This is a genomic window from Corallococcus sp. BB11-1 (assembly GCF_026626625.1).
GTDB lineage: Bacteria > Myxococcota > Myxococcia > Myxococcales > Myxococcaceae > Corallococcus > Corallococcus soli.
The window spans coordinates 113148-228490 of record NZ_JAPNJY010000022.1 but is presented as its reverse complement, the minus strand read 5'-3'; the positions used below and the strand labels follow the sequence as shown (position 1 = coordinate 228490).

Annotated in this window: 76 protein-coding genes and 5 pseudogenes (2 of these 81 cut by a window edge); 55 read left to right on the top strand and 26 right to left on the bottom strand. The window is 68.1% G+C overall.

Annotated features, from left to right (window positions below; translation table 11 throughout):
- From OV207_RS17660 to OV207_RS17630, 7 genes are all read left to right on the top strand, one after another.
- Positions 1-447 carry the 3' portion of an integrase core domain-containing protein gene (locus OV207_RS17660; RefSeq protein ID WP_267556336.1) on the top strand. The gene continues 81 nt to the left of window position 1, outside the view, so only the last 447 of its 528 coding nucleotides appear in the window; its start codon lies beyond the left edge, outside the window; its stop codon occupies positions 445-447.
- 257 nt (positions 448-704) lie between these two features.
- Complete coding sequence (locus OV207_RS17655) at positions 705-1418, top strand: DUF2381 family protein (RefSeq protein ID WP_267556335.1); 714 nt, start codon at positions 705-707, stop codon at positions 1416-1418.
- Between the two features lie 408 nt (positions 1419-1826).
- Complete coding sequence (locus OV207_RS17650) at positions 1827-3272, top strand: hypothetical protein (RefSeq protein ID WP_267556334.1); 1446 nt, start codon at positions 1827-1829, stop codon at positions 3270-3272.
- A complete protein-coding gene (locus OV207_RS17645) occupies positions 3262-5457 on the top strand; it encodes a hypothetical protein (RefSeq protein ID WP_267556333.1) in 2196 nt (731 codons plus the stop codon). The genes OV207_RS17650 and OV207_RS17645 overlap by 11 nt, the downstream gene beginning before the upstream one ends.
- On the top strand, positions 5454-6788 hold the full coding sequence (locus tag OV207_RS17640; RefSeq protein WP_420715232.1) for a hypothetical protein: 1335 nt from the start codon (positions 5454-5456) through the stop codon (positions 6786-6788). Before OV207_RS17645 ends, OV207_RS17640 begins: the two co-directional genes overlap by 4 nt.
- Positions 6789-6989: 201 nt before the next feature.
- Positions 6990-7682, top strand: coding sequence for a hypothetical protein (locus tag OV207_RS17635; protein ID WP_267556332.1), 693 nt, complete (start codon positions 6990-6992; stop codon positions 7680-7682).
- Entirely contained in the window at positions 7679-9181 is a 1503-nt protein-coding gene (locus OV207_RS17630; protein WP_267556331.1) for a hypothetical protein, read from the top strand. Before OV207_RS17635 ends, OV207_RS17630 begins: the two co-directional genes overlap by 4 nt.
- Positions 9182-9366: 185 nt before the next feature.
- Here the strand turns inward: OV207_RS17630 and OV207_RS17625 are convergent.
- Positions 9367-10954, bottom strand: a protein-coding gene (locus tag OV207_RS17625) for an IS3 family transposase (RefSeq protein ID WP_267556330.1) whose coding sequence is annotated in 2 segments (ribosomal slippage) — positions 9367-10477 and positions 10476-10954 — 1590 coding nt in all. Because the reading frame shifts where the segments join, the coding sequence is not laid out codon by codon here.
- A 395-nt stretch (positions 10955-11349) separates the two neighbouring features.
- Here OV207_RS17625 and OV207_RS17620 point away from each other — a divergent pair.
- The 12 genes from OV207_RS17620 (at position 11350) to OV207_RS17565 (ending at position 48907) form a co-directional block, all read left to right on the top strand.
- Entirely contained in the window at positions 11350-12654 is a 1305-nt protein-coding gene (locus tag OV207_RS17620) for a hypothetical protein (protein WP_267556329.1), read from the top strand.
- A 2094-nt stretch (positions 12655-14748) separates the two neighbouring features.
- Positions 14749-15195 carry a GyrI-like domain-containing protein gene (locus tag OV207_RS17615; protein WP_267556328.1) on the top strand — a complete coding sequence of 149 codons (447 nt, stop codon included), beginning with the start codon at positions 14749-14751 and terminating at the stop codon, positions 15193-15195.
- A gap of 31 nt (positions 15196-15226) precedes the next feature.
- The gene (gene fabD / locus OV207_RS17610) at positions 15227-16138 is read left to right on the top strand and encodes an ACP S-malonyltransferase (RefSeq protein WP_267556327.1); all 912 of its coding nucleotides are present in this window, start codon (positions 15227-15229) and stop codon (positions 16136-16138) included.
- The gene (locus tag OV207_RS17605; RefSeq protein ID WP_267556326.1) at positions 16135-19086 is read left to right on the top strand and encodes a hypothetical protein; all 2952 of its coding nucleotides are present in this window, start codon (positions 16135-16137) and stop codon (positions 19084-19086) included. The genes fabD and OV207_RS17605 overlap by 4 nt, the downstream gene beginning before the upstream one ends.
- Before the next feature lie 139 nt (positions 19087-19225).
- The gene (locus OV207_RS17600; RefSeq protein ID WP_267556325.1) at positions 19226-24478 is read left to right on the top strand and encodes a type I polyketide synthase; all 5253 of its coding nucleotides are present in this window, start codon (positions 19226-19228) and stop codon (positions 24476-24478) included.
- 61 nt (positions 24479-24539) lie between these two features.
- Positions 24540-24794: a hypothetical protein gene (locus OV207_RS17595; RefSeq protein ID WP_267556324.1), complete on the top strand. Its 255-nt coding sequence runs from the start codon at positions 24540-24542 to the stop codon at positions 24792-24794.
- Between the two features lie 6 nt (positions 24795-24800).
- Positions 24801-25073, top strand: coding sequence for an acyl carrier protein (locus OV207_RS17590; protein ID WP_267556323.1), 273 nt, complete (start codon positions 24801-24803; stop codon positions 25071-25073).
- A complete protein-coding gene (locus tag OV207_RS17585) occupies positions 25070-26149 on the top strand; it encodes a cupin-like domain-containing protein (RefSeq protein ID WP_267556322.1) in 1080 nt (359 codons plus the stop codon). The genes OV207_RS17590 and OV207_RS17585 overlap by 4 nt, the downstream gene beginning before the upstream one ends.
- A complete protein-coding gene (locus OV207_RS17580; RefSeq protein WP_267556321.1) occupies positions 26127-40046 on the top strand; it encodes a non-ribosomal peptide synthetase in 13920 nt (4639 codons plus the stop codon). The genes OV207_RS17585 and OV207_RS17580 overlap by 23 nt, the downstream gene beginning before the upstream one ends.
- Entirely contained in the window at positions 40043-47290 is a 7248-nt protein-coding gene (locus OV207_RS17575) for a non-ribosomal peptide synthetase (RefSeq protein WP_267556320.1), read from the top strand. Before OV207_RS17580 ends, OV207_RS17575 begins: the two co-directional genes overlap by 4 nt.
- A 106-nt stretch (positions 47291-47396) precedes the next feature.
- Positions 47397-47780, top strand: a complete 384-nt coding sequence (locus tag OV207_RS17570) for a DUF1801 domain-containing protein (protein ID WP_267556319.1) — start codon at positions 47397-47399, stop codon at positions 47778-47780.
- Positions 47777-48907, top strand: coding sequence for a beta-ketoacyl-ACP synthase III (locus OV207_RS17565; protein WP_267556318.1), 1131 nt, complete (start codon positions 47777-47779; stop codon positions 48905-48907). Before OV207_RS17570 ends, OV207_RS17565 begins: the two co-directional genes overlap by 4 nt.
- 59 nt (positions 48908-48966) lie before the next feature.
- Here OV207_RS17565 and OV207_RS17560 read toward each other — a convergent pair whose 3' ends face one another.
- On the bottom strand, positions 48967-49662 hold the full coding sequence (locus tag OV207_RS17560) for a pirin family protein (RefSeq protein ID WP_267556317.1): 696 nt from the start codon (positions 49660-49662) through the stop codon (positions 48967-48969).
- A gap of 108 nt (positions 49663-49770) precedes the next feature.
- A pseudogene (locus tag OV207_RS37655) lies at positions 49771-50354 on the bottom strand (substrate binding domain-containing protein).
- 471 nt (positions 50355-50825) lie between these two features.
- Between OV207_RS37655 and OV207_RS17550 the strand changes: the two are divergent.
- Complete coding sequence (locus OV207_RS17550) at positions 50826-51374, top strand: YceI family protein (RefSeq protein WP_267556316.1); 549 nt, start codon at positions 50826-50828, stop codon at positions 51372-51374.
- An 18-nt stretch (positions 51375-51392) separates the two neighbouring features.
- On the opposite strand, the gene OV207_RS17545 is transcribed toward OV207_RS17550, so the two are convergent.
- Positions 51393-52367 (bottom strand): DUF4382 domain-containing protein, encoded by a 975-nt coding sequence (locus tag OV207_RS17545; RefSeq protein WP_267556315.1) that lies wholly within the window; start codon positions 52365-52367, stop codon positions 51393-51395.
- A gap of 29 nt (positions 52368-52396) precedes the next feature.
- Between OV207_RS17545 and OV207_RS17540 the strand changes: the two genes are divergently transcribed.
- Positions 52397-52978: a hypothetical protein gene (locus OV207_RS17540; protein WP_267556314.1), complete on the top strand. Its 582-nt coding sequence runs from the start codon at positions 52397-52399 to the stop codon at positions 52976-52978.
- A 242-nt stretch (positions 52979-53220) separates the two neighbouring features.
- Here OV207_RS17540 and OV207_RS17535 read toward each other — a convergent pair whose 3' ends face one another.
- The gene (locus OV207_RS17535) at positions 53221-53889 is read right to left on the bottom strand and encodes an imm11 family protein (protein WP_267556313.1); all 669 of its coding nucleotides are present in this window, start codon (positions 53887-53889) and stop codon (positions 53221-53223) included.
- Positions 53890-54022: 133 nt separating this feature from the next.
- Here OV207_RS17535 and OV207_RS17530 point away from each other — a divergent pair, with 133 nt between their 5' ends.
- Together OV207_RS17530 and OV207_RS17525 are read left to right on the top strand one after the other, a co-directional pair.
- Positions 54023-54637 carry an RDD family protein gene (locus OV207_RS17530; protein ID WP_267556312.1) on the top strand — a complete coding sequence of 205 codons (615 nt, stop codon included), beginning with the start codon at positions 54023-54025 and terminating at the stop codon, positions 54635-54637.
- A gap of 52 nt (positions 54638-54689) precedes the next feature.
- Complete coding sequence (locus OV207_RS17525) at positions 54690-56564, top strand: HEAT repeat domain-containing protein (protein WP_324291538.1); 1875 nt, start codon at positions 54690-54692, stop codon at positions 56562-56564.
- Positions 56565-56600: 36 nt separating this feature from the next.
- Here the strand turns inward: OV207_RS17525 and OV207_RS17520 are convergent, their stop codons facing one another.
- The 6 genes from OV207_RS17520 to OV207_RS17495 form a co-directional block, all read right to left on the bottom strand.
- Positions 56601-57479 (bottom strand): hypothetical protein, encoded by an 879-nt coding sequence (locus OV207_RS17520; RefSeq protein ID WP_267556310.1) that lies wholly within the window; start codon positions 57477-57479, stop codon positions 56601-56603.
- Between the two features lie 90 nt (positions 57480-57569).
- The gene (locus OV207_RS17515) at positions 57570-58187 is read right to left on the bottom strand and encodes a DUF2924 domain-containing protein (RefSeq protein ID WP_267556309.1); all 618 of its coding nucleotides are present in this window, start codon (positions 58185-58187) and stop codon (positions 57570-57572) included.
- A gap of 114 nt (positions 58188-58301) precedes the next feature.
- Positions 58302-58526: a DUF6900 domain-containing protein gene (locus OV207_RS17510; protein WP_267556308.1), complete on the bottom strand. Its 225-nt coding sequence runs from the start codon at positions 58524-58526 to the stop codon at positions 58302-58304.
- 71 nt (positions 58527-58597) lie between these two features.
- The gene (locus OV207_RS17505; protein WP_267556307.1) at positions 58598-59473 is read right to left on the bottom strand and encodes a hypothetical protein; all 876 of its coding nucleotides are present in this window, start codon (positions 59471-59473) and stop codon (positions 58598-58600) included.
- 10 nt (positions 59474-59483) lie between these two features.
- Positions 59484-61394 carry a hypothetical protein gene (locus OV207_RS17500; protein ID WP_267556306.1) on the bottom strand — a complete coding sequence of 637 codons (1911 nt, stop codon included), beginning with the start codon at positions 61392-61394 and terminating at the stop codon, positions 59484-59486.
- Between the two features lie 64 nt (positions 61395-61458).
- On the bottom strand, positions 61459-62367 hold the full coding sequence (locus OV207_RS17495) for an Ig-like domain-containing protein (protein ID WP_267556305.1): 909 nt from the start codon (positions 62365-62367) through the stop codon (positions 61459-61461).
- Positions 62368-62983: 616 nt separating this feature from the next.
- Between OV207_RS17495 and OV207_RS37785 the strand changes: the two genes are divergently transcribed.
- The 3 genes from OV207_RS37785 (at position 62984) to OV207_RS17485 (ending at position 65867) form a co-directional block, all read left to right on the top strand.
- Positions 62984-63538, top strand: coding sequence for a transposase family protein (locus OV207_RS37785; protein WP_420715198.1), 555 nt, complete (start codon positions 62984-62986; stop codon positions 63536-63538).
- Between the two features lie 158 nt (positions 63539-63696).
- A complete protein-coding gene (locus OV207_RS17490) occupies positions 63697-65058 on the top strand; it encodes a DDE-type integrase/transposase/recombinase (RefSeq protein WP_267554693.1) in 1362 nt (453 codons plus the stop codon).
- The gene (locus tag OV207_RS17485) at positions 65055-65867 is read left to right on the top strand and encodes an ExeA family protein (RefSeq protein WP_267554692.1); all 813 of its coding nucleotides are present in this window, start codon (positions 65055-65057) and stop codon (positions 65865-65867) included. The genes OV207_RS17490 and OV207_RS17485 overlap by 4 nt, the downstream gene beginning before the upstream one ends.
- Before the next feature lie 237 nt (positions 65868-66104).
- Here OV207_RS17485 and OV207_RS17480 read toward each other — a convergent pair whose 3' ends face one another.
- The 3 genes from OV207_RS17480 to OV207_RS17470 form a co-directional block, all read right to left on the bottom strand.
- Positions 66105-66500 (bottom strand): hypothetical protein, encoded by a 396-nt coding sequence (locus OV207_RS17480; protein WP_267556304.1) that lies wholly within the window; start codon positions 66498-66500, stop codon positions 66105-66107.
- A 5-nt stretch (positions 66501-66505) separates the two neighbouring features.
- Positions 66506-67021 (bottom strand): hypothetical protein, encoded by a 516-nt coding sequence (locus OV207_RS17475; RefSeq protein WP_267556303.1) that lies wholly within the window; start codon positions 67019-67021, stop codon positions 66506-66508.
- A gap of 179 nt (positions 67022-67200) precedes the next feature.
- Entirely contained in the window at positions 67201-67554 is a 354-nt protein-coding gene (locus OV207_RS17470) for a hypothetical protein (protein ID WP_267556302.1), read from the bottom strand.
- 426 nt (positions 67555-67980) lie between these two features.
- On the opposite strand from OV207_RS17470, the gene OV207_RS17465 reads away from it, so the two are divergent.
- The 3 genes from OV207_RS17465 to OV207_RS17455 are packed head-to-tail and all read left to right on the top strand — an operon-like array spanning position 67981 to position 77387.
- Entirely contained in the window at positions 67981-70920 is a 2940-nt protein-coding gene (locus OV207_RS17465) for a hypothetical protein (RefSeq protein ID WP_267556301.1), read from the top strand.
- Between the two features lie 4 nt (positions 70921-70924).
- Positions 70925-72031 carry a ComEC/Rec2 family competence protein gene (locus OV207_RS17460; protein WP_267556300.1) on the top strand — a complete coding sequence of 369 codons (1107 nt, stop codon included), beginning with the start codon at positions 70925-70927 and terminating at the stop codon, positions 72029-72031.
- A gap of 19 nt (positions 72032-72050) precedes the next feature.
- The gene (locus tag OV207_RS17455) at positions 72051-77387 is read left to right on the top strand and encodes a CHAT domain-containing protein (RefSeq protein ID WP_267556299.1); all 5337 of its coding nucleotides are present in this window, start codon (positions 72051-72053) and stop codon (positions 77385-77387) included.
- Positions 77388-77723: 336 nt separating this feature from the next.
- On the opposite strand, the gene OV207_RS37650 is transcribed toward OV207_RS17455, so the two are convergent.
- Entirely contained in the window at positions 77724-78080 is a 357-nt protein-coding gene (locus OV207_RS37650; RefSeq protein ID WP_324291537.1) for a Bro-N domain-containing protein, read from the bottom strand.
- A gap of 276 nt (positions 78081-78356) precedes the next feature.
- On the opposite strand from OV207_RS37650, the gene OV207_RS17445 reads away from it, so the two are divergent.
- The gene (locus OV207_RS17445; protein WP_267556298.1) at positions 78357-78971 is read left to right on the top strand and encodes a tyrosine-type recombinase/integrase; all 615 of its coding nucleotides are present in this window, start codon (positions 78357-78359) and stop codon (positions 78969-78971) included.
- A 1319-nt stretch (positions 78972-80290) separates the two neighbouring features.
- Here OV207_RS17445 and OV207_RS17440 read toward each other — a convergent pair.
- The 7 genes from OV207_RS17440 to OV207_RS17410 form a co-directional block, all read right to left on the bottom strand.
- On the bottom strand, positions 80291-81085 hold the full coding sequence (locus OV207_RS17440) for a J domain-containing protein (protein WP_267556297.1): 795 nt from the start codon (positions 81083-81085) through the stop codon (positions 80291-80293).
- Between the two features lie 234 nt (positions 81086-81319).
- Complete coding sequence (locus tag OV207_RS17435) at positions 81320-82213, bottom strand: AT hook motif domain protein (RefSeq protein ID WP_267556296.1); 894 nt, start codon at positions 82211-82213, stop codon at positions 81320-81322.
- A gap of 8 nt (positions 82214-82221) precedes the next feature.
- On the bottom strand, positions 82222-83052 hold the full coding sequence (locus OV207_RS17430; RefSeq protein WP_324291536.1) for a hypothetical protein: 831 nt from the start codon (positions 83050-83052) through the stop codon (positions 82222-82224).
- Positions 83028-83366 (bottom strand): hypothetical protein, encoded by a 339-nt coding sequence (locus OV207_RS17425; protein WP_120582202.1) that lies wholly within the window; start codon positions 83364-83366, stop codon positions 83028-83030. Before OV207_RS17425 ends, OV207_RS17430 begins: the two co-directional genes overlap by 25 nt.
- Positions 83363-84019: a 3'-5' exonuclease gene (locus OV207_RS17420; protein ID WP_267556294.1), complete on the bottom strand. Its 657-nt coding sequence runs from the start codon at positions 84017-84019 to the stop codon at positions 83363-83365. The genes OV207_RS17425 and OV207_RS17420 overlap by 4 nt, the downstream gene beginning before the upstream one ends.
- Positions 84019-85194 (bottom strand): RecB family exonuclease, encoded by a 1176-nt coding sequence (locus OV207_RS17415; protein WP_267556293.1) that lies wholly within the window; start codon positions 85192-85194, stop codon positions 84019-84021. Before OV207_RS17415 ends, OV207_RS17420 begins: the two co-directional genes overlap by 1 nt.
- Before the next feature lie 130 nt (positions 85195-85324).
- Entirely contained in the window at positions 85325-85933 is a 609-nt protein-coding gene (locus OV207_RS17410) for a hypothetical protein (RefSeq protein ID WP_267556292.1), read from the bottom strand.
- Between the two features lie 1372 nt (positions 85934-87305).
- Between OV207_RS17410 and OV207_RS17405 the strand changes: the two genes are divergently transcribed.
- The 13 genes and pseudogenes from OV207_RS17405 (at position 87306) to OV207_RS17345 (ending at position 97859) form a co-directional block, all read left to right on the top strand.
- On the top strand, positions 87306-88064 hold the full coding sequence (locus OV207_RS17405) for a sigma-70 family RNA polymerase sigma factor (RefSeq protein WP_267556291.1): 759 nt from the start codon (positions 87306-87308) through the stop codon (positions 88062-88064).
- 204 nt (positions 88065-88268) lie between these two features.
- Positions 88269-88610: a hypothetical protein gene (locus tag OV207_RS17400; protein WP_267556290.1), complete on the top strand. Its 342-nt coding sequence runs from the start codon at positions 88269-88271 to the stop codon at positions 88608-88610.
- A gap of 6 nt (positions 88611-88616) precedes the next feature.
- A complete protein-coding gene (locus OV207_RS17395; protein ID WP_267556289.1) occupies positions 88617-89354 on the top strand; it encodes a hypothetical protein in 738 nt (245 codons plus the stop codon).
- Positions 89355-89649: 295 nt separating this feature from the next.
- On the top strand, positions 89650-89817 hold the full coding sequence (locus OV207_RS37780) for a hypothetical protein (RefSeq protein ID WP_267556288.1): 168 nt from the start codon (positions 89650-89652) through the stop codon (positions 89815-89817).
- Positions 89818-89840: 23 nt separating this feature from the next.
- A complete protein-coding gene (locus tag OV207_RS17385) occupies positions 89841-90965 on the top strand; it encodes a DEAD/DEAH box helicase (RefSeq protein ID WP_267556287.1) in 1125 nt (374 codons plus the stop codon).
- A gap of 26 nt (positions 90966-90991) precedes the next feature.
- Positions 90992-92443, top strand: coding sequence for a hypothetical protein (locus OV207_RS17380; RefSeq protein ID WP_267556286.1), 1452 nt, complete (start codon positions 90992-90994; stop codon positions 92441-92443).
- Between the two features lie 19 nt (positions 92444-92462).
- Positions 92463-92942 (top strand): hypothetical protein, encoded by a 480-nt coding sequence (locus tag OV207_RS17375; protein WP_267556285.1) that lies wholly within the window; start codon positions 92463-92465, stop codon positions 92940-92942.
- A gap of 253 nt (positions 92943-93195) precedes the next feature.
- Positions 93196-93633, top strand: coding sequence for a hypothetical protein (locus tag OV207_RS17370; RefSeq protein WP_267556284.1), 438 nt, complete (start codon positions 93196-93198; stop codon positions 93631-93633).
- An 837-nt stretch (positions 93634-94470) separates the two neighbouring features.
- A pseudogene (locus tag OV207_RS17365) lies at positions 94471-95029 on the top strand (DUF2924 domain-containing protein).
- A complete protein-coding gene (locus OV207_RS17360) occupies positions 95026-95229 on the top strand; it encodes a hypothetical protein (protein WP_267556283.1) in 204 nt (67 codons plus the stop codon). Before OV207_RS17365 ends, OV207_RS17360 begins: the two are co-directional and overlap by 4 nt.
- A 253-nt stretch (positions 95230-95482) precedes the next feature.
- Positions 95483-96790 carry a recombinase family protein gene (locus OV207_RS17355; protein WP_267556282.1) on the top strand — a complete coding sequence of 436 codons (1308 nt, stop codon included), beginning with the start codon at positions 95483-95485 and terminating at the stop codon, positions 96788-96790.
- 143 nt (positions 96791-96933) lie between these two features.
- Positions 96934-97209: a hypothetical protein gene (locus OV207_RS17350; protein ID WP_267556281.1), complete on the top strand. Its 276-nt coding sequence runs from the start codon at positions 96934-96936 to the stop codon at positions 97207-97209.
- Positions 97210-97324: 115 nt separating this feature from the next.
- Positions 97325-97859: pseudogene (locus tag OV207_RS17345) on the top strand (PspA).
- A 113-nt stretch (positions 97860-97972) separates the two neighbouring features.
- Here OV207_RS17345 and OV207_RS37645 read toward each other — a convergent pair.
- A pseudogene (locus OV207_RS37645) lies at positions 97973-98193 on the bottom strand (DUF2379 family protein); the annotation flags it as partial.
- Positions 98194-98561: 368 nt separating this feature from the next.
- On the opposite strand from OV207_RS37645, the pseudogene OV207_RS17335 reads away from it, so the two are divergent.
- Positions 98562-99732: pseudogene (locus tag OV207_RS17335) on the top strand (serine/threonine-protein kinase).
- Between the two features lie 292 nt (positions 99733-100024).
- Here the strand turns inward: OV207_RS17335 and OV207_RS17330 are convergent.
- Together OV207_RS17330 and OV207_RS17325 are read right to left on the bottom strand one after the other, a co-directional pair.
- Positions 100025-100372, bottom strand: a complete 348-nt coding sequence (locus tag OV207_RS17330; protein ID WP_120582187.1) for a helix-turn-helix domain-containing protein — start codon at positions 100370-100372, stop codon at positions 100025-100027.
- Positions 100373-100424: 52 nt separating this feature from the next.
- Positions 100425-100718 (bottom strand): helix-turn-helix transcriptional regulator, encoded by a 294-nt coding sequence (locus OV207_RS17325; RefSeq protein ID WP_267556469.1) that lies wholly within the window; start codon positions 100716-100718, stop codon positions 100425-100427.
- 285 nt (positions 100719-101003) lie between these two features.
- Between OV207_RS17325 and OV207_RS17320 the strand changes: the two genes are divergently transcribed.
- Complete coding sequence (locus OV207_RS17320; RefSeq protein ID WP_267556279.1) at positions 101004-102977, top strand: serine/threonine protein kinase; 1974 nt, start codon at positions 101004-101006, stop codon at positions 102975-102977.
- A gap of 73 nt (positions 102978-103050) precedes the next feature.
- Entirely contained in the window at positions 103051-103971 is a 921-nt protein-coding gene (locus OV207_RS17315) for a DUF2381 family protein (protein ID WP_267556468.1), read from the top strand.
- 41 nt (positions 103972-104012) lie between these two features.
- On the opposite strand, the gene OV207_RS17310 is transcribed toward OV207_RS17315, so the two are convergent.
- Complete coding sequence (locus OV207_RS17310; RefSeq protein ID WP_267556278.1) at positions 104013-104294, bottom strand: hypothetical protein; 282 nt, start codon at positions 104292-104294, stop codon at positions 104013-104015.
- A gap of 505 nt (positions 104295-104799) precedes the next feature.
- On the opposite strand from OV207_RS17310, the gene OV207_RS17305 reads away from it, so the two are divergent.
- From OV207_RS17305 to OV207_RS17265, 9 genes are all read left to right on the top strand, one after another.
- Positions 104800-105699, top strand: a complete 900-nt coding sequence (locus OV207_RS17305; protein ID WP_324291535.1) for a hypothetical protein — start codon at positions 104800-104802, stop codon at positions 105697-105699.
- 87 nt (positions 105700-105786) lie between these two features.
- Complete coding sequence (locus tag OV207_RS17300) at positions 105787-107163, top strand: hypothetical protein (RefSeq protein ID WP_267556276.1); 1377 nt, start codon at positions 105787-105789, stop codon at positions 107161-107163.
- Between the two features lie 171 nt (positions 107164-107334).
- Positions 107335-108780 carry a hypothetical protein gene (locus OV207_RS17295; protein ID WP_267556275.1) on the top strand — a complete coding sequence of 482 codons (1446 nt, stop codon included), beginning with the start codon at positions 107335-107337 and terminating at the stop codon, positions 108778-108780.
- On the top strand, positions 108770-110974 hold the full coding sequence (locus OV207_RS17290) for a hypothetical protein (RefSeq protein ID WP_267556274.1): 2205 nt from the start codon (positions 108770-108772) through the stop codon (positions 110972-110974). The genes OV207_RS17295 and OV207_RS17290 overlap by 11 nt, the downstream gene beginning before the upstream one ends.
- Positions 110971-112305: a hypothetical protein gene (locus tag OV207_RS17285; RefSeq protein ID WP_120617043.1), complete on the top strand. Its 1335-nt coding sequence runs from the start codon at positions 110971-110973 to the stop codon at positions 112303-112305. Before OV207_RS17290 ends, OV207_RS17285 begins: the two co-directional genes overlap by 4 nt.
- A gap of 315 nt (positions 112306-112620) precedes the next feature.
- Entirely contained in the window at positions 112621-112878 is a 258-nt protein-coding gene (locus OV207_RS17280) for a hypothetical protein (RefSeq protein WP_147439218.1), read from the top strand.
- Positions 112879-113098: 220 nt separating this feature from the next.
- A complete protein-coding gene (locus OV207_RS17275) occupies positions 113099-113389 on the top strand; it encodes a hypothetical protein (RefSeq protein ID WP_120617045.1) in 291 nt (96 codons plus the stop codon).
- 173 nt (positions 113390-113562) lie between these two features.
- Entirely contained in the window at positions 113563-114555 is a 993-nt protein-coding gene (locus OV207_RS17270) for a hypothetical protein (RefSeq protein WP_267556273.1), read from the top strand.
- A 618-nt stretch (positions 114556-115173) separates the two neighbouring features.
- Positions 115174-115343, top strand: the 5' portion of a protein-coding gene (locus OV207_RS17265; RefSeq protein ID WP_158617582.1) for a hypothetical protein. Its footprint extends 949 nt past the window's final position; only the first 170 of its 1119 coding nucleotides appear in the window; its start codon is at positions 115174-115176; its stop codon lies off the right edge, out of view.

Below are 115343 nucleotides of genomic sequence, written 5' to 3'. Positions count from 1 at the left end.
CTCCACCTCAATGTGACAGCGCACCCGACGGAAGAATGGACGAAGCAGCAGTTGCGAGAGGCCTTTCCCTGGGCCAGTGCTCCGAGGTACTTGCACCGAGATAGGGACAAGCTCTACTCCGAGGGCGTTCGCGCCACGCTTACCCATTTGGGGATTCGCGAGGTGCCGAGTGCAGCACGGTGTCCGTGGCAGAATCCCTATGCGGAGAGAGTCATCGGTTCGATACGTAGGGAGCTGCTGGACCATGTCGTCGTCCTGAACGAAGCCCACGCTCGGCGCCTGCTGCGCGAGTACCAGCGCTACTACAATGCGAGCCGGACTCACCTGTCGCTCGGGAAGGATGCGCCCGAGACGCGTAAGGTGCAGGGCCCGGAGCATGGAGCCAAGGTGATAGAGCTACGGGAAGTCTTCGGGCTCCACCACAGGTACGAGCGCCGCGCTGCGTAGAGTCGCGGTCTTTCCAACAACACCCTCGTAGACCCGCGCGTGCTGCACCAGCCTACCTGCGTTCGCAGGAAGGTTGGGGAGTGTCCACACGCAGGCAGAGAGGAGTTGAGGCGTCTGAGCCGGGCATAATTCCGACCCCTATCAAACGGAAGGGAGGCCCCAGCGGCTCGTCATGCGCATCGCTCACGTCATGACGCACGTTTTGACGCAGCCTTGACGCACTCATGACGCAGCGACTGAATTTTGGGTAGGCACAGGTGGTGCTGGAGGGGCGCGAGCGCTTCTCGGTCCTGGATGCCGGCCTCAGCACGTTGCGCTTGGTTCCTTCAGCCGGATTCAATGCGGGAGATCGGCTCAAGCTGACGGTGCGGTTTCTGGATGGAGCAGCCCCGGCGAGTGCGACGTTTGTCTTGGTCGCGCACCCGGCAAGGTCAGAAGCGCTCGTCGAGGTCTATCGGCGCAAGAGGGGCGTCGAAACGTACCAGGAGGAGGTCCGGCAGGCGCGTATTGAGGCTGAGCGGTGCAAAGAGGAGAATGCGCGCCTGCGCGCGGAGCGAAGTGCTCCTGATGGGTTGACGGGACTCATATCGACAGCAGTCCTCAGCGGACGAGGCGTTGACTTCCGCGACCTGACCGAGATTGCCACTCAGGCCCCGGGAGGGGCAGCAAGCAAACACAATGTTTATGCATATCGTGCATCCCGCAGAGTGGCTGTAGAGATCAGCCTCAAGTCAGGCGCGGACGCCCAGCCGTGGACCGCAGAAGGTGCGACGCTTCGGGGCAAGGCAAACGAGGAACTGCAGGTTCTCCAAGTGTGGCAGTCCGGCCCTTTGGCCCCCGGTTCGGCGACCCAGCGCGTGGTGGTAGAGGCTGAGACTGCATCCGAGTCCCCGCAAGGGAGCTTCACGCTCAAGCTCTGGGATACGGATGGGCGCCGCACCGTCACACTGGGCAACGTCACCTTCCCATAAGCTGGAGTGTGCGCGAGTGAATGCGCGACTCACTGATGGCTGCGGGCGCCCTGATGGCGACGCTCCTGCACCACCCTATCACTGCACCTCGATGTCGGTGTTGGTCTCGCGAGCTGCGCAGGGACCTCCTGTGCCATGTAAGGCACTCGCTGGCAGTCGTCGTGCGCGAGTAGCGGTCTGCGCTTCGTCGTGCAGCATGCCTGACGGACGCTGAGGAGTGTCGCCACTGTCATTCCTATTCGCGCGGCTGGCGCCGTAGCGTGGCGTGGCACGTCTGTCTATCCCCCGGCGGGCCGGGTCGTATGTGACTTTTTCAGTGCAATGCCCCACCCGGTCCTCCGCCTTGTCGGACCGAACAGGGAACCTCTGTCCTAAGCGCCCCTGCTGGGGCCTGCCACGGAGGCGTCGATGGGCATGCATTGGAGTTGGGCCGTCGTCTTGCTGCTGCTGTTACCCGGGGCAGGAGGGGCGCAGGAGGCCGTCGCCCCAGAGGACTTCGATGCCACCGTGAGCAGGCTGGAGGAGGCCATCTCGGACAAGTCTTCCGGCGAGGAAGAAGAGGGCGTGGCGCAGCCCGAGGAGGAGGCTTCTGCGCTCGCCACGTCCGACTCGACACCCCCGATGACGAACCTGCTGCGCATGGACGCGGCGACGTTGACGTTGTTGCCGCGAAGGGGCGAGGGCACCGACGAAGGCTTCGTGCAGGTGGAGCCCATGGTGGCCTTGGGGAAGGGAGAGGCGTTGCGCCTCATTCTCGGGGCGCCGGTACGGCTGCGGCTGTGGGGTGGAGGGGAGGGGGCGGGCCTCATCAGGAAGGAGGACTGGGACACGCTGTCCGACTGGGGGCAGGTGGTGCGCCTTTTCATGGTGGGAGGGGACACGCCCAACTCGTTGTGGCTGGGGATGATGGAGGGCTACTCCCTCTTGTCCGGGCACCTGGTGCGGCGCTACGGCAACCGCGTCAACCCCGACTACCACCCCGCCGGAGTCATCGCGACGGGGACGCTGGGGCCGGTGTACGCGGAGGCCTTTGCTTCGGACGTGCTGAGCGCTTGTCTGGCGGGAGCCGAAGTAGCCCTGGACGTGCAGCACGTCCTCTTCGGCAGGCCCCCTGTCCCCGGGCGCTACACGCTGGCGCTGTCCGCGGTACATGACTGGGGGCGGGTGGGCGGCACCTCGAGGCCCATGACGTTGGCGCACCTGGATGCCACCGCCGTGGTGCTGCGGCGAGGGCGCAAGGGCAAGAGGGTGGAGGCGCACCTGCTGGGCGGGTGGGGTGGACGCCCGGGCGAGGGCGGGGCATGGGGCGCGGTGGTGGGCGTGGGCGTGGATGCGCTGACGCCGACGGTGGACTTGCGAGCCCGCCTGGAGGGGCGCCTTCAGCGTGGAGGCTTCCGTCAGGGCGCCTTCGGCCCGGACTATGAGTTGGCGCGCTTCCAGGTGGCGGGCCTGGCCTCCGTGCCGCTGGCGGAGGTGTCCTTCCCGGAGGGGGCTTCCGCCTACGGGGAAGTGATTCTCAGCTGGGACGCGATGCGGCTGAGTGGCATGCGCCAGCGACACCTCTTCCTCTCCCTGGGAGTGGAGGCCTTCTCCTGGGGCCGGGTGGACGTGGATGGGCGGGTGGAGGCGCAACTCTTCCACCGTGATTTCAGCCTGGGCGTTGGTGGGTTGGCGACGGCCATGGGCCAGCCCGGAGCGCGCTACCTCGTCTCCGGGGAGGCCCGGTGGCGCTTCCTGGGAGGCAACCTCTACGCGCTGGGGCAGGGTGGCACGCTGCTGTTTCCTACGCCGGAGGGGACGCTGCGACCGGGGGTCTTCGCGGCCGTGGGGCTGGGGGTGGACAATGCGCGCTGAGCAATTGTCGCGCGGCGGAGCTGGCCTGGTGCTGGCCCTGGCGCTCCTCACAGTGGGGTGTGCCTCACTGCCCTCACGGGCGGGCCCTGGAGGCACCCTGGCTGCCGTCTCGGGCGCGACGCCCATGGCGGCCTTGGGGCGCGGTGCCGTCGCGAGTCTCCCCGAGGACGACGCGCTCGAGGACTTCGATGGCGAAGAGGCCGCGGCCGGACCGCTTCTGCACCGCCGCCGGGCCACGCCGTCTCCCCCGAACCCCGGCGGAGGTGAGACGGCACCGCTGCGTGTGGTGGGCGCCCTGGCAGGAGCGTGCGGGGATGTGCCCTCGGGCTGGCCACATCTGGACTCGGAGGACGAGGTGCTGGCGCCATTCTTGGAGTGCACCACACCAGCGGCCTTCCTGGCCTTGCAGCGCTTGGCGGACATGCCTCGGCTGGTGGAGGCCTTCTCGGACTGGAACGCTGTCCGGTTGGGCGCCCTGGGCCCCCTGGAGGCCGAGGCCGCCCGCGTCCTCCTCAAGAAGCGCGCGGCCTTCCTCGCCACCGCCGTCGAGAAGCACGGCCTGGCCAAGGCGGAAGTCCTGGCCCTCTTCGTCCTGCACACCACCCACGACGACGAGGTGCGGCAACTGCTGCGCCTGTTGGCCGAGGACAAACTGCTCAAGCGCGCTCTGGGGGCCATGGAGGTGGTGCGCGAGGAGCTGAAGCATCGGGGCATGGCCCTCACCGACTTCCCGGAGAGGGACTTCCGTGCTGGCGACATCGCGCGCGGGCTGGGACGGGCCGCAGATGACGTCGCGGCCTCCATTCCCCTTGTCGGCGGAAGCCGGAGTGTGGATGCGTCCGCGCTGCCCCCGCAGCTCCCACCGCCCTACCGGGCTGCATACGAGGAGGTGGAGAAGGCGCAGTACCTGGGGGCCTTCGCACCGGTCAACGTGGCCCTGGCGTCCTTTGACCACCTCACCTTCGGTGTGCCGCTGGGTTTCTACCACCTGGCGGCAGGGACGGCGCAGGGCGGGGCTTCCCTCGCTAAGGGGGAGTACGAGGAGGCCACGCGACAGTTGGCGCCCGCGGCCCTCATGGTGGGCTTGTACGCGGGAGGAAAGGGGGCGCGTGCATTCCGTGAAGCCGGCCTCTCCAGGCAGGAGGGGGCACGGCTCCAGGCCGTAGTGTCTCGGGTGGAAGCGCTGAAGGCCGTGCTGGAGAGGTTGGAGGCGCAGATAGGGGAGAGCGGCGTGGGAGAACTGGCCCGCTACCTCCAACAGAGCGGGGAGGCGGCCTTTCTGGTGGCGGAGTGGGGCGAAGCCGGCGCGCTGGCTCTTCACGAGGCGCGAGGCAACGTCGCTCAAGCACAGGCCACGTTGGCGGTGCGGTATCGCGAGCCTCCGAGTGCCGCATCCACCGGCGGGGGCTCAGGGAGAAGAGGCGGCAGTAGACCCTCCGTGCCTCCTGAGGCAGCCGGACTCCCTGCGGAAGTGGCGGAGGCGAAGTTCAAGCAGTTGGAGGCGGAGTTCCCGGGAGAGCGCCTGTCGATGGACGTGGCGGAGCTGACGAGGCACCGCCAGGCACTGCAGAAGGCTGCTCCTGCCGAAGTCGCTGCGGAGCCACTCTGGTCCGACTACGTGGCGTACCTGGAGACGAGGGCCGCGGAAATAAAGAAGAGAATTGCGGAGAAGGGGCCACTGAAGTGGGCCGGCTACCAGCTTCTTCGTGACCGGTACGCCCGGGGACTGGCCTTCGAGAGGAAGATGGTCGCCCTCCTGGAAGCGGACGCGGCCCTCCCACGGTCGAAGCGGCGGTGGCTCAAGGACTTCGACCAGCCGCGCATCGAGACGCACGTGGGGGTGGCGAAGGCGGACATCCGCTTCGCGGACGTGCTCGTCATCGAAGAGGGGCCCTCTGCTGGCCTGAGTCCCCACGTGGAGACGTTCAGCTTCAAGAGTCGGGACCTTAAGGCGTTGGACAAGGACTCCCTGGCGGCACAAATGACTACGGACGCGAGCAGCGCGCTGCGGTATTACGGTGGTGAATTAAACATCCTCCGAGAAGGGATGCGGCAGCAGGCACGAGTCCAGAGGGTTCGCCTCGTTTATGAAGGGACTCTCAAGCCCACGAAACCGGAAGCTTGGGAGACCGCATTGAGACGCACGCAGAGGAAAGTTCCCGCGGTGGAGGTGCTGGTCCAATGAGTGCCCCGAAGACTCCCTGCACGAGCGAAGTCGATCACCTTCTGCTCACCCTCGAAGGCACGTTCAGCGACCAAACTGAAATGGAGGTTGAGCTTGTCCCGTTTCTCAATGCACTTGAAAAGTGCCCAGGGGACTGGGCTCCCGATATCGTCAAGGGGGCGCGGAAACGAAAGTATGCACGCGCTGCCTTCTGGCAGGCACTGAAGGAGCGCCGCGACGATGACAGTGCGTCTGTCGCGCTTTACCGCGCAGAATCTCCTGCTGTGGAGTTGACGCTTGAACTCTGGCTGCCGCCCCACCCTTCTGAGATCAACATCTGGCTCGACGTACAACCGCTCGCTCACTTCTCAAACGAAGGGGACTGTAGAGGGATCGTCGAGATGGTCCGAGCTTGGGCGACTCACTATCCGGCTTCCTATGCTGCAGCACACAGTATGGCTGACCGCGAGTTGGCGGGCTTCCCTCATTTCGGCCGCGAAGCTGAAGTGTCTCGGAGGGATGGCTTCGAAAAGGTTTATGAACTGTGTTGGCTGAACGTCTTCGGTCCCAAGCTCGTAGAACGCGTTGGTCGTGAGCGGATGCTCTCGACTCCTGCACACCTCGTGGAGGAGCTTCCCAACGGCTCCGTCCTCCTGGTGCTGCGGCCCACCGCTGTGGACTTCGCGAGCGACGAAGCACGTGTGGCCCAGGCCCGAGCCCATGTCCACCTGCGGCCGGATCTCGACTTCGACACGGTGCTGTGCACGCTGAGGGAGCGCAGTGCTGCACTCGTACCCGTCGAGCCGCGTTTCCACCCCGACGTGGCGCCGTTCCTCTCGCGGCTGCCGGACGAGTTCGCCATCAGCGAGCGGCAGCGGAAGATTGCCGAGCTCAACGCCTTCCGGCCTCCAGAGCCAGAGGAGTGGCTTCCGGTCGCCCTGCCGCCAGATGTGGAGAACCCGGAGCGCGTCCTCACGTCCTACGGAGACCTGTCCGAAGGCCTCGTAGCAGCGCTGCACACCAAGGTGCCCTCCATCATGGATGAGACGCCTGAGTCCCTCACGGACCTGGACTTCTACTTCTGGAGGGAGAACTTCCCGGAGCGGTACACGCGCGAACTCATCGACAGTCACACAGCCCCAGCGCTGGGGGCCTACCTGGGTGACGTGCTGGTGCGGCGGCTAGGCGGGACGTGGGTGCTGCGGCAGAAGATGGAGGAGTCCCAGGTGCGGGTGGGCAAGCGCGTCTGGCTACCCTTCCTCCGCGCCCGCCGGTACATGCAGTCCCGCCAAGCGCTGCTGGAGTACTCGCTCACCCAGTTCTTCAGGGAGGTAGAGCGGCAGTCTGGCTAACTTACGGCAAGATCCGTGTGTAAGGGCGAGCCCGAGAGACTGTCAAGTCCCGATTGCCAACATTGCTTGGCTTTCGTAGTCTACGCTTAGAGCAAAGGAGGGTGCCTGAACAACGATCTGAGTCTTTTGACATGTGGTGACTCTGGCGCAGTCGTCGGAACCTCGGAGCTGGGTAAGATTCTTACCCATATCCGTGGGTCGATGGATTCTGTGCTGAGTCAGTTAGCTTGGTTGGGGGAACAAGACAGTGAACGCGTTTCAATGTTCGGCCCCTTCCTCGGGCGCTCCCTTCTTGAGCTTGCGGCCACGGCGCTGATTGGACGGCTTGACCCACTCCGAGTGCTCGTTGTCAGGCAGGTCCAATTGCAGCCTGAATATGACGCTGCAATTCCTTGGAAGTCTTCTATCCGCTGGCAGGGTGATGTGTTGGCCCCGAAGAAGGGGCAGGGTGATGTGTTGGCCCCGAAGAAGGGCTCAGGCCTTTGGGGAGATGCGTTGGAATACGAGAAAATTACCAAAGCGCTCCTTGGAGACTACTACGATCATCTCCTTTGGCGACCAGCTCTTCAGCAAATGCTCGGAGGCACAACAGCAGGGGGGAGATGGATTGCCGAACTTAGTGCCCTCCCTCCGGACAGTTTTGTGTCACGCAAGCGAGAAGAAATTGGGCGTCTCTACTCGGCCCTCTCAAAGGGGATCCATCATGAGTTTGTGCTGCCACCGGGTACTCTTTATGATCGGGCAACCGTTGTTGATTTGGTTCAACGCGTGATTCATTTAGTCGCCGATGTCGGATTCGTTTCGCATTTTGTGCCTCATGCGGCTACCTTGCTGTCTCCAGTGGATGCTGTGGCAGCTTTGGGCCGGATTGAGAATGTCGAGGTGATGAAATGAGCCAGGAAATAGACGCCCAGGCAGAGTTGATTCTGGCTGCAGAGGATTGCGCGCCCGAGTTGTTCGATGAAATGCACACGTTCTCTACTCTAAATGATCGACGTGTGTTGCTCACTCTCGTTGCGCATGGGCCGGTGCTTCTTCGTGGCGGACGCGGGACCGGGAAGAGTGCCTTTATGATCGCGGCCTCGCGACAGCTTTATCCGGCCATTCCCCAGGCCGCAGCTTTGGGGGTTTATATGAGCCTCCGCCATGCGCCCCTGCTTAAGAGTACTGGCGAAGCATACGAGAGGATTCTTGCTCAGATAGTCATTCGGAAGGTTCAGGAAACGCTAGGGGACTTGGCGAACGACTTTGACCCACATCCGGATGCTGGGTCTGTGCAAGTGGCACTCTCAAGGTTGGCGGCGACGCTGGGGAAGCGAATCGTTCTTTTCTTTGATGATGCGGCTCATCTTGGGCGAGAGGCCTCGCTTGAAGAATTTTTTGATATCTATAGGATGCTCTCTAGTAGCGTGGTTTCGTGTAAGGCGGCGATCTATCCAGGGGTGACCCGTTTTGGGACGCGTTTTGATGTGTATAACGATGCGACGGTGATTGATCTTCTCCGGAGTGATGAATTTCCCGGTTTTCGGGAGATTTTTCTGGAGGTGATGGAGGGGCGCTATTTTGATGCTTTTGGAGAGGATGTTTTTCGCTCTAGTCTGAGTCGGGGAGGGGCGGCAGGATTTCTTGGCCAGTCTGTTCTGGGAAATATGCGTGGGTTTGTATTCGCCTGCAATGCCTTGAAGGCTGCGTGTGCGGATGGGCGAAATATCGGCCTTCCGGAGTTGGGCGAGTCGCTCATTCAGTTGGCGCGGAATTACTACTGGCCGCTGCTTGATGAAATTCAGCCAAAGTTGGGTAAGTATGAGCCAATGGTTGCTGTGGCTAGGCAAATCGCTGAATTGCTATTCGAGGAGTGTGGTCAGAAGGCGAGAAATCCTCGGGATATGTTGATTCATCGGGAGGTGGATGAGAGGCTTGCGAAGCCGCTCCAGATTTTGGAGTATGCGGGATTTATATCTAAGAGAGAGGCGTCGCGTGCGATGAAGTCTGGCGGTCGCGGTGCGCGCTATGCTCTCAATCTTTGCGTCCTATTGGAGCAGACGCCCGGTTCTCGGTTGACTAAAGAATTGTTTGAGCGATGGACGATGCATCCTCGTGAAGAGGCTGTGCAGTTCAATAAGACTAGTAAGCTTGCTGCGATTCAGTTGCCCGCATTGCCGGAGTCTGCAGAGCTCGCGATCTTCAATGAGCCAATTGATAAGCTTGGAAAGTCTGCTGCTTATCCTTATGGATTGACAGCGCAGAAACTTCAGGTTCTGACCGAGGCTGGGATACGTACCGTGGGGGATTTGGCTGAGACAGACGATAAGACTCTTGATGCTCTCCCGAAAATTGGACGTGCTATGGTGACTCGAATTCGGAATGTTCTTGGTCAGGCCATTTGGATGTAGATGGTTCCCTGATTCTGGTACGAAGGCGCAGACGCGACTTCACTCATCGACGCTTCACTGCTCGCCGAGGTCGATTTGGGGCTGTGGTGGCACTTCCTGTCGTGGGCCCTGTTCGGGACTCCTGCAGAGGAAGCGGCACGAACTCGACTACGGTGAGCGTCAAGGTAGTTGTCGCGTGAGAGGGTTCAGCCGATGCGCTTCAACTCCTGGACCGCCGGGGTGGTGTTGGGTGAGGGGTTGAGGCGCACAGGACCTGCGGGTGTCCAGTCGCGGGTGTCGCGGCTCCAGCGCTCGGGGTGACGTGCGCGGGCGCGCTGGTACACCTGGTGGCGCTGTTCGAGCAGCGCCGCTTCGCGGCCGAAGTGTCTGTCCTCGGGCGTGACGAAGCGGATGGCGGAGTGCCGGTGCTCGGTGTTGTACCAGGCGACGAAACGAGCCACCCACGCGTGCGCATCCTGAGTCGACGCGAAGGCGCGCTGGGGGAAGGAGGGGCGGTACTTCAGCGTGCGGAAGAGGGCTCCGGAGAAGGCGTTGTCGTCCGAGACGCGGGGCCGGCTGAAGGAAGGGGCCACGCCCAGCCACTGCAGCGTCGCGAGCATCGTGGCGCCCTTCATGGGGCCGCCGTTGTCCGAGTGCAGCACCAGGCCCTCGGGGCAGCCTGCCTCGCGCCAGCTGTCGCGGATGAGGGCCGCGGCATGCGCGGATGACTCCTCCTCTTGGACGCGCCAGCCCATGATTCGGCGGCTGAAGACGTCCACCACGAGGTACAGGTAGAGGAAGGTGCCCTTCACCGGGCCCTTCAGGTAGGTGATGTCCCAGCTCCACACCTGACAGGGCGCGCTGGCGGTGTGCTCCGCCTTGGGGCGCGGCGTGGGCGGCTTCGCGAGGCCTCGGTGGGAAAGCTGTCCCGCTTCGCGCAGCACCCGGTAGAAGCTCGCCTCGCTGGCCAGGTACTCGCCCCGGTCCGCCAGCCTCGGCACCAACTGCTTGGGCGAGACGTCGCGGAACTCCTCGCTGTTGGCCACCGCCAGCATGCGGCGCTTCTCGGCTTCGGAGAGGCGGTTGGCGGGCCGGGTGCGCGGACCGCACCGCCCGTCCTGAGCCGTCTGGGGCTTCCGCCACCGTTGAATGGTGCGAGGGGCCACCCCGAGCCGCTCACAGACGGCCTCCAGGCGCATGCCCTGCTGGAGGGCTTCCTGCACGTGGGCGAGCGTCATTTCTCGCGCTTCTCGTCCACTGCGTCGTCCTCGTCGTCCAAGGGCCCCTCGTCCCAGCCCATCGCCTGAAGTTTTTTTCGAGCACCAGCAGCGCCGCCGTTTCCGCCAGCGCCTTCTCCTTGCGGCGCAGCTCGCGCTCCAACTCCTTCACCCGCTTCTCGGCCACCGCCAGCCGCCTGCGCTCCTTGGCCGGCAGGGCCTGCGTGGACGCGCCCGACAGGGCTCCAGCGGCCGCCTGCTGCCACTCCGTCAGCAGCCCCTCGTGCAGCCCCTCACGGCGCAGCAGCGCCCCCAGTTCCTCTCCGGTGAGCCCCTGGGCCGCCACCAGCACGCGCAGCTTCTCCTCGGGCGTCCACTTCTTCGGTCCAGTCGGCGGGGCGGGCTTCTTTTCCTCGGGCGGGGGCGTCATCGCCGCCAACTTATTCGCCTCTCTCAACCACTGCGACAACGTCGGTTGCGACACGCCCACCTGGCGGGCCAGGGCGGCGGCACTCACCGCGCCGGGGCCCACCATCCGCTTCACCATTTCTGACTTGAATCCATCCGTGTACGGCACTGCTTCCTGCCTGCTCTCGCCCCCTAGGCCTGCTCAGCCCGGCCGTTCAGCCGAGGCGACAACTTCCCTGACACAGGGGGCACCCTCGTTCTCCGAATGCAGTCCGCCGGCCCGAAGGCTCCCAAGAGGTTGTGTGGCCCCTATTTCAAACGCACCGAGGAGGGGCCCTCTTCGGGATGATTCGTGCTGTCACAAATGAGCGGGCCAGCTACGGCTATCGCCGCGTCATGGCCCTGTTGAACCGGCAGATGATCTTCGAGGGGCAGTCGCTGGGGACCCCAAGAGGATGTACCGGGTGATGAAGACCATGGGACTAAGGGCAGGCGCTCGCTTGCTCGGTCGGTCCCGGTTCACCTACATTGTGGGCTGTGAGCCAGAATCCAAGCACGAAGGACTTGCGCGACGCGATTGGGCGGGCGCTTCAAGCCCATGTGAAGAGTGACGATCTAGCTCCTGTCTGCATCGCGCTTGGAATGGTTGTGCCGGATCCGAATGCTGGCCTGATCTACAATAGCAAGTGGGCCACCGTTCGAAGCTGGCTTCCGCATGATCGCGAATCGGTGTTGTCAATCGCAAAGCGGGTGTTGGAGCAGTTCTGGACCTATCGCCTTGAGGAGCTTGTGTGGGCTGCGCAAGAAGAGTCGGTCGAGTTTTCGGAGTTAACGCGCCGAAACCTTCTTGCGACTCTCAGTTCGCTGCCTGCGCCGTGGGGAAAGCTGGGGCTGAACACGGTCGTTGGAGAGGTGATTCAGCTGGATGAATCCCTTCGCAATGCGACTCTGTCGGAATCAGAGCTTCAGGATGTGCAGGGCGTTTCTGAGCAATGTGGCGTGCTGGGTGTGTCGGATAGGCGCTTTCGAGCGCTCGTTGAACGAATGGTTCATCCATCGGTTCGAGGCGAAGAAGATCAAAGGAAGTATGTTGATGCGCTGAGTGCGGAATTGCGAAAGTCCGGTTGGGACCTGCACGCGACAGGCTTGGATGCAGGACGGACGCTATACTCAGTGGTTCGCGCGACTGGCGGAGTGGGAGGGCGACCCAAGCAGATTATATTTGCTTCGCAGGTCAAGCCTGATTTGAGATTCGCCGATGCCATCAATGGCGATATTGAGATTGTGCGATTCGCGGACAAGGTGCTGGTGTATGACCACCCAATCCCACCGACCGGATTGCTCTGGAGGCATCTTCAAGAGTGGTGGGCTGCGACTCACGGCCTTGTGCCTGAGGCTCGGGCGACGAGGGTGAGTCTCTATCAGCGTCTTAGGGACTCATTGCCAAAAAATTCGCCACCACAACGACTATTGTTCGAGGAGTTCTTTTCGACCTATCAGGGGTCGTTTGGTGAGTTGCCTGCGTTGCTTCCAGAGGTGTGGTTGTATTATGATCCACTAACAGTTTCACAAAGAGGGAGGGATGCGCTTCTTCGGCAAAGAATGGATTTTTTGATGCTGTTCTCACAGAGTGTTCGTGTTGTGATCGAGGTTGATGGGGTGGGGCACTATTGCGACCCTCAAGGAAAAGCTAGTCCGTCGAAGTATGCTGAAATGGTCGCGGCAGATCGTGACCTCCGTCTTTCTGGTTATGAGGTCTATCGGTTTGGCGGAAAGGAGCTGGAGGGGGATTTAGGAAGAGAGATTGCGCGAGGCTTTTTCCGCCTCTTGTTCCGGCGTCACGGCGTTGAGGCCGAGAAGTCCAGATAAGGACTGCTTGTTGTGCTTCATCCAGAAACGCCTCGGCCACGCCGAGAAGCTCCACAAGCTCAAGCCCTACAAGATGGGCAATGGCGGGTAGCTCCGGCACCGGATCTTCGCCGTCATCTTGCGAGAAATCGTCGAAGGGTCGTCCGTTGCACGCCTTTGCGCCGAGCGGCCTCCGTCGCAGACACACCCGGCCGACCAAGTTCCGCCGCTGCGTGAATGAGTACGGGCGAACACGGCGGCCGTCCAAGCCGCTTCCCCTCCTGCCGGGCGCGCTCCAGCCCTGCACGAGTGCGCTCGATGAGACCGGGCGCGCTCCTGCTCGGCGCCCCATCCGAAGATGGCCACGAGCAGCCCGCGCACTGGCCCCAACGTGTCGAGCTACGCCTCGCGCACCGAGAGCGCGCACACCTAACGCTAGGTACCAAGTTTCCGGATAGGGGCCCGTCGGAGAGTCGCCCGCCGCCGCTGCGTATGCATGGTGGAGACCTCCTGGGGTGTCGTGCCGCATGGGAGGGAGAGCTGTGGCCGGGTGGCTCGGTTTTTCAGAAGCGAGAATCGTAAGGCTGTGCCGACCGCACTCTTGGGGCTCTCGGCAAGACTCTCTTGGGCCCGAATGACGGCGGCCCGGCGGCATGAGAGGGCGAGGGACGTGGACTGGCGCTGCGTGGATCAGCGACCCGCCGCAACCGCCCTCACCGTGAGTATGAGTTGGGCCGCCCCGTACCAGCCTTGCGGCGCGCTCGCCGGGAGCCGCAAATCAGGTAAGAGACGAATCCGAAAAGCGGAGAGAGGTGCCTTTCCAGAAACCTCAGAGCGGAAAGAGCGGGTCTCCAGGGGAATGTTGTTAACCGCCTCCCCAATGGTTAACAGCACCTGTTAACCACTCTCGGCCTCTCTCTCCCCAAAACGGGTGAAAGAGCGCTTCGGAGAGCCCATTCGACGGCTGAGAAGAGGAGGCATCTTGCTCTGCGGGGTAGAAGGCAGAGAGTGCCCTCTTCAGCACCGCGAGGCAAAATCCCTTGGGATTCAGGGGCTTAAGCACGAAGGCCCCGCGATATTCATCGCGAGGCCTGTGTAAAACAAAAGGGCCCTACCGGTTGGTAGGGCCCTTCGTTCAGCTCCCCGAACGAAGCCCTGCGCGAACTCGTTCTCGGCTTTTCTCTGAGAGGGCTCAAACTCTCTGAGGGTTGAAACCCGAGTCGTATTCAGGGTTTCAAGGAAGGGACTGCTGGCGCCCTTCAATTGGGGGCCGATTGAGTCGCCGCGAACTTTACTTCCCGTGCGTCCGATTTCATGGTGAAGGGCCGCTGTCAGCTTTCCACCCGTCTTCATCGAGGTGGATGGAAGTCGCACGGCTTCGCGGTTCGCGTGGGTTCGGGCGAGGCATTGGCCGTGAGTGCCGCGGCGCTGGTTGCCGGGGCACGCAGCCGCCGTCGGTGGGCTGGTGGTCGTCGAGCCCGCCTGGCGCTCCCTTTGTCACGAGCGCTCAGCCTCTTGCGTGCGCGAGACGGTGTGGGCGGTGCCTCGGCGATTCGCACTCCGCGCCGCCGCTATGGGACCTCGCCGGCCCCGTGTTTGCTGTGCTCACTAGAGGCAGCGACCGGATTTTGGGTAGGCACAGGGCTCGACGGCCCGTTGGGCGCGTCGCTCATCCGTCATGACGCGAGTTTTGACGCAGCCTTGACGCACCCATGACGCAGCGACCGAATTTTGGATAAGCACAAGGGCTCGCTTCTTCCTCCGGTTCTTGCGCACACAAGGCCGAACGGAGCGAGTCCCTGCCCCTTCCCCGCGTCGCTGGCGCCTGCCTACTCTCCAGGCCGATCGAGAATCGCGCTCCGTCGTTTAGTCGTCCGCTCGCGTCATGAACAGGGCCGGACGCCTCCCCCCAGGCGTTCGGCCTCAGGGTTTCCCGAGGGTGGGTCGAGCTGCGTGAATTGGGAGGCTCTGGAAGCAGATGTGCATTTCTGGAAATATCTTGGAAAGGTCTTGACGCCTTTAGTGAAGGCAATCACGCTGCGGGTCAAGTCGTTGGCGCGCCAATGTTGAGCTGTTCTGGCGCCCATTCTGGATGCCTTGGGAGGGGCAGAACCCGTGAAGACCGTGACCCAGTCGAAGACCCTGCGGATTGTCGGACTTGAGCTGCGGACCACCAATGAGACCGCGTTCAAAGACATCCCCGCGCACTGGCAGCGATTCTACCAGGATGGAATCCTCGAGAAGATTCCGAACAAGGTCTCCGCGGACGTCTACGCCGTCTATACGAATTTCGAGAACCCCGGGAAGAACAACCTGGGGACCTACTCGCTGATTCTCGGCGCGGAGGTGCCTGGCCAGGGCCCCGTTCCCCCGGGACTGGTGGCGGCGGTGGTTCCCCAGTCGAAGCGCCAGGTCTTCGAGGTCGCGAAGGGCCATCCGGAGAAGGTCGGCGAGAAGTGGCAGGAGATCTGGGCCCTGGGGAGCGAGGGCAAGGCCTACCTCGCCGACTTCGAGCACTACACGCCTTCGGGCGAGATCGCGATCCACGTCGGGGTCGTCTAGCTGTTCCAGCGCATACGAGGGGGCGGAACACATGGCGCGCAAGTTGGATGTCACGATCTTTCCCGGGCAGGGGGCTCAGTTTCGCGGCATGGGCCGGGGGCTCTTCGAGGAGTTCAAGGACCTGACCCGGCGCGCGGACGAGGTGCTGGGCTACTCCATTGAGGTCCTCTGTCTGGAGGACAAGGAGCGGCGGCTGAACCTCACGCAGTACACCCAGCCGGCGCTCTACTTCGTCAACGTCCTGCACTATTTCAAGGCCCAGAAGGAGGGGGCTTCAAAGCCAGACGTCCTCCTGGGCCACAGCCTGGGTGAGTACTGCGCCCTTTTCGCGGCTGACGCCTTCGATTTCGAGACGGGCCTGCGCCTGGTTCAGCACCGGGGCGCCCTCATGGGCCAGGCCACGGGCGGTGGCATGGCCGCCGTCGTGAACCTTCCGGTGGCTCGCGTGACAGCCCTGTTGGGTGACCGCGACGCCGGGGGCGTGGAGGTCGCCAACTTCAACGCGCCGACGCAGGTGGTGCTCGCGGGGCCCTCGGAGGCCTTGAAGGCGCTCGCGCCGGTGCTCGAGCGGGAGGGGGCCACTGTGCTGCCCCTTCCCGTCAGCGCCGCCTTCCACTCGCGCTACATGCGGCCCGCGATGGAAGCGTTCGAACGGTTCCTCCAGGACGTCCCCCTGCGGGAGCCTTCCATCCCCGTCATCTCCAACCTGCACGCGCGGCCGTACCGGCCGGGGGAGATCCGGCAGAACCTGGTGCGGCAGATCTGCAGCCCCGTCAGGTGGGTGGAATCCATCTGGTACCTGCTGTCGCAGGGCGAGCCCTCCATCCTCGAGGTGGGCCCCAAGAAGACCCTCACCAAGCTCGTGGACCAGAGCCTCGCGGCAGGTCTGCCCCCGTCTTTTGATGCCACGCAGGTGGATGCCCTCACGGACGCACGGTCATGACCCACAGGTGGAGCGAGTCCCTGAAGCCGATGCGCGTCGTCCTGTCCGTGCTCCTGCTGGCGGGGGTGGGGTGCAAGCCGGGCACCGAGCCCTGTGGCGTGTCCGGCCGTACGTGCGCCGCCGGTCGTGTCTGCGTGGATGACACCCAGGACCAGTGCAACCCCGCCTGGGGTGACACGCACTGTCCCGGGGTCTGCGCCCGGCCGCCCGACCCCGTCGTCGACCCGGGGCCGTCCTACACCCTGTTCGAGTCGGGCCAGGTCCGGCCGCTGGCGAAGTCGTCGGACGGCAAGGCCCTCTTCGCCGTGAACACGCCTGACGGACGCCTGGAGGTATATGTGCCGGGCGCGGCGGGGCTGGAGCACGTGGACTCGATTCCCGTGGGCGTCGAGCCGGTGGCGGTCGCGGTGCGCAACGACCAGGAGGTCTGGGTCGTGAACCATCTCTCCGACAGCGTCAGCATCGTGGACGTGAGCCGCCGTCCGGGCCGGGTGGTGCGCACGCTGCTCGTGGGCGACGAACCCCGCGACATCGTGTTCGCGGGCGCGGGGCGGCAGCGCGCGTTCATCACCACCGCGCACCGGGGCCAGAACGCTCCGTTCGACCCGCAGCTGACGACCCCCGGCATCGGTCGCGCGGACGTCTGGGTCTTCGACGCGGGCTCCGTCGTGTCCGGCGGCACGCTGGGCGGGACGCCGCTGACCATCCTCCAGCTCTTCACGGACACGCCTCGGGCGCTGGCGGTCTCCGCGGATGGCTCGCGCGTCTACGCGGCGGGGTTCTTCACCGGCAACCGGACGACCGTCATCCCGGAGGAGGTCGTCACGCTGAATGGAGGCCTGCCGCCACCCACCACCAACGTCGAAGGCGCCGAGCAGCCGCCCACCAGCCTCATCGTGAAGTACGACGGCGAGCACTGGCGCGATGAACTGGGCCGGCAGTGGGACGCGCACGTCAAGTTCTCCCTGCCCGACAAGGACGTGTTCGTCATTGACGCCACCGCCAATCCCCCCGCGCAACTGGCCGGGAGCGCCAGCTCCTACTCGGGCGTGGGCACGGTGCTCTACGGTATGGCCGTCAACCCGCAGACGGGCCGCGTCTACGTGGCCAACACGGAGGCCCTCAACGAGGTCCGTTTCGAGGGTGCCGGCGGCGGTGAGCGCTCCAGCGTGCAGGGCCACCTGCATGAGAGCCGTGTGACGGTCCTGGAGCCCGGCGGCGGCGGCGTGCGGCCCCGCCACCTCAACAAGCACATCGACTATTCCACCTGCTGCGCCCCCGTCCCCAACGAGGAGAACGCCCGCAGCCTGGCGATTCCCAGCGGCCTGGAGGTCTCCTCGGACGGCCGGACGCTCTACGTCGCGGCGCTGGGGTCCAGCAAGGTGGGCGTGTTCTCCACGGAGGCGCTGGAGAACGACACCTTCACGCCTTCCACCAGCCAGCGCATCCAGGTGTCCGGAGGCGGTCCCACGGGGCTCATCCTGGACGAGGCGCGGCAGCGGCTCTACGTGCTCACCCGCTTCAACAACGCCATCGCCGTCGTCGACCTGCGCCAGGGCCGGGAGATTGCTTCCGTGGGCATGCACTCACCGGAGCCGTCCTCCATCACCCAGGGCCGGCCGCTGCTGTACGACGCGAGCCTCACGTCGAGCCATGGTGACTCCTCCTGCGCGAGCTGCCACGTGTTCGGGGACCTGGATGGCCTGGCTTGGGACCTGGGAGACCCCGACGCCGTCGAGGAGGTCAACCCGGGGCCGTTCAACCTGACGCCCGCCATGGTGGGGCTGGAGGGCAACGTCAACTTCCGTCCGCTCAAGGGACCCATGACCACCCAGAGCCTGCGCGGCATGGCCAACCATGGCTCCATGCACTGGCGCGGGGACCGCACGGGTGGCAACGAAGCCCCCACCGCGCAGCCCAACGGTGGAACTTATGACGAGGAGGCCGCCTTCAAGGCCTTCAACCCGGCTTTCGTCACGCTGCTGGGGCGCGACGCGGAGCTGTCCGCGGACCAGCTCCAGCGCTTCACGGACTTCGCGCTCCAGATCACCTATCCCCCCAATCCCATCCGCAACCTGGACAACGGGCTGACCCCCAGCCAGCAGGCGGGCCACGACTTCTACTTCAACAGCGTGTCGGACCGGCTCTTCACCTGCAATGGCTGCCACGTGCTCGACCCGACCGCGAACGCGGAGTTCGGGGTGGCGAAGCCGGGCTTCTTCGGCGGCAACGGCAACAGCTCCTTCGAGTTCGAGCCGCAGATGATGAAGATCCCCCACTTCCGCAACCTGTACCAGAAGGTCGGCATGTTCGGGATGCAGGGCACCAGCAAGCTGCTGCCGGATCATCCCGACGGGCAGAACGACTTCATGGGCGAGCAGATCCGCGGCTACGGCTTCCTGCACGACGGCAGCCATGACACGCCGCTGCGCTTCCTGACGACGGTGCTGTTCCGCTACGTGCCGCCGTCGCCGGGGGACCCCGCGGGCAATCCCGGTGGCTTCTCACTGGAGCGCGCGCAGGGCGACGCCGCGCGCCGCCAGGTGGAGGACTTCCTCTATGCGTACGACAGCAACCTGGCGCCCGTCGTGGGCCAGCAGGTGACGCTGTCGCGGAGCACCTGGGTCCAGGCCCAGCCCCGCGTGGACCTGCTGCTCAACCGCGCGGTGGCGGGGGAGTGCGACCTGGTGGCCCGAACGTCCGCGAGCGTCGGCTACCTGTACACGCCGGACGGGAAGGTCCGCTCCAACAAGGCCGGAGAGCGGCCCACCACCGATGCGGCGCTCCGGGCGCGGGTGCGGCAGCACGGCATCCCGCTGACCTTCACCTGCGTGCCCCGGGGCTCGGGCGTGCGGCTGGCGCTCGACCGCGACGGTGATGGCTTCCTGGACGGCGACGAACTGGTGCTGGGCAGCGACCCCTCCCGCCCGGACAGCACGCCCTGGTAGCGCCCTGACGGCCTAGACACCCCGGACGACGGCCCGCCGGGTCTGGTGGAACGCGCGAGCGGTCCACCCTGGGCCGGGCCATGCCTGGAGCCGGTTCCCGCCGGCCCCTTCCTCCTCGTGCCACACCCTGGAGAACGCGATGACGCCCGCACCTGCCGTGGAGCCCCGCCCGCGCTCGGATGATGACGTCGCCATCATCGGGATGGCCTGTCGCTTCCCGGGCGCCAACACGCCGTGGGAGTTCTGGGACAACCTCGCGCGGGGACGCTCCAGCGTGCGGGAGGTTCCGGCGGAGCGCTGGGACGGCGAAGCGTTCTATTCGCGCGATCCGGATGCGCCGAACCGGGGCGTCAGCAAGTGGGCGGGCTTCATCGAGGACGCGGACAAGTTCGACGCGCCCTTCTTCCGCATCTCGCCGCGCGAGGCGGAGTTGATGGATCCGCAGCAGCGCATCCTGCTGGAGCTGGCGTGGAGCTGCATGGAGGACGCGGGCTACGCCGCGTCGCGGCTCAAGGGGTCGCAGACCGGCGTTTACGTGGGCGTCTGCAACTTCGACTACAAGGAGGCCCTGGAGAAGTCGGTGGCCACCATCGAGGCGCACCTCTCCACCGGCACCTACGGGACGCTCATCCCGAACCGCATCTCCTACGAGTTCGACTTCAAGGGCCCCAGCATCCCGGTGGACACGGCGTGCTCCAGCTCGCTGGTCGCGCTCCACGAGGCGGTCCGCGCGCTGCAACGCGGAGAGTGCGCGCAGGCCCTGGTGGGCGGCGTGAGCGTGCTGTGCAGCCCCACCTACTTCGTCGCGTTCTCGAAGGCGGGAATGCTGTCTCCGGACGGCGCCTGCATGACGTTCGACCACCGCGCCAACGGCTATGTCCGCGGCGAGGGCGCCGGACTCGTGCTCGTCAAACCCCTGCGCCAGGCGCTGGCGGACGGGGACCGCATCCGGGGGATCATCAAGGGGACGGCCATCAACCACGGCGGCAAGGCCGCGAGCGTGACGTCCCCGAGCGCGTTCGCGCAGTCGCGCGTCATCGTGGACGCCGTCCGCCGCGCGGGCGTCGCCCCAGAGCGCATCCGCTACCTGGAGGCGCATGGCACCGGCACCCCCAAGGGTGACCCCATCGAGCTGCACGGAATCCAGCGGGCGTTCCAGTCGCTGTCGGGCGCGTCCGGAGCGGCGCTCGAGGAAGCCTCGTGCGGCATCGGCAGCGCCAAGACGAACATCGGACACCTGGAGGCGGCGGCAGGGATCGCGGGGCTCATCAAGGTATTGCTGTCCATGGAGCACCGCGCGCTGCCGGGGTTGCTCCACTTCGAGCGTCTGAACCCGCGCATCCGCCTGGAGGGCACCCCGTTCTACGTCGTCGACTCGCTCCAGGAGTGGAAGGCGTCCCCGGACGACGCCCCCCGGTGCGCGGGCGTCAGCAGCTTCGGGTTCGGCGGCGTCAACGCGCACGTGGTGGTGGAGGAGTACCGCGAGCCGCTTCACGAGCCCTCGGGTGCGTCCACGCCCCAGGCCATCGTCCTGTCGGCGAGGACCCAGGATCGGCTCCAGGCCCATGCCCGCGCGTTGCTCGCCTTCCTGGAGGCGCCGTCCGCCGCGCCGTGGAACCTGGCGGACATCGCCTTCACGCTCCAGCGGCGTGAGTCCTTGGAGGTGCGTGCCGCCTTCGAGACGGACTCGCTTCCGGGCCTGAAGGCCGGGCTGGACCGGCTGGCCCGCGGTGACACCGACGAGGAAGGTCTCTTCCGGGGGAAGGCCACGGCGGCGCCCCAGGACGCCGACGCCGCCCGCCCGCTCGCGGAGGACGCGAACCTGCGCGAGCTCATCCGGGGATGGGTGTCGGGGCTGCCAGTGGACTGGCGGACCCTGCGCACCGTGGGGCCCAGGCCCCGGTTGGTGTCGCTGCCCACGTATCCCTTCGAACGCCTGCGGTATTGGCTCCTTCCTGGAGCGGAGGCGTCCGCGCGGAGCCTGAAGGACGTCTGGCACGTCCGCCCGGCGTGGACGCGGCGTCCGCTGGCGCCGCCCCCTCCGGGTGTGTCCGGAGGCCCGGGTGCGGACGTGCTGTGCCTCACCTTGCTGGAGGCGACCACCGCCGAGGCGCTGCACGCGCTTCCCGGCATCCGCGCCGTCGCCCTTCCTCCGCTGGCGGCAGCGTCAGGGAGCGAGGGCTGGGTGGAGGCGTGCGGGTCGGCGATGGAGACGATCCGGGAGGCGCTGACCCGGGACTCGCCCGCGCGGCTGCTCTTCCTGTCGGACACGGCCCCGGATCAGGCCGCCATGCTCTTCGCGATGCTGCGCTCGCTCCACAAGGAGCTGGGGCTGCCCGCGCGGTGGTATGCGTGGGCGCCGGAGGCCGGCGCGCCTTCGCCGCTGCGCTCCATCCTGGCGGATGCCGACCAGGACCGGGAGGTGGGCGGCGCCATGCGGCTGCGCTTCGTGGACGGCGCGTGGGAAGGCGAGTCCCAGGACTTCACCTTCGAGCCGGTGCCCGCCCGCGCGCGGCCGCCGGACCAAGCACGGGGCGGGGTCTTCTGGATTCCGGGGGGCAACGGCGGCATCGGCTGGAAGCTCGCCGAGCACCTCGCGGACACCCGCGACGCGACGGTCATCGTGAGCGGTCGCTCCCGGGAGGGCCTGCGTCCGGACCGCCCCCGGGGGACCCCAGGGGCCCGCGGCGCCATCCACTTCCTGTCGGGCGACTGCACCCAGCGTCCGGACATGGAGCGGGTGCTGGCCACGGTGCTCGCCACGCATGGGCGGCTGACCGGCGTCATCCACTGCGCGGGCGTGCTGCGGGACCGCAGCTTCTTCTCCAAGACGCGCGACGACGTCCACGCCGTGCTGGCGCCCAAGGTGGAGGGGGCGCGCGTGCTGGATGAAGTGACGCGGCACCTGCCGCTGGAGTGCTTCATCCTCTTCTCGTCGCTCACCGGCCTGTGGGGCAACGCCGGCCAGACGGACTACGCGGCGGCCAACGCGCTGCTGGGCCTGCTCGCGCGGCGGCGCCAGGCGCAGGTCCTCCGGGGCGAGCGCTCCGGGACCTCCATGGTGCTCCACTGGCCCTACTGGGAAGAGGGAGGGATGCGGCTGCCGGAGGCGCTTGTCGCGCGGCTGGAGACGTCGCTGGGGATGCGGCCCCTGAAGGACGCGGAAGGGTTGGCCCTGTTCGACCACGTGCTCGCGACGCGCGCGGAGGAAGCAGCCTTCACGTGCGGCGACTTGGTGCTCCTGCGGAAGGCGCTCGTGGGCCACGTCCGTCCCCCCACGGAGGCCGCGGCCCCGCCCCGTTCCTCCGCGCCGCCCCCTGCCGCCACCGACGCGGCGAGCCTTCGCGAGGCCATGACCCGGCTGGTGGGAGAGCTGACCGGAAACCCGCCGGAAGGCCTGGACCGAGGCGCGCACTTCGTCGAACTGGGGGTGGACTCCATCCTGTTGCAGGCGCTCGTCCGCCGCGTGAACGACGCCCATGGGACGTCCCTGGGCATCCTCGATCTCCACAACCATCCCTCCATCGAGGAGCTGTCCGCGCTCGTGGAGGGCCTCGTGGGTGGGGGCGTGGAAGCGCCGGGGCCCGCCGCTGTCGTAGCCATGCCACCCGCGCCGGTGGACGCGCCGGTGGACGCGTTCGCCATCGTCGGCATCGACTTGAAGGTGCCTGGGGCCTCCAGTCTGGAGGCGTTCTGGGAGCTGGTGGGGGCGGGGGAGCGCAAGCCCACGCCCTACCCGGAGGCGCGCTGGGCGCTGCTTCCGCCGGCGCTGGTGGGAGGACTGCGCCGGGAGGATTGCCAGGGGTTCTTCCTCGAGGACGCGCTGGGCTTCGACCACCGGCTCTTCGGCATCTCGCCCCGTGAGGCGATGCTCATGGATCCCCAGCAGCGGCTGCTGCTGCACAGCGTGTGGCATGCGCTGGAGCACGCGGGCTACTCGCGGGAGGAGTTCGCGCGCCGCCGCACGGCGGTGTTCCTGTCCATCGACGCCATCGACTACGAGCACCTGGTCGCCCACGACGCCGTCGTCGACGAGTTCTCCGGCACGGGCGTCTCCCGCTACATCGCGGCCAACCGCATCTCCCACGTCTTCAACCTGCGCGGGGTGAGCGAGTCGGTGGACACCGCGTGCTCCAGCTTCTTCGTGGGCCTGGCGCGGGCCATGGACGCCATCAGGAACGGGACGGCCGAGCAGGCCGTGGTGGCGGCCGTGCAGATGAACCTGCTGCCCCACCGCTTCCAGGTCCTGCGCGAGCGGGGGCTCCTGAGCCGGGGCGACACGACGCGGCCCTTCGACCGGGACTCGGACGGGTTCATCCGCGGCGAAGGCGTGGGCGCGGTCGTGGTGAAGCCCCTCCAGCGCGCCCTGGAGGACCGGGACCGCGTGTATGGGGTCATCCGTGGCGTCGGGGTCTGGCATGCCGGGATGTCCATGGGCGTGACGGCGCCCAACTCCCGCGCGCACCAGGAGGCGATGAAGCAGGCGCTGCGCAACGCGGCCGTGCCGGTGGACAGCCTGGGCTACGTGGAGGCCCATGGCACCGGCATGCCGCTGGGAGACGCCAGCGAGCTGGATGCGCTCCAGCAGGTCTTCCGGGAGCTGGGCCGCGATGCGTCCGCGCCCTGTGTCCTGGGTGCGGCGAAGGCGGCGCTGGGGCACCTGGAGGCGGCCTCCGGCGTCGCGGCCCTGGCGAAGGCGCTCCTGGCGCTCCAGCACGGTCGCGTGCCCGGGCTCTCCCACCTGCGGAGCACCCATCCGGGGTTCAACCCCGAGGGCCCCTTGCGGTTGGCGCGAGCGGAACAGCCGCTGTCTCCCGGCGCGGACGGCGCGCCCCCCCGGGCCGGGCTGCTGTCCTACGGCCTGGGCGGAGTGTCCGCGTTCCTGGTCCTGGAAGCGCCGCCCGTGGCTCCAGCGCCGGCCGTGGAGCCGGAGCGGCCCGGGCTGTTCGTTCTCTCCTCGCAGTCCCCGCGCGTGCTGGAGGCCTACTCGCGCACGGTCCTCCAATTCCTCTCACGGGCCCGCGCCTCGGGCCGGGCACTCGACTTCGAGCAGTTCATCGAGGCGTACCTCCACCAGCGTGACGCCATGACGCACCGCCTGGCGGTGGTGGCGGCGGGCTTCGCCGACCTGGAAGCGAAGCTCGAGCGTCACCTGGCGGGGCAGGCCACCGACGGCGTCTACACGTCGCAGGGCGCTCCGAAGCCGGCGGAGCGCTCGCGGGATTTCGCATCCCAGGTCGCGGCGGAGGCGTGGCACCCGCTGGCGGAGGCGTGGATCCGCGGCGAGGACGTCCCATGGCCCGCACCGACGCGGCCGCGCGCCGCGTGGCCCACGTACCCCTTCGACACCGAACGGACGTTTTGGATTTCACCCCGGCACGAAGCGCGCTGAGTCCGGAGGGCGCCGGGGGGCGTGAGCGGACCAGACCGACACAGGCATTCAGGAGGTGGCAATGAATCAGGATGAAAGCTTGCAGGCGCTGCGCAAGGTGGTGGCGGAAGCCATCCTGCTGGGAACGAAGGTGGCGGACAAACCCTACGGCGGCAACTTCTGGGATGAAGGCAACCGCCCCTACTGGGAAGGCCTGCGGCGGCTGCATCAGCTGACGGCGGAGTTCCTGGCGGCCAGCGGCCTGAAATCCCTCTCACCGGAGGACGTGTTCCCCGTGCATGAGGAGATGAAGCGCATCTCGGAGTCAAGGAGCTAGGAGCCCATGTTCGACCGACAGTCCGTACGAGACCATCTGGCGCGGCTCATCGCGCAGGCCATGTACATGGAGGAGAACGAGCTCGTGGAAACCGAGCTTTTCTCCAACTTCGGCCTGGAATCACTGACGCTGGCGAAGATCGTCACGAAGATCAACCAGGAGTATCACGTCTCCATCCAGCCCCGGGACGTGCTCAAACACCAGACATTGAGAGACGCTTCCGAGTTCGTCTTCCAGGAGCTTTCCCGTCAGCATGGCCAGTCGGGGGGGACGCCATGAGCGCCCAGGTGCATTTCAGTGAGTCGGTGACCCTGCCGGAGGACGCCGTCCGGCAATACAACCACATCTTCATGCTGCGCAATCTCTTCCAGGACCCGAAGCTGTTCCGGGCGGAGATCCGGAAGCTGGAGCAGGAGGTCGCATCCCAGCTCCCCGCGCTGCAGGAGGATTGGCGGGAGATTGACTGCTTCGACGCGGCGAAGTTCGACTCCGCGGCGCTCCAGAAGTGGTTCCGGGAGGGCATGCGGCCGCTGGTGCTGCGCGGGTTCGCCCGGGAGCACGCGTGCGTGCGGACCTGGACGCCGGAGTACTTCCTGGAGCGCTATGGCGACTTCCGGATGTGGCACTCCTCCACGGAGCACCTCTTCGTGGAAGGAGCCCTACTCTCCGAATGCATCCGGAACACGCTCGCCGGAGACAAGTCGCGAGCCTACGTGGAGAACCTGTCGGACATCTTCAATGCCTTTCCGGAGCTGCATGATCAGATTGGCCTGAAGCAGGTGGGGGACTACCTGGGAAGCGCGGCGTCCTATCACAAGATCGCGCAGCTGTTCATTGGCGGTCCGGGCACCGGTGCCGCGTTCCATTGCGCGAACGAGTTGAACTGCTTCCTCAACATCTACGGCCAGAAGAAGTGGACCTTCGTCCATCCCAAGTACTCGTTCGCGATGTCCTCGACCATCTTCAACAAGGGCATCTTCGTGGGCTCGCTGGTGAAGCACAACGCGCCCAAGCGCTTCCTGGAGGCGAAGCAGCCCCTCTACAACCGCGTCCCGAAGCTGCAGGTCGTGCTGGAGCCGGGCGACATGCTGATCAACCCGCCCTGGTGGTGGCATGCCGTCAACAACCAGGGGCGGGCCTCCATCGCGGTGGCGTCGCGCTGGCGCATCCTCACGGAGTACCTGCCGCAGAACCCGCTCTTCGACTTCGTGCAGTCGTTCCGCGAGGAGCGGCTGACCCTGGATGGCAAGGAGATGTCCGAGTCCGACGTCGTGGTGCCCGACAGCGAGCTGCGAAAGAAGTACGTCACCTACGAGCAGATGGGCTGGCAAGATGACGAAGAGCAGGCCTCCTGACGGCTGCTCCATCGTGGGTCTGGCGACGCGCTTCGCCGACGGTGCCTCTTCCGGGGAGTTCTGGGAGGCATTGAAGGCGAAGCGTTCGCTCATCGGACGGATGAGCGAGCAGCGCCGGGCCCTGGTGGACGCGGGGACGGGGACCCACTGGGGACCCGCCGATGCGGTGCGCGGTGCGTTCCTCGCGGACATCGACTGCTTCGATGCGCCTCTCTTCGGGCTGGCGCCCGCCGCCGCCATGTTCGCGGATCCCCGCCAGCGTCTGTTGTTGGAGTCCGCCTGGGCCGCGATGGAGGACGCGGGCCTGTCCCGGTCCGCGCTCGCGGGCCGGAAGGTGGCGGTCTTCGTCGCACACGACGGCTGGTACCTGGGGTCCTACGTCAAACGCATCCCCGCCGGGATGATGCGGAGCCAGGAGTTCATCGTCCCGGGCAACGCGCCGTCGTTCCTGGCCAACCGGCTGTCCGCGCTCTTCGACCTGCATGGCCCGTCCATGGTGTTCGACGCCACGTGCTCCGGGACGTACGTCGCGCTGCACCATGCCTGCCAGGCATTGGAGTCGGGGGCCTGCGATTACGCCCTGGTGGCGGCGGTCACGCTGTTCCTGGACCCGTGGCGGGACGGAGAGACCTCCGCGACCCCCTTCGAGTCCCCCCTGGGGGAGGTGGCGAGCTTCTCCCGCGAAGCGAAGGGCTACCGCACCTCCGAGGGGTGCGGGGCGTTCCTGCTCCAGCGCGACACGCCGGAGGCGCAACGCCGGCACTCGGCCTACGGGGTCATCCGGGCCAGTGGCTACAACTCCGGCGGCAGGACGGCCTCCTTCGCCCAGCCCAGCCGGGACCGGGTCGCGGGTCTCTTTCGCGACGTCCTGGACGCGGCGGGGTTGGAGCCCCGGCGGATCGACTATGTCGAAGCGCACGGCGTGGGGGCCCTGATGGCGGACGCCATCGAAGCCAATGCGCTCATCGACGTGTTCCAGCGGGGGCCGGAGGAGCGCCCCTGTCAGGTCAGCACCGTCAAGCCGAACCTGGGACATGGCCACGCCTCGTCCGGCGTGTATGCCCTGCTCAAGGCGCTCAAATGCCTGGAGCATGGACAGATTCCCGCCATCGCGGGGCTCGAGCCGGGGGCGCTCAACGAAGGCATCCCCGCGGACACGAAGGGGCTCGCGTTCCTCACCGAGACGGTGGACTGGCCCCGTGTGGAAGGGGAGCCCCGCCGGGTCTTCCTGAGCAGCTATGGCATGAGCAACGTCAACGCCGCGCTCGTCCTGGAGGAGCCCTCCCGGGAGCCGTCGTGGACGCCCCGGGCGGTGCCCGGGCGGGCCGTGGTCTGTCTTTCCGCCCGCTCCCCCGAGCAGGTCCTCACGCAGCGCCAGCGATTGGCGGAGTGGCTCCAGGCGCGGGCACCTGACGCGGATGCCCAGAGCACGTTGGACGCGCTGTCATACACGCTCCGGGTGGGCCGCGAGCCGATGCGCCACCGCTGGGCCGCCGTCGTGGAATCCCTGGCGGAGCTGGTGGACGTCCTCGCGGGAGGCTCGCGGATGGGTCCTTCCGGGACCGCGCGCGTCTTCGAGGGCGAGGCCCCTGGCGGCGGAGCCGCGGCGGACGGGGAGGCGGCGCTGGACCCGGAGGACCTGGAGGGACTCGCGGCGAAGTGGGTCCTCGGCGCGAGCATCCCGTGGGAGTCGCTCCACGCGGATCCGGCGCCCCCGCGCCTGCACCTGCCCACGTATCCGTTCGCCCGGAACCGCTGCTGGATCCCGGAAGTGCCGGGGCCCCGCGCGCCGGACACGGAGCACCCCCTGCTGCGGCAGGACGTCTCGACCCCGGAGCAGCCCTGCTTCCGCTCGGACCTGAGCGGCGAGGAGTTCTTCCTCGCGGACCACGTCATCCAGGGGATGCGGATCCTCCCGGGGGTCGCCCACCTGGAGATGGCGCGGGCCGCGTTGACCGTCGCGGCGGGGGGCGCCGTGGGCGACGCGCGACCGGCGCTGTTCGAGCACGTCGTCTGGGCGCGGCCGCTCACCGTGCCGCAGGGCGGCCGGTGCGTGCAGGTCCGGCTGACTCCGTCCGGAGCGCGGGGGATGCGCTTCGAGATCGACTCCCGGCCCGCGGACGCGACGGGCGCGACGGTCCTCCACAGCCAGGGCGAGGCGACGCTGGGAGACCGGGGGGCGCCTCCACGCCTGGACCTGGCCGCGCTGCGCGCGAGGATGCACGAGCCGCTCCTCGACGCGGCGGAGGTCTACGCCATCCCACCGCACCTGGGGCTCGAGCTGGGGCCCCGGCTCCGGGGCGCGCGACACGTGCACGTGGGGCAGGGGGAGCTCCTCGGGCGGCTCGTCCTTCCTCCCCAGGCACCCACCGGGGCTCCGTTCGTCCTGCATCCCTCGGTGATGGATCCCATCCTCCAACTCGCCTTCCTGGCCCTCACGGGCCGCCAGGGCGAGCGCATGCCCCTGACCATTCCGTTCGAGCTCCGGCGCATGGAGTTGTTCGCCGGGAGCCCGCCGTCAGGCTGGGTGTGGATCCGCTACGCGGCCGGCAGCCAGCCGGGCGACGCGGTGGAACGGCTCGACATGGACCTCTGTGACGACGAGGGCCAGCTCGCCGTCCGGATGGAGGGCTTTGCGTTCAGGACCCTCACGCAGCTGGGCCGCTTCAGGAGCGACACGATGGAGACGTCGAACCGGGGGGAGCCGATCCGCGCCGCGCCGCAAGGGCCGCGGGCGAGCACCGTGGACTTCCTGCGCGCGAGGATCGCGGCCGCGCTGCATCTGGCGCCGGAGGCCCTGGGGGCGCGGGACTCCCTGGCGGAGCTCGGGCTGGATTCACTCGTGGCGGTGCGGCTCACCCAGGAACTGGAAGCGCTGCTCGGTGCGCTTCCCAGGACCCTGTTCTTCGAGTTCCGCGACGTCGCGGCACTGGCCCACCACCTGGAGTCCACCCACGCGGAGGCCCTGCGGTCGCTGTTGGGGGCCCCCGCCGCGTCAACGGCAGCGCCGGTGTCTCCGCTTGTGGCGCCGCGGCGGACCGCGCCCGGCGCGACCCCCACGGGCGCGGCGGACATCGCGATCATCGGCCTGTCCGGCCGGTATCCCGGTGCGCGCGACCTGGCGGCCTTCTGGGACAACCTGCGCGCCGGGCGCGATTGCGTCACCGAGGTTCCCGCCAGTCGCTGGGACTGGCGTGACTACTTCACGGAAGACCGGACGCAAGCGGGGCACCACTACAGCAAGTGGGGTGGGTTCCTGGAGGGCGTGGACGAGTTCGACCCGCTGCTGTTCGGCATTCCCCCGAAGGAAGCCGCGCTGCTCGATCCCCAGGAGCGGCTCTTCCTGCAGTGCGTCTGGGCGGCGCTCGAGGACGCGGGCTACTGCCGGCAGGGGCTGCGGAAGGACGGGGACCCCGGGCGCCGCGTAGGCGTCTACGCGGGCGTGATGTACGGCGAGTACCAGCTCTTCGGTGTGGAGGAGAGCCTTCGCGGGAATCGGATGGGCTTCGCGAGCACGCTGGCCAGCATCGCCAACCGCGTGTCCTACGTGCTCGACCTGCACGGCCCCAGCATGACGCTGGACACCATGTGCTCCAGCTCGCTGACCGCCATCACGCTGGCGTGTCAGGACCTGCTCCTGGGCAACACCCGGATGGGAATCGCGGGGGGCGTGAACCTGAGCCTCCACCCCAGCAAGTACCTGGAGCTGAGCCGGCGGCAGTTCGTCTCCGGGAGTGGCCACTGCGCGAGCTTCGGCAGCCAGGGAGATGGTTACGTGCCCGGAGAGGGGGTGGGCGTCGTGGTGCTCAAGCGCCTGGAGGACGCGCTGCGGGACCGGGACGCCATCCACGGGGTCATCAAGGCGAGTGCCATCAACCACGGCGGCAAGACGAGCGGCTACACCGTTCCGGATCCGAACGCCCAGGCGGACGTCATCCTGCGGGCGCTGGAGCAGTCGCGCTTGGACGTGCGGGCCATCGGCTACGTGGAGGCGCACGGGACGGGGACGCGGCTGGGAGACCCCATCGAGATCGCCGGACTGTCGCGGGCGTTCGCGGCCCACGCGAAGGGCACGCCGCCCGATACCCAGGCGTGCGCCATTGGATCCGTGAAGTCGAACGTCGGCCATTGCGAGTCGGCGGCGGGCATCGCGGGGCTCACCAAGGTGCTCCTGCAGATGAAGCATGGGCAGCTGGTGCCATCGCTGCACAGCGAGACGCTCAACCCGAACATCGACTTCGCGGCCACGCCGTTCCGGGTGAACCGGGAGGTCCGGTCCTGGCCCCGGCCCAGTTGGGGCGGCGCGGAAGGCGACGTCGCGGAGCGTGCGCGCGCCGCGGGCGTGTCCTCCTTTGGCGCGGGCGGGGCGAACGCGCACCTGCTCGTCGAGGAACACCTCGACGCGTGGGAAGAGCCCGCCGGAAGCACGGACGCGCCCGTGCTCGTCCCGCTTTCCGCCAGGGATCCGGAGCGGCTGCGGCAGGTCGTCTCCCTCCTGCTGGACTTCGTCCGCGAGCACACCGCCGACCCGTCGCGGTCCGTGTCGCCAGGACCCCAGCTCCGGGACGTCGCCTACACGCTCCAGGTGGGGCGGGAACCCCTGGAAGAGCGGCTGGCGGTGCTGGCCCGCTCCTGGGCGGAGCTGGAGACGCGGCTGCGCGCGTTCCTGGACAGCGACGGCGGCACCGGGGTGGAGGGCTGTCACGCGGGGCAGGCCCGCGGCGCCCGGGACCTCGCCGCCGCCATGACGGAAGGGGACCTGGAGGTCCTGGTTCGTTCCTGGATGGAGCGAGGGGAGCTGGAGCGGCTTGCGAGCCAGTGGGTCCGGGGGCTGCCGCTTGACTGGGAGCAACTCCACGGTGGGCAGAAGCCCCGCCGGGTCCACCTGCCCACCTATCCGTTCGCCCGGGAGCGGTACTGGTATCGCGAAGGTCCGGCGGAGCCCCTGGCCTCGCGGGGAGCCCGGGCGGAGTTCCGGCTCCACCCTCTCCTGCACCGCAACACGTCCGACCTGTGCGAGCAGCGCTTCACCTCGCGCTTCTCTGGGGACGAGTCCTTCCTGAAGGACCACCGCGTCGCGGGGGCGAGGGTGCTGCCCGCGGCCGCCTCGCTCGAGATGGCGCGAGCCGCGGTGGAGCTGGCGGGGGACTGCCTGCGGGAGCCCGGCTCCGTGGTGCGCCTGTGCGACGTCGTCTGGAGCCAGCCCTTCGTCCTCACCGGCGAGGCCGTGGACGCGCACCTGCGCCTGGACGTTGCCGGAGACGCGCGGCCGGAGGTCCACTTCGAGCTGTTCTCCGCGGAGGTGGGGACCGGGGCCGAGGAGCGACGGTACGTGAGCGGCCGCGCGGTCTTCGAGCCGCCCACCGATGCCCCGGCGCTGGAGGTGTCGCGGCTGCGCGGCGCGATGACGCGAGGCCTGCTCACGGCGGAGGCCTTCTACCCGCGGTGGCGGGAGGCGGGCATCGACTACGGCCCCGCGCACCAGGGCGTGCGCGAGCTGCACCTGGGCACGGGCGAGGTGCTGGCGCGGCTGTCGCGCCCGAGCGACGCGCACGCCTCGGACGTGGCCGGCTGCGTGCTGCACCCGGGGTTGATCGACTCCGCGCTCCAGGCGGCGTTGGGGCTGGAGCTGGGAGCGGACGGGACCTTCGCACCGGGACGGTCCGGGGCGGTGTCGCTGCCCTTCGCCCTGGACTCGCTGGAGCTGATCCAACTCTGCCCGGAGGAGGTCTGGGTGTGGATCCGCGATGCCGGGGCCCATACTCCGGCGGACGGAGTGCGCCGGCTGGACCTCGACCTGTGTGACGCGAGCGGCGCTCCGTGCGTCCGCATGCGGGGGCTGCTGCTGCGGCCGCTCGAGGCGCAGGAACCCAGCGTGGAGGTCCCGGGCCTCCTGCTGGCCCATCCGGAGTGGCGGGAGGCCGTGGCGTCCGCGCCGTCCGCCGCTCCCGGTTCCCAACGGGTCATGGTGTGCGCGCTTCCGTACGTGGAGCCGGAGGCGCTTGCCCAGGCGCTGGAGGCCTCGTGCGTCGCCTGGCCCCTGGACGGCGAGGACGAGGCCTCGCGGTTCATGGCGTTCGCGGAGCGGGCCTTCGAGGCCCTGCGGGAATGCGCCGCGGAGCCGGCCTCCGCCCGGGGCGCGCGAATCCAGTTCGTCATCCCGGACACCGAGGAGGCCGGGATGCTCGTGGGGATCGCGGGGCTCCTGCGCAGCGCGCGTCTGGAGTCTCCAGGGCTTCAAGGCCAGGTCATCCGGGTGGACCCCGGTGAGACGGCGGCGTCGCTCGCGCCGAAGCTGCGCCAGTGCGGTGCGGTCGCGGGGGAGGTGCTCCGGTTCGAAGCGGGCGCGCCTTGGACGCAGGGGTGGCGCGAGTTCGCAGGGGCAGAAGGGGCGAGCGCGCCCTGGCGGGAAGACGGCGTCTACCTCATCACCGGAGGCCTCGGGGGCCTGGGGGTCCTCTTCGCCCGGGAGATCCTGGAGAAGACCCGCGATGCCCGCGTCGTCCTGGTCGGGCGCTCGCCGCCGCGCGAGGAGCGGCTCACGGAGCTTCGCGCCTTCGCGAAGCGGCACGACCGAGTGGAGTACCGGATCGCGGACGTCACGAGCCGGGAGCAGGTCTCTGCGCTCGTCCAGGAGGTGGTGGACTGCCATGGCGCCCTGCATGGCGTCCTGCACGCCGCCGGGGTGGTCTCGGACCGGCTCCTCGTCCGGAAGACGCGGGAGGAGTTCCGGGCCGTGCTCGCACCGAAGGTGGCCGGGGCCTGTCACCTGGACGCGGCGACGCAGGCGTTGGCGCTCGACTTCTTCGTCCTCTTCTCCTCGCTCGCGGGCGTGTTGGGGAACACCGGCCAGTCCGACTATGCGACGGGCAATGCCTTCCTCGACGCGTTCGCCGCGCGTCGCGACGCGCGGGTCCAGGCGGGGACGCGTCAGGGGCGGACGTGCGCCATCGCCTGGCCGCTCTGGGACGCGGGCGGCATGGGGCAGGACGCCGCGAGCCGCGCGGCGGCCTCCGAAATCCTGCGCCCCCTGAGCACCGCCGCCGGGCTCGCGTCCTTGTCCCAGACACTGGCGTCAGGACACGCGCAGGTGCTGGCCATCCACGGAGGGCCCGAAGGCCTGGGAGCGCTGCGAACGGCGGCTCCAGACCCGGAGCAGGCGTCCCCACCCGCCATGGCCGGGGACGGGCCGTCCGGGGCTCCCGCCGACCTGGAAGCGCGACTGCGGACACACGTGGGCCAACTGCTGGCGGAGGCCCTGAAACTGCCCGTGCACCGGATCCAGCCGGACACGTCCTTTGGCGAGTACGGGCTCGAGTCCGTGGAGGCCGTGTCGCTCACGAAGCAACTCGAGAAGAGCTTCGGCCCCCTGTCCAAGGCCCTGTTCTTCGAGCACGAGACGCTCGCGGAGCTCGTTGCGTTCCTGGCGGGCGCCCACCCGGAGCGGCTGAAGGAGCTCTTCGCCCCTCCGGAAACACCGCGCGTCGCGCCGGCTCCCGAGCCCGTGCGGCTTCCGGCGCCAGCCGAGCGGACCCGGCGCACGGCGCACGCCCCGTCCCCACGCATGGGCCACGCCGGGGCTCGCGTTGAGACGCCGGCTCCGGGCGGACGGGACATCGCGGTGGTGGGCCTGAGCGGCCGCTATCCTCAAGCGCAGGACCTGGACGCCTTCTGGGAGGTCCTCCGCGAGGGCCGGGACTGCATCCGCGAGGTTCCTCCGGAGCGCTGGGACTGGCGCCGCTTCTATTCGGAGGACCGCGCCGCGGGTGCCACGCACGCGTCGCGGTGGGGCGGCTTCCTGTCGGACGTCGATGCCTTCGACGCGGACTTCTTCGGCCTGTCCCCCAACGAGGCCCGTGACATGGATCCCCAGGAGCGGCTGTTCCTGGAGCAGGTGTGGGCCGCCATGGAGGACGCGGGGCTCACCCGGGCGGCGCTGGGAGGGCCGGAGCGGCTGGTGGGGGTCTACGCGGCGGTCATGTACGGCGAGTACCAGCTGTTTGGCGCGGACGAGGGCCTGCGCGGACGCCCCGGGGCGCTCGTGGGGAGCCTCGCGAGCATCGCGAACCGAGTCTCCCACGTGTTCGACCTGCGCGGCCCGAGCATGACGCTGGAGACGATGTGCTCGTCGTCGCTCACCGCCATCCACCTGGCGTGTCAGGAGCTGCGCCAGGGAAACATCCCGCTGGCCATCGCGGGGGGCGTGAACCTGAGCCTCCACCCCAACAAGTACTCGATGCTGAGCGCGTCGCGGCTCCTCTCCACCGGCGCGCGGTGCGAGAGCTTCGGCGAGGGCGGCGACGGCTACGTGCCCGGCGAGGGGGTGGGGGTCGTCCTGCTCAAGCGGCTGGAGGACGCGGAGCGTGACGGCGACGCCATCCACGGCGTCATCCGCGGCAGCGCCATCAACCACGGAGGACGGGCCCACGCCTACTTCGCGCCCAGCCCCAACGCGCAGCGCCTGGTGGTGGAGCGCGCCCTGCGCGACGCGCGCCTTCCGGCGAGCGCGGTGGGCTACGTGGAGGCGCACGGCACGGGCACCCGGCTGGGAGACGCGGTGGAACTCTCCGCCCTCACGCAGGCCTTCCGCGCCAGCGCGCAGCTCGAACCGGAGGCGTGCCTCATCGGCTCCGTCAAATCCAACATCGGCCATGGAGAGGCGGCGGCCGGCATGGCCGCGCTGACGAAGGTCCTGCTCCAGTTGCGGCACGGCAAGGTCGTTCCGACGCTGCACGCGGGCACGCCGAACCCGAACATCGACTTCGCGAAGACGCCGTTCCGGGTGAGCCAGGCGCTCCAGGACTGGCCCCGCCGCCCCCAGCCGGATGGCCTCCCGGCCGCCCGTGTCGCGGGCATCTCCGCCTTCGGCGCGGGGGGCTCGAACGCGCACGTCGTGGTGGCGGAGCACCTTGGCCGCGCGGCCCGCCGGTCCACCCCGGCCGGTCCCTTCCTGGTGCCGCTGTCGGCCAGGACGCCCGCGGGCCTCCACGCACGCGCGAAGGACCTGCTCGCGTTCATCCAGGCAGGCCTGAAGCCGGGCGGCATGGAGCCGCCGGACCTGGCGGGCATCGCCTTTACGCTGCAGGTGGGACGCGAGGCCATGGAGCAGCGCCTGGGCCTGCTCGTGAGCTCCTTGCAGGAACTGGCTGCGTCGCTGACCGGCTACCTGGAAGGCGCGGCGGGCGGAGGCGTGCGCTTCGTGGGCCGGGCCACCGGGGATGAGACGCTGGCGGCGCTCACCGCCGACGAGGACATCCTGGGCGCCATCGACCGGTGGATCGCGAAGGGGAAGTTCGCCCCGCTCCTCCAGCTCTGGGCCCAGGGCGCGGCGTTCGACTGGCGCCGCCTGTATGCCGCCGGGACGCCCGAGCGCGTGCACCTGCCCACCTATCCCTTCGAGCGCGGACGGCACTGGAGGGATCCGGACGGCGCACCGACGCGTTCCGAGGCCCTGCGGACGCCCGTCCCGCGCGCGCTGGAAGGGGGCCGCGGGGCATTCACCCCCGACGGTGCTTCTGGACTCCAGGAAGAGGTGGCGAGCCTGATTCTCGCCTGTCTGCGCAAGGCGGTGCCAGGGACGTCCGCCACCCTCCAGGCCGGGACGGAGTTCGCGTCGCTCCGCCTGGACTCGCTGGGCATCGCCGGCTTCGTCGGCCTTTGGAGCGCGGTGGCCGGCAAGGTGTTCCCCGCGGCGCTGTTCTACGAGGCGCGGACGCCCCGGGACCTCGCGGACCTCCTCGTCACGCGTGCGCTGGTGACGGAGGCGGACGTCGCGGCGGCGCGGAGCCGGGCGGCGCCGCGGCGGGAGGGGCGTGAGGACGGCTTCGGCCTCTCGGAGATGCAGCAGGCGTTCGTCGTGGGCCGCAAGCTGAAGACGTGTGGCCAGTTCATCAGCAGCACGCTCTACCTCGAGCTGGAGGTGCGCGAGCCCCTGGCACCCGCGACGGTGGAGCAGGCGTGGACCCAACTGGTGCGTCATCACGATGCGCTGCGGCTGCGCATCGACGGGGACTACCGGCAGTCCGTTTCGCCGGAGGCCCAGGAGCCGCGCCTGACGGTCCACGACCTGTCCCGGTTGGAGGGGGATGCCCTGCGCGGTGCGCTCGCGCAGCGCAAGGAGCGGATGGCGTTCCAGGAGTTCGACCTGGAGCGCTGGCCCTACTTCGATCTCCAGATGACGCGCCTGGCTGGCGATCACGCCGTCCTCCACCTCGCGCTCGACGAGGTCGTCGCGGACGGCTTCAGCGCGCTCCTCCTGGCCCGGCAGCTCTTCGAGCTGTGCACGGCCCCGGGGACGCGGCTGCCCCCGCTGCGCTACTCCTACCGGGAGTTCGTCGAGCAGCTGCGCGACCTGCGCGAAGGGCCCACGCACGCGGCGGGCCTGGCCTACTGGACGCGCAAGCTGACGCCGCTGCCCCGGGCACCGCGTCTGGCGCACGATGCCGATGGCTCCTGGGGCGCACGCGTCCACTGCCTGGAGGGTTCGCTGTCCGCGCGGCAGTGGGACGCGCTCAAGGCCCGGGCCCAGGCCTTGCGGTGCTATCCGAGCGCGGTCCTCCTCACGCTCTTCGGGGATGCCCTGGCGGAGCAGGTGGGGCCGCGCGAGCTCCGCCTGGGCGTGACGAAGCTCCACCGGCCGCCGCTCCACGAGGACGTGTCCCAGCTGGTGGGGCTCTTCATCACGAGCAACGTCTTCCTCCACCGGGTGGAGGCGGACGAGGCCTTCGAGCAGCGCCTGCTCCGGACCCAGAAGCAACTGGAGGATGACGCGCCCCACTCGCACGTGGACGCGACCCCGGTGCTCCGCTCGCTGCGCACGGGCGCGGAGGAGGGCGGCGAGCTGCCCGTCATCTTCACCAGCCTCATCCATCCGGTGTTCCAGGGCGTGCCCTCCGCCAGTGCCTGGCGGATCCGCGACGTCATGAACACCACGCCGTCCGTCCACCTGGACCACCAGACATTCGAGGAAGGCGGCGTCCTGCACTACCGCTGGTACGTGCCGGCCGCCGTGTTCGCGAAGGGAGATGTCCAGGCCGTCTTCCGCGCCTACCAGACCCGCCTGGAGCAGCATGCGCGAGCGCTCGTGGCGCCAGGACTTCCGGCCCACCCCGGGACCGGGGCCGACAGCGCCACGTTCCCCCTCACGAATGTGCAGACGGCCTATGCCTTCGGCCGCATCGCCTCGGCCGGTGGGGACGCCAGCTGCGCGCTCCTCCTGGAATACGAGGTCCAGGGCGTGGAGGCCGGCCGGCTGGAGCAGGCGTGGAACGCGCTGGTGCGCCACCACCCCATGCTCCGCTGCTCCGTGCTCTCGTCGGGCGAGCAGCGCATCCTCGATGGGGCGGCGGTGGCGCCGTACCGCATCCAGAACGCCTGCGCCGCGGACACGCGCGAGGCCTTCGAGGAGGGCTGCCAGCGCGTGCGCGCGCAGCTGCTGTCGCATCACTACCCGCTCGACGGCGCCCCGTTCTTCACCGTCAGGACCTGCACCCTGGAGAACGCAACGACGCGCATCTTCCTCCACCTGGACCTGCTCATCGCGGATGCGCGCAGCGCGATGCTCATCGCCGGGCAGCTTCTCCAGGCCTGCGAAGCGCCGCGCTTCACGCTCCCCACGCTCCGGGGCACCTTCCGGGAGCACGTCCTGGCAAGACAGCAGGCGCGCATGAGCCCGGAGGCCGCGGAGGACCGTGCGGCCTGGGAGGAGCGCTTCCGCCACCTCCCCTCCGGACCCAGGCTGGAGGGCGCCGGAGGCTCGGGGAAACACACCCTGGTGCGCCGGGTCCCGCATCTCCAGGGGCTCCAGGCGCGCGCCCGCCGCGCGAACGTGGACCTGGAGACCGTCCTGCTGGCGGCCTATGGCCAGACGCTCCGGGCCTGGAACGGCGGCGGGGCCTGCTCGGTCGTCGTGGTGGGTTGGGACCGGGAGCCTCTCGTGCCGGACACCGACGCGCTGGTGGGGGACTTCACCCGGCTGGGCTGGGTGGCCTTCGATGACGGGGACGCGGACGTCGACGCGCTCCTTCAGCGGACCCACGCGCAACTGGAAGCGGACGCGCGGCGCCGCCACGTGGAGGGGTTGGAGGTCCTGCGCACGCGCCAGGGGCTGTCCTTCCCGGCGGTCTTCACGCGGATGACGCCGGGGCCCGTCCCAGCGCATGCCATCTCCCAGACGCCCGGCGTGGTCGTGGACAACATCTGGCGGCCCGACGGCGACACCGGCGTGGTGATCCACTGGGACTCCATCGCCGCCGACCGCGAGTCCGAAGGGGTGATGTTCGACCGGTACTGCGACACGCTGCGCGCGTGGGCGGACGTGGCCGGCCGTCCAGAGGCGCCACGCCTGCCGGAGCGCGGACCCTGCCTCCACACCCTCTTCGAGCGCGCGGTCCAGGCGCATGGCGAGCGCTGCGCGGTGCGCTTCGGCGAGGAGTCCCTGACGTACTCGGCGCTGGAGGAGCGCACGCGTCAATGCGCGCGGTGGCTGCTGGAGCAGGGCACCCGCCCCGGCGACGTCGTCGCGGTGTACATGGACCGCTCGCTGGAGATGGTGATCGCCCTGATGGGCATCCTGCGAGCGGGGGCGGCCTACCTGCCGCTGGACGTCTCCGCGCCCGCGGCCCGCGTGCTGCGCATCCTGTCGGATTCGAAGGCGCGCTGCCTGCTGACCCAGCGCCGCTTCCAGCCGGTGTGGGAGGGCGCGCGGCGCCTGGCGGTGTGCTGCCTGGACGGCGCGCCGCTCCCCGACGCCGGCCCGTCTTCACGCGACGGCCTGGGCACCGCGGGGGAGGGGGACCTGGCGTACGTCATCTACACGTCCGGCTCCACGGGGATGCCCAAGGGGTGCATGGTCGAGCACCACTCCATCGTCAACCGCATCGCCTGGATGCAGGAGCAGTTCCCGCTGTGGCCGGGCGATGCCGTGCTGCAGAAGACGCCGTACAGCTTCGACGTGTCCGTCTGGGAGTTCTTCTGGCCGCTGGCCGTGGGCGCGACCCTGGTCGTCGCGAAACCCGGCGGCCACCTGGACGCGGCCTACCTGGTGGACCTCATCCCGCGCGAGCACATCCGCGTCTGCCACTTCGTGCCGTCCATGCTGCGGCTGGTGCTGGCCGAGCCGGACCTGGAGCGGATGGCGGGCCTGCGGCACGTCTTCGTCAGTGGCGAGGCCCTGGAGTACGACCTGCTGGAGCAGTACCGGGCGCGGCTGTCCGTGCCCCTGGAGAACCTCTACGGCCCCACGGAGGCCGCGGTCGACGTGAGCTACTGGCCCTGTCTCCCGAACCCGGAGCGGCGGACGCGCATCGGGCGGGCCATCACCCGGGTCCAGCTCCATGTCCTGAACGAGGCGCTGGAGCCCGTGGCCCCCGGAGAGACGGGGGAACTCTACATCGGCGGCGTGGCGGTGGGGCGGGGCTACCTGGGCAACCCCGAGCTGACGGCGAGGTCCTTCGTTCCGTCGCCCTTCGCGGACGGCGCGCGGCTGTACAGGACCGGGGACCTGGCGGCCTGGACGGCCGACGGGGAGCTGCTCTACCTGGGCCGGCGCGACGGACAGGTCAAGCTGAACGGGCTGCGCGTGGAGTTGGCGGAGATCGAACACCACCTGCGCCGCCACCCGACGGTGGAGGACGCACTGGTCGCGATGGAGGGACCGCCGGGCCGGGAGCTGCTGGTGGCCTACGTCGTGCCGCGCGACGCCGCGAGCAAGGTGGACCGGGAGTCGCTGCGCGGATTCCTGAAGGAATGCGTGCCGGCCTACATGGTGCCGCATGCGTGGGTGCGGCTGGAGGCCCTCCCCCTCACCGGCCACGGGAAGCGCAGACGTGGCGCCGCCCGGAGCGGTGGGGGCGCGGAGGGACGTGCGCTGATTGAACTCTTGAGGGAGCTGCCATGAGGGTGCCGTCCACCGAGCGCGGGGAGGCCCCGTCGCGGCCATCGTCCTGGGACCCTGACGCGGACCTGTTCGCGCAGGGCATGAACTACGCGGGGGTGCTCGACCTGCTGGACTCCGTGCGCCAGGAGTTCGGCGTCGACGTGGACGCGGACGCCTTCCTGGAGAAGCCGACCCTGCGGCACCTGCGCGCGCTCGTGGGAGGCGCGGCTCCGGAGGACGGCGGACCTCGCCATTCCCCGCCGCCCCAGCCGGCGCCGTTGGACGACGCGGCCCTGAAGGTCCTCCTGGTGGAGGCAGGCATCGGCCAGCCTATCGACCTCGACCGAGACCTCTTCGAGCAGGGACTGACGTCGCTGCGCATCCTCCAATTGTTGGGCAAGGCCCGGAGCCGGCTGGGCGTGGAGCTCAGCCTGGACGTCTTCCTCACGCGTCCGACGATGCGCCACCTGGCCCGGCTGGCCGCGACGTCCGCGCCCACGCCGGTGAATACCCCTGCCGCCGTCGACCGGCGCCCGGAGCCCGCGGCCGCTTCGGCGCGAAAGGCGCCCGCGCCGCTGGGAGAGATCCGGGACGAGGAGGCGAAGCGCGCCTTCGTCAACGCCCGGAACAACGTGCGCAAGGGAGTAGACCCCGCGACGCCCTGGTTCCGGGGACCGCCGAGGACGCGGACGGCGTCGTGGCCGGAGTATGAGCAGCGCAAGAGCCGGCGCGCGTTCCCGGGCGGCCCCGTCCACCGCGAACAGCTCCTGGCCTGGCTCGCGTGCCTGGATGGCGTCGAGTCCGGCGGCACGACGCGCTACCTCTATCCCTCGGCGGGCAGCACCTATGCCGTCCAGGTCTACGTGGAGGTGCGTCCGGGCGGTGTCACCGGATTGGACGCGGGCCTGTACTACTACCACCCGCTGGAGCACGGGCTCGCACGGCTGTCGTCGCGAAGCCTGCCGGTCCACGCGCACTACGACTACAACCGTCCGGTCCACGAGCGCTCCGGCTTCTGTCTGCATCTGGTGGCGGAGCGCAAGGGCATCGAGCCGCTCTATGGCCCGCAGACGGACCGCTTCGTGCTCGTGGAGGCCGGCGCCATCATCCAGTTGTTGATGGAGCGGCAGGCCCATCACGGCATTGGCGCGTGCGTGCTCGCGGGCATGGAGGAGGCGGCCCTGCGAGAGGCGGCGGGCCTGGGAGCGCATCACCAGGTGCTCCTCGCCATGGCCTGCGGGGGCCTGACGCAAGCGCCGCGCGTGGAAGCGCGTCCCGTGGCGGGCGTGGAGGACATCGCCATCGTGGGGGTGCAGGGCCGCTTCCCCGGGGCGCGCGACCTGCGGGAGTACTGGGAGAACCTCCTGGCGAAGCGGATCAGCCTGGGGCCCGTCCCGCACGACCGCGGGTGGGCCGGGGCATCCGGCCGGGCGGAGGACGCACGCGGGGGCTTCGTCGACGCGGTCCACGACTTCGATCCCGGCTTCTTCGGCATCACGATCGAGGACGCCAGCGCCATGGATCCGCAGGAGCGGCTGCTGCTGCAATCCGTCCACGAGCTGCTGGAGCGGAGCGGCTACCGGGGACGGAACCGGGAGGGGCTCACCCAGGAGGTCGGCGTCTTCGTCGGCGTGATGTGGAACGACACCCGGAGCGTCGCGGACGAGCTGAACGCGCGGGGCGGGAGCGTGGGGCACACGCCCCTCTCCTCGGTGGCGAACCGGCTCTCCCACTTCTTCGACTGGGTGGGGCCCAGCCTGGCGGTGGATGCCAGCTGCTCCTCTGCGCTGAGTGCGCTGTGCCTCGCGTGCGACAGCCTCCGGCAGGGCGGCTGCCAGGCGGCGGTCGTGGGCGGAGTGAACCTGCTGACGCACCCCTCCCACGTCGACAACCTGCGGCGCTTCGGGCTCCTCTCCCAGGGCACGACGAGTGATGCCTTCGGAGACGAGGCGTCCGGGTGGCTGCCGGGAGAGGGCGTCGGAGCGTTGCTGCTGCGTCCGTTGTCCAAGGCGCTGGCCGACGGCGATCACGTCTGGGGCGTCATCCGTGCGGGGACCCTGATGAGCGGCGGCCGGGTGTCCCGCTACGGCGCGCCGTCGATGGAGCGGCAGGGCGAGTTGATGCGACGGACGCTGGCCTCCGCAGGCCTGGGCCCGGAGGATGTGCAGTACATCGAGGCGGCGGCGGCGGGCTCGGCCATTGGCGACGCCTCGGAGATGCACGCGGTCCAGAAGGTCTTCACCCCGCGCGGCTCGCCGCTGTGGGTCGGCACCGTCAAGCCGAACATCGGGCACCTGGAGTCCGCCTCCGGGCTCTCGCAGGTGGCCAAGGTGCTGCTCCAGTTCGAGCACCGGACGCTGGCCCCCGTGGTGCCCCGCTCGGGCTCCAATCCGTTGATCCGGCTGGAGGGCGGGCCGGTGGAGATCCTCGACGAGGCCCGGCCCTGGGAGGGACGCGGCGGGGCTCCCCTGAGGGCGCTCGTCAACAGCTTCGGCGGGACGGGGGCCTACGCCAGCGTGCTGCTTGAGAGTCCTCCCGCCGTGGCGCCGCCTCCGGACGAAACCGGGCCCTGGCTGTTCGTCCTCTCCGCCAGGTCGCCCGAGCAGCTCCGGCGCTACGTGGAGACCTGGGTCGCCTTCCTGGGGAGTGCTGAACCCGGGCGCGTGCCGCCGTCGCAGGTCGCCACGACCCTGCTGCTGGGGCGCGACGCCTTCGCACAGAGACTCGCGGTGGTGGCGGCCTCGCTCGACGCATGGGCCGCGCGCCTGGAGGCCTTCCTGCGGGGAACCTCCGTGGACGGCCTCTGGACCGGGACCGTGCCGGAAGCGAGCGGCGCGCCGGACGCCGCGCTCTCCTCCACGACGCTGGACGGGATGGCCCGGGCCTGGGTCCAGGGACGCTGGGACGGGGGCCTCCCGGAAGGATGGGGCGCGCGCTCGCGGAAGGTGCCCCTTCCCACCCACCCGTTCCAGACGCACCGCCAGGTCCGCGACGCCAGGCCCGGGGAGCCGCGGTCCAGCCTCGCGCCGCGCAAGGCCTCGCCCGACGCGCGGGCCGAAGGCGCGATGGCGCTCATCCGCGAGGGCCTCACGAACCAGCTCGGGGACGTTTCCTTCCCGCTGTCCTCCGACCAGCGCTTCCACGAGCTGGGGCTGAACTCCATGGGCATGGTCCGCGCCGTCCATGCGCTGGAGAAGGCCGTGGGGACGGCGCTCCCGGCCGACCTGTTCCTGCGGCACAGGACCGTGGGCGAGCTGGCCGCCTGGCTCGGACCCCAGCTGCCGGAAGCGCGCACCGCGCCCGTGCGGGAGCCGCGTCCCCCGAAGGCTCCCGACGCCGCTCCGCCCCTCTCCGAAGGACAGCAGGGGCTGTGGACGGTGCAGCGCTTGGATCCGGCGATGAGCGCCTACAACTGCCCGGTCTGCTTCCACGTGAAGGGCAGCGTGGACCGGGCCCGTCTGGAGCGGACGTGCGCGGCGCTGCTGCGCGAGTTCCCCGCGTTGAGCGCGTCCATCCAGGCCGCGGAGGCCGGCCTCGTCCAGTCCTTCGACGTCACCCGGCGCGTGGAGCTGCAAGAGGAGGACGTCTCCGCGCTCTCGCCCGACGCCGTCATCGCGCACCTGCGGTTGCGCGCCCGTGAGCCGTTCCGCCTGGAACAGGGACCGCTGCTGCGCGCGCGGCTCCTGTGGCGTTCGGACCGGGAGGCCTACGTCCTCTTCACCGTGCACCACATCGTCTTCGACGGGAACTCGTTCCGGCCCTTCCGCGACGCGTTCCTACGCCTCTACTCGCTGAGCGCGGGGGGCCGGAGTCCGGAGCCCCGTCCGCCCTCCCGTGCGTTCGCCGACTTCGTCGAACAGGAGCGGCGGCTGCTCCAGGGGGCGGAGGGCGCCCGGCGGTTGGCGTACTGGAAGACGCGACTGGAGGGGCCGCTCCCCACCCTGGCGCTCCCCCGCGAGCACAGGGGGGCCGGTGCGCCGGCGCTGCCTCGGGGCGTGTGCCACCAGCCGCTGCCGGGCCCGTTGTCCGAAGCCGTGGCGCGGTTCGTCCGGGAGTCCAAGGCCTATCCCTCCAGCTTCTTCCTGGCGGTGTTCAAGGTCCTCCTGTTCCGGCTCACCGGACAGCAGGACGCCATCCTCGGGCTCCCTGTCGACCTGAGGTCCGGTGCCGGGGACGCCCAGGCGCTCGGCTTCTTCGTCAACATGGTGCCCATCCGGACCCGGGCCTCCAGCGGCCAGTCCTTCGACGCGTTCCAGCGGGAGGTCCAGTCGCGGGTGCTGGAGGGGCTGGCGAACAGCCATCCCTTCGCGGCGCTGGTGCGCGCGCTGGGACTGGGGACGACGGAGCGGGCTCCAGTATTCCAGGCGGTGTTCGCCTATCAGGGCGCCATCGGGGCGGAGCCCCCACCCGAGGCGTCCCACGCGGACTTCGCGGTGGAGATGGTGGAGGAGGTGTTCCAGGAAGGAGAGTACGAGCTCTCCCTGGAGGTCTTCGAGCGCGCCCGGGGCTTCGTCCTCCGGTTCACGTACGACGCGAACCTGTATGACGCGGCGCTGATGGCCCGCTGCCTGGAGCAGTACACGCGGCTGCTGGAAGCCGTGATGCAGGCACCGTCGCGGCCGCTGGGCCACCACCCGCTGCTGTCGGAGGCGGAGCGCGAGCAACTGCTCCGCTCCTGGAACGGGCCCCGCGTGACGCGTCCCACGGCCACGCTCCACGGCCTCTTCGAGGCCCAGGCCCGCCAGACGCCGGACGCGGTCGCCGTGTCGTTCGAAGGCCAGGCCCTGTCGTACCGGCGGCTGGACGCGAGGGCGAACCGCCTGGCCCGCTTCCTCCAGTCACGCGGGGTGGGGCCGGACAGCCTGGTGGGCGTCTGCATGGAGCGCTCCGCCGAGCTGGTGGTCGCGTTGCTCGGCATCCTCAAGGCCGGGGGGGCCTACGTGCCCATCGACCCGGAGCACCCGGAGAAGCGGATCTCCTTCGTGGTGTCCGACATCCGCGCGCCGGTGCTGCTGGTGCAGCCGCGCTTCCAGGAGAAGTTCCCGCACGCGGGCGCCGCGGTGGTGAGCCCGCGCGAGCTGTGGGAGGACCCGGCGGAAGGAGAGGAGGCGCCCGTATTCAGCGCCGTGGAGCCACGCCATCTGGCCTACGTCATCTATACGTCGGGGTCGACGGGCAACCCCAAGGGCTGCATGGTGTCTCACGGCGCGGTCCACAACCGGCTGGCCTGGATGCAGGAGCAGTACGGCCTGGGCCCGGCGGACCGGGTGCTGCAGAAGACGCCGTACAGCTTCGACGTGTCCGTCTGGGAGTTCTTCTGGCCCCTGATGACCGGCGCCACCCTCGTCATGATGCCGCCGGGGCGCCACACGGACCCCCGTGCGGTGGCACGCACGCTGGAAGCGGAGCGCATCACCGTCTGCCACTTCGTGCCGTCCATGCTGCGCGCCTTCGTCGACGTGCTGGAGCCGGGGCGCTGCGCGTCGTTGCGGTGCGTCTTCGCGAGCGGGGAGAGCCTGCCCCGGCCGCTGGTGGAGCGGACCGCGGCGCTGCTGCCGGGAGCGGAGCTGCACAACCTGTACGGCCCGACGGAGGCCGCGGTGGATGTGTCCTTCTGGCGCGCGCGCCCGCGAGCGGACCATCGGGTGCCCATCGGGCAGCCCATCGCCAACATCCAGCTGTACGTGCTGGACGCGTGCCTGGAGCCGATGCCGGTGGGCGTTGCCGGGGAGCTGTACATCGCGGGCGTGGGCCTGGCCCGGGGCTACCTGGGACGCGCCGGCCTGACCGCGGAGCGCTTCATCCCGAACCCCCACGACGCGGGCGCAAGCCCCCGGATGTACAAGACGGGGGACCTGGCGCGGTGGTTGCCCGACGGCACGTTGGAGTACCTGGGGCGCCGCGACCACCAGGTGAAGGTCCGGGGCTTCCGCATCGAGCTGGGGGAGATCGAATCCTGCCTGCTCCAGCACGCGCAGGTGAGCGACTGCGCCGTGCTCGCGGAGCCGGACGCGACGGGGGAGCGGCAACTGGTGGCCTACCTCGTGCCGCGCGAGGGGACCGCGCCGGGGGTGGCCTCCCTGCGGGCCTTCGTGGGGGCCGAGCTGCCGGAGCACATGGTTCCCTCCCGCTTCATCGCGCTGCAAGCGCTTCCGCTCACGCCCAGCGGCAAGGTGGACCGGGCCGCGCTTCGGCGCACCGAAGGCGTGCTGGGGCCGGACGGCGCCTCCGTCGCGCCCCGGACCCGGACCGAGCGCGTGCTGGCGGAAATCTGGAAGGAGCTCCTGGGCCTGCGGGAGGTGGGCGTCACCGCGGACTTCTTCGAGCTGGGCGGGCACTCGTTGAAGCTCGCGATGATGGCCACCCGGGTGGAGGGGGCGCTGCCGGACTCGCGGTTCGACCCGGTGGCCTTCCATCGCCAGCCCACCATCGAGGGGCTGGCGCGGCTGCTGGACGCGGGCCCGGCCCTGGAGCGGGAGCTGGTGCCGCGGCTGCTGGAGAGCGAGGGCCCGGCGGAGCTGTCCATCATCTGCTGTCCCTATGCCGGAGCCGACGCGGCGGTGTACCAGCCGCTGGCGCGGGAACTGGGCCGGCGCAACGCGCGCATCGCCGTCTATGCCGTCGCGCCGCCCCCGTTGGACACCAGCGCGGAGCTGGACTCCGTTGAACGGCTGGCCGAGGCCTGCGTGGCGCGAATCCTGGAGCGCGTCGAGGGACCGCTCGGGGTGTATGGGCATTGCACGGGAAGCTTCCTCGCCCTGGAGATCGCCCGCCGCCTGGAGGCGAGCGGCAGGACGGTGAAGGTGCTCTTCGTGGGAGCGGCGTTCCCCTTCCACAAGGCCGCGGGCCTGCTGCCCGTCAGCGACCTGTGGCGATGGGTGGGCGACGAGCGGATCCACGGCCTGATGAAGGCCTGGGGCGCCCCGAAGGACGACATCGACAGCAAGACGCTCGCCGGCATGGTGCGCAGGTTCCGGCGGGACGCGCGCATGGCGTTCGCCTATGGCAAGCGCCGGCGGGATTGGAGGCTCACCGCGCCCATCGTGAACATCGTCAGCGCGGATGACGCGCTCACGAAGGGCTTCCGGCAGCGCTACCTTCGTTGGGGGGAGCTCACCCGCACGGTGCGGTTGGTGGTGCTGAAGGACGGAGAGCACTACTTCGTTGGGAAGAAGGCGGACGTCGTCGCGGACATCGTCCAGCAGGTCCAGGCGGGCGCCGCGCCACTGGTTGCCGGGACGCGGACCATCATTGAATGGAAGTGAGGGGAGGATGTCATTGAGCAAGCCGGCCGGTGGATTCAGGGAGTTCCAGAACGCGGACGTCGCGGCGGCCTTCATGGCTTTTCCAAGGAAGGTGGCACCGCGGCTGATGTTCCTTCGCCAGCTCATCCATGACACGGCGGCGGAGACCGAGGGCGTGGGCGAACTGGAGGAGGCCCTCCGCTGGGGGGAGCCCAGCTTCCTCACGACGCAATCAAAGAGCGGCAGCCTCATCCGCATCAACACGAAGGACGCCGCCGGGGACAGGTACGCCGTCTTCTTCCATTGCCAGACGAAGCTGGTCCCGACGTTCCGCAAGCTGTATCCCCGCGCGTTCACCTTCGAGGGGGACCGGGCGCTCGTCTTCGGCGTGGACGACCCCGTGCCCGTGGAGGCCCTGCGCGACTGCATCCGGATGGCGCTGACCTACCATCAGGCGAAGAAGGACGCGGGGAAGGTCCGGCGTGAGGCAGCCAGGGCGAGGCGGGCATGAGCAGGCCCCTGGCGAGGAAGGTCAAGGAGGAGGTGGGCGCGGACGAGTCCCCGGCCGACGGCGAGGCGGAGGCGTCGCTGGGCCTGGAGTTCGAGGACGTCGCGCCGCGCGGGCGTCGCGCGGCGAGGCGGCCCTCCGTGGTGGCCGTCCTGGACGGTCTGGGGATCGCCATGCCGCCCCGGGTGATGGACAACCACGAGTTCGCGTCCAGGCTGGAGACCAGCGACGAGTGGATCCAGAGCCGCACCGGCATCGTCGAGCGGCGCATCGCCGGGGTGGACATCGCCACCAGCGACCTCGCGGTCGAAGCGGGGCGTGCGGCCCTGCGCCAGGGCCGGGGCTGGGGCGGGGAGGCGTGCGCGGTGGTCGTTGCCACGACGACGCCGGACCACCCGATGCCAGGGGTGGCCCCCCTCGTCGCCGCCCGGCTCGGGCTGGCCACCCCCGCGGCCTTCGACGTCCAGGCCGCGTGTTCGGGGTTCGTCTACGCGCTGGCGGCGGGAGCGGGGCTCATCTCCGGAGGCATCGCGGAGCGCGTGCTGGTGATTGGCGCGGAGGTGATGAGCCGCATCGTCGACGCGAATGACCGCTCGACCGCGGTGCTGTTCGGAGACGGCGCCGGGGCCGTCTGCCTGCGAGCGGGATCCCCGGACGAGCCGGGGGCGGTGGGCCCCTTCGACCTGGGCAGTGATGGCGAGCACGCGCGGCAGTTGTTCGTCGAGGCGGGAGGCTCGCGGATGCCCGTGACGCAGGAGACAGGAGGCCGGCGGTTCCTCCGGATGGATGGCGGACATGTCTACCGGCACGCCGTGCGGCGGATGTCGGAGTCGTCCTTGCGCCTGCTGGAGCGGGCGAACCTGGAAGTGGATCAGATCGACCGGTTCGTGGCCCACCAGGCGAATACGCGCATCCTGAACGCCGTGGCGGACCGGCTGGGGATTCCACCGGCGCGAAGGGTGATCAACGTGGACCGGTGCGGCAACACCTCCGCGGCCTCCATTCCCCTGGCCCTAGCGCACGCCATGCCCAGGCCTGGAGAGCGCATCCTCATCACCGCGTTCGGCTCGGGCTTCACCTGGGGTTCCACCTACCTGACGTGGCCGGACCTGGGGAAGGGGAGCGCCTGAAAACGACAAGGCCCCCGGGTCCACTCAGGGATCCGGGGGCCTTCTTCGTGCCCGGCGCATCAGGCCAGGTCGAACAGCAGGGCCTCCAGCGGCTCGGAGGCGGTGAGCACGAGGCTCGACTCGTCGGTCACGGCGACGCCGTCACCGGCCTTCAGCGCCACGCCGTTGAGCGTGCCGGTGCCCCGGGCAATCTGCACCCAGGCGTGACGCCCCTTGGGCAGCGTGTACTCCGCCTTCTCGCCCGGGCTCAGGAGCGTGCTGTTGAGGATGACGTCCTGGTGCACGGTGAGGCTGCCGTCGCGGGCGTCGGGGCTGGCCACGACACGCCAGCGTCCCTGACGGTCCTTCTCCGGGAAGAACTTCTGCTCATATTTAGGCTTCAGCCCCTTCTTGTCCGGGATGATCCAGATCTGGAGGAAGTGGACGTCCTCGTTGGAGCCGTTCATCTCGCTGTGCATCACACCCGTGCCGGCCGTCATGCGCTGCACCTCACCGGCGCGCAGGAGTCCCTGGCCTCCCGTGCTGTCCCGGTGCGCGATGGCGCCGCTGAGCGGGTAGGTGATGATCTCCATGTCCCGGTGCGGGTGCGTGTCGAAGCCCTCGCCGGACTGCACGCGGTCCTCGTTGATGACGCGCAGGGAGCGGAAGCCCATGTTCTCCGGGTCGAAGTAGCTGGCGAAGGAGAAGGTGTGATGCGAATCCAGCCAGCCGTGGTTGGCGTGACCGCGTGCTTCGGAGGGGCGAACGTTCATCATGGTGTGTGCTTCCTTTCGAGACACAACATGCGCTCCGGAAGCCCCCCTGACCAGACGCGAACCTCGGGACACATCGTTCCATCCACGGAACGAAACGTCCGCACTGTCTCAGCGCTTCGCTCGCTTGGAGGCTTCCTGGTTGTGGGGCCAGTGCTCGCGCAGCACCTCCACGAACGCCATCACCTTGGGCACGTGGTGGCGCGTGGGCGGATAGACGGCGTGCACCGGCGCGCCCGTGGAGCTCCAGTCCGGCAGCACGCGCTGGAGCCGCCCGGACGCCAGGTCCTCGATGCACTGCTGGCCCGGGATGAGCGCCACTCCGGCGCCCAACGACGTCACCGCGCGCAGCATGTCCGGCTCGTTCATCACCAGCCGCCCGGAGACCTTCACTTCGACCGAACGCCCGCCCGCGTGCAGCGTCCAGACGTTCCCCTGCACCAACTTGCCGAAGAAGAGGCAGTCATGCTTCTCCAGGTCGGCTGGCGTCTTCGGCGCACCCCGCGCCTGGAGATACCCCGGCGAAGCCACCACGAGCCACTCGATGTCCCCAGCCGCCGTGCCATCAGCGATGAGTCCGGCAGCTTGCCGGCGCGCACCGCGAGGTCGAAGCCCTCCTCCATCAGGTCCACCGCGCGGTCCGTACAGAGCAGCTCCACCTGCACGTCCGGGTACTTCTCCATGAAGCGCGCCACCAGCGGCGCGAGGAAATGGACGTACAGGGGTGTTGTCACGCGCAGCAGGCCGTACGGCCCCGCCTGCAGGCGCGTCACCGCCAGCTCGGCGGCCTCCGCCTCCGCGACGATGCGCTCGCAGTGCGCGTAGTACGCGCGGCCCACCTCCGTGAGGTGCAGCGTGCGCGTGGTGCGCTGGAGCAGCTGCGCGCCCACGCGCTCCTCCAGTTCGGACACCTTGCGCTCACGGTGGACTTGGGCATGCGCAGCGCCTTCTCCGCCGCCGTGAAGCTGCCCGCCTGCACCACCCGGGCGAAGACGAGGAGTTCGTTGAGGTCCATGGCCGTGCCCTCGCGCGGAGAGGTGACTGTCCCAGCGGTGGAACAGTGCTTCCTATCGGTCCCGTCTAATCCGGAACGTGGGGGGCCGCTACCTTACGCCTCGTTGAAACACACCGCCGCTAGCGCGGCGCTCACGACAAGGAAGACGACCATGGCCACCACCGCCTGGAACATCGACACCACGCACACGGGCATCCACTTCAGCGTCCGGCACATGGTCGTCGCGAAGGTGCGCGGCAACTTCACGAAGTTCGGCGGTACCCTCACGCTGGATGACGCGAACCCCGCGGCCTCGGCGGTCTCCGTCTCCATCGAAGCGGCGAGCATCCACACCGGCGTCGAGCAGCGCGACAACCACCTGCGCTCGCCGGACTTCTTCGACGTGGCGCAGTTCCCGGCCCTCACCTTCCAGAGCACGAAGGTGGAGCCCGCCGGCAAGCACCTGAAGGTGACGGGCCAGCTCACCATCCGCGGCATCAGCCGCGAGGTCGTCCTGGAGGCCGAGCAGTTGGGCATCGCCAAGGACCCGTGGGGCAACACCAAGGCCGCGTTCGAGGCGAAGACGTCCATCAACCGCAGCGACTTCGGCCTGACGTGGAACCAGGCGCTGGAGGCGGGCGGCGTGCTGGTGGGCGAGAAGATTGAGATTGCCCTCGAGGTCCAGGCCGCCCAGGCGCAGACGGGCGAGAAGGCGGCCTGAACCCCGAAGCCCGAAGTCCTACTCGACGTCGAAGGACGTCAGGACGAAGTGCACATCGGACTCCGCGCCCGAGCTGACCGTCGCGGTCGCCGGACGCGCAATGTCCGTGCTGAAGGACACGCCCGCGGCCGCCGTCAGGTCCACCTGGTAGGTGCCGGGCAAGAAGTACTTGAAGTCCGCGACGTACTGGGTGGGTGTGCGGGCGGTGAACGCCATTGTCTCGCGGCTGCCGTCGGCGTTGATCAGCACCGCGGAGAAGCTGCCCAGCTGCGTCGGGCCCAGGGGCAGCGACACGCTGCCTGCCTCCAGCGTCACCTCCACGTTGCCGGAGAACTGGAGGTCCGCGCCCTTGATGATGGGGCGCATGACCCACCGGCCGGAGCCGCCGGCTTCCTTGCCGAAGCTCTGCGCCACGTCGAAGTCCACCAGGATGACCTTCTGGTCGTCATCGCTGGTGATGGTGACATCCGCGTCCTTGTCGAACTTCACCTTCAGGCCGGAGCTGCTGGCGCTGGGCATGTGCAGGTCGCCATCCACCTGGGCCCCGTCGGGCAGGCCCTCGTAGTCGCGGGAGGTGGCGAAGATGCGGCTGCCTCCGTCCCCCTTCACCTGGATGTAGCCGCCGGTGATGACGAAGCGCAGCTCCTTGTACGTGCCCGCCGGCACCTCCGCGTCCTTCACCAGGTCCGCGGTGTCGTTGGCCAGGGTGATCAGGTCGGTGGTGACGGGCTCGCTCAGGAGCACCACGTCGCCCTTGCCGTCCTCCCCTCCGTCCACGCTGCCCTTCAGGTACACCTTCGAGATGGTCACCACGGCCTTCTCGAAGGTGTCGCCCGGGGCGTCGGTGAGCTTCAGGGTGACATGGGCCTTGTCGCTGTCGCCGCCGGCCGCGCGCCCGACGCCTACTGCTGCCGGAGGAGGCCCTCCATGCGGATGCGGCTGGCGCAGGATGTGGAACTGGAGGCCGACGGCCGGCGAGAGCTGACGGTCCACATCGACCTGGCGTGGCCATGAGCCTGACGATGATTTCGGACCTCCTCGCCGAACTGGCTCCCCGCCTGGCCGAAGTGCCGCTCCTCTACGGCAGTGACCCGCAGGCAGTCGCGGAGGAACTGGCGCTCAGCACCTGGGGCCTGAAGGCGGTGGAGTCCGAGCCCAACCTCATCGACGTCGCGATGCTGGGCCTGCTGGGACGGCACCAACTCGTCGTGCACCAACTGCACGGCGCGGCGTCACAGCATGCAGCGGTGGTTGATCTCCACGCGCTCCCCGACACGCCGCCCGCCCTTCTGCGCCAGCCCTGGCTGCTGGAGGTTCGGCACCCTGACGAAGGTGCCCGCCTCTTCGGGGATACTCTCTCCCTGTCCGGGTACACCCTGGACGGCACCACGTTCCTTCTGGGGCTGCTCGGCGACGGGAGTTCCGTCCTCGCGTCCTGGCGGCCCCGGTGGACGGGCGAGGACCTGGACGAGGGCCCTCGTCGGGAGCGCTCCCTGCTCATCGACGAGGGACACGAGCCAGCGCACGCGGCCTGGGCGCGGGAGGCCGCGCGCTACGCCGTCATCTTCGGTTTGCTCTTGGAGGCCGAGGGCTCACGGCTCTGAATCGAAGAGGCAGGTCAACGCGAGGCCCATGAGGGCCTGCCGGTGCGAACCGTCTACCTGCGTGGCCCCGTAGCTGTCCCGGCGGTGTTGTCAGAGACTGGCTTCGCTTGGCGCGGCGAGGTGGAGCGCCAGGCGCGCGGGTACATCAAGCGCCAGCGCCAGCGCCATGGGCCCTGGCTTTCCCTCGCCCGGTGGAAGTACGTCTCGAAGCGCTCCACGTGGCGATGGGTGCGGCCAGGGCGTCACGGGCCATCGTAGTCCTCGATAAAGTCGGGATGGTACCACTCGGCGACAGGCATGAATTTGAACCCCTCTGCCTCCCAGCCTCGCAGTTGGTCCACCAGGGACGAGTGGAGGAGGAGGGTGTAGAGGAGTTCGCCCAGTCGGAAGATGAGCCGGCTCTCCAGGGGAATGGCTGCGAGCGCATGCTCATCGAGCACGAGCTTGCCAATCGCCAACATCTCCCGGGGAGAGTAGAAGAGGCCCTTCGTGCGCTTCTTGTCGACGCAATAAATCGAGCGACAGACATGGAGCCACCAGAACCTCTGGACCTCCCCGCTTTCGACGGAGACGTCCGCCAGGAGAAACTGAAGCTGGCTGATGGCAAGAGGCTCAAGGAGGGACTTGGCCCGGGCGGAGAGCAGGGGCTCACAAGAGCCCTCATAGGCAGGGAAGGGTTCCTTCGGGAGCACTCCTGTGCGGATGCGTAGCTTGATGGGTTCTGTCACGAAGACTGGGCGCTGTTGCCAGGGGACTCCAACAAGCTGCTTCTGGGGGGGCGGTCCTTCGCGCTGCATCCATTGGTTGAGCGAATCGCCCATGAGCATGAAGTAGTCGTTCTGCATATTGGCATGTGGCTCGTGTGGCTCGTCGAATCCATCGAGCTTGTGGCCGAGGCTGGTGTCAAGCAATTCCGAGGTGTTGATCCTGATGTGATGGTCTAGTGGATTATACCTATTGGGTTGTGTTTGTCGGTGCAGGCGGGAGATTCCCCCTGAAGGAACTTGCCGCCTTGGGGCGGGCGTAGCTGTGCTGCGGCCCTCCATGTCCGACTTCCGCGAGGCTGTTGAATCGATTTCGGAAGACCAATGCTCCGAGCATCCAGGCTTCGCCGCCGCTATTGCCTGTACTCGTTGCGGCACTTTCACCTGTGCCTTCTGCGCCTCGTCCGGAGCGGGTCTGTGCTGGCGGTGCCTCCAGGCAGCTCCAGAGCTGGCGACGTGCTGGGCCCGGCTCGCAGCAAGCCTTGTTGATGGTGCCGCGCTCTTGCTCCCGTCCCTGCTCCTGGGCGTGCTTCGGTGCCTGGCGCTGCCGGGCGAGGCGGCGATGAAAGCGCCAGCTGTTTACGTTCCGGCGTTCCTCGCGTTGCTCGTGCAGGCGAGCTTGATTCGAGGCACTGGGGCGAGTTTCGGCAAGAGGCTCTTGGGCATTCGAGTCGTCCGACGGGATGGCCTTCCAGCGGAGGCGTGGCGGATCGCCCTGCTGAGGAACGCGCTCCCGATGGCGCTCTGCGGCTACTGCGTCTGGTTCGGCCTCGTGGATGCACTCTTCATCCTCGGGGAGGAGCGGCGGTGCCTTCACGACTGGGTGGCCGGCACCCGCGTCGTGAAGGCACCTCGAGCGCAGCGCTCCGTCGCTGCGCATTTGGCGACTGACTGAATCGTTGGGTTCGAAGTCCCTTCACCGAGAGGGATGATTGAGAGGCGATGACATGGCAGGAGTGGTGAAGTCCGGGCGCCCCAGGTGGTTGGCCGGGCTCTTTTGCGCGGTGATGGCGCTAGCGTTGGGGTGTGCCCGGCACGCGTGGAGGCGGGACGACGTCATGACGTGGGAGGGCTGCTGCGAGGGGGCCGACGCGTGCCTCGCGCTCCTGCAGGAGGCCCACAGCCCAGACACCGGTGAGAAGTGGCTGCCGCCGGAGCAGGCGTGTGCTGCCTGGAAGCTGGGGCGAGCGGAGAAGGACGTCGTCCCCCAGCTGGTTCAGCTCCTTCGTCATGCTGACCGTCGAGTCCGCGGCGGTGCGACCCAGGCGCTGGCGGCTATGGAAGAGAAGGCCAAGGGCGCCGTGCCTGCGCTCCTCGACGCGTATGCGCGGGAGCCTGGTGGGATGGCCCTTCACGCACTCTCCTCACTCGATGACGAGCGAGCCGCTCCAGCCATCGTGAGGCACCTCCTAGCGTCGCGCATGTCGACGCTGGAGCACCTTGGGCCGACATTGGGCCCGGTGCTGTTGGATGTGCTGGAGAATCCAGAGTCGAGCTGGGAGGCGCTGGCTCGGGTGCGCTACGTGCTCGCCCGGCGCGCCTCCTCGCACACGGAAGACGTCGTCCCCCGCCTGCGGATGCTTCTCGCTCGCGAGCTGGCGGAGCCCATTCTCCGGCGACCACCAGGGGCGTCCTGCCCGGCAGCCCCAGCGCCAGGCTGCGAGGTCATCTTCGACGGGTGCACCCCGCGCGCGGCCTACGTGGCGTCGGTGTTGGCGGCCCACGAGCGCCGAGGGGCGGAGGCGGCACCCGAGGCACTCCAGGCGTTACAACGAGCGGATGTGCGCCTCACGCCCGTGGCGCTGCAGGCGCTGGTGGCCTTCGAGAGTCCTGCAGCGGTGCCCCTCGTCCTCCAGCAACTCGCCGTGCCTGAATGCCGTGCCCAGGCGCTCACGAGCCTCGCGTCCCTGGGGCCCGTGGCGCGGCCGGCCGCGACGGAGCCGCTGCTGCGGCTGCTGGCCACGGGGGAGGAGGGATGGGAGCGCGCGCGGGCTGCGGAGGCCCTTGGACGCGTCGGAGATTCAGCCGCCCTCGGAGCGTTGCGCCAAGCGGTGGACGCGCCGCACAGCGAAGTCCAAGCCGCGGCGGTTAATGCGCTGGGCAGCTACGGCTTCCGGGCGCATGCGGAGGAGCTGAAGCCGCTGCTCCAGGGGGTGGTGGCGACGCACGCCTCTCCGGTGGCGCGGAGCCACGCGAGGTTGGCCCTGGATTGGCGCTCCGACCAGGAGGTGCGGCCGGCGGACTCCATCGACTGCGCCCACCTCATTCCAGGACGAAGTGGGGAGTGGACGGTGTGCGAGGGGCATACCTCCGTCCAGTTGCACTGGGACAAGCCGAAGGCGCCCCCGAATGGGAGTCCCTGTGCAGCCGTGCCTGATGGGGACTCGGCGTCCGTCCTCGAAGCGATGGGGGAGGCCTGCCTCGTCGGACGGGATGACGGGGAGTTTGGCGGCACGCTAGAAGTGCACGAGGCCGGGCGGGTGACGGTGCTGGAGGAGCCACACGCCAACCCCCTGCAGGCGGTGCGGATGCACGGCACCCTCGTGGTGGTGGAGGGCCTGGCACACCTGGCTGGCGGTGCGGGGCGCCTGGTGCGTGTCGACGAGTCCGAGGGGCGGTGGCGTGCCACGCCTTGGGTGACTCTCCCAGGTGCGCCGATGGCATACGCGCTGGATGAAGCGGGGGACCTCGTCGTGGGGACGACGAATCAGCGACTCGATGAAGTCGTGTGTGGCCGGGCTGGCGCATTCGCTCCGGCCCACGTGCTGCGCGTCACGGTGGAGGGGCGCCTGGCCCCCGTCGAACCGGACGGCCGGCCCTGACGCCACCGCACGGGAAAGGGCACCCCTCCCGAGTTTTCATGGTCCGTGACGCCGGGCTGTTGTTGTTACCTCTGTCGCGGAGGTCTGCGTGACGGCCCGAGTCGGTGGGGCGCACCGGGCGAGGATGTGCTTCCACCCATTGCGCGCCGCCGCGGCTTCACGGACGAGTTCCGCCATCTTGCTGACCGAGACACGCTCATCGGATGGCGCCGCGCAGGCCGCGTACTCCTCGGCGAGCGCTATGCGCGCCTGGCGGTTGCTGCCGGCCTCGAGGACGCGGCTATACGCCTCGCAGGCGTATGCGAACGTCTCACGCTTCCAGAAGTCGATGTCGAGGAGCCACTCGCGTCGGCGGGTCTCGGGCAGGCCCACCGTGCGGCGCTTGCAGTTGTGGAAGACATGGGCCGCCTCGTGCACGAGGTAATCGGCGAAGGGGGACGCCTCGTCGAAATATGCGAGGGAGACGTAGCATGTGGTGTGTTCGCTGAGGCCCAGGAGTTGGGGCGCCTCTGGCCCCAGCAACTCGACGCCGACGCTGAGGAGGTAGAGGTTGGCCAAGTCCCACGCAGTGCTCAGCCAGGAGGACTCCAGCAGGACTTGGGCGATGTTGGCCGGAGTGAGGAAGACGACGGACTTCTCCAGGAGAGAGAGGACTGCGCCCTGTTCCGAGGCGGGGAAGAGGCCGCGCACCATGGGCTCCACCTTCCGCCGGGTGAGGGGGACGATGTCGAGGCCCCGGAGTCGCTCCTCGGCGGCAAGGGTCGCCGTTCGTCGCTGCACCTCCACCACGAGGGCTTGGCGAAGCTCCTCATGCGCGCGTCGCTCCCTCTCGATACGGTCGCCTGGCCAGACTCGGCAGTGCGCGTCGTGCTCACCTGTGCTCAGAAAGTGCCGAACCTCGTCTCTCGTGCCCATGAAGGGACGTAGATCAGCCCCTCGCAACGAAGGTCGCAACTTTCGAAGTGAGGAGCTGTGGGGCCTGTTGCTTCGTCGCGATGGCGTACCTCACTCCTCCTCTTTCGGGGCGAAGCGCGTGGCGGCTTCGGTGGCGCCCATGGCCGTGAGTTCTCGGTGGACCGCGCGCATGAAGAAACGAGCCCGGCTCGGGATGCCCGCGTCGCGCCAGGCCTTGTCCACGGCCGCCAAGTCCTCCGCGTCGAAGGAGAGGGGGATGACGCGCTTGCCGTCCTCGCGCACCTTCACCTCGCGCTCGGGACGGGGGCCCACCGGCACGCGTCCGGCCTCTGCCTCCCGAATCTTCCACTTGAGGTAGGGGATGTCGCTGCTGCCCGTCGGGCGCCCCACGATTTCGCGGTACTTCGCCTGCAACGCCTCCAGCGACATGCCGGCGAAGCGCCCGTGCTGGCTGGCAGGCTGCGTGCCCTCGTCCGACGTGGCGGTCCGTGCGGCAGGCGCCGGAGGCGCGCTGGGGGTGGCGGCCGTCGCCCGGCGGGTGGGGCTGCGCCGCTTCTGGGCGGCGAGGGACTCCTCGATGCGGCGGATGAGGACCTTCTTGTTCGGGCTGCGCGTCTCCTCGCCCACCACTTCGCGGTAGCGGGCGCGCAGCTCCGTCAGGTTCATGGACTCCAGCTTCTTCGTCTTCGGTGCGGTGTTACGGGGCATGGCGGTGTTTTCCTTTTCGGGCCGTGGGTACACGTCTGCCGTTCACGAGGGCGGCCCGGCGGCCCTCATGCGCGGCTGCCCCGCTGGGCGGGGCGTCGGTGGTGAGTGGGGGGACTACGTGCTGCGGGGGCTGTTGGCGGCGCGGATGCCGGCTTGGTAGGCCGCTTCGAGGGCGTCCCTCAGTTGCCACACCGCCACCTCGTGGATGTCGAGGCTGTCGCTGTTGCGTGTCTTCAGCGTTTCGATGTTCATCTCCTCGCGCACAATGCGCTTGAGGGTCTCTGCGGGCGCCTGGGCGGGCTTCGAGGCGTTGGCGGGGCGGGGCTTGCGGGGTGTCATTGTTTTGTCCTTTCGTGCGTCTTGGACGGCGCGCGTGAGACATACGCGCTCTGTTTCGCGCGCATGGCAAGTCATTGTGCGCTGGGATTGCGCAGGTGCGCGAAGCACTCCAAGTCGACGGCGCGCGGGTCGACATGCACGAAGGAGGTGGTTCCGTCCGGGTGAATGGGAGCAGCGTCGATGCAGTCCTCGGCCGTGACGCCCCCGAGGCGCGCCAGCTTCTCGTCGTCATTCACGTAGTAGTCGTCCGCGTCCGGGTTGGCGTCTGGGCGGAGGCCACCGCGCAACACCGCGAAGATGCGGACCTTCTGCCCCCGGAGGCCGGGGATTTCGTTGCTGAGGTAGGTGGTGTCGGTGCCGATAAGCATATGTGTCTCCCTGGCGCGCAGTGGGGTGGCGCGCGAAGACATACATGCTCTGTCTTCGAGACATATCAAGTCGAGGAGAGAGGGATTCGGGACACCCCTGGGCATGGCGGGCGCAGGGGGTGTTTGCTGGCAGTGTATGCCTATTGACTGGACTTTCCCGGGGCGCGGGGCTGCTCGTCGGAGGGGCACCGCGAGTCGGAGGCCCTGGGGGAACCATCGCTCGCGAGTCTCCTGCGACAGGGGATGCACGGCCACCTTTCTGGCGCCGCCCCCCTTGGGCTTGAGCACCGTGTGCAGGCGCCCGCGTTGGACCAGCTCGGCATGGAGGTGGCCGACGAGGAGCCGGTGCAGGTGCCCGAAGCTTCCTGGTGCCGGATGCGCCGGCTCGCTCTCGGCGGCGCGGATGAGAAACTCGGTGGAGCGGCAGGCGGGGCAGGGAGGGAGCTGGACGAGGCCGTCGTCCACGTCCTCCCGACGCGCGACGCCGACCTCCAGCGTGTCGAGGGAGAGGCGATTGCTGCTGCCGCACCGGGCGCAGCGCTGAAGTACGTCCTCGGTGGTGACTTCGTGAATGGCCATGGGGGCGCCCTTACGCGACAGCGGTGTACGAGCCGAACCAGTACGTCGCGGCGAGGCCTGGGAGGGTTTGGTGGCTGTAGAAGGCGAAGCCGTCTCTGTCCGGCACCATGACGGTGGGATTGCCGACGAAGCTTCCGGCGAAGGCGTAGGGGCTGAGGGCGATGGAGGAGGGCGCGGTGGGGAAGCGACTGCGGAACGTCACCGAACCGCCGCCGGACAGGTTGTCGTGCGCGGCGGTGTCACTGTTGCTGTACTGGAGGCCGAGCCGGCCCACCTCGCGCACGCTGCCCGCCAACTCGAAGGAGGTGTTGCTGGCGGTGCTACTCAGCGGGAGTCGCAACGTGCGCGTCCAGGAGGCGAAGGTGGCGGTGAGGCTGGCGTCATGGAGGAACTCGGCCTCGTTGCGTGAGAGGCGGAAGCCGCCCGCCGCCGCCCCGGTGGTATCGCGGGCCCAGGCGCTCCCATTCCAGGCGGCGTTGAGGGTGAACCACACCGAGTCGCTGTCGGCGTAGAGACGCAGCCGCGCGGCTGCGCCGCCCGCGCCCTGGGTGTCGAGGAGAAGGACGCGACCTGCGCCCAGGACGGGCTGAAGGATGGCCTTGTGCTGGCCCGCGGACGTCTCGTTGCCGCGGAAGTGCCCGCCGCTGAAGGCCCCGAGGACTTCGGCGAGGGCGGCTTCCACGGTGCCTTCAGTGAGGAGGTCGCCCGTGTCCGCGACGGAGACGGCGGAGGCCGCGTGGGCCCCCGCTCCCTGGGTGACGTGCCCGTTGAGGAAGCCCAGCAGCGCGGCCACCTGCTGCCGCAGGCTACTGGCAGGAAGGGAGTGGGGCGTCCCGGCCAGTGCGTCTCCTCCGACACGAGAGGCGCCGGGACTGTTCGCCGTCGTCTCGCCGAGGCGGGTGACGACCTCCTGGAGTTGAGCCTGCACGCTGGTGCTGCTGACGTAGCCATGGGGCGAAGCGCCGATAGCGCTGGCGTGGTGGGCCCCGGTCGCCGCGCCCTGGTGGGAGTTGACGAAGCCCAGCAGCGAGGAGAGCTGCGCGTCCACGGTGCCTGCCGGCAGGAGGTTGGGGGTGCCGGGCACCGCGTCCGCGCCCACGCGGGAGGCACCCGGTGTGCCAGCGGCGGCCGAGGAGAGCTTGTCCGCGACTTCGTCCACGGCCTCCTGCACGGTGGTGGAGGTGATGAAGCCGTGGGGCGCGCAGTCCACGGCACCGGCCCCGTGTCGCCGGGCGGCGCCGGAGAAGTGGCCGGCCAGCTCGGCGTCCACCTCGTCCAGCGTCGCCTGCACCGTGTCCGCGCTGGGACTCAGGACGTCCCAGGTGCCACTCTCCACGGCCACCGAGGTGCCCCGGGCGAAGATGAAGGCTTGGCGGCGGGAGGTGTCCAAGTCCGCGGCGAGAACCTGCGTCTGCCCCGGGCGGCGCCGGACGTCGCACAGCAGCAACTCGTCGGGCTGGAGGGCGGGCTTGGGCGCCTGGCCGACGGGGCCCTCCGGCGCCTGGCGCACCACCAGCTCGAAGGACTCGTCGCGGCGGAAGTACACCTGCTGGGAGTTGCCGTCCGTGCGCGGCTCCGACAGCAGGCGGGTGAATCGCAGGAAGACGCCCAGCCACCGCTCGCTGCCGGCGGTGGAGACATCGGTGGGGATGCCGGACAAGTCCACCGCGCAGTCCACCGTCTGGCCGGTGCCGAAGAAGATGCGCTGGCCGAGGTTGTCGTAGGCGCGGGCCGGGGCCGTCAGGTCGACGGAGAGGTTGGGCACGGGGGAGTGCGGCGCAGGCACGGCCCCGGAGATGACGCCGTGGACGCCCAAGTCCGAGGCGAGGTTTCGGTCCGCCTGCTCCAACTGCGCGAAAGCCAGGTCCAACTCGGCCTCGCTGACACGTTGCCTGAAGAAAAAATCCAGCCGGTTGCTCATGCCTGCGCCCTCCAGAGGAAGGCAAAGGCAGGGCGCGAGAAATCGGGGACATGCCGGGCGGGCGTCAGTGCAGCGTCGTCGTCTCGCCCAACTCGCTGAGTCCCAGCTCCCAGTGCTCCGGGAGAATGGGCGGCAGGGGCTCCACCAGGTTCACGAAGTGGGTATGTGCGGGCTTGAGGTACTCGACGAGGGTGCGCAGGCGCTGGCGCTCCGCGGGCGAGAGGAGACGCGCCACCTCGACGTTGAAGGCGTAGCGCGCGAAGCGCTCGGAGGGGCCCAGCACCCAGTCCACGCCCAGCTCGGACTCGCCCAACGAGAGGGTGTCCGAGGCGAAGGGGGAGATGGCCCGCACCTCAACTCCGAGGAAGAAGCGGATGGCGTTGCGCAGGCCCAGGGCCGTGCCCTTCTGCTGGTACATGTCCACGAGGACGCTGGCCAGGCGGCGCCGGGCGAGGACGTCCAACTCGAGCGCGAAGGGGTTGCCCAAGTCCTGGAGGATGGCGTCCAGGAAGGGCTCTGGCGCGCGCTCCAAGTCAAAGACGTCGGGGAACGCGTCCAAGTCCGCGAGGAGCAGGTCCGTCACTTCCTGGAGGCAGGAGATGAAGCGGCGCAAGTCTCCCGTCACGTCGTCGCGGCGGTTGTGGCCCGGCAGCATGTCCCAGAGCTGGAAGCTCCGGGAGGGCGGCCGGGCTGGCCGGAAGCCAGGAAAGGTGGCGCGGTGGTAGGGGGCGAGCACCGGGTTGCCGTGTGTGTCCGTCACGCCCTCCACGCGCACTTCGTACACCACGTCTGGCGTCAGCTCCGTGTCGAGGACGAGGTGGACGAGGGGGCCGTCTGCCGCGGCCTCAAGTGAGGCCACCGGGACTGCGGGGGCGCCACGAGGCGTGAAGGTGAAGTGCGCCGTGGGCGACACCCGAACGTCCTCGTCGAAGGCGAGGCGCACGGACTTCGGCCCCACGGCCTGCGCGCCCACGAGGGCGCGGGGCCGTCCTGTCCTCCACGGTGAAGGTGTACGTCTCGTCGAGGAGGTGCGCGGCGCCGGCTGTGGCCGAGACGACGCGCACGGAGACGGAGGCCTGGCTGGCCAGCGGCACCGCCGGGTGCAGCACCACGCGCAAGGTGTCCGCCGTCTGCGTCACCTCCGCCAGAGGCCCCGTGAAGGCGGGTTGCACTTTGACGTCAGCCCCTCCTTCGAAGGCGAGGAATCCGTTCACCCAGACGCGCGTGGCCGCCCGAGCAATGCCGTCCGCGCCGATGTCCACCAACTCCAGCTCCAGCTGTTGCTGAGCGAAGTGGTTGATGGAGATCTTGGTCGCGACGAGCGCGCTGGTTGCCGGGAAGGGATGTTGCAGGCCGCGCGGAGTCCAGCAGCGAGCCGGATTCTGGCGTGCCACGCTGCGTGAGGTAGTCCGCGGGGCTCTGAGAGGACGGGGCGCGGCGGTGTTCGCCAGCTCGCGTGCGAGAAAGGTGACCTGGAGCGTGCGCCAACACGCTCACAGGTCGAGCGCCCCGCTTGACGTGTGAGAGAGAAGCGAGGCACCCAAGGAGTCGTACGGACGCGCGTCGGCGTCAAGTCCTGGGCGGCACAGATGCCGTCCGTGTCGGCGGTACGCCCGGCGAGCTGCGCCGCTTGCGGCGCGGCGAGCCGCCCTGTGGGAGGGCCGCTGGGGCTTCATGGGCATGGCAGCCGGAGCCGCCAGGTGCGCGGGCCGCTGGACTCTGGCGCGTCGCCCGTGCTCGTAGAGCTGCGCGTGCGACGCTACCGCTGCCGTGCGTGCGGCGTGTCGCAGACGGTAGTGCCCGCGGAGGTGCTGGCCAGGAAGCTGTATTCGCTCGCGGCCATCGCCTGGGCGCTCGCCCTGTGGGGCCTTGAGTCGCTGACGGCTGCGGCGGTGCGCGGGCGCGTGAGTCCGTGGGACGTGGTGGGGCCAGGGAGCGCCGGGCGCTGGGATGCCCTCTGCCGCTGGGCCAGGGAGGCCAGGCGCGGGACGCTCCTGTGCTGCGTGCGGCCGGCGCCCGCGGACTGGACGGCGCGAGCGGTGGCCGCACGAGCGGCGTCGACAGTCGCCGCCTTTGCGCTCCCGGCGACGGGACCGCCATCTCTGTCCGCCTGTGCCTTCCGGGGAGCCGAGCGCGCTCGCTGAGGGACTCGCTTCGCAGCCAGCGGCTCGCCCCGCTTTAGAAGTCCGTCCCACCCGACAAGCCCCGTCCTCGAAGACCTGCCTCCGGCGGGACGGTAGGCGTCTGCTCTCCCAAGAGGCCCATGCCGGGATGTGGGGGCGGTACGGGAAGTCCGCGCAAAATGAAGAGCCTCACCCCGAAGTCCCACGCCGAGGCGGTGGCGGTGTTTCGCCACGGAGTCATCGGCGTCCTCACCCAGGCTCAGATGGACCGAGGCCAGCTCGCCTCGGCGCTCGAGTCCCTCGCCCAGCAGCGCTTCGTGCCGCCGGGCGCCAAGGCGAGCCACTGCTACTCGGCGGCCACGCTCGAGCGCTGGTACTACGCGTACAAGAAGCGCGGCCTCTCAGGCCTCGCCCCGCGCGGCCGCAGCGACAAGGGCCGCGCCCAGCAACTCTCGGCGGCCCAGCGCGAGTTGCTGCTCGACATCCGGCGGGAGTACCCGTCCGCGTCCGTGACGCTCATCCTGCGCACGCTCGTCACCGATGGCCGGCTCGAGAAGGACGCCGTCTCGGCGACGACGGTGCGCCGCCTCTTCTCGGAAGCAGGACTTGACCGCGTCGGGATGCGCGATGGCAGCGGCACGAAGACGCGCCTGCGCTGGCAGGCCGAGCGCCCCATGGCCTTGTGGCACGCGGACGTGTGTCACGGGCCTGGACTCACCGTCGGGGGCAAGTCGCTGCCCTTGCGCATCCACGCGCTGCTGGACGACGCGAGTCGGTACGTCGTGGCGTTGGAGGCCCACCACACTGAGCGCGAGGTGGACATGCTTGGCCTCATGGTGCGTGCCCTGCGCAAGCACGGTCCGCCGGACGCTCTCTACCTGGACAATGGCGCCACGTACCGGGGCGAGACGCTCGCCACCGCGTGCGCTCGCATCGGCACGTCGCTTTTGCACGCTCGGCCCTACGACGCCCCCGCCCGCGGGAAGATGGAGCGCTTCTGGCGCACGCTGCGCGAGGGCTGTCTCGACTTCCTCGGGCCCGTCGCCTCGCTGCACGACGTCAATGTCCGCCTCTGCGCCTTCCTCGACGCGCACTACCACGTCACGTCGCACGCTGCCCTCATGGGTGCGACACCGAAAACCGTCTTCGAGGCCGCTCCCCGGGCGCCCGATGGCTTCGACGAGGCGAAGCTGCGCGAGGCCCTCACCACCCGCATCCGCCGACGCGTGCGGCGCGACACCACCGTCGCTGTCGATGGTGCCGACTACGAGCTCGACGCAGGCCACCTCGCCGGACGCCTCGTGCACCTGTGCCGCTGCCTTGTCGACCTGGGCGAGACTCCCTGGGCCGAATTCGAGGGCAAGCGCTACACCCTCCACCCAGTCGACGCGGTGAAGAACGCGCGCCGCAAGAGGCCGCTGCGTCGGCCTCCCCTCCACGACGAGACGTACCGGCCACACCCCGCGTTTGACCCGCCCCGCGCGCTCCTCGACCGCGCCGTCGGGCGTCCTCCTCGGCATCGCGATGGAGGTGCTTCATGACGCCCGCCTACGTCACCCACTTCGGCTTCTCCGAGGCGCCCTTCTCCAAGGAGATTGCCGACGCGGACCTCTGGCTGCCGGCCTCCAAGACGGACCTCGTCGAGGAACTCTGCGAGGCCGTACGCGAGCGGCAGAGCGTCATGCTGGTGGGCGAGCCCGGCGTCGGCAAGACGTGCGTCCTGCGCGCGCTCCGCCACCGGCTACCCCTGGCGGGCTTCCGCCTCACCTACTGTCACAACGCCACGCTGGGCCGCCGCGACTTCTACCGCCAGCTGTGTCTTGCCCTCGGGCTCACGCCCTCCGCCACCGCGGCCTCTGTCTTCTACGCCGTGTCCAGCCACGTGGAGGACCTCGGTCGCGAGCGCGTCCACCCCGTCTTCCTCCTCGACGAGGCGCACCTGCTCCACCAGGACGTGCTCGACCACCTCCACATCCTCCTCAACTACCAGTGGGACTCCAAGGCGCTCCTCTCCCTCCTCCTCGTCGGCCTGCCCGAGCTCGACTCGCGGCTCGCGATGCGCCGTAACCGCAGCCTCGCCTCCCGCCTCGCACGCCGGCTCACCATCGACGCGCTTGGGCCCGATGACACCGCGGAGTATCTCCGCCTGCGCCTGAAGAACGCGGGCTGCGAGCGAGAGCTCTTCGCCTCCGACGCGATGGCGATGCTCCACGAGGCAGCCTCCGGCGCTCACCGCGACATCGACCGGCTCGCGACCACTGCGCTTCGCGAGGCCGCGCGTCGCAAGAAAAAGCTCGTCGAGCGCGACGTACTCGCACGCGTCCTCGATACCGACGCCGCCGCTCTGTAGGCCGGTCCCATCACCGAGCGCGCTCGCTGACGCTCGCGCTCGGTGATGCCCATCAACCAAGCGGATCGCTCGTCCATCAACCAGCTCGCCTCGCAACACCAGCGCGGAGTCGATAGGGACGCCCGCCTCGTCAGGGCCCGGAGCGCGGTTGAGGAGGAGAGGGCGGCACGTCTCGGCGAAGAGGGAGACGGTGTCGACGTAGAGGGCGGGTAGCTCAACCGTGGCCATGGGGCTTCCTCACGGGGAAACGAGCTCCAGGCGGACGCCCACCGTGTGGACGCCGGAGAGCTTCGAGACGTTGGCGACCAGGTCCGTGATGAGGCGCTCGCGGCCCGGGCGCCCGAGAGTGCGGGCGTACTTCACCCCGTCGACGGCGAGGGACGCTTCCCAGGCCAGGCCCGCCGGGGCGCCTGCAGGCACACGGAAGCGCAGGGCGCAGCGGACGAGCGCCGCGTCTGTGACGTCCACGGCTTGCGTCACCTCGGCGAAGTCCCCAGGGGCCAGCTCGAAGAAGTGCCCAGGCTCCTCGTCTCCGAGGACGAAGAGGTATTCACCCGAGGCGGGAGTGGTCCGCTGGGGCCGAATGCGTCCCTGGCCGAGGCCCACGCGACTGGTGAAGGCGGTGAGGGCCATGGGCGTCACACCTGCCGGGACAGCTCGCGCGAGTCGAAGTAGGCCCGGCGGGTGACGTCCTTCACCGCGAAGCCGAAGCCGCCTCGTCCGGAGGTGAGGGGCTGGCTGCCGGAGTTGATGCCGAGGGCGTCGTCGATGAAGTCGGCCATGCCCGGCACGGGCTGCCAGTCAGGGGGCGTGCCGAGCGGGTGCGCGGACAAGTCACTCTGGAGGGCCTTGAGTACGACGTCGCCGTTGGCGTTGACGATGACGTCCAGGCGCAGGTGCAGCCAAGTGCCCTGGGCGAAGCTGGCCGAGGACTTCAGCAGGACACCGGGCCCATCCGCGTCGGGCAGGCCCGTAGCCACCACGCCCTTGCGCAGCACCACCCGGTGCGGCTCGTCGTCGGAGAGGCCCAGCAGGTAGGCGGAGTCGTTGACGGAGGTGCCCTGGCCGTAGAGGAAGAGGAAGGGGGAGAAGCCGATGGGGCCTCCTCCGGGCCCGCGCTGGAGGCAGCCGCGGATGCTGCCGCCCCGGGCCATGGGGGGGCAGGTTGGCGAAGAGACCCACTGCGCCCTGCGCGGCGGTGAGGGAGTTGAAGGCGAAGAGGAAGTTGCCGCCGCCCGGGGGACGGGCAATGCCCGCCGTCACGCCCCGGTCCACGGTGGCGATGTCCAGTCCGCCATTGAGATAGGTCCAATCTGCGAGTGCCATGGTGTCCTCACTGCGTGGTGTCCGTGGGCCACCCGGTGTCGAAGTCCTCGGTGGGCTGCGTGGTGTTGAAGCGGGCCACGCGCGCCGTCACGTCCTCCCAGCGCCAGGCGTAGGCCTCGTTGGTGTGCCAGTGCTGCTCGAAGTCCTCCTGCGACGACTCGCTGAAGAGGCCCTCCACGGAAGCTGCATCCACCCAGTCAGTGAGGAAGGGCCCTTGGCCCCACGTCTCGACGACGTTTCCCTCGAAGCGGTGCGGGACGAACTGCGCGTGCGGCAGCTCGAAGAGGAAGCCGTCGTTGTCCCAGCCCCGGGAGAAGGCTTCGAAGGCCTCGCGCTGCCCGGAGAAGAAGGCGAGGGCCACGGAGACGTCGGAGAGGGCGGCGCGCTGGCGCTGGAGCGTTTGTCACGAGCGGAAGACGGTCGCATTGCTTGGCGGAGGCAGCTCTCCGCCTCGCGCCGGCCTGCGCGGCGGGTAGGTCGGGCCGTGTCATGTCCAACTACTATGAAGAGGAGACCTTTGGAAGCATCTGGGACCAGGACACTTAGCGGCAGGTGGAGCAGCGCACGGACCCGGATAACCTCTTCTGGGGCCTCTACACGACGACCTGCAAGTCGGCGCTCGGCCTGTAGCCATCTGCCCAAGCCGCGAAAGCACTCCATCAAGCCCGCGCGGGGCTTCGGCGTTGTCTTGGCTGCCCAAAGCCGGAATGATGTCTCCATTCCAAACGGAGGCCCTTGAGCAGCGAGCAAGGACGTCGGGGGCGCGGCACTGGTCATTGGGGGATGCTTGGATCCGAAGTGGCTGCAACAGTTCAAGGAGCGTCATGGCGCTGCCTCCGCGCCGCTGCTTGCCCTCGTCGGCGTCTTCTTCGCGCACTCACCGGAGGCCCAGCGGCTGACGCCAACCCTCCTCACGGGCTTCCCGTGGATCCAGCCTGGGAGCCCGCTGCGCTTCAGCCTCACCTCGCAACAGCGGGCTCTCGTTGACCGAGATCTTCCGCCAAGGATCACATCGGCCTATTCGGAGGATTTCTTCAAGATTGCCTGGGCGCAGGTCGTCGAGCGTGCCGGTCCCCCCAAGCTCGCTATCAACATCGAGAAGGAGCCTCCAGCTCACCTGGGCGCTTTCGCCGAGTGGCTGATGCAAGCGGCGCTCCAGACGTCAGCGGTTTATATCGAGGCAGGGACGGACGACCCGCGCTGGAGCCCCCAGTGGCCCCTCGACCTAGCCTCCCTCCCTTCCCCCGCTCAGCGGCGGAGAGTCGAAGAGCTGATCAGCGACCTGCCCGACGGCACCGACCAGGCCCGGTGGCAACCCCTGGGTGGCACCACGCCCGTGGATGGGCTCTTCGTCCCGCGCACCGTTACGTTCGTTCCTGGAGCCGCCGGAATCCAGGCCCGCAGCCTGGGGGCCTCGGCCCTTGCGCTGGCGTTCGCGCCGCCCAAGACCAGCGCTGCTCGTGCGATGGCGTTCGGTCTTCGCCTCCGCTTCGGCATGGACACTGGAGCCGTGGCAGTGATCCGCGCGTCCGCGAGCGACCGGGATGATTTCTGCCTCGCTTTCATGGCCGAGCTGAGCCGGGGCCGCTCCCTCTCCGAGGCCGTCACCCAGGCGGGGCGCGAGTACCTCCAGCGTCCGCCCTTCCTGCTCACGTCCAGCACGTTCGCGGAACGGTTCCGGCTTCCGCCTCGGGATGAGGCTCGCTCCTTCGACAACCTACGAAAGCTTTCGGATGACCTCGGTCGCCGCCCTGAGCGGCGGGTCCCGGACCTTCCGCCGAACCTCGCCCTGACGCTGGGATTGAAGCAACCCGCCCCGACTTCAGCTGAGCTGGCTGGAGCCGTGCGCGACTTCCTCGTCGCAAGGGGGACATACGGCACCGAGGGCATTCAGGCCACCTACGCGAAGCTCCGCCGCTCCGTGCGCAAAGCGGAACCTCCCACTTCGAGACGTCCCCGGGGATGGGGTGCGAAGTTGTCCACGGGAGTAGGCGCGGGGGTGGACATCTTCCGGCAGCGACATGTCCCGCGGCACCTGCACGCCAACGTGGTCTCCACGGACATAGGCGAAGAGGCTCCCGTCTTCCAGCCTCTACGCGCGGGAGCGTCCTACCGCGTCGACGTACGGCTCGGCCCCGCGAATGAGGATTCGAACTTCCTCGCGACCCCTTTCCCCGAGGAGCACCTACCACCATCCCCGGAGGGGCACACGCTGACGGTTGCCTTCGCGGACCTGTCGTCGGGCCGCCCAAGTCCGCCCCCCCCGAAGAGCGCGCAGGTCCACCTGGGCCCCTCGGGGCCCAGCAGTACGTGTTCATTCCCTTTCATCGCCCCCGAAACGGGCCAGCGCTTCGCGGCGCGCATCCTGGTGATGCACCGCAACCGCATCCTGCAAACCGCACTCCTCTCCGCCCCTGTCGTGGACCCGAAGGGGAAGGACTCGGTGCCCGGTGGCGTGCGGCTGGAACTGGAACTCACGCCGACATCCCATCTGGAACGCCTGGAGGAACGGACCGCGTTCGACGCTGCGCTTGTCGTCAACCACGACCTGGAAGGCACCGCCCGCCTCATGGGGGTGGAGGGTCAGGACATCCGGTGGATCCAGGTTGGGAGTCGGGATCTCGAAACGACCGTGCAGGATATCAAGAACCGGCTCGCACGGCTGACGCGAGAAGAGGACCGCCCGCAGGAGCTGGGTGACCCGCGGCTGATCGCGCTACTCATCATGCTGGCGAACCAGGGGCGGCTCCTCTGGGAGCAGGTGATTGATTCGCCCCGGGTGGCTCTCGGGCTGCGCCATGGCCACCGGATCCAGGTTCTTGAGGCGAAGTGGAGCAGCTTTCTTCCGGTGGAACTCTTCTATGAATTTCCAGCGCCCAACCCCAATGCCCGACTGTGCCCGGACGCGGCCCGAGCCCTGAGGGAAGGCCGGTGCACGGCCTCGCATCACCGTGACGATGAGGCAGCTGCGGACTACGTTTGCCCCCTGGGCTTCTGGGGCCTGACCCGGATCATCGAACGACAGGATGCTTCCGAGGACGCACCCGCGACCGGGGAGGTCGGGCTCCGGCCCATGCCCCCACCCAGGTCTCACGAGATCCCGTTGCTGAGCAGCGGCGTGATCGGCGCCAGCCACCGTGTGGACGAGGTTGCGGCTGGCAGCGTCAGCCAGCTGATGCAGGTGCTCCAGACGCTCTGGCCTGACCGCATGCAGTTGGCGAAGAGCTGGAATGCGTGGAGGTCGACTGTCCAGCGCCTCGACCCGTCCCTGCTCGTGCTGGTGGTCCACACCGCGACAGACGAAACGACGGAACTGCCCACCCTCGAAATCGCGGACGAGTCGCTGGGACTCATGCAACTGCGTCCAGCGCACCTCCGGAGTTCCAGGGCCAGAGATGGGGTGCTGGTGTTACTGATGGGCTGCAGCACCGCGCTTCCTCGCGTGCGCAGCCAGAGCTTCGTTCCCCGCATCCTCAAGCACAGCGGCGGCTCGGCCGTGGTGGTGAGCAGCATCGCGGAGCTCCTAGGCCGCCATGCGGCCCCCACCACCGCCACCCTGCTGGAGAGGCTGAGTGGGCTCGCGAGGCCGGGACCCATCGAAGTCGGGAAGGCCTTCCTGCGGCTGCGTCAGGAGTTGCTGGCGCAGGGAGACCCGCTGGTGCTCTGCCTCACGCTGTACGGAGACACGGACTGGAAGCTCGTCGCCCCCACCGGGGACCTGGAGTAGGACCATGATGAAGCTGGAGATGCTCCCCGCAGGACGCGGCGATTGCTTGATCCTGGAGTATGGGACCGAGGGCCGGCAACACCGCGTCCTGATCGACGGAGGCATGCCGGGCACGGCGAAGGCCCTGCGTTCCCGTCTGCGAGACGCGCCGCAGCCGCACTTCGAACTCGTGGTGGTCACCCACGTGGACCTGGATCACATTGGAGGCATCCTGAAGATCCTCCAGGATCCGGTCCGGCCCTTCACCTTCGGCGACCTGTGGTTCAACGGCTACGGCCAGATGAGACCCTTCCTGGCGGACACGCTCGGGGAAGGGCACGGCCCGGATTTCCTGGAGGCAGGTGGCTCGCCGCGGGACTTGCTAGGCCCCGCGCAGGGAGAGGCCCTGGCGAAGCTGGTTCGCGACGGGCCCTGGAACGAGGCCTTTGGCCATAAGGCCCTGGTGGTCCCGGACGCGGGGGAGCTGCCACGGGTGATCCTGCAGGGCGGCCTGTCCCTGACGTTGCTGTCCCCCACACCCAACACGCTCCGCAAGATGGCGGGTGTTTGGAAGAAAGAGGTCGAAGCGGTGGAGGAGCAGTTCGTCCAGGAGGAACTCGTGGGGTCTCGCTCGATGGCGGATCTGCTGGGCGGCGAACTCGACGTGGAAGAACTCGCCAATCAGCGCGAGGAACTGGACGAAGCGGAGGCCAATGGCAGCAGCATCGCCCTCCTCGCGGAGTACGAAGGCCGGTCCCTCTTGCTGGGCGCGGACGCATGGCCTCAGGTCCTCGTCCCATCCCTCCAGCGGTTGTTGAAGCAGCGAGGCCAGCAGCGGCTCACGGTGTCGGCGGTCCAGGTGCCCCATCACGGCAGCAAGAAGAACCTCACGAAGCAACTGCTGGCGTTGCTCGACACCGAGCGGTTCCTCATCTCCACGGATGGCTCCCGCTTCAAGCATCCCGATCCAGTATCCGTCGCGCGAATCGTCCACCATCGGAGGGGCGTGAAGCTCTACTTCAACGTTCGTTCGGACTTCACGACCCCCTGGGCATCGCCCCTGCTCCAGGGCCGGCATGGCTTCGCGGCGACTTACCCTCCGCCGGGCGCGTCGTTGGTGGTCGACCTCTGAAGCGTCTGAAAGGTGCGTCATGTCGGAGACCGGAACCCTCCATAAGATCGACCTCGCCGTGCAGGCCCTTCACGCCCGCGGGGCGGACGGCGTCACCGAAGCGGTACGCTTGGCCAGGGAGGCGCTGAAGGAACTTCCTCCAGAGGCCAACAAGCAGGAGACGGCCCGGGTGCATGGGGTCCTCGGGCAGGCGCTCCTCGCCGCGAAGGACGAGTCGCAAGCGATCTCCCACCTGGAGCAGGGCTTGGATCTGGTCCGGGCCGACATGCCGAGCACGTTCCGGTGCGGCCTTCGCATCGTCCTCGCCCATGCATGCCTGGCGACGCAACGGGGGGATGACGCGACCTTTCAACTTGAGCGTGCCCAGGAGGAGGCTCGTCGGATCGGCTCCTTCTCCCATCTGACCGAAGCGGTGTTGCAGCTCGCACGGATCCGCCGGATGACCGGCAGGGACCGCGAAGCCACCGAGTTGCTTCGCGCCACCGAGCGTGAAGCCGCAGGCACTCCCTGGGAGGCGGTCCTTGCCGTGGAGCGACTCAAACCCAGGCATTTCGGCGATGCGGTGGGCAAGGAACTCATCGCGTGGATCCGAAGGTTCGCGGAGGGCTCGCTTCCCTCCCATCCCGAGGTGGAGCAGGTGATGGGGTTGCTGATCGCCAACGCGGCGCCGAAACTCCCCCAGGTGCTCCAGCGCCTGCTGCTGCATGACGCCCTGAGCGAGCGGCTCGGAAGCCTGGTCCGGGCCCGGCTCCTGGACGCCACCGGCCAGCGAGAAGCGGCCATCGCCCTGCTGCGCAAGGCCCTTGCTCAGGCGGACATGGACGAGGCGCGGCTGGACCTGTCCGGAATGTTGCTGGCCTTGCTGCCAGGGCAGGCGCACGAGGAGACCCAGCGGCTCTGTGAATTCATGGAGCCACTGCTCGACGGTGCCTTCGACAGGCCCTACCTCCGGTCAGACCTGGCGGAAGGGTTTCGCCGGTGCGCGAAAGGAGACCGGCGCCTGCTCGACAAGGCCTGGCGCCATGCGGAGCGGGCAGCGCGCGACCTCTCCGGCGATCCGCTTGCATTTGTCTACAACACCCGGATCCGGGCCTTGATCCGACAAGCCCAGCTCAACCCCGGAGCGGCCGCCAGCACCCCAGAACAGTGTGTCCTGGCCTCCTGGTTCGAGCAGCCCCTCCACCTGCCACCCGCCGAGTTGGCGCGGTTCCGTAGGGAGGTCTCCGGTGCGCTTCTTCACCCGGGCCCCTTCACCCATCCCGACGCCCGGGCGCTGGCGGCGCGACTCCTGGCCCAGGCCTCGGAAGCCCCAGATGCGGGGCAGCTCCAGGCCCGGCTTGAATGGATCTCCAAGGTGAGCGAAGGGCTCCCTGCGGTTCATCCCGTGAGTCCCGGCTCGCGCGGTCCCTGGGATGAGGCGCCCTCCTGGGCCATCGCGCTTGCACAAGGCAGACGGCCTCCGCTGATCTCCAGCGTGGACGAAATCATCAAGGACCTCTCCTGGCTCCTCCAGGCACGGCCTGACCGCCAGGCGGATTGCCTGGGTTGGCTGTTCGACGGCATCTCCCACCTGCCGCCAGACTCGCCCTCCTTCAATCTGTTGCACATGTTGTCCGCTCTCGGCCCACGCCATGGCATTGGCGCCCCCTTGATGGCGGCGCTGGAGGACGCGCTCCGGAAGACCCCAGCCTTTCCGCTGCTGCGCCTGAGGGTTCAACTCCTCCAACAAGCCCAGGGACGCGGCGCGCGGACGGCCCTGGAGCGAGCCATCGGGGAATTGCTGTCCGCGGCCCGAACCCCGCTGGAGCGCGTCGAGGCCAGGTTCTACCTGGGCACGGACAGATTGATGACCTGGTCCTCCCTCCCTCCGCTCCAGCGGCCCCCCGAACTGTTGGAGGAAGCCCGGGGCGTCCTGCTCGCAGCCGTGGAAGAGGCGAAGACGCACCGGCTCCCCCCACCGCTCCAGTTCGCGCTCTGGGTCTCCGCCGGAAATGCATTCCGCCAGAGCGGAGCGGATCTCCTTCCGCGCGCGCTGGACTTCTACGGGCAGGCAGAGGCCCTCGGCGCCCCTAACGCCCTGGAGGCCTCGAAGCTGTGGAAGGTGACGGCGGACGCGCTTGTCGAACGCGATCTGCCCGGTGACGCCGCCCGGGCGCTGGAACTCATCGAGAAGGCGTTGGAGGTCCGCAAGGCCGGCCATCTCCGTGCTGAGACGCTCTTGACGGCTTCACACGTCGAACGGCTCCAGAAGGAGCGGGGAGAACCGGTGCGTTTGCGCCGAGCCATTGACCGGCTCGAAGAGGCGCTTCGGTGCGATGACGGGACGAACCGCCTGGGCTACGCGGCGGAACTCTTGGAATGCATCGCCCTGCTCCTCCGGCATGCCCCCCGGGACCAGGGGCTGCTCCAGAGACTGGACGAACTGGGCGCGCTGGATCCGGAACTCGCGGAACGGGCCGAGCGCGCGCGGAAGGGACAGGCGAGCCGAATCCCCGACGAGATGGCTGGCTTCATGGCCCAGGTGCTCGCGCATCCCGCTGGAAATGTCTATTTCGAGTCCACCCGACCGCTGATACCGCTCGACGAGGCCCTGCGGGACATGGGCATGGATCCGCAAGACCTGCCCGAGGCCATGAGGCAGCAATTGGAGTCGGACTCCCAGCCGGGCGACGTCACGGCGCTCCGGGGCCTGACCCAGCAACTCCTGGAAGAGCGCCGGCCCGACGTGCGTCCCGGCGCGCTCACGGCGCGCTTCGTGTTGCTCGCACACCTCGCGGAGCAGGAAAGGAGCTTGGCGGCGGAGGCCCTCCAGGCCGGGGACGAAGCCGAGCGGCTCGTGCGGAGCCTGGAGGCTCCCGCGGTACGCCACTTCCTCCTGGGGGAGCTCGCACAGACATGGGCTCCCCAGGACACGGACAGTCATCCTGTCCGTGACTTCATCCGCGCGGCGCGGCTGTACCAGGAGATCCTGGCCCAACTGGACCCCGCGGGCTTCATCGCGCTCGACACAAAACAGAAGCTCGCACGCGCAACCCGCTTCAGGACGGATGGAGACCCTCGAACCCACCTGCGCGACGCGGAGCAGCTCTTCGAGTCATGCATCGCTGGCTACGATTCCCGGGGAAACAAGGAGGGCGCAGCCCACCTGAGACAAAGCCTGGCGCAGCTCAGGTCCGTGCTGCGCCATGGGGGCGGGGAAGCCGCATACGAGGAGGGCGTCCAGGCGAGCCGGGAGCGGATAGCCACGGTGCGGACCCATGGCCAGCAAGCCGAGGCCCAGGCCGCGCTCGCCGTGAGCCTGACTCAGGCGGGCGCCGAGCACATGGGGCCCGAGGGCGACAAGAAGCTCGCGGAGGCTCACGGGCTCTTCGAAACGTTGCAGTGGAGCCATCTGCCACGGGGAATGCACTTCGACGTCCAGAACTTCCAGACCATCTGCCGGGCGGAGACCGCCTGGCGGAAGGGAGACCACGGGTCGGCGATCCGCCTGTGGAAGGAGCGATTGAGCGGCATTGAGAGGGACGCGCATCCCAGCCGCTGGTCGATGACCGCCCACAACCTGGCGGACATGATCCTGCGCAGGGGCCTGGGGACGAGCACGGTGGATCCCAAACTGCTCCGTGAAGGTCTTGCGGTCGGCGAGCAGGCACTGCTCTTGCGCCCCCTGGAACAGGGTCCCCAGTTCCATTGGGAGACCTGTGACACCCTCGGCCGGGGCTGCTCCTGGCTGCTGGCCAATCTCCCCAGGGGCTCTCCGGAAGCCGGCCCGCTTCTGGAACAAGGAACGCGGCGGCTGGAGAGCGCGCTTCAAGCCGCCCGTCGGATGGGCGGAAGAGAGCAACTGTGGCGCTCGGCGTTCCAGTTGCTCCTGCTGTGCGACTTCATCGTCGACCTCGACCGGATGGAGGAAACCGCGGACCTCGCATGGAATGCCCTGGATGAAGCCCGTCCGTTCCTCCTGCTCGACGAGGCCTCGGGCGCGCAGGAAGCCAGCGCGTGCATCGGGGTTGCCTTGCTGCGTGGCCGCAAGCTGGCGGAGGCAGGGGGGGCGCCACCGTCTCCGGGGTGCCGTTTCGTTCTACGGGACGCCTCCGCGGCGAGCGTTCTCCGCTGGATGACCCGGGGGTTGGGGGCCACACAGCGCAGGCTGGCGGCCCGGACCGCGCGTCCTGCGGGCGTTCCATCCGAAACGTGGATGCGCTGGCTCGAAGCGGTGCGCGGGGGAAACGCTGGCGATCTGGCGCGCTCGGTAGAACAGGTCCAGGCCACGGAGCCCTCGTTCCTGCGCGGAGCCCCGAACCTCGACGGCACTTGGGAGTGGCTGCGAACGCGGCCTGGCTCAGTCGCGATCGCCGTCGTGGGCCATGGACGGGAATGGCAGGCGGCCCTGCTCCGTCACCAGGAAGCACCGGAGATCATCATCGCGGGGCTGCAGACCACGCCCCTCGAGCTGAGAGAGGAGACGGTTGCCCAGAGTGTGGACGCAGATGGCAGTGGGCCCGCCTATCGGGAGCTGCTGGCTTGGGCTCGGGACAACATAGTCGTCCCCCTGGAGCGGATGTCAGCCGGGCATCCTTCGCACATCCTCTGGATTCCCTCGGGGCCGCTCCGGATGCTCGCTCCCTCGGATCTCTGGAGGACAGCGCCCATCGCGCTCGCGACGAACCTCGCGCTGCCGGCACAGCCTTCCGCGCCCCGTCCGCGAGGCACGTTGGTGACTGTGGCCGATCCCGGTCCCGGGGCACTGGGAGAGCTAAGGGCCGCAGTGAAGCTCGGAGAGCAGCTTGCACGCCACTGTTCAGGCGATGCGCGCCTGCTAATGAGCCGGGGCTCGAAATTTGGACGGGCCCTGCGCCTCACCCACTCGGGCCTGTTGGACCACCCCGCGTCACCGGAGGAGGTGCTCAGGAACCTGATGGAAGTGGATGTCGCGCTGTTCCTAGGGCATGGAGCAGTCACGGACCCTCTCGATGCGCGGCTCATACTGGTGGACCGGAAGGGCGCGTGCGCCGACCTGGGGCTCGCCCAGGTGGGCGAGGAGCCACGGAGGGTGTCGGGAGCCACCATCATCCTCCTGGCCTGCGACAGCGGTAGGGTTGGTGGCTGGCTCCACCGGGCAGCGGGGCTCGCGGGGGCATTCCTGGCCTGCGGCGCCAGGCAAGTGATTGCACCGCTCTGGGCCGTGAGGCTTGGCGCGGCCTTCGAAGTTGGTCAGGCTGTCTTGGAGGCCCTGGCATCAGGACGGGAGCTGTCTGAAGCGCTCCATCACATCCAGACAGAGAAAACCTTGGACAGAACCCGACTTGACGCGGGCCGCCCCTGGTCGTTGAAATCCTTTGTTAACTGGGTGGGTTGAGACAGTCGCTGTGCGGGGGGCATTCGTGTTCTTTACAGAAGACAGCACATTGCATGTGGTTCACATGGAATGGTTTTCGCCTGTCTGTGAGGCTCTCGGCTGCGGCACTTCCCGCCGCCAGGAGACCTCCACATGACCGCATCCTTGAGTTGGCAGTTCCGTTGGTCCCCAGGCATGGTGTTTGCCATTTTCCTCGTTGTTCCTGCTGGGAGCCTGTGGCGCGGACTCGACTGCGGGCGAGCCCGCGCCGGCGATCACCTTCGAAGAGCACATGGCGAACGTGCGGGGTTTCGTGGCCGAGGCGGAGGCGGGCACCGTCACGAGGAGTTGGCAGGACTATCCGAGCGTCAACCCGGTGTCCGTTTGGATGGCGTCGAGCGCGTAGGCTGCTGCCAGCTCCGGCTTGAGGCCCGGGATGAAGGAGGCGAGCGTCCTGGCCACGTCCAGGTGTGCCAGGACCTGGTCCTGGAGCGGTGAGGAGGGTGCCAGGCGCGGCTGTGCAGGAGGGGCGGCCAAAGCCGCGTAGGCCCCCGTCCTGCGGAGAGCTGGGAGCACCTCGTGCGCGAGCCAGCGTTTGAAGCGCTCCGCCCCCGCCGCCTGGCTGGTGAAGACGAGGAGGTACACGCCGGGCTCGTTGACGGTGGCGACTCTCTGGATGCCGCCGGGGGGCGGTGGTGCCGACGCCCTTTTCATCGTCTCCCAGTCGGCCCAATGCGTTCGGGCTGTCGGCGATATCGAGAGCCGCGCAGACTTCGGCGGCCACGAACCATGGTTCACCCCGCTCGTCCACAGAGACACGGACGCGGTGTGCCTCGAAGTTGAAATCGGCCAGCGGATGCACAGCGACTTCCTTCTTGGAAACGCCGAGGCCGCGCAGGGCCCGGTTGAGAATGCGCAGCGTGGTTAATGACTTGTCTTGCTGGGGCGACAGAGCGTGCATGGCCGCGTCCTCTTCACGATGGAGTCGCCATGTCTGCCTATGCCGCTGTCGCCCGCCCACCTCGCACCCTCACGGAGAAGGAGGTGGTGCTCCTGCTGCGCACGACGGGGGTGCACAAGGAGGGATTCCGGGACCACTGCCTGTACAGCCTCGCGCTGGCCTCGGGCCTTCGCGAGCACGAACTGGTGGCCCTCAACGTCGGGGACATCTTCGACGAGCGCGGGCGAGCACGTCGGCACGTGCTGCTGCACGTCTTCAAGGGCTGCCGCCGGCACCCGCGCCCCCAGGAGGTTGTCCTCTCGGACACGGTGCGCGCGAAGCTGGAGAAGCTGCTGCACCTGAAGCGCGCGCAGGGGCACGACGTGGGGCCCCAGGCGCCGCTCTTCCTGAGCCGCAAGGGCCTGCGCCTGTCCACGCGGCAGGTGCGCTACGGCTTCGCGGTGTGGCAAGAACGCGCGGGCCTGGAGCGGCACCTGAACTTCCACGCCGTGCGCCACACCGCGTGCACCGGGGTGTACCGGCGGACGAAGGACATCCGCCTCACCCAGCGCTTCGCGCGCCAGCGCAGCATCGACTCCACCGTCATCTACACGCATCCCTCGGACGACGAGTTGGTGCGCGTGACGCAAGAGTTGCCCTGCTGATGGGGCACGCCGCCTCCGCGTGGAGTGCCTGGGAGAGCCCCATGGTGGGGAGGGCAGCAGCGCGGAGGCGGTGAGGGGTGGGTGTGCGCGGGACGCGCGCGGGCCGCCCCAGGCGCGGCCGGCGAAAGTGAACACCCCGCGCCGTTCACTTACCGAGTGCAAATGAACAGGGGAGGGGTGTTCACTTTCTGGGAGGTGACTCCCTCAAAAAGGGCCCCAGGTACACACCCCGGCGAGGCCGTCTCCACGAAAAAACACACCACCCCCCACCCTGGCGTCATGGGTAGGCGGGGTAGGCGTGCTGACGTCGTCGGTAGGCAAGGGGACGCCCGGCCGGGCAGGCAGTGCTGCTGGCTGGGGAATGGCCGGGGCGCGTGGCGGGCAGCAGGTGGCGCCAACCTGGGGAAAGCGGCCATGAGGCTCGGCGCTTCGGCCCGGCAGGAGGCCTCGTAAGCGCGCGAAACAGCGTGGGGTCCGTGACGCCGAATGGCCGCCTTTACCCATTTTCGGCCATTCGGCTCGGCCCTGGTAACGGCACGCGCGCCCAGGTGCGCGCGGGGCGGAGGGCCGGGGGGGCAAGGGCATCGATGGGCGTCGTGGGGCTCACGGAGAAGACAAAGCCCTGCGGGCCAAAGCGCAGGGGGACACGCGCGCACTAACGGGACGCCACGCGGCGGAGGCGTTGGCGCGCGGGGCTGGCCGGGGCCAAGCTCCAGGTGGGCCACGTGGCGGCAGTGGGGCGCAGCTGAGCAGGGCGTCCTGTGCCGGGGAAGTGAACGGCGCAAGAGTCCAGCCTGCTGGACGGAGTGTGCTTCCGGGCGCGAGTTCGGGCCCAAACTCGTACCGCGGCGCTCAAGCACTTGGTGGCCAGCGTTCCCAACCCCGTGAAATTACGGGACCTGTGGCGCCAGGCATGTGCTTCCACGCGCCAGGTGGAGCTCCGCGGGGGAAAGTGACCAGGTCCGACCTGGCGCGGCGAAAGTGAACGGCGAAACTGAACGCGAAAGTGCCCGCGTTCACTTACCGGAGGGCGGTCTCAATCGGGGTCGGCGGGGGGCGCGACGTTCGTAGGAGGATCCACGAGGGTGTCGTCCTTGGGGCTTTCCGGGGAGGAAGTGTCGAGGTCCTCGTCGTCGCTCTCCACTACCTACGCGTCCAACCTCGCCGCGCTCGACGGGCGTCGTCTCTCGCGCAGCGCGTTAGGGCCCGGACGTGCCGGGCCTGGAGGCCCTTCAGCGAGAAGGTGGCGTGAAGCTCCTGACGGGAGTCGGGGGGCGCTCAGGTGGACCCAAGGCCGCAATCCGCCAAGTGGGGCGCACTCACCGCTCGCCTCTGTGCCTTCTGATGGCGTCGCGAGCGGCATTCACCTCTGCCGTACGTCTGTGCGCGCTGCTCTGTGCCTCCTTAGTCTTGGCCGCTCTGTCTGGATGGTAATCCTTGACGAGGCGTTTATGCGCCGCAGAGACTTCTTGGTCCGAAGCATCAGGAGATAATCCGAGCGCCGCATAGGCTCTGCGGATGGGCTCGCTAATTTCGCTCGAGGGCGGAGGTGCTTCGGAGCCGGGAAGAGAAGCTGAGAAGTGTTGCCCGATCAGCTCCTCAAATCTTTGAGCGACGCGCTCTCCCATTTGCCACGTCGCCATGTGGGAGGCGACATGTAAGGCCTCTGGGTTATTGCTAAGGATTCCGATCACGCCCGTGAAGGCGCCGATCCAAAACAATCCATTGTCCTTGTTGATTTCGAGGTCGTTAGGCTCGAAACCGAGAAGAGTGCCGTTGGCGAAAAGATAAAAGCCATCAGGGGGTCTACCCAGGCCGTCGGCTTTTAGTCCATGCCTACCGAGGTGCATGGCCACGATGAATTTGACAGCCGGCGTCCATTCGATGCGCAAGAAATCCGCGGTTCCTAATTTGACCTGCGGAGAATGGAAGAGACCAAGTCGGAATCGCAGAAATGCCGGAAATATGGACGGTGTGAATCCCGGCCCGGCCCAGATGACAGCGTAGGGGGATTTGATGAATTCTGTGAAATTCTCCTTTGAGATTGGAATAATGCCGTCAACGGCCGTGTTTGGCGGCGGAGTGGGCGGCTGCTTCTTGTTGTGCACCGACATGGGGACTCCTTGAGTCGTCGGAAACCCCCATGGAAATGGTGGCCGACAGGTGTGGAGGCCAACCTTTGACAGCGCGGAGCCTTGTCAAGCTGGAGTGCCTGAAAGCCTCGGAGTTTGTGCCGGGTGGGTGGGTGGGCGGGTTTGTGGGTGGTGTGGCTGCCGCGCTTCCGCGGCTCGATTCCGATCGAGTTGCTAGCTGTCCCGCGTTCCTCGATGGGCTTGCGTGGTCCTGGGTCAAATAGGACCAGTAGAGGCTTCGTCGTTGCTCTCCACCTCGGCGTCTACCTCACCGCGCTCAGCAGGTGTCGTCTCGCGGGCAGCTCGTAGTGCCAGGGCATGCCGGGCCTGGAGGCCCTCCAACGAGAAGGTGGCGTGCAGCTCCTGGCGGGAGTCGGCGCCACCCATGACGAACTCCTTGAGCCTCACCATCGTGTTGAAGTCGGTGGGGTTGTCGACGCGCACGCGTCCCTCGGACAGCGCCTCCTCGAAGCCGAGGAGGTAGCCGTCAATCATCTTCAAGGCGTCGTCCTTGGAGACCGCGATGGCGTTGGCGCGCAGCTCGATGAGCTTCATGTCCGCCTTGGTGGCGATGCGCGTCTTGGCCTCTTCGCGGCGGCGCAGGCAGTTGTGCTCCTTCGCGTAGTTGGCGACGAGGGAGGTGGCGACACCGAAGCGCTCGGCCAACTCGCGGTACGAGGCGTAGCTCGTCATGGTGGAGCCATCCGGCAGCGTCTTCACGTCGCCGAAGACGAGGGCGCGGTCCAGCTCCTGGCGCGGGAGCGCGGGCTCCTCGGACTTGCGGGGGCGGCCCGTCTTGCGCTTCGCGGGCGGTGGAGTCGGTGGTGTCTCGAGAGGATCCACAGCCTCGTCCGCCGGCTCACCCGCGAGGAGGCGCTTGCGGCGGCCGAGGCAGTCGTGCTGCTGGGCGTACTTGGCGACGGCGCTGTGGGCGACACCGAAGCGCTCAGCCAGCTCTCGGAGGGAGGGGAAGCGCCGCTTCACGCGGCCCCGGGTGGTGGGCACCTCCTCGCCTTCCACGAGGAGCTTGTCCACCTCGGCATGGGGCAGCCGAGGGCCTTCGGCCTTGGTGGGGCGCCCCAGCTTCTTGAGGGGCTTCTTCTGGGCCATGCCTTCCCTCAGCAGCCTCCGGAGGGCTGCGGCACCGCGTCCACGGCCTGGGTGCGCAGGCGCTGCATCAGCCGCGTGCGCTGGCGCTTCAGTCGCTGGTACGTCCTCTCGGCCTCGGCGGCGTCGCCCTCGACGAGGCGGCTGACGTAGGCGCGCAGCTTCTCGCGTCGGACGACCGTCGCCATGAGGACCTCGACGTCGCTGCGAGGCAGGGTGGCCTGGGCCAGATGCACCAGCACGGCGTCACGCTTAACGAAGCTGCGGCGGACACTGGGCCGCCTGGGGCTCTCCACCGGAGTGACGGACCGCACGTCAGGCAGCCACTCGGCGAGCTGCTCCTGGGTGTACGTCTCGTGCTGCTCCGCGCGTTCCTTGCGGAGGTAACGGAACACCTCGCGCGCCGTCTGCTGGCGCAGGCGGACGGCAGTCCAGTCACCCCAGCGCGAAAGGGGGAAGGCGTGCGCGACGGAGAGGAAGGTGGCGAGGACGAGTTGGTCCAGGTCCTCCCTGGGCACCGCGTTACCGAGGAGGCGGCGGCGCAGGCGACGCAACATGGGGGCGTAGGCGGTGGCGAGGGCCGCCGTCCACGCGGGGCTGGAGGAGGCCTGCATTTCGGCCACCAGGGCTCGGGTGAGGGCTTCCCGCTCCGGGTACGTCTCCTCGCGCGCGTCAGCCATGGCGGCCTGCACCGATTCGAGCGTGGCGTGACGCGCGAAGGCCGGCCGCTGAGTGCGCGCAGCCGCGAAGACGGCTTGGTGCCGAGGGGCGAGCGCCTCCACACGAAGCAAGCCCAGGAGGTGGTCGAAGAAGTCACTCACCGGGGGCGGGCCTCCCACCACTCGCGCACCAACTCGAGGAAGTCGTCCAACGGCATGGCGACGAGGGGCGGCTGCCCGTCGTCCTTGCACACGGCCAGCGGCCAGCGGCCAGCCGGGCACGTCTCCACGGCCTGGCGCAGGGCCTCGCGGACGTTGGTGCGCTGGTGGGCCTTGGCCTCCAGCCAGAAGCACGGCACCTCGACGTCGGACACCTCTTGGCCGGTGCGGTACTGGAGGCCGCGGCGGATGAGGGCCTCGGGCATGGCCTCGCGGAAGCGGTGGACGAGGGCGCGCTCGAAGTCAGCGCCCTTGCGACGAGAAGAAGCTCCACTCACGAGACACCTCCTGACTCCTCCAGCAGCCGCTCCATGTGCCCGCCACGGGCCATGCGCACCGCGAGGCAGCGGGCCAACTCCAGCGCGCAGCGGGCGTCCGCCATGGCTCGGTGGGGCGTGGGCCGGTGGAGGCCGAAGCGCTTGGCCAGGGCGTTGAGGGAGAGGGACTCCACCTCGCCCGTGGCGAGCAGCGGCCACGCGAGGCTGGCAGTGTCGAGGCGGTGGTAGTCGACGCTGGGCAGGGTCAGCTCGGTGCGGCGGTAGCCCTCGACGAGGAAGGCCCAGTCAAAGCTGGTGTTGTGGCCGGCGACGAGGGTGCCCGCCAGGAGAGGCGTCACGGTGGCGAGAACCTCCTGCAGGGGCAGGGCGTCTCGCCACTCCTCGTCGGAGTAGCCGCACACGGCCAGGGCTTCGGGGTGGGCGTCGGCCAGCCGGGTGGGCTGCACGCGGGCCTCGTACTCCGCCAGCACCTGGAGGCTGCGGGCGTCGACGCGAAGCACCGCCACCTCCAGCACCTCGTGCCGGGAGGCGTCCAGGCCCGTCGTCTCCAGGTCGACGAAGCAGAGCGTCCTCAGGTGCGGCGGGAGGCCGGGGAAGAGCGGCTGGCGGAGAGCGGAGACAGGGGTGGTGTCGGAAGCAGGATGAGCGAGCACTATGCGACCTCCTTGGCCCAGAACCTGGGCGAGTGGTGTTTGGTGGCGAGGGAGTCCAGCTCGGCCTTCAGCAGCGCGACGTGTGCGGTGCCCAGGCGCTTGCCCGCGTCCTTCAGCAGCGCGTCGAGGGCCTTCTTCTCGACGCTGGCGAGGCGCTGCACCAGCTCCTCACGAGGGAGGCCGGTGGCCTGGGCCAACACCGCAACGGTGGGCTCCAGCGGGTAATCGAGGCTGGTGGTGTTGAACATGCGGTAGCGCGTGCCGGCGAGGACGAGCTCGTCCTGCTCAGCGAGGTGGGCTCGGAGGACGCCCTCCAGCTCCGCCTTGCGCGCGCCGAGAATCTTCGCGAGCTGGGCGACTTCTTCACGCTCGCGAGCGACGGACTCCAAGTCGGACATGTCCCTGCAGACGACTTCACGCTGGCCCGTCAGCGCGCGGGCGTAGGTGGGGCAGTCGCGCCGGTGGTCGCAGTACGCGCAGTTGGGGTTGAGGCGGGCGGGGAAGGCCTCCGCCGTCTCCATCTGCTGGCCCAGCGTCTCGACGTACGCGAGGGCGGCTTCCAGCTGCTCCTCGGTGCGCGTCGTCTCCTGCCGCACGCCGTGGCGCAGCATCCACATGGACAGGCGCACCTTCTTCGCCCAGGGCCACATGCGGCGCGCGGCGAGGGCGTAGAGGCTGAGCTGGAGACTGGAGTCCAGCTCCTCGCGGGTGAAGAGCTGGTGGTTGGACTTGTAGTCCATGACGTGGACCGTCTCGTCGTCCACCCAGTCGACGCGGTCGATGAAGCCCAGGACGGTGAAGGGCCCCACCGGCAAGCGGAACTCCTTCTCGATGCCGAGGATGTCGCGGGAGTCCACGCGGCCCTGCTGGCGGACGAAGCCCTGGAGGATGCCGAGGCCCTGCTGGAAGAGGTCCAGGCCGGAGAGGCCCGAGGCAGCCCACTCCTCACGGTAGAGCTGGAGGGCGCGCTCCGCGGAGAGCGGGCCCACGTACTCGGTGTCGATGACTTCCTGGAGGAGTCGCTCGAGGACGGCGTGCAGTGCCTTGCCGAAGCTCAGGGGGACGCCGGGCTCGGCGGTGCGCTTGTCGAGGTAGTGGAGCCTGTAGGACAGCGGGCAGGCCTCGAAGCGGCTCAGCCGGCTGAACGAGAGGTGTTCGTTTCGCAGTCCGCTCATGGCGTGGGCCTCCGGGCCGATGCAGTGGCGTGTCGCGAGACAGTCATCACGCTCTTTCCGAGCGAGACATCAAGTCGAAGCGGGGAGGCAGAGCGGCCCCGTGTGTCTGTTTCACAGACGCGGGGCACGCTCATGGCGACACCTCCGCGGAGGCCGTGTGCTTCTCGAAGGACATGACGCGAGAGCCCGGGAAGGCAGACAGGACGCGCACCAGCGTGGCGGCGTGCTCGGGGGTGAGCTCCTTCCGGGCTTGGCCGGTGTAGGCCGGGACGAGCCACACTTCGCCGTAGGTTGCGGAGGCGAAGCACACCTCGGCGCCGAGGGCCTTGAAGCTGGCGATGTCCTCGTCGGTGAGGCCGCGCAGGCCGGAGAGCGGGGCCTCCGCGTCCAGCTTCTTCACATCGGGAGACGCATCTGGTGGCGCGGGCTTGGAGTCGGGGGCTGGGGCGATCTTCTTCGAGCCAGCCTCGCTCAGCGGATGGCCGAAGAGATCCACCGCAACCAGAGCGGACTTCGCCGGAGGCACGGGGGCGGGCGGCGCGGCCACGTCACGATGAGGCCGGGCCTGCCCATTCACCTTCAGCCACTCGGTGCAGGTGCCCACGTTGGGCAGGGTGCAGCCTCCGCCAGGCCGGTAGTGCAGGCAGCGCTTTCCCTCGCTGCGGACATACGCTTCGCACGTCACGCCGGACGGACGTTGCTGGGCGGGGGATGGCTGGAGGTGGTGTGTAAGGGCCATGCGCAGGAGTCGACGGCGCGTGATTGCCGTTACAAACTAAAAGCACCCCATCCCTTCGATTTGGGACAGGAAATCATTTCGCCCAATTATATTTTTGATTTCCCCGGGCGAATGACATGCGGGCGTAAGGCAGAGCAAAGGCCTTCGGCGTGATTTCGGGGACACCTGTGCCGGCGCTCTTTTTCGCTCGCTCACCTGGAAGGCCAACGCGGAACCGGAGGGTGGCAGCCGTGGCAGGGGCGATTCAAAAGGCTGCCACGAAATTCCCCAGTGAAATCGCTGGAGTGGCGGAGGTGGCAGTGGTGGCAGTGTTTCTTGGGGTAATGACGCCTATGGGGAGTGAATTCTCGACCCCCTATTGAATAGTGCCATTCAAATATGCGCGCGCCCGCTACGTAGGGGTATTTTTTGAAACACTGCCACCTCTGCCACTTCAAGATAAGATATTGAATTTATAGAAGAAGAGGGTGGCAGATAGGGCTGCCACCGCCTGCCACCGCCTGCCACTATTGAGACGTCGAGTGAAGTCGCTGAGGCTGGTTGTGAAGGCTCATGCGAGCGGGCACTTGTCGAGGGGGCGCACGTCCATGCCATGGCCTGTGAATGCCCACAGGACGGCCGGAAACGGCCTCCAGGCTCGTGGAAGGGGGGTAGCCGCCCCTTTGGGGGTGGGGCCGACGCATTCCGCGTCACCTGCTGCATTTCAGGGCCGTCGCTTCCCAATGTGAAGAGGTCGCCCGACGCGACTGCCGCCAGGTGTGCTCCTGGCGCATGAAGGGCGATGATACAGGGAGAGAAGGTGTTTCACTTAGCGCACGTCCGATTGCGTGGACGGTCCGAGTCCTCCTACGAAGACGACGCCCGAGTGACGACGTGCGGGCATGAAAGTCGCAGGCCGCGCGGCCGTGTCCGTCGATGACACATCGGATTGTGAGGGGAAGCAGCGTGGATTCCGGTTTCGGCATGATGTGCCGGTTTGTTGTGATTGCCCCGGCCCTGATGGAGATGCCGAGGCGTTCGTGCGCCCTTCGGATGGGAAGGGGCCTGCGCCGTGGGAGCTTTGTCCTGGCCTCCCTGGGCACGCCGCTCTCCCGTTGTCGTGCCCCGAGTAGGAAGGGAGCTCGCCCGTTACCGTGGTGAGGGCCGCTGGAGGCTCGGGCGCGTGCAGCGCCCTCTCTTCCTTCGACTGAAGCGCCGCGGCCACGAAGCTCCCGCCGAAGACAGGGGGGCCTTGGTTGCGCTGGCGTCATTCCCTCCAACGGGCTCGGCCTTCTCTCCCCACTCACCTGGCTTTCTCTGTGCGCCGAGCGCAGGGCCAGGGCGGCATTCATCTGTGAGTCGTAGCTGGAATGCGCTTCATCAAGAGCTTGGCGTGGCAATCCGGACGGCTGAGGCGAGGCGCGCCTACCGCCTGGTGCGGCGCAACTGGGAGGCGCTCTCCGACTTCGAGGAGCCGGAGGCCCTTGTTTCATTTCTCACGGCGCGCGAAGGCGACTCTCACGTCAAGGATGGGCTGCTCGCGGGCCTCGTCACGTTGGTGCAGATGGGAGCCTCGGCCCGCTTCTTCGTGGCACTGTTGTGGCTGGGCCTGTGGCCGGGGTTGGACGGCGTGTATCGCCGATGTCTCAGGCGAACGGGCCACCCGCCCGCGGAAGTGGTTTCCTCGATTGCCGCGTCCTTCATGAGTCTCGTGGCGCGCGTCAGCTTGGCCGGTGTCCAGCGCGTGGCTGGGACACTCGTGCGTGGGACGGAGCGCGACGTCCTCAAGGCCTGGCACAAGGAGCTGGTGGAGCAACGCCACCGCGCGCGCCTTCAGTTACTGGCGGACGTGGGCGGCGGGGCGCTCTTGGTGCCGTGGCTCACCCCCTCTGCCTCTCGAACCCGCTCCTTCAACGCCGAGGTGGAGGAGCTGCGTGCGTGGCTCCTCCCGCTGACGGGCGAGGACACCGACCTGGTGGTGTCCGTCCTTCTTCGCGAAGAGGACTATGTCGAGGTGGCAGCGAGCCGTGGGCTGTCGCCCGAAACGGCGCGCAAGCGCGTCCAGCGGGCCCTGGGGCGCCTGCGGAAAATGAAGAAAAAATGCCCAGAAAAGATTCCTTGTCCCAAATCGGCGGGTGGGGGTGCTTTTTAGAGTTTGTGGATTCCGAAACAGCCGAGAGGGCAGCGGGTGGGGACGACTGACGGGATGCGCGAATCGCGTGTCCCCGGCTCGCGCCACCTGGCTTTGAGGGAGTAGAGGGGCCGCCTCGCGCCCAATCCAATCTTGCTTCGAGACGCCCTGTCCGTCCCGGCGGACAGCAACGCCACTGTATTGCCTACAACTTGGAAGGATTGAATGAAAACAGCCGCGCGAAACAACTTCGAGCACGATGAAACATTCGTGCGCTTCGTCGCTCGTATTGACGGCCACCGCCTCCGAGTGGTGAGCCGGGGTGACTCCGAGCCAAAAGCGGAGGTGCGCAGCGCGTGCCTCTGCTGCGAGTGCGATGAGGCTCAGGCCCATGACTACATCCGCCTGCCGGGACTCTTCCGTCGCTGGGAAATTCAGCACGTGGTGGACACCGATGCGGACTTCAACATCGAGGCGGCGGGCTCCACGGATGACGGCACCGAGCTGTTCTCGGTGTACCGGCGCGAGCGCCACTCCCCCACTACGCACCGCCAGAAGGAGGAGTGAAGCACCATGGCCGGCAACATGTGGGAGCAGACGGCCGCGATGGCCAAGCAGCATGAGCAGCAGGGCGGCGCCTGGCTGAAGCTGGCGAATGACGGAGACACCGCCGTCGTCGTCTTCCTCGGGGAGCCGTACCCGCGCGAGGTGGTTTTCCTCGACAACAAGTTCGTCCCCTTCGACGAGAAGCTGAAGGCCCAGGGGCACAAGCCCTCGCTGCGCGTGGCCCTCAACGTCGCCGTCTACGGGACGCGCGAGGTGAAGGTGATGGAGCAGGCCTCCACCTTCTTCACCAACCTGCTCCAGGTGCGGGCGAAGTACGGCTTGGAGACGTGGGCCTTCGAGGTGAAGCGCCATGGTGCGGCGAAGGACCCCAAGACGACGTACTCCCTCCTGCCGGAGAAGCAGTTGTCCCCGGCGGAGGTGACGGACTTCCAGGCGCTGCGTCTGCATGACTTGCCAAAACTGTATGCGGCCGAGGCGGCAGCGGCGGCGAGCGGCACGTCGCCCGCAGCCACTTCCAGTCCGAAGGTGGGCGAGCCCGTCGACGTGAAGCTGGCCCAGGCAATGGCCACCGCGCTGAAGGCACTGCCGCGCGAGGCGGTAGACAGGTTCCTCCAGAAGTTCGGCGTGCAGCGCATCCGGGACATCCCGGCGTCGAAGGGCGAGCTGGCGCGCGCCTTCGTCGACTCCCTCGTGGCCGAATACTCCGCGGAGAGCGTCGCGGACGTGGACCCCTTCGGGCCGTGAGCGTGCCCCGCTGAAACTGGTTGCCATAGCCCTGCGCGAAGGGGGCCCGTTGCGAGCCCCCGCCGCGCTTCTCTGAGGACAACAAGAATGGTGGAAGACTTCTCCGAAATGCGCGGGGACGGGGGACGTGTTGTCTCTCGTACCCAGGACTCCGGCGTGGGGGCCGCGCCGTCCGCGCCTGTGCGCAACGCGAGCGCGTCCACGGCCAAGCGGACGCTGCGCGTGCGAGTGGATGCCGGGCTGCGGCTCGCGGCGGGCGACGTGCCGCCCAAGGTGCTGGAGGGCCTCTGCCAGGGTGCTCTCTCTGCCCAACCCCGCGTATTGGAAGCTGGTACGGCTGCGCAAGCGCCCGGGGGCGGAGCCTCAGACGCTGTACTTCTTCCGCCAGCAGGAGCGGGAGCTGGTGCTGCCGCGCGGGGCCATTCACCTGCTTGCGCCGGGCCTGCGGACGAGGCGGGCCTGACGCTGTCCTTCGAGGACGCACGGGTGCTGCCGCCCAAGCGCCTGCCGAAGCTTCCGGAGGTGTCGCTGCGCGACTACCAGGCCGAGGCGGTGGAGCGGCTGGCGAAGGCCACCCAGGGGACCGGCGGTGCTGCCCATGCGGGGCAGGTAAGAGCGTCCTGGCCGTGGGGGCCATTGCCCGCCTGCGTACGCCGACGCTCATCCTCGTCCACACCTTGGACTTTGGCGGAGCAGTGGCGAGAGCACATCCGCGAGCGCCTGGGCCTGGTGGCCGGCCTCGTGGGCGCCGGGGAAGAGGAGGTGCGGCCCGTCACCGTCGCCGTCGTCCAGTCCCTCTCTCGATGGGACGAGGCGAAGCTCGACGCCTTCCTCCATCACTTCGGTCTGCTCGTCCTCGACGAGGCCCACCACATTGCCGCCAGCGCCTTCCATCGAATCGTGGATCGCTGCCCGGCGCGCTACCGGCTGGGCCTGACGGCGACGCCCGAACGGGAGGACGGGCTGACGCCTCTCCTGCGCTTCTACCTGGGCGCGCCTCTGGCCGTGGTGAAGCACGAGGACCTCGTCGCGCGCGGAGTGCTGGTGGTGCCGGAGGTGCGCGCCGTGGAGACGGCCTTCGACTACCCGTACTGCCGCGCTGCGGACTACGCGCCCATGCTGGAGGCGCTGGCGGAGGACAAGGCGCGCAATGACCTCGTCCTCGGCGCCGTGGCGCGCGAAGCGTGGGCAGGCCACCTGTGCCTTGTCCTCACGGGGCGTGTGGACCACTGCGAGCTGCTGGCGCAGCGGCTATCGGCCACGGGCCTGTCGGCCGCCGCGTTGACGAGCGAAGTGCCGCGCGAGGTGCGCAAGGCACTCCTGGACCAGGCTCGCGCCGGGCGCGTCCGTGTCCTGGTGGCCACCAGCCTGGCGGATGAGGGGCTCGACTTGCCGCGCCTCTCTCGCGTCTTCCTGGCGTACCCCGGCCGCGCGCGTGGACGCACCGTCCAGCGTCTCGGACGCCTCATGCGTCCCCACCCGGAGAAGAAGAGCGCCGTCCTCATCGACTTCGTCGACGGGAAGGTGCCGCTCTTGCGGCGCCACCATGCGGAGCGCCGCCAGCAGTACGCCACGGTGCTGGGAGTGACGGCCAACGCCGACGTGCATTGAACCACCACAGGGAGTGAGCACCTTCGATGACGACACCTTCTGACACCACTCCAGACCCCGACGCCATCCGCGCCACCTGGCGGTGGCTGGCGCACGCACAGCACGGCGTAAGCGAAGTCCGCGTCATCCGCCCAGGCGGCGGGGGCATCGTCGGCCTGGGCTTCTTCGACGACGAGGAGGCCTTCGTCGCGGCCTGCGCGGCGGCCAATGCCGATGGCAACGTGTACGTGGGCATTCAGCCGCGGCCTCGGCGCCTGCTGGAGCTCGCCCCCAACGTCCTGCGCTCCTTGCGGACTGGGGCGGGGAGCAAGGACATCGAGGTCGTGACGGCCACGGTGGTGGACCTGGACCCCGTGCGTCCCAAGGACACGGCCAGCACCGAGGACGAGCTCTCGCTGACGCTCCAGGTGGCGGAAGCCGCCGCGGCTTGGTGCGAAGCGCAGGGGCTTGTCCGCCCGCGGCTGATGATGAGCGGCAACGGGGCGCAGCTGTGGTTCGCCCTGCCGCCGCAGTCCCTGGAGGGCGATCGCCACGAGCGCGTGCAGGCGGGCCTGAAGGCCTTCGAGGCCGAGGTGCGCGCCCGCTTCCAGTCCGAGCGCGTGCACGTGGACTCCATCCACGACGTGGCGCGCATCATCAAGGTGGTGGGCACCGTCAGCCGGAAGGGTGCGGGGACAGCGGAGCGGCCTCACCGAGCAGCTCGGGCGCTGACCGGCTTCGAGCGCGTTGAGGACGGAGGCCTTCAGGCCCGCCTGCTGGAAGCGCCGGTGCAGCCGCCGGTGGCGAACCAGGCGCATCCAGCCCAGGTGGCGCTGCCGCTAGCGCCCTCCGCCTCGGCGCCGCAGGGGACGATGAAGGCCCGCCGGACGGAGACTGGGGAGTATGACTGGGCGCGCCCGGTGGAGATGTGTGGCCCGGTGCAGCGCCTGTGGGAGCAAGGCGCGGAGGACCGGAGCGTCGCCATCTTCAACATGGTGCGCTTCTTCGTGCACAAGGGGCTGGGCCTCGACGAAATCACGGAACTCGTCCTCGAGTACGACAGGCGCGGCTTGGGGAAGCTGAAGGGCCGGGACGGCGCCGGCTACATCCGCAAGGCCTACGAGAAGGTAGTGGCCACGGCCCGCGAGGATGGCGCCGTGGCGCCGCCCTGCCACTCCCTCCAGGGCATGGGCTTCTGCCGCGTCAACCGCGAGCCGGACGTGCGCTGCGAGCTGTACGACGTCGTCTTCGACATCGAGGCGGCTGTGGAGCGCCTGGCCACGGTGCCGGCCCAGGACGTGGAGTACCGCCTCAAGCCTATCCTGGAGGCCATCGCCCACCGGCCACCGTCCGCGCAGGAGAAGTACCTGGGTCTGCTGGAGGTTCGCACCGGCCTGACCGCCCAGAAGCTCCGGCTGACCATGGCCCGCGCCGTGCGTACCCAGGCCGCAGGAGAGGGCGCGGACACCAAGGGAGGAGGGAAGAGCAAGCAGCGGTGACGACACCATCGACGGCGAGGTGTACGAGGACGCGTACTGCTACTACACGGTGACGCAGCGGGGTGAGGCGAAGGCCATTTCCTCCTTCACCTTCACGCCGACGGCCCTCGTGGAAACCGAGGAGGGGGAGGTTTTCCTCGGGGATGTCCGCACGGACAAGGGAGCCGAGGTGGAAGGAGCGCGGCTGCCGCGGCGGGCCTTCAACTCGCGCAAGGAGCTGCTGCACCACCTGCCCTCCGTCCATACGCAGTGGACGGGCAGCGACAATAACGTGCAGGGCCTGCTGCGCGCGGTGGCGCGGCGAGCGGTGCCGAGGCTGCCGGGCACCACCACGCTGGGCGACTTCAAGCGGGGGGCGCACCACGTATGGGTGGCGCCCGGGTGCACCATCGGGAAGGAGGGCTTCCTCGCGGCCTCCCCCGTGGCGTACCTTGCCGAATGGGACGACGCTCGAATCGCGCATCCGCTACGAGGCCGCGGACGACGACGCCTTCCATGACGTGGCGAGCACGGTTTTCGAGTACCTGCTCAAAATCAATACGCCTCAGGTGGTGCTGCCCATTCTGGGGATGGTTCTTCGCTACGCCAATGAAGCCGCGCCTTCATGGAGAAGGTGGGTTCCTTCCCGCTTCTCTTCCCTTATGGGACGCAAGGCAGTGGCAAGTCGAGCACGTGCACCGAAGTCTTCTGGCCCCTCTTCGGCGTGCCTTCCTCGGATGCCTTCAGCGTGACGGAGACGGAAGTTCGCCCTGGTGAAGTTGCTGTCCGCCACGCGCTCGGTGCCGGTGGTGGTGGACGAGTACAAGCCCGGTGACATGCCGCTGCCCCGTCTCCACCTGGTGCACCGCTACATGCGGCGCCTCTACCGAGGAGAGACGGAGGAGCGGGGGCGCCCGGACTTGTCGGTGGTGAGCTACCGGCTGCAGGCGCCGCTGTGTATTTGCGGAGAGACGCGTCCGACGGAGGCGGCCCTCGTGGAGCGCCTCCTGCCCGTCAACCCGGAGAAGGCGACGGTGCAGCGCCGCGACTGCCGGGCGGCCTTTCGTAAGCTGACGTCCGTCAACCTCGCCCTCTTCGCCCCTCGCTACATTCAATTCTGCCTGGGGCGGGACTTCGAGGCGGACTACCGCGTCGTCCCGCTGCCGTGGCGGAAGTCCTCCTTGAGAAGAGGGACGCGCCTCCGCGTGTAGCGGACAACGTGACGGCCATGCTGTTGGGCATCCACCTCTTCGAGGAGTTCGCCAAGGAGTGCGGCTATGCGTTGCCCGAGGACTTGGGGGCCCGCGAAGGCCGTGGACGCGGTGCTGAAGGACGTCCTCGAGGAAGAGACGGGCGTCCGCAATGCACTGGATGCCTTCATCCAAATGCTGGGTGTCATGGCAATCCAAGGGCGAATTGAAGCACCGCGTCCACTATGCCTTCGACGAGGGGCGCCTGTGCCTCCATCCTGGAATCCGCCTACGACGCCTACCGCGCGCACTGCAAGCGCATCGACTATCGAGGGGAGTTGGTGGACACGAAGGCACTGCGACGCCTCATTCATGAGAATCACCGCGCCGGAGAGTATGTGCCTCTCGCCCAGTGAGCGCGTCTGCTTTGCCGGCAAGGCCCTGCGCCGGTGCGCCCTCGTGATTGATGTCTCAAAGGCCCCATTCATCTCCGCGGAGGACTTCCCGCATGCTGAAGACGCAAGCCGCGGGTGGCGTTGGCGTGGCCATGACGAAGGCAGCGCTGAGGAGGTGGCTTCGTGACGGGTGTGGATGGGAAGCCCGGGCCTCCGGCAGATGCGACTGATGTGCCTCACCACCAGCTCCGGCGCCACGAGGCCGCGGTGGATGTCCTCGCCGATGCCCTCTGGGAGTTGTGGTTGCGTCGGCGGGCACAGCCACAACGACAGCCGCCCGCGTGGGGGGCGGAGGAGGGCGCGCATGGCTGAGTCGCAGACTCTCGACTTGTCTTCTTTTGGGGACAGAGCGTCCATGGCTTTCGCCCGAGGGCGTGCTGCCCCGGACGAAGGAGAAACCACCATGGCGAAGAAGGCGACTGCGCGGGCCGCGCGCAAGGAGCTGGCGGACGTGCCACAGCAACTGGCCGCGCTGGCCAGCATGTCGGTGCCGGACTTGGCGGAGAAGTACCTGGAGGTGTACGGAGAGCCCACGCGCAGCCGCAACCGGGACTACCTGAAGAAGCGCCTGGCCTTCCGGATCCAGGAGCTGGCCGAAGGGGGGCTCTCCACGCGCGCCGTCGCACGCATCTCGGAGTTGGGCGACAAGCTGCCCGAGCGCTGGAGGATGCGGCAGGTGGAGGAGACGAAGCCCCACCGCTTCGCCTCCTCCAGCCGCTGCGGACGGGCGCGCAGCCGCTGTGGATGGGCGCGACGCGCGCCTACCGCCGCCGGGCACGGTGCTGACGCGTGTCTTCAAGGGCACGCAGCACCGGGTGACGGTGCGCGAGGGCGGAATTGAATACGAAGGCCAGCTTCACCGCAGCCTTTCCAGCGTGGCGAAGCTGATTACGGGCACGGCCTGGAACGGCTTCTCCTTCTTCGGACTCAAGGCCGGCGGCTCGAAGGAGGTGACGCCATGAGCGGCCCCGCCTTCTTCCAGACGCACATGGGACAGCGCTTTTACGAGGGGACGATGCCGCAGCTCGTCCGCGAGCTGACGCGCCTCAACAACAACCTGGAGCGGCTGGTGGCCGTCGCGGAGCAGCTCTCCGGGCCGAAGCAGTCTTCGAGCGTCGAATCGGTGCCGCCGCCGACGACAGAGGGGGCGGAGGGACTATGAGGAAGAGCAAGTCGCCTGCCCTCGGACGCGAAGCGCTGCGCCAGTCTACACAGCGCAAGTCCACGGCGGCGGGCCTGGAGATGGAATTTCAACTCGCTGGACGCCCAGCGCGAGTCCTGTGTCTCCTACGTGCAGCGACAGCCCGGCTGGGTGTTGGTGGATGAGAGCTACGACTGACTGGCGGCTTCACCGGCGCGAACATGGAGCGGCCCGCCTTCCAGCGACTTGATGCAGGACGTGGACTGCGGGCCGGGTGGACGTGGTGGTGGTGTACAAGGTGGACCGCCTCTCCCGCAGCCTCCTCGACTTCGCGAAAGTCATGGAGCGCTTCAACGCGGCGGGCTGCCTCCTTCGTCTCGGTGACGCAGAACTTCATCACCGCAGGACGCCGATGGGGCGGCTGACGTTGAACATGCTGATGAGCTTCGCCGAGTTCGAGCGCGAGATGATTTCCGAGCGCACGCGGGACAAGGTGGCTGCCGCGCGCCGCAAGGGGAAGTGGACGGGAGGGCGCGCGCCGCTGGGCTACGACGTGAAGGACAAGCGCCTCGTGGTGAATGAGTACGAGGCGGTGGTGGTGCGGGAGGCCTTCGAGCTGTACCTCCAGCACCAGCAGGCCTCGGTGGTGTCGCGCCTCCTCAACGAGACGGGGCGTAGGACGAAGCGGTACGAGGCCCAGAGCGGTGCCACGCGCGCGGCACGGAAGTGGACGACACAGGATGTGCTGCGCCTCTTGAGGAGCCCCCTGTACGCGGGCTTCGTTCCCTACGGAGACGAGACGCACCCAGGCGAGCACCCGGCCATTGTGGACAGGAGCACCTTCCAGCGGGTGCAGGACATGCTGGAGGGCCGAGGCCCCGGCCTCCAGTACCACGGGCGCAACCCCGACTACGTGCTGCGGGGACTCTTGCGGTGTGGCCTGTGCGGCGAGGCGATGACGCCCGGCTCCACTCGCAAGGGCACGCGCGAGTACCGCTACTACCGCTGCGTGACCCGGGACAAAAAGGGGAAGGAGGGGTGCCGGGCCTCTCCCATTCCGGCAGCCGCCTTGGAGGACTTCGTCGTCGCTCGGCTGCGGGAAGTCTCGGTAGGTGAGGGCTTTGCGGCACAGGTACACGCCCGCCTCACGGCGCGGCTGGAGGAGAAGCACAAGGCCCTGCGCGCCGAGCGCGCGCAGCTCCCGAAGGACTTGGCCAAGCGCGCCGGGGAGTCCGCGAAGTGGGTGGACTCCCTCTCGAAGCTGGAGGGCCCAGCCCGGCGCATCGTCGAGGAGAAGCTGACGGCTGCGGAAGAGGAGTTCGCCGGCATGAAGAAGCGGCTGGCGGAGGTGGAGCGCGCCCTGGATGCCATGGAGGGGGAGAAGCTGGAGGCGGCGTGGGTGGCCCGGGCCCTGGCGGACTTCGACGCGGTATGGGACGCCCTCACGGCCGCCAACCGGGGGCGCCTGCTGCAGGCCCTCGTCGGCCGGGTCGTGGTGGACGAGGAGACGGATCGCGTGGATGTGCACCTTGCCCATGCCGGTGAACCCGCGACGCCCGGGCGCAAGGAGGTGGCGGCGTGAGCGCGAGCCCCGAGTCTTGGCCGACGGAGGCTGGCCTCATCAGCGCGCAGTTCCACCGCGTACGTCGGGCGAAGGTGCGCTTCCGAGAGGGGGCGCGCCCCCCGCCGAGAGAGGTGGCGCGCCGGCCAGCGCACGTCGCGCGAATGCTGGCCCTGGCGCACCATGTGGAAGCAACCATTGAGCGAGGGGTGGTGGCGAGCGCAGCGGACGTCGCCTGCCAGTTGGGCTTCACTCGGGCGCGCGTGACGCACCTGCTGGACTTGCAATTGCTGGCGCCGGACATCCAGGAGGAGGTGCTGTTCCTCGAGGCCGTGGATGGAGAGGAGCCCCTCAGCGAGAGAGGACTTCGGGCCATTGCTCACGCGGGGACGTGGGAAGCGCAGCGCGAGCGCTGGCGTGAGGTGAAGGCTTCATTCTGAGGCGGAAGTCCGAGTACCTGGACTCCTTGGTGTAGCGTGGGTGCAAGAGGCTGACTGTTGTCGTGTTGAAGAATACGCGGGCCAGCCAGCCCGCGAGGAAAGCGAGCGAGAGCACATGCAGAACGACATGATGAGTGCCATTCGGGCCGTGGTGGCGGAGGAAGTAGGGAAGACGATGGGCCGGCAGGTGGAGCTGCTGGAGAAGATCGCTCAGTTCCTGGGCATCGAGCCTGGCCCGGCTCCTGCGGCGTCCGCGCCGAAGCGCACACCCGTGCCTCCTCCCGCGTCGAAGCGCCCGCCCGCACCCGCCACCGCCCCGAAGCGCCCGTCCTCGGTACCCGTGCGGAAGTGGGTGAAGCCGGAGGCCGCGTCCGAAGCCCACGCGGGCTGAGCCCGCGCCCCAGAAGAGCCGCGGACGTCCGCGCGCAGCGGGGACGCACTAGCGACGGCCGCGGCCCCCAGCTCCAGTCCCGGCCCCGAGACGTCGGTCTCGTATGAGTTGGGACAAGAGGTGCGTTACAAGGCAGGGGCGGGGCAGCTTCTCGGCGAAGGTGAAGTCCATCGACGCGAAGGCGAAGACGGTGACGGTGGAGCGCGTCTCCGACGGCAAGCAGGTGGTGCGCCCCTTCGACAAGGTGACGCCAGCCTGAATCTGGGCCGCGAAGCGCCCTCGCTGGAGGGCGCTCCTGCGGCAAGCAGTAGGAGTGCGAGAGCGCTGCCTCCGCCCTGGCATGCCGCTGCGGAAGGCGCTCCGCATTCGTCGCTACGGTTCGTCGGTCATCTCGTCGAGTTGCCCCTGGGCGAGGGCGCGGTGGTGGGGCACGACTTCAACGGCGAGCACGTCCCACATCTCTTGGCGGGCGCTGTCGAAGTCCCCTTCTGCTCGTGCTGGTACGTCCGGCTCAACGCATCCATGAGCCTGTGGGAGCCTTCTCGGATACGCCGAGACGCCTCGCGCAAGAGGCCCAGCGCGCCCGACTTCGTGGCGAACGTCTCCTCGGCTTCGTTTCGTGATGTCAGCTTCTACGTGAGGGCCAAGCGCTCTCCTGCGTACGGGGGCAGTGGGCCAGTGAGCGAATCGGGCTCCAGTCAACGGTTTCACTCGTGAGCCCCGGCTTATCGGGGAGCATGGCTGGGGCCCTTCGTACCCAGGAGGGGAGATGGTGCGTTGGCGGGCCATGAATCGGGGTGCTGCTGTCTAGCCTGCGGGGGCAGTGGCTTCACAGAGGCGCGAGGTCATGTTACTTCGCAGGTGAAGTCAATTTGACCAATTTGCGGTTGAGTGGGTAGCTCGGCTGCGAAGGGGCGTGTCCATGAGGCCGCGCCCTCTTCCTTGAGGAGGAGTCACAGCCATGACGAAGCATCCGGACGAGGTGACGACGGAAGAGGGGCCGACCCTGCGTGCCAACCCTCCCGACACGTGCTGACGCGCACTTCCTCTTCGAGGTGGGAGGTGTGCGCTATGAGGTGGTGCGCGAGTTGGAGGTACGGCCGAATCGCGAGAGGCTGCTGCGGGCTCAGCGGCGTGCCGCGGACGGCACGTTGTCGGGCCCCTGCCTGGTCCGCCAACTCGCCAGCCCTGCCTCGTACATGGCTCGCAAGCGGCTCGCGGAGGAAGTGGAGTTGGCCTTCTGCCTCGACCACCCCAACATCGCCCAAGTCTTCCACGTGGAGGTGGACGAGGTGGAGGACGTCCCCTACGTCATCATGCAGTACGTGGACGGCCCCTCGCTGGAGACGCTGGTGTGCGCGGCGGTGGTGCGGGGCCAGCCCCTCTCGGAGGGCTTTGGCCTGTACGTGGGGACGGAGGTGGCGGACGCGCTGCACTACGCGCACACGCTGACGTCGGGGAAGGGCGTGCCCCTAGGCATCGTCCACCGGGACGTGAGCCCCCGGCACATTGCCTTGGGACGCCATGGGGAGGTGAAGGTGCTGGACTTCGGCTCCGCGTACTCACTGCTGGTGGGGCGGGAGGAGTCGCCGGAGAGTCTGCTGAGAGGCGACGTGGCGTACGCCAGTCCGGAGTACCTGCGCAAGGTGGGGCTGACGCCGCGCTCCGACGTCTTCAGCCTGGGCGTGCTGCTGGTGGAAGTCATGACAGGCAACCACCTCTTCGAGGTGCACGACGTCCCGCCCGTGCCGGCGAAGGAGAGCAGTCAGCGGACGGAGACTCCCCCCACGCTGCCGTTGCAGCAGATGCAGGCCCTCATGGAGACGTTCAGTCCGGAGGTTGTCGAGAAGGCGGTGGCCACCCTCTCGGACGACGTCAAAGCCGTGCTGCACAAGGCCCTGCGCCTTGACCCCGAGGAGCGCTTCGCGACGGCGGGGGACATGCGCGATGCCCTGCGCGGCGTGGCCCTGTCGCGGCCCACGGGGCAATACGGGCGCGCGGAGGCCGCCAGGGAGGCGGCCCTCGTAGTGTCCGCGGGCGGGCAGATGCGCGACAAGGTGGAGTTCGGCGAGGGCGGCCTCTACCCGGAGGGGTTGGACGCGCACGAGTTGGTTGCCCTGAAGAAGGAGTAGGCCGTCCTGCTTTCGCGTGGCTCGAAATGGCCGGCACCTCGCCACGAGGTGGAGCGCCTTTTGGCGAGGAAGAAGCGCCTGGAGGAGTGGCTCGCCGAGGTGAATGAAGCGCTTCGGAAGTGTGGCGCGGCGTCCCCGGGCCCCTCGGCCTGCCGGCGAGGGCGCCCGTCGGTGCCGAGGACTGCCCGACCTGTTCGCGCTCGGGACGCCAACGCGTCGGCCGTATGCAACCTGGTGTTGGAGAGGAGGGCGCGCGAGCCGTTCGGCGGCGCCGCCTCCCCAGGGAGCTGCCTCAGCGAGCCAACTCGGTGGCGACGTGGACGAGGGCGTCCAACTTCCCTGCGTCGAGCTTCCGAGCGACGAAGATGAGCCGGCGCAAGGTGGCGTCGTCCTCCGGCCGAGCCCGAGCCTCGCTGTCGGTGGACTCGGTGAGTCCCAGCAGGTCCTCCGGGGAAACCATCAACGCGATGCACATGCGGTACAGCGTCGAGACGCTGGGCATCATGTGCCCGCGCTCCACGCGACTGTAGACGGCGGCGGCCAGCCCCACGCGCTCCGCGACTTGAACCTGCGTCAGGCTCATCTGCTCCCGGGCGAGGCGGGCGACGGAGCCGATTTGGGTTGCGAGTTCTTCATTCATAAGGTGCAGGGGAGTATACCCGGTGGCTGTTTGTCGGGGTGGGGTCGCTCCATCAGCGAACGCCAGAAAGAAGCTGAACGAGGGCGAGCGCCTGGCGCGTGTCCAACCGGTGCACGTGCCGTCGCAGGGCATCCTTGGTGGTGGCGGCGATATCCGGCGATAGGAGGGTGGGGTAACCCAGCAACTCGTTGGGCGTGGCGCCGAGGGCGGCGCACAGCCGGTACAGCGTCGCGACGCTGGGGAGCATGAGTCCTCTTTCAAGCCGGCTGTAGGCGTTGCGGGAGATGGCGACGACTTTGGCCACCTCCGCCTGCTTCAGGCCTGCACGAAGGCGTGCCGCGCGCAGGGTCTCTCCGATGATGGCGGGTAAGGGTCGGAGGGAAGCCTTCGGAGGGACGGCGGCGTGGACGTCAGGAGGAAGATGCATTCCGCGCAAACAATACCTTAAACGCACATGGGCTTCACCTGTTGGGTATTGCCGAGTACCTCTCCCGTGGCCGGTACTCACGTGTGGGAGAAGAGTCACGCGATTCCCCTGGGCTTCTGGTAGCGTGGGCCGGCGCCGGGGAGGGAGTGGCATGCGCGTGGCGGTAGTCCTGCTGTCCGACGGAGTCTCCAGGAGGACGTCGCCATGAGGGAGGACTGCCCCCCGGCCGTGCTGTCCCCCGGGGACGTGGTGAAGGGCTACACGGTGGTGAGGCAACTGGACCGAGGTGGCTTCGGCACCGTGTACCTCGCGACGAACGACGGGCAGCCCTGCGCGCTGAAGCTCGTTGAGCGGCAGCGCGTGGAGGGGCGGGCAGAGAGGGAAGTCGCCATTCTCTTGAGCTTGAAGCACCCCAACGTGGTGGGGATTCGCGGCTTCTCCTACTGGCAAGCCGGGGAGCGCGAGTTCGCCCTCATCGCCATGGAGTACGTGGAGGGGCGGAAGCTGAGCACGTGGGTGAAGGAGGAAAACCCCTCGGCCCGGCAAGTGGCGAAGGTGACGCTCGACATGGCGCGGGCGCTGGCGGCGTCGCATAAGGCGGGGGTGGTGCACCGGGACGTGAAGGACGCCAACGTCATGGTGCGCGCCGCGAACGAGCGGGCGGTGCTGGTGGACTACGGAATCGGCGACTACAAGGGCGCCCCCGGCGTCACCCAGTCCATGCTCCCGCCCGGAACGATGGAGTACCGGCCTCCCGAGGCTTGGCGCTTCATGAGGAAGCACCTGGGCCAGGCGGGCGCCCGCTACGTGTCGGCTCCCTCGGACGACATGTGGGCTCTGGGCGTTGTCCTCTACCGCCTCCTTACGGCGAGGTGGCCCTTCGATGTATCGACGGACGCGGACTACGTCGAGGGCGTCATGGGCAAGGCGCCCGTGCCTCCCCACCTCGCCAACCGCTTCGTCCCGGAGCGGCTGGGCCTGCTGTGCATGCGGCTGCTGGAGAAGGAGCCTGCGGCGCGCCCCAGTGCGCAGGCAGTCTGCGAGGCCCTGGAGGAGATGCTGGCCGAGGCGGAAGGGGAGGCGTGGGAGGTTCCCTTATGCGACACGTATGGCCCGCACTCGGCTACCACCGAGAACGAGGGCGGGGGCGAGGCGAAGCACCTCGCGCGCAACAAGCTCGCCCGGTGGGTGAAAGTCCCCTTGCGCCAGATGCGCCGTGGCAAGGCGCCTGGGCCGGAGCTGCCGGAGATTCCCGGCGAAGGCCCGCCCGCGGAGTTGCTTCCCCAGGCAGCTCCGATGGCTGCTGCCTCGCCGCCTGTCGAAGCGGAGCGGCTGGGCTCGGAGCTGGAGGAGGGGCTGGGCGCCGCAGAGGTTGCGGCGGAATCCGCGCTGGCGTCCCCCTTCGTCGAGGTGAGGCGGCGCTCGTTCCTCTCGCGACTCAGGATGGGGCGCGTGCTGGGGGTGGGGCTGCTGGCCGTCGCCCTGGCGGCAGGGGCGCTTCTCTCGCAACGGACACCTCCGCCACCGGGGGCTCAAGCCCCCTTCGCCCCTGGCCAAGAAGTAGCGGCATATGCAAAGAAACCTCAAGCTGCCCGAGCCGCAGCTCCCACCGGGCCGGAGGCAACACCTGCGGCCGTCGCGCCTCCCGCGACGCTTCCCGAGGTGACTGCCGCCGTGACGACACCCCCAAGTGACACCCCTTCCTCCCCGCCAGTGCCTGCCAAGAAGGCTACGAGGAACGTCCGCACTGCCCTGGCGACGATGGCCCTCTGCGGCGCGCTTGGCTGCACGGGCCCGCAGGTGCGCTCGCCGCCTGAGCCCGAGCCGTGCCCGGTAGGCGCCATTAACGGCATGAAGATGCTGGGCATGAAAATTGGGGACGAGGAGGGTGCGAGCTTCGTCAGGGGGGAAGAAAAAGTCGTAACGGTGAGGGAAGGTGCTGCACAGGTCATTATGGGGTCGGACTACGCCACGCTGTCTGGGCGACTCATTGTTGCCGACCGCGTCTATGTCCGACTGACTCGGGCGCGCTCGAGCAAGGGAAGCTTCCCCGTGTGCTTGGAGGTGTTGGACAGCTCAGGAAATCGCGGACTGGAAATCAAGCCCGGCGGAGGGGACTCTGGACAGGCTCGCGTATTCTCCGCCATTACGGTCAAGGCAGTGAGTGAGTTTGAATAAGATGTCGCTGTTTGGCAGGCGCTCGTGAGTCGGCAGGGGTCTCGAGGCTGGCTTGGTCCAGGAGAAACGTCGCGTGCATCATTCAGTGTCTGCCGGTCTGGTTTTCCTCCTCTTTGCAGGCGAGGGGATGGCTCTGGCGCAGTCGCCCTCAGCTACTGCGGGGCTGCGCGTTCGCCGAATCGAGCTGGTCTCGGAGGATGCTCAACCGGCGGCTGAAGTGGCGGTGAGCCCAGGGCTCTCGACGGTGTTCCTCTTTGATTCGGAGGTGAGTCGTGAGGGGCTGATACTCGAGGGCCGCGAGCGCTTCGCGATGCTGGACGCTGGCTTCAGTACCTTGCGTCTGGTCCCTTCAGAGAAGATCTCCCCTGGAGACCGGCTCAAATTGACAGTGCGCTTTCAGGATGGAGCGGCGCCGACAAGTGCGACGTTTATCCTGGTCGCACATCCCGCGCGGTCGGAGGCGCAGGTCGAAGTCTATCGACGCAAGAGGGGTGTCGAGACATACCAGGAGGAGGTTCGGCAGTCGCGTATCGAGGCTGAGCAGTGCAGAGAAGAGAATGAGCGCCTGCGGGCGGAGCGAAGTGCTCCTGATGGGTTGACGGGGCTTATCTCGACATCAGTTCTCGACAAGCGCGGAGTTGAACCCCGGGACCTGACCGAGGTTGCCACCCAGGTGCCAGGAGGGGCGGCAGCCAAACACCAAGTCTATGCATATCGTGCAGCCCGCAGGATGGCTGTAGAGATCAGTTTTAAATCAGGCGCGGACGCCCAACCGTGGACAGCAGCGGGTGCGACGCTCAGGGGCAAGGCAAACGAGGAACTGCAGGTCCTCCAAGTGTGGCAATCCGGCCCCTTGGCCCCCGGCTCGACGACCCAGCGCGTGGTGGTAGAGGCTGAGTCTGCATCCGAATCCACTCAAGGGAGTTTCACACTCAAGCTCTGGGATGCGGACGGGCGCCGCACCGTCACGCTAGGAAACATCACTTTCCCCTGATTCGGTGATGGTTGCCGTCATGTTGTGTCTTGTTTTCTGGTTTAATTTTGCGATCCGGGTGGTGTACCGCGGTAGAAGCTGAGGAGTCCCAAGTGCGCGTCGGCATTCGTGTATGGCTGCCCTTCCTCCGCGCCCGCCGGTACATGCAGTCCCGCCAATCGCTGCTGGACTACTCGCTCACGCAGTTTTTCCATGAGGCGGAGCGGTACCGGCCATGATTGGGTGATCGCCTCTCTGGTCGCCCAGCCGGAGGGGCCGTAGTCTGGATTTTCCCACGGCGAATCGCCGGTGTTCGTGGGCAGGAAGCGGCGCTTGTCCTTCATGGAATCCAACAGTCCCGAGTCGTAACGTGGCGGGCATCGTGAAGTCGAAGGAGCTTCGGTGATGAGGGACCTGGGAATTCGAGTGTCAGATGACGAAGACTGTCTCCGCCTTTCGTTTGAGGGGTCTTTTGATTGTAACGCGGAGATCGAACGCTCTTTGGGGCCCTTTGTTGACATTCTCGAGCAGTACGCGGGGGATTGGATGCCTCAAGTAGTCGCGGGTGGGGGCAAGCGCAAACGAAGATATTCCCGAGCTGCTCTCTGGAAAGTATATGAAGAAAGCCGCTTCTCGAAATGGGCGTCAATAGGCTTCTATCGCACTGAGTTGCCAGCGTTAGAGTTGAATCTTTCGCTTAAGTTTCCGCCATTGGAGCCCTCAATGCGGCTTTCGCTCAGTTTGCAGCCACTCTCAGGGTTCTCCGATGCTGGACGGTGCGGTCGATTCGTCGACATGGTGCGAGCCTGGGCTGAGACATACCATGCTACCAGTATCTTGGCGCACAGCATGATGGATCATCAGTTGGCGGAGCCCATCAGTTTCGGCGAAGACGGAGTCCTGAGACCGAAGTATTCGGATGACAATATTCATGAGGTCTATTGGCTCAATGTCTTCGGCAAGAAGCAGATTGAGCTTGTTGGCCGGGAGCGGCTGTTGTCTGTGCCCGGGAGCTGCGTTGAGGCGTTGCCCAACGGCTCTGTCCTGCTGGTGACGCACCCGACTGCTGCGGACTTTGGCAGTGATGCAGCCCGTGTGGCCCAGGCGCGAGCACTCGTTCATCTCAGGCCCGACCTCGAATTCGAGACAGTGATAGGCACCTTGCGAGAGCGCACATTGTCGCTGGTCCCCGTGGAACCGCGCTTCCATCCGGACGTGGAGCCACTACTCAAGCATCAGATAGAGCATGTCCCGCTCTCGGAGCGCCCGCAGAAGACTGCCGAGTTCAATGCGTACCGACCTCCTGAGCCAGCGGAATGGCTGCCAGCCAGCGCGGCCTTGTCCGCGAACGTCAGAAGGAAGGACGCTGTTCCTTCGCAGTATATGGAGCTGACTAGAGTGTTGGATGAGTTCCTCTTCTATTCAGTGAGATCCGTCTACCGAGTCACCCCGTTGTCGCTTACCGAGATTGATGTCGTTCTGTTGTCGCATGTCTCGCTCCGGCTCGGAGGGGCCAAAGATGTTGCGCATATGGTGCCTGCGGTAGGGGTGTATCTGGGGCAGGTGTTGGTGAAGAACCTCGGCGGGGAGTGGATTCTGCGAAAGCAACTTGAAGAATCGCAGGTGCGCATCGGTAACAGAGTGTGGCTGCCGTTCGTTCGCGCGCAGCGCTATCTGTCGTCTCAGCAGGCAGTGATTGATTATTCGCTAACTCAGTTTTACCGAGAGGCGGAGAGACGCCGTTCCTGAGTCGGTGTCATGCTTGACCGTTGGGGCTGCCGCAAAGGCTGTACCAGCGCCCATGTGAAGTTCGCATCCTGCCGGAGGGATTTTCCCATGCTCGTTACGGACAACTTCTCGGTCGTCTTCGTTGGCGCTGGGTGCCCAGTTGCTTCGGGTTCCACAGGCATGAATAGCTTTATCGAGGCTCTGGAGTTGAACATTGGGGATCTCCGTCCCACCACTGTCGAAGGAGTGGAGCGCTTCGAATCCAAGTGGCCCTTCTCAAGGGAGAACTTCTGGACGGCGCTAGAGCAGGTCGTTCAGACGTGGGAGCCTCGTCCAAATATCTTCTTCGAGCGCTCCTCCTCACCGCATGTGCGAATTTCGGTCAACCTCAAGGAGAACGTGGCGGGGCTCGAGGCCTGGAACATTGGCCTTGCTGTCGAACCATTCTCCCATTTCGAGGAGCCGCAGCATGAAAGCGTGCGGAGTCGGCGCGTCCTCGACTTGGTGCGCGCATGGGCTTCTTGGTATCCGGCGCACTATGGAGTGGCTCATTCTCAAGCGGATTTGGACCTAGCCCAGTCGGAGAGAACTTTCTACTCGGCCGAGACCTACGAAACCGTTCACGACATTTATTGGCTCAACATCCTGGGGCCGGAGATGGTCAGGAGACTAGGGCGAGAGCGTGTTCTATCCACGCCGGCATACCTCGTGGAGCCATTACCCCCAGGAGGTGTTCTGCTCGTTACTCGCCCCACCGTGGCGGACATTCTCTCGGAGGAGGCGCGGCTCGCCCAGGCGCGTGCGCTGGTTCACCTTCGGCCGGACCTGCATTTGGAAGAAGTCATGGCCAAACTGCGGGAACGAAGTCGTGTGCTGGCCAGGGAGGAGCGCCGCTTCGAACCGGATGTTGCTGACCTGCTTGACCGAATCGTCGAGAGTCGTCCGCTCGTTGAGCGCCCTCGGATGGTGGCTGAGTTCAATCGGTATCAGTCTCCGGATGCGGATGAGTGGCGCCCATGCGAGGCCGCTCTGTCTCCCGACGTCGAGAGTCCGGCGCGTGAGATGCTTCGCTATCGACGCGAGCTTCCTAATCGCCTGCTGGAGAAAATCAACATGACGGAGTTGGCCTTGGTGCCGGAGGCATTGGTGCGGCTTGATCTGCACTTCTGGACGGAGGCGGACGATTACGCCTTCGGGCAGCCGCATCTGGTCAGATGGCTCGTTCCGCTGACAGGTGCCTTCTTGGGGGAGGTAATGGTTCGCTCCCTTGAGGGATGCTGGGTGCCGCGAAAAAATCTCTCCGAGGCGCAGGTGCTGGTGGGGGACCGCGTTTACCTGCCCTTCGTGCGTGCTCAACGATATCTGCAGTCGCGGCAGTCGATTCTTGATTTCTCGCTCACGAAGCTTTACCGCAGCGCGGAGCGCGTCGCTGGTGCGCGAGGCATTCAGAAAAGGCAGCGCGCGAGTTCTCGCTCTCGACATTGAGCTATTCGGTTGGCTCTGGGACGGGGAGTGGCACGTCTGTCTATACTCCCCAAGGGCCGGGTCGCCTGTGACTCTTGCAGTCAACTTCCCCACCCGGTTTGCCGTCCTGTCGGACTGAACAGGGAACCTCTGTGCTGAGCGCCCCTGCTGGGGCCTGCCACGGAGGCGTCGATGGGCATGCATGGGAGTTGGGCCGTCGTCTTGTTGCTGCTGTTGCCCGGGGCCGGAGGGGCGCAGGAGGCCAACACTCCAGAGGACTTCGACGCCACCGTGCGCAGGCTGGAGGAGGCCATCTCCGACAAGTCCTCCGGCGAGGAGGAAGAGGGAGCGGCTCAGCCCGAGGAGGAGGCTTCTGCGCCCGCGGCGCCCGACTCGGCACCTCCGATGACGAACCTGCTGCGCATGGACGCGGCGACGTGGACGTTGCTGCCTCGGAGGGGCGCGGGCACCGCGGAAGGCTTCGTGCAGGTGGAGCCCCTGGTGGCCTTGGGGAAGGGGGAGTCGTTCCGCCTCATTCTCGGGGCGCCGGTACGGCTGCGGCTGTGGGGTGGAGGGGAGAGCGCGGGCCTCGTGAGGAAGGAGGACTGGGACACGCTGTCCGACTGGGGGCAGGTGGTGCGCCTTCTCATGGTGGGAGGAGACACGCCCGACTCGGTGTGGCTGGGGATGATGGAGGGCTACTCCCTCCTGTCCGGGCACCTGGTGCGGCGCTACGGCAACCGCGTCAACCCCGACTACCACCCGGCCGGCGTCATCGCGACGGGGACACTGGGGCCGGTGTACGCGGAAGCCTTCGCTTCGGACGTGTTGAGCGCTCGCCTGGCGGGGGCTGAAGTCGCCCTGGACGTGCAGCACGTCCTCTTCGGCCGGCCTCCTGTCCCTGGGCGGTACACGCTGGCGCTGTCGGCGGTGCATGACTGGAGGCGGATGGACGGCACCGCGCGGCCCATGACGCTGGCGCACCTGGACGCCACCGCCGTGGTGCTGCGGCGCGGGCGCAAGGGCCAGAGGCTGGAGGCGCACCTGCTGGGCGGGTGGGGCGGACGCCCGGGCGAGGGCGGGGCCTGGGGCGCGGTGGTGGGTGTGGGCGTGGATGCGCTGACGCCGACGGTGGACATGCGGGCCCGTCTGGAGGGGCGCTTGCAGCGCGGAGGCTTCCGTCAGGGCGCCTTCGGCCCGGACTACGAGCTGGCGCGCTTCCAGGTGGCGGGCCCGGCCGCCGTGCCGCTGGCGGAGGCGTCCTTCCCGGAGGGGGCTTCTGCCTACGGGGAGGTGATTCTCAACTGGGACGCGGTGCGGCTGAGTGGCATGCGCCAGCGACACCTCTTCCTCTCCCTGGGGGTGGAGGCCTTCTCCTGGGGCCGGGTGGACGTGGACGGGCGGGTGGAGGCGCAACTCTTCCACCGCAACCTCACGGTGGGCGTCGGCGGACTGGCGACGGCCATGGGCCAGCCAGGGGCGCGCTACGTCGTCTCGGGAGAGGCCCGGTGGCGCTTCCTGGGCGGCAACCTCTACGCGCTGGGGCAGGGCGGCACACTGCTGTTTCCCACGCCGGAAGGGACGCTGCGGCCGGGAGCCTTCGCGGCCGTGGGGCTGGGGGTGGACAATGCGCGTTGAGCGACTGCCGCGCGGCGTGGTGGGCCTGGTGCTGGCCCTGGCCCTCCTGTCGTCGGGGTGTGCCTCGCTGCCCTCTCGGGAGGGCCCTGGAGGCATCCTGGCGTCCGTCTCGGGCGCGACGCCCCTGGTGGCCTTGGGGCGCGGTGCCGTCGCGAGTCTCCCCGAGGACGAGGCGCTCGAGGACTTCGACACGGAGTCCGCGGACGGACCGCTTCTGCACCGCCGCCGGGCTACGCCGTCTCCCCCGAATCCCGGCGGCGGAGGAGAAACGGCGCCCCTGCGTGTGGTGGGGGCCCTGGCAGGTGTGTGCGGGGACGTCCCCACGGGTTGGCCTCACCTGGACTCGGAGGACGAGGGGCTGGCTCCCTTCCTGGAGTGCACCACGCCCGCGGCCTTCCTGGCCTTGCAGCGCCAGGCGGACATGCCCCGCCTGGTGGAGGCGCTCTCGGACTGGAACGCCGTCCGGCTGGGCGCCCTGGGCCCCCTAGAGGCCGAGGCTGCCCGTGTCCTCCTCCAGAAACGCGCGGCCTTCCTCGCCACCGCCGTCGAGAAGCACGGCCTGGCCAAGGCGGAAGTCCTCGCCCTCTTCGTCCTGCACACCTCTCACGACGATGAGGTGCGACAGTTCTTGCGCCTGTTGGCCGAAGACAAGCTGCTCAAGCGCGCCCTGGGGGCCATGGAGGTGGTGCGCGAGGAGCTGAAGCAGCGAGGCATGGCCCTCACCGACTTCCCGGAGCGGGACTTCCGTGCTGGCGACATCGCGCGGGGACTGGGGAGGGCCGCGGATGACGTCAGGGCCTCCATTCCAGTTGTCGGTGGGCTCCGGGGCGTGGAGGCGTCCTACCTGCCCGCGCAGCTCCCACCGCTCTACCAGGAAGCGTACCAGGAGGTGGAGAACGCCCAATTCCTGGGGGCCTTCGCGCCGGGCAACGTGGCCCTGGCGTCCTTCGACCACCTCACCTTCGGGGTGCCGCTGGGCTTCTACCACCTGGTGGCGGGGACGGCGCAGGGCGGGGCCTCTCTCGCCAAGGGGGAGTACGAGGAGGCCACGCGGCAGTTGGCGCCCGCGGCCCTCATGGTGGGCCTGTACGCGGGAGGGAAGGGGGCGAGCGCATTCCGTGAAGCTGGCGTCTCCCGGTTGGAGCGCGCTCGCCTCCAGGCGGTGGTGTCCCGCGTGGAGTCGCTGAAGGCGGTGCTGGAGAGGTTGGAGGCGCGAGTCGGGGAGAGCGTCGTGGGGGAGTTGGCGCGCTACCTCCAGCAGGACCGGGACGCAGCCATTCTGGTGGCGGAGTGGGGCGAGGCAGGCGCGCTGGCGTTGTACGAGGCGCGAGGCAACGTCGCGCAGGCACAGGCCACATTGGCCGTGCGGTACCGCGAGCCCCCGAGTGGCGCATCTGTCGGCGGGGGCTCCGGGAGAAGGGGCGGTACAAGGCCCTCCGTGCTTCCCGAGATGGCAGGCCTGCCGGCTGAGGTGGCGGAGGCGAAGTTCAAGCAGTTGGAGGCGGAGTTCCCGGGAGAGCGCCTGTCGATGAACGTGGCAGAGCTGGAGAAGCACAGCGAGGCTCTGCGGAAGGCGGTTCCTGCCGAAGTGACTGCGGAGCCCCTCTGGGCCCACTACGTGGCGTACCTGGAGACGCGGGCTGCGGAACTCAAGCAGGGGATCGCGGAGAAGGGGCCCCTGAAGTGGGCTGGCTACCAGCTCGTTCGTGACAGGTACGCCCGGGGCCTGGCCTTCGAGCGGGAGATGGTCGCCATCCTAGAGGCGGACGCGGCCCTGCCGCGGGCGAAGAGGCGATGGCTCAAGGACTTCGACCGGCCCCGCATCGTGACGCATGTAGGGGTAGCGAAGGCGGACCTGCGCTTTGCGGACGTCCTCGTCATCGAGGATGGGCCTGCTGCTGGCGCGCTGCCCCGCGTGGAGACGTTCAGCTTCAAGAGCCGGGAGCTCAATCGCCTGGGGAGGAGTGAGCTGACGGCGCAGATGAGAGCAGATGCAGGCGACGCCTTGCTGTACTACGGAGAGACGGTGGACATTAGGCGGCCTGAATTGAAGCTCCGTGGTATGGCGGTAAAGGTCGAAAGGGTCCGCCTCGTCTATGAACGCAAGCTTGCGCCAAGCGATACGGACATGCTGACGAGTGCGGTGAGGAACGTCAAAGAGGACGTCAAGGGAGTGGAGGTCTTGTTTCAATGAAGCTGCTGACCCTTAAAGACCTGAACGTTGAAGATACGCTGAGGTTTTCGTTCGACGGGTCATTCAGCCATCATGATGCGTTAGAGCGTGAGTTGGAGCCCTTTCTTCAAGGGCTTGAGTCGCATGCGGGTGATTGGATGCCCGACATTGTAAAGGGCAGTCGGCAGCGTAGATATTCGCGTGATGCTGTCGTGATGGCTCTGAAAGAGCGCCAAGATCGGTACGGTTCGACAGTTGGCTTGTATCGCACGACTTTCCCGGCCGTCTCGTTGACGATTGATCTTGGGCTTGCGCTCACTCCTGCGAAAATACGCATCTGGCTTGATGTGCAGCCCGTGTCTTTCTTTTCGGAACAGGAGCGCTGCCAGGAGTTCGTAAAGGCAGTTCGCGGATGGGGTTCGATGTATCCAGTCCCCTATGCTGTGGCGCACAGTGCAGCGGACAGGCAGTTGGCTGATTTTCCTCGGTTTGGCCGCGATGACGAGACGTGCGAGAGGTCTGGGACCGACACGGTCTACGACGTATTCTGGCTGAACATCTTCGGTCCGAATCTGGTGGAATCCGTCGGCCGAGAGCGGATGCTCTCGACGCCCGCGTACCTCGTGGAGGAGCTTCCCAACGGCTCCGTCCTCCTGGTGCTACGGCCGACTGCTGCGGACTTCGCGAGCGACGAGGCGCGTGTGGCCCAGGCCCGTGCGCATGTCCACTTGCGGCCAGACCTCGACTTCGACACGGTGCTGCGCACGCTGAGAGAGCGCAGCGCCGCGCTCATCCCCGTCGAACTGCGCTTCCACCCTGACGTGGCGCCTTTCCTCTCGCGACTGCCGGACGAGTTCGCCATAAGCGAGCGGCAGCGGAAGATTGCCGAACTCAACGCTTTCCGGCCGCCGGTGCCGGAGGAGTGGCTACCAGTCGGCCTTCCCTCGGATGTGGAGAACCCAGAGCGCGTCCGCAGCTACTACGGCGACCTGGCCGAGAGCCTAGTAGCTGCGCTGCATACCAATGTGCCCAGCATCTTCGATGCGACGCCCGAGTCCCTCACGGACCTGGACTTCCACTTCTGGCGGGAGAACTTCCCGGAGCGGTATGAGCGGGATCTCATCGACGAGCACACGGCTCCGGCTCTCGGGGCCTTCCTGGGCGGCATGCTGGTGCGGCGGTTAGGAGGGACGTGGGTGCTGCGGCAGAAGATGGAAGAGTCCCAGGTGCGCGTGGGCAAGCGCGTCTGGCTGCCATTCCTCCGCGCGCGCCGGTACATGCAGTCGCGCGAATCGCTGTTGGCGTACTCGCTCACCCAGTTCTTCAAGGAGGCTGAGCGGTACCGGCCGTGATTGAAGCGCAGGCGCGCACGACTGCAGCGGTTGCTGGGTGGAACTGATCGCTACCGCCGCAGTCGTCGTGCCAGGGGTTTTGGCCGGCGGGGATGGGCCAAGTATGGCCCTAGACGGCCCCAGCGGTTGACAAGGTGCTGGTCGTGACGAGGTCCCCTTGGCCTTCGCACCTACACTGTGCCTGAAGTGAGCCCACGTCTGGCTTGCGGGATATGTACGCTCGACGAGGAATGCTCCGCTTCCTCAGCGCCCTTGCGCCGAGTACCTCTCCGGCGGTGTAGTCTTGGCAGTCCACCGCGCTACCTGGAGGCCTCCATGAACGCCGCTAGCCCACCCACCGTGAAGGTTGATGCCTGCGCCAATTGCGGCAAAGACAAGGAGGCCTACTACTTGCCGCAGGGGCAGACGATAGCTGTCTGGCCGTCCTTCACGGTTTCGGTGGCGGACCCAGCGACCGGGAAGGAGCGGGAGTACACACGCATCCTCTGCCCCTCCTGTGCGAAGACGCTGCCGCTGACGGAGGACAGGAAGCGCATGTTGGAAAAGCAGGTCGCTGCCCACTCGAAGGCCTGAGGGGATTCGCGCCCGCCACCTCCCAATCTCGGGATGGCGAAAGGGCGCGGTTGGGATCTGAATCAGCGCGTATTGGAGTCGGACGAGTATCCACCAAGAGGAGGTAGTTGTGAGGGAGAAGAACGAGGAGACCGCAGTGTTGTCCGCAGCCGAGGTACGCCAGGGACTCGCCACCATCCGGTCTGCGCTACCGGCCGCTTCCAAGGAAGCGGGTGCCGCCTTGTCCTCCATCGAGGCGTACATCGAAGCGCTGGAGGCGGACAGGGGTCGGCTCTTCAAGGCGCTCACGGAGGATCCGAACTGGTCGGAGGAGCCGGTCCATTACCATCCCCAGGCTTATGGGGGCCTGCGCCCGTCCGTGCCGCTCAACTCATTGACGCCACAGGAGCGCGACCGCGTTCGGCGGTGCCGCGACAGCCGCCTCTGGCTTCCGGCCCCTGCCGGCACCGTGCAGGATCCCTCGGGGGTCGTGTGGGTCTCTCCTCCCGTCAACCCGGCCAAGAATGTGTGACCCGCGAACAATCGGCAACTCTCCGACGGGGAGTGCTGGCTGCCTGCTGTCAAGGCGAAGGGGCGCCCAACACGGTGAAGGAGTAGGGCTGTTCACGGAATCGGCTAAGCTCGGCGGCTAACTGACGCCCGTGGTCTCCGGTTGGTCTACCGCGCGTCGGTGGGTGGGGAGCAATGCCGCAATCGTCGCTCGTTCTTGAACTGCAGTGCTTGGCGCAGTCGAACAAAACGGACCTCTCCGAACTGCTTCGGCATGCAAAGGTCGTCGCAGTGAAGCTGAAGCTCGATGATTTCAAGGAGTGGCTTGACCGTGAAATGGGGGGCTACCCTCGTGATGGGAAAGTGCCTGAGTACCGCATTCTATCCGCGCAACTCATGGCCAAGAACCCATACAACGGGTTGATACCAGTTATGTTCAAGGCAGGCGACAAGCGCGCAACCCACTTCTCGAAGTCGCCCATTGTCCAGTCAGTTGGAGAACTAGAGCATCTGCTTCATGGGATGCAACAGGACGGACAACTTCAGATTCCTCTGTCTTCCAGTGAGATGGAGTGGCTGGTTGATGGCAACAGGGACCTGATGCACATGCCGCCGACCAGAATCGTGAGCCCAAGCGGCGTCGCGGGAATTCTTCATGCCGTGCGCGACACAATTCTCAACTGGGCGCTGGACCTAGAGCGCCGTGGCATTTTGGGCGAGGGGATGACGTTCACTCAGGACGAACGGCGGTCAGCGGCGAACATGACGATTCATAACTACGGGGCCTTCATTCACGGCGACAATGCCAACATGGCTTCCGCCGACGCATCACCGGGCGCGACGGTCACGACAGCCGCCGGAGGTGCTCAGGTCCACCAGCGGTTGAGGACGGTCATCGCAGCCGCGCAACAGCAGAACGAAGAGTTGGGCAGCGCGCTTCAAGCGTTGGCGGATGCCGTGGTGAAGAGCCGGGACCTACCGGATGAGAAGAAGAGCGAGGCCACCGAGCAGTTGTCCTTCGTCGCGCAGCAGTGCGCCCTCCCTGAAGACAAGCGGCAGCCTCGCAGCGTCCTCAAGCCGTTGCTCAGCGGTCTGAGAGAGACGCTCGGGCTTAGCGCCGACGTCCTTCAGGTCTGGGGTGTCTACGGCCCGACCATCCTCGCCGTCCTCGGCGTCGCCCTGTCGTGAACGCCGCTACCGTTGCCTCGTAGGCTTCGGCGGTTTGGGCCTCCACCACGGCCAGCGCGTCCCGGACACCGCCAGTTCCTTGGCCAGCCGTACTCCACCCAGGCTAGGTTCCGCGAAGTCCGTGAGGCGGGACTACCTTCCAGCCCGTGGCGTGCCCAGGGCGATGCCATCCATGGGGCGCCGAGGAGCTGCTGGCTGCCCGGGCCTTATGGACCAGGAGGCCCGGCGGTGCCTTCGAACGTGCCGCACTCCTCCTGCCCTGGACTCACTGGAGCCGTGTTGCTGCGGTGGCTGGCGGGATGATGGGGAGGCCGCACCAGAAGATGGAGGAGTCCAAGGTGCGCGGTGGCAGGCTCGTCATCCTGTCCTGCCGATGTGCCCACAGGCACATGCGGCTCTGCCAATCACTGCAGGATAGCTCCCGCTCGCGGTCGTGCGCGGAGGGGGAACTGCATCGATTCTGGGCAGGGAGGGACTCGTATACATGTGAAGATCGACCGCCAGGGGACGCAGAGTTTGTGGCGAGGTCGCTGCATTTTTAGGATGCTGGCTATCTCCCTAGAGCGCCAAGGTCCGAGAGTTATGGTTACTGACGAGCTTCGTAAGAGTGTTGGTTTGATGCTGAAGAAGCTGAAGCCACTTCCGGAGTGCTATGAGAAGGAGCGTCGCTTCACGAATTTCAAGGCGGATGACCAGTTTCCAGTTCCTGAACTTGTGCTCTTTGTTTTGCGGGATGTCCTTGGTCTGGAGGTACTTGGCCCTTGGGAGAAGACTCGATGGGGAGCTTC

What these genes read in the sequence shown, in the direction of transcription:
- OV207_RS17360 (WP_267556283.1), top strand. Translation starts at nt 95,026, where the DNA reads ATGAGCGGCCCCGCCTTCTTCCAGACGCACATGGGACAGCGCTTTTAC.
- OV207_RS17445 (WP_267556298.1), top strand. Translation starts at nt 78,357, where the DNA reads ATGTCTGCCTATGCCGCTGTCGCCCGCCCACCTCGCACCCTCACGGAG.
- fabD (WP_267556327.1), top strand. Translation starts at nt 15,227, where the DNA reads ATGGCGCGCAAGTTGGATGTCACGATCTTTCCCGGGCAGGGGGCTCAG.
- OV207_RS17485 (WP_267554692.1), top strand. Translation starts at nt 65,055, where the DNA reads ATGACGCCCGCCTACGTCACCCACTTCGGCTTCTCCGAGGCGCCCTTC.
- OV207_RS17520 (WP_267556310.1), bottom strand. Translation starts at nt 57,479, where the DNA reads ATGGGCACGAGAGACGAGGTTCGGCACTTTCTGAGCACAGGTGAGCAC.
- OV207_RS17510 (WP_267556308.1), bottom strand. Translation starts at nt 58,526, where the DNA reads ATGACACCCCGCAAGCCCCGCCCCGCCAACGCCTCGAAGCCCGCCCAG.
- OV207_RS17475 (WP_267556303.1), bottom strand. Translation starts at nt 67,021, where the DNA reads ATGGCCCGGGGCGGCAGCATCCGCGGCTGCCTCCAGCGCGGGCCCGGA.
- OV207_RS17460 (WP_267556300.1), top strand. Translation starts at nt 70,925, where the DNA reads ATGATGAAGCTGGAGATGCTCCCCGCAGGACGCGGCGATTGCTTGATC.
- OV207_RS17480 (WP_267556304.1), bottom strand. Translation starts at nt 66,500, where the DNA reads ATGGCCCTCACCGCCTTCACCAGTCGCGTGGGCCTCGGCCAGGGACGC.
- OV207_RS17650 (WP_267556334.1), top strand. Translation starts at nt 1,827, where the DNA reads ATGGGCATGCATTGGAGTTGGGCCGTCGTCTTGCTGCTGCTGTTACCC.
- OV207_RS17640 (WP_420715232.1), top strand. Translation starts at nt 5,454, where the DNA reads ATGAGTGCCCCGAAGACTCCCTGCACGAGCGAAGTCGATCACCTTCTG.
- OV207_RS17330 (WP_120582187.1), bottom strand. Translation starts at nt 100,372, where the DNA reads ATGAATGAAGAACTCGCAACCCAAATCGGCTCCGTCGCCCGCCTCGCC.
- OV207_RS17290 (WP_267556274.1), top strand. Translation starts at nt 108,770, where the DNA reads ATGCGCGTTGAGCGACTGCCGCGCGGCGTGGTGGGCCTGGTGCTGGCC.
- OV207_RS17635 (WP_267556332.1), top strand. Translation starts at nt 6,990, where the DNA reads ATGGATTCTGTGCTGAGTCAGTTAGCTTGGTTGGGGGAACAAGACAGT.
- OV207_RS17295 (WP_267556275.1), top strand. Translation starts at nt 107,335, where the DNA reads ATGGGCATGCATGGGAGTTGGGCCGTCGTCTTGTTGCTGCTGTTGCCC.
- OV207_RS17400 (WP_267556290.1), top strand. Translation starts at nt 88,269, where the DNA reads ATGAAAACAGCCGCGCGAAACAACTTCGAGCACGATGAAACATTCGTG.
- OV207_RS17285 (WP_120617043.1), top strand. Translation starts at nt 110,971, where the DNA reads ATGAAGCTGCTGACCCTTAAAGACCTGAACGTTGAAGATACGCTGAGG.
- OV207_RS17435 (WP_267556296.1), bottom strand. Translation starts at nt 82,213, where the DNA reads ATGGCCCAGAAGAAGCCCCTCAAGAAGCTGGGGCGCCCCACCAAGGCC.
- OV207_RS17530 (WP_267556312.1), top strand. Translation starts at nt 54,023, where the DNA reads ATGTCCGACTTCCGCGAGGCTGTTGAATCGATTTCGGAAGACCAATGC.
- OV207_RS37650 (WP_324291537.1), bottom strand. Translation starts at nt 78,080, where the DNA reads ATGAAAAGGGCGTCGGCACCACCGCCCCCCGGCGGCATCCAGAGAGTC.
- OV207_RS17550 (WP_267556316.1), top strand. Translation starts at nt 50,826, where the DNA reads ATGGCCACCACCGCCTGGAACATCGACACCACGCACACGGGCATCCAC.
- OV207_RS17605 (WP_267556326.1), top strand. Translation starts at nt 16,135, where the DNA reads ATGACCCACAGGTGGAGCGAGTCCCTGAAGCCGATGCGCGTCGTCCTG.
- OV207_RS17630 (WP_267556331.1), top strand. Translation starts at nt 7,679, where the DNA reads ATGAGCCAGGAAATAGACGCCCAGGCAGAGTTGATTCTGGCTGCAGAG.
- OV207_RS17310 (WP_267556278.1), bottom strand. Translation starts at nt 104,294, where the DNA reads ATGAAGGACAAGCGCCGCTTCCTGCCCACGAACACCGGCGATTCGCCG.
- OV207_RS17590 (WP_267556323.1), top strand. Translation starts at nt 24,801, where the DNA reads ATGTTCGACCGACAGTCCGTACGAGACCATCTGGCGCGGCTCATCGCG.
- OV207_RS17305 (WP_324291535.1), top strand. Translation starts at nt 104,800, where the DNA reads ATGATGGATCATCAGTTGGCGGAGCCCATCAGTTTCGGCGAAGACGGA.
- OV207_RS17410 (WP_267556292.1), bottom strand. Translation starts at nt 85,933, where the DNA reads ATGGCCCTTACACACCACCTCCAGCCATCCCCCGCCCAGCAACGTCCG.
- OV207_RS17580 (WP_267556321.1), top strand. Translation starts at nt 26,127, where the DNA reads ATGACGAAGAGCAGGCCTCCTGACGGCTGCTCCATCGTGGGTCTGGCG.
- OV207_RS17415 (WP_267556293.1), bottom strand. Translation starts at nt 85,194, where the DNA reads ATGAGCGGACTGCGAAACGAACACCTCTCGTTCAGCCGGCTGAGCCGC.
- OV207_RS17595 (WP_267556324.1), top strand. Translation starts at nt 24,540, where the DNA reads ATGAATCAGGATGAAAGCTTGCAGGCGCTGCGCAAGGTGGTGGCGGAA.
- OV207_RS17645 (WP_267556333.1), top strand. Translation starts at nt 3,262, where the DNA reads ATGCGCGCTGAGCAATTGTCGCGCGGCGGAGCTGGCCTGGTGCTGGCC.
- OV207_RS17395 (WP_267556289.1), top strand. Translation starts at nt 88,617, where the DNA reads ATGGCCGGCAACATGTGGGAGCAGACGGCCGCGATGGCCAAGCAGCAT.
- OV207_RS17320 (WP_267556279.1), top strand. Translation starts at nt 101,004, where the DNA reads ATGAGGGAGGACTGCCCCCCGGCCGTGCTGTCCCCCGGGGACGTGGTG.
- OV207_RS17350 (WP_267556281.1), top strand. Translation starts at nt 96,934, where the DNA reads ATGCTGGCCCTGGCGCACCATGTGGAAGCAACCATTGAGCGAGGGGTG.
- OV207_RS17490 (WP_267554693.1), top strand. Translation starts at nt 63,697, where the DNA reads ATGAAGAGCCTCACCCCGAAGTCCCACGCCGAGGCGGTGGCGGTGTTT.
- OV207_RS17505 (WP_267556307.1), bottom strand. Translation starts at nt 59,473, where the DNA reads ATGGCCATTCACGAAGTCACCACCGAGGACGTACTTCAGCGCTGCGCC.
- OV207_RS17300 (WP_267556276.1), top strand. Translation starts at nt 105,787, where the DNA reads ATGCTCGTTACGGACAACTTCTCGGTCGTCTTCGTTGGCGCTGGGTGC.
- OV207_RS17540 (WP_267556314.1), top strand. Translation starts at nt 52,397, where the DNA reads ATGATTTCGGACCTCCTCGCCGAACTGGCTCCCCGCCTGGCCGAAGTG.
- OV207_RS17270 (WP_267556273.1), top strand. Translation starts at nt 113,563, where the DNA reads ATGCCGCAATCGTCGCTCGTTCTTGAACTGCAGTGCTTGGCGCAGTCG.
- OV207_RS17575 (WP_267556320.1), top strand. Translation starts at nt 40,043, where the DNA reads ATGAGGGTGCCGTCCACCGAGCGCGGGGAGGCCCCGTCGCGGCCATCG.
- OV207_RS17560 (WP_267556317.1), bottom strand. Translation starts at nt 49,662, where the DNA reads ATGATGAACGTTCGCCCCTCCGAAGCACGCGGTCACGCCAACCACGGC.
- OV207_RS17440 (WP_267556297.1), bottom strand. Translation starts at nt 81,085, where the DNA reads ATGTCGGTGCACAACAAGAAGCAGCCGCCCACTCCGCCGCCAAACACG.
- OV207_RS37785 (WP_420715198.1), top strand. Translation starts at nt 62,984, where the DNA reads ATGCCGTCCGTGTCGGCGGTACGCCCGGCGAGCTGCGCCGCTTGCGGC.
- OV207_RS17515 (WP_267556309.1), bottom strand. Translation starts at nt 58,187, where the DNA reads ATGCCCCGTAACACCGCACCGAAGACGAAGAAGCTGGAGTCCATGAAC.
- OV207_RS17600 (WP_267556325.1), top strand. Translation starts at nt 19,226, where the DNA reads ATGACGCCCGCACCTGCCGTGGAGCCCCGCCCGCGCTCGGATGATGAC.
- OV207_RS17585 (WP_267556322.1), top strand. Translation starts at nt 25,070, where the DNA reads ATGAGCGCCCAGGTGCATTTCAGTGAGTCGGTGACCCTGCCGGAGGAC.
- OV207_RS17525 (WP_324291538.1), top strand. Translation starts at nt 54,690, where the DNA reads ATGGCAGGAGTGGTGAAGTCCGGGCGCCCCAGGTGGTTGGCCGGGCTC.
- OV207_RS17570 (WP_267556319.1), top strand. Translation starts at nt 47,397, where the DNA reads ATGTTCCTTCGCCAGCTCATCCATGACACGGCGGCGGAGACCGAGGGC.
- OV207_RS17455 (WP_267556299.1), top strand. Translation starts at nt 72,051, where the DNA reads ATGTCGGAGACCGGAACCCTCCATAAGATCGACCTCGCCGTGCAGGCC.
- OV207_RS17280 (WP_147439218.1), top strand. Translation starts at nt 112,621, where the DNA reads ATGAACGCCGCTAGCCCACCCACCGTGAAGGTTGATGCCTGCGCCAAT.
- OV207_RS17500 (WP_267556306.1), bottom strand. Translation starts at nt 61,394, where the DNA reads ATGAGCAACCGGCTGGATTTTTTCTTCAGGCAACGTGTCAGCGAGGCC.
- OV207_RS17565 (WP_267556318.1), top strand. Translation starts at nt 47,777, where the DNA reads ATGAGCAGGCCCCTGGCGAGGAAGGTCAAGGAGGAGGTGGGCGCGGAC.
- OV207_RS17380 (WP_267556286.1), top strand. Translation starts at nt 90,992, where the DNA reads ATGACGACACCTTCTGACACCACTCCAGACCCCGACGCCATCCGCGCC.